Origin of the sequence: Sphingomonas hankyongi, from assembly GCF_023516575.1 — a bacterium.
Taxonomy (GTDB): domain Bacteria; phylum Pseudomonadota; class Alphaproteobacteria; order Sphingomonadales; family Sphingomonadaceae; genus Sphingomicrobium; species Sphingomicrobium hankyongi.
This window is the reverse complement of record NZ_JAMGBE010000002.1, coordinates 164,982-277,084: the sequence shown is the minus strand read 5'-3', so window position 1 is coordinate 277,084 and position 112,103 is coordinate 164,982. Positions and strand designations below refer to the sequence as shown.

Annotated in this window: 109 protein-coding genes, 3 tRNA genes, 1 other RNA gene and 1 pseudogene (2 of these 114 cut by a window edge); 72 read left to right on the top strand and 42 right to left on the bottom strand. The window is 63.3% G+C overall.

The genetic code is table 11. The annotated features are described in order from the left end of the window. On the bottom strand, positions 1–223 hold the start of the coding sequence (locus tag LZ538_RS06065; RefSeq protein WP_249831107.1) for a DUF1579 family protein. The gene continues 350 nt to the left of window position 1, outside the view; only the first 223 of its 573 coding nucleotides appear in the window; it begins with the start codon at positions 221–223; its stop codon lies off the left edge, out of view. 79 nt (positions 224–302) lie between these two features. After that, positions 303–1,178, bottom strand: a complete 876-nt coding sequence (locus tag LZ538_RS06060) for a nuclear transport factor 2 family protein (RefSeq protein WP_249831106.1) — start codon at positions 1,176–1,178, stop codon at positions 303–305. A gap of 129 nt (positions 1,179–1,307) precedes the next feature. Between LZ538_RS06060 and LZ538_RS06055 the strand changes: the two genes are divergently transcribed. From LZ538_RS06055 to LZ538_RS06030, 6 genes are read left to right on the top strand one after another with little or no spacing between them, the layout of a single operon-like run. Continuing rightward, positions 1,308–2,708 carry a M28 family peptidase gene (locus tag LZ538_RS06055; protein ID WP_249831105.1) on the top strand — a complete coding sequence of 467 codons (1,401 nt, stop codon included), beginning with the start codon at positions 1,308–1,310 and terminating at the stop codon, positions 2,706–2,708. Then, positions 2,672–3,637: a DMT family transporter gene (locus LZ538_RS06050; protein WP_430741961.1), complete on the top strand. Its 966-nt coding sequence runs from the start codon at positions 2,672–2,674 to the stop codon at positions 3,635–3,637. Before LZ538_RS06055 ends, LZ538_RS06050 begins: the two co-directional genes overlap by 37 nt. A gap of 18 nt (positions 3,638–3,655) precedes the next feature. Beyond that, positions 3,656–3,919 (top strand): DksA/TraR family C4-type zinc finger protein, encoded by a 264-nt coding sequence (locus LZ538_RS06045; protein WP_249831103.1) that lies wholly within the window; start codon positions 3,656–3,658, stop codon positions 3,917–3,919. Positions 3,920–3,938: 19 nt separating this feature from the next. Further along, on the top strand, positions 3,939–6,209 hold the full coding sequence (rnr, locus tag LZ538_RS06040) for a ribonuclease R (RefSeq protein WP_249831102.1): 2,271 nt from the start codon (positions 3,939–3,941) through the stop codon (positions 6,207–6,209). Between the two features lie 58 nt (positions 6,210–6,267). Continuing rightward, positions 6,268–6,879, top strand: a complete 612-nt coding sequence (locus LZ538_RS06035; protein ID WP_283937643.1) for an NADPH-dependent FMN reductase — start codon at positions 6,268–6,270, stop codon at positions 6,877–6,879. Next, positions 6,879–7,289, top strand: coding sequence for a DoxX family protein (locus LZ538_RS06030; protein WP_249831101.1), 411 nt, complete (start codon positions 6,879–6,881; stop codon positions 7,287–7,289). Before LZ538_RS06035 ends, LZ538_RS06030 begins: the two co-directional genes overlap by 1 nt. Here the strand turns inward: LZ538_RS06030 and kynU are convergent. Further along, a complete protein-coding gene (kynU, locus tag LZ538_RS06025; protein WP_249831100.1) occupies positions 7,282–8,505 on the bottom strand; it encodes a kynureninase in 1,224 nt (407 codons plus the stop codon). The genes LZ538_RS06030 and kynU overlap by 8 nt on opposite strands. Then, positions 8,502–9,056, bottom strand: a complete 555-nt coding sequence (gene dcd / locus LZ538_RS06020) for a dCTP deaminase (protein ID WP_249831099.1) — start codon at positions 9,054–9,056, stop codon at positions 8,502–8,504. Before dcd ends, kynU begins: the two co-directional genes overlap by 4 nt. A gap of 208 nt (positions 9,057–9,264) precedes the next feature. On the opposite strand from dcd, the gene LZ538_RS06015 reads away from it, so the two are divergent. Further along, complete coding sequence (locus LZ538_RS06015; RefSeq protein WP_249831098.1) at positions 9,265–10,779, top strand: replicative DNA helicase; 1,515 nt, start codon at positions 9,265–9,267, stop codon at positions 10,777–10,779. 75 nt (positions 10,780–10,854) lie between these two features. On the opposite strand, the gene LZ538_RS06010 is transcribed toward LZ538_RS06015, so the two are convergent. The 3 genes from LZ538_RS06010 to LZ538_RS06000 all read right to left on the bottom strand — a co-directional run bounded on the left by LZ538_RS06010 (position 10,855) and on the right by LZ538_RS06000 (position 15,258). After that, positions 10,855–12,234: a L,D-transpeptidase family protein gene (locus LZ538_RS06010; protein ID WP_249831097.1), complete on the bottom strand. Its 1,380-nt coding sequence runs from the start codon at positions 12,232–12,234 to the stop codon at positions 10,855–10,857. Positions 12,235–12,419: 185 nt separating this feature from the next. Beyond that, a complete protein-coding gene (astD, locus tag LZ538_RS06005) occupies positions 12,420–13,847 on the bottom strand; it encodes a succinylglutamate-semialdehyde dehydrogenase (RefSeq protein ID WP_249831577.1) in 1,428 nt (475 codons plus the stop codon). Between the two features lie 43 nt (positions 13,848–13,890). Next, on the bottom strand, positions 13,891–15,258 hold the full coding sequence (locus LZ538_RS06000) for a protein adenylyltransferase SelO family protein (protein ID WP_249831096.1): 1,368 nt from the start codon (positions 15,256–15,258) through the stop codon (positions 13,891–13,893). A gap of 49 nt (positions 15,259–15,307) precedes the next feature. Here LZ538_RS06000 and LZ538_RS05995 point away from each other — a divergent pair, with 49 nt between their 5' ends. Continuing rightward, the gene (locus LZ538_RS05995; protein WP_249831095.1) at positions 15,308–15,673 is read left to right on the top strand and encodes an MmcQ/YjbR family DNA-binding protein; all 366 of its coding nucleotides are present in this window, start codon (positions 15,308–15,310) and stop codon (positions 15,671–15,673) included. Here LZ538_RS05995 and LZ538_RS05990 read toward each other — a convergent pair. The 3 genes from LZ538_RS05990 to LZ538_RS05980 are packed head-to-tail and all read right to left on the bottom strand — an operon-like array spanning position 15,670 to position 18,999. Continuing rightward, positions 15,670–16,314 carry an SCO family protein gene (locus LZ538_RS05990; RefSeq protein ID WP_249831094.1) on the bottom strand — a complete coding sequence of 215 codons (645 nt, stop codon included), beginning with the start codon at positions 16,312–16,314 and terminating at the stop codon, positions 15,670–15,672. The two genes, LZ538_RS05995 and LZ538_RS05990, sit on opposite strands and share 4 nt — an antisense overlap. Further along, complete coding sequence (locus LZ538_RS05985; RefSeq protein WP_249831093.1) at positions 16,311–17,639, bottom strand: sensor histidine kinase; 1,329 nt, start codon at positions 17,637–17,639, stop codon at positions 16,311–16,313. Before LZ538_RS05985 ends, LZ538_RS05990 begins: the two co-directional genes overlap by 4 nt. Beyond that, a complete protein-coding gene (locus LZ538_RS05980) occupies positions 17,629–18,999 on the bottom strand; it encodes a sigma-54-dependent transcriptional regulator (protein ID WP_249831092.1) in 1,371 nt (456 codons plus the stop codon). The genes LZ538_RS05985 and LZ538_RS05980 overlap by 11 nt, the downstream gene beginning before the upstream one ends. 193 nt (positions 19,000–19,192) lie before the next feature. Between LZ538_RS05980 and LZ538_RS05975 the strand changes: the two genes are divergently transcribed. Genes LZ538_RS05975 through LZ538_RS05965 form a run of 3 tightly spaced genes read left to right on the top strand, consistent with a single transcriptional unit; the run spans position 19,193 to position 23,744 of the window. Then, the gene (locus LZ538_RS05975) at positions 19,193–20,509 is read left to right on the top strand and encodes an efflux RND transporter periplasmic adaptor subunit (RefSeq protein ID WP_249831091.1); all 1,317 of its coding nucleotides are present in this window, start codon (positions 19,193–19,195) and stop codon (positions 20,507–20,509) included. Positions 20,510–20,526: 17 nt separating this feature from the next. Next, complete coding sequence (locus tag LZ538_RS05970) at positions 20,527–21,207, top strand: ABC transporter ATP-binding protein (RefSeq protein WP_249831090.1); 681 nt, start codon at positions 20,527–20,529, stop codon at positions 21,205–21,207. A gap of 44 nt (positions 21,208–21,251) precedes the next feature. Beyond that, complete coding sequence (locus LZ538_RS05965) at positions 21,252–23,744, top strand: FtsX-like permease family protein (protein WP_249831089.1); 2,493 nt, start codon at positions 21,252–21,254, stop codon at positions 23,742–23,744. An 88-nt stretch (positions 23,745–23,832) separates the two neighbouring features. Here LZ538_RS05965 and LZ538_RS05960 read toward each other — a convergent pair. Continuing rightward, a tRNA-Cys gene (locus LZ538_RS05960) sits at positions 23,833–23,906 on the bottom strand. Between the two features lie 213 nt (positions 23,907–24,119). Between LZ538_RS05960 and LZ538_RS05955 the strand changes: the two genes are divergently transcribed. From LZ538_RS05955 to LZ538_RS05935, 5 genes are read left to right on the top strand one after another with little or no spacing between them, the layout of a single operon-like run. After that, a complete protein-coding gene (locus LZ538_RS05955) occupies positions 24,120–24,722 on the top strand; it encodes a protein-L-isoaspartate O-methyltransferase family protein (protein ID WP_249831088.1) in 603 nt (200 codons plus the stop codon). A gap of 4 nt (positions 24,723–24,726) precedes the next feature. After that, complete coding sequence (locus LZ538_RS05950; protein ID WP_430741952.1) at positions 24,727–26,307, top strand: TolC family outer membrane protein; 1,581 nt, start codon at positions 24,727–24,729, stop codon at positions 26,305–26,307. Between the two features lie 42 nt (positions 26,308–26,349). After that, positions 26,350–26,748, top strand: a complete 399-nt coding sequence (locus LZ538_RS05945) for a DUF2497 domain-containing protein (protein ID WP_249831086.1) — start codon at positions 26,350–26,352, stop codon at positions 26,746–26,748. 44 nt (positions 26,749–26,792) lie between these two features. Next, a complete protein-coding gene (locus tag LZ538_RS05940) occupies positions 26,793–29,555 on the top strand; it encodes a valine--tRNA ligase (protein WP_249831085.1) in 2,763 nt (920 codons plus the stop codon). 12 nt (positions 29,556–29,567) lie between these two features. Then, positions 29,568–31,028 (top strand): MATE family efflux transporter, encoded by a 1,461-nt coding sequence (locus LZ538_RS05935; protein ID WP_249831084.1) that lies wholly within the window; start codon positions 29,568–29,570, stop codon positions 31,026–31,028. Here LZ538_RS05935 and LZ538_RS05930 read toward each other — a convergent pair. Beyond that, entirely contained in the window at positions 31,025–31,912 is an 888-nt protein-coding gene (locus LZ538_RS05930) for a diacylglycerol/lipid kinase family protein (protein WP_249831083.1), read from the bottom strand. The genes LZ538_RS05935 and LZ538_RS05930 overlap by 4 nt on opposite strands. Positions 31,913–31,980: 68 nt before the next feature. Between LZ538_RS05930 and hemB the strand changes: the two genes are divergently transcribed. From hemB to LZ538_RS05910, 4 genes are read left to right on the top strand one after another with little or no spacing between them, the layout of a single operon-like run. Then, entirely contained in the window at positions 31,981–32,973 is a 993-nt protein-coding gene (gene hemB, locus LZ538_RS05925) for a porphobilinogen synthase (protein WP_249831082.1), read from the top strand. Continuing rightward, the gene (locus LZ538_RS05920) at positions 32,973–34,412 is read left to right on the top strand and encodes a pyridoxal phosphate-dependent decarboxylase family protein (RefSeq protein ID WP_249831081.1); all 1,440 of its coding nucleotides are present in this window, start codon (positions 32,973–32,975) and stop codon (positions 34,410–34,412) included. The genes hemB and LZ538_RS05920 overlap by 1 nt, the downstream gene beginning before the upstream one ends. Next, positions 34,405–34,980 carry a GNAT family N-acetyltransferase gene (locus tag LZ538_RS05915; protein ID WP_249831080.1) on the top strand — a complete coding sequence of 192 codons (576 nt, stop codon included), beginning with the start codon at positions 34,405–34,407 and terminating at the stop codon, positions 34,978–34,980. Before LZ538_RS05920 ends, LZ538_RS05915 begins: the two co-directional genes overlap by 8 nt. 45 nt (positions 34,981–35,025) lie before the next feature. Next, entirely contained in the window at positions 35,026–37,248 is a 2,223-nt protein-coding gene (locus LZ538_RS05910) for a fused MFS/spermidine synthase (RefSeq protein WP_249831079.1), read from the top strand. On the opposite strand, the gene LZ538_RS05905 is transcribed toward LZ538_RS05910, so the two are convergent. Beyond that, positions 37,245–37,748, bottom strand: a complete 504-nt coding sequence (locus LZ538_RS05905; protein ID WP_249831078.1) for a hypothetical protein — start codon at positions 37,746–37,748, stop codon at positions 37,245–37,247. The genes LZ538_RS05910 and LZ538_RS05905 overlap by 4 nt on opposite strands. Before the next feature lie 101 nt (positions 37,749–37,849). Here LZ538_RS05905 and LZ538_RS05900 point away from each other — a divergent pair. From LZ538_RS05900 to LZ538_RS05885, 4 genes are all read left to right on the top strand, one after another. Beyond that, positions 37,850–37,926 (top strand) — tRNA-Arg (locus LZ538_RS05900). Between the two features lie 82 nt (positions 37,927–38,008). Continuing rightward, positions 38,009–38,962 (top strand): hypothetical protein, encoded by a 954-nt coding sequence (locus LZ538_RS05895; RefSeq protein WP_249831077.1) that lies wholly within the window; start codon positions 38,009–38,011, stop codon positions 38,960–38,962. A gap of 404 nt (positions 38,963–39,366) precedes the next feature. Further along, on the top strand, positions 39,367–39,624 hold the full coding sequence (locus tag LZ538_RS05890) for a hypothetical protein (RefSeq protein WP_249831076.1): 258 nt from the start codon (positions 39,367–39,369) through the stop codon (positions 39,622–39,624). 57 nt (positions 39,625–39,681) lie between these two features. Further along, positions 39,682–40,032: a hypothetical protein gene (locus LZ538_RS05885; protein WP_249831607.1), complete on the top strand. Its 351-nt coding sequence runs from the start codon at positions 39,682–39,684 to the stop codon at positions 40,030–40,032. 404 nt (positions 40,033–40,436) lie between these two features. On the opposite strand, the gene LZ538_RS05875 is transcribed toward LZ538_RS05885, so the two are convergent. From LZ538_RS05875 to LZ538_RS05855, 5 genes are read right to left on the bottom strand one after another with little or no spacing between them, the layout of a single operon-like run. After that, positions 40,437–41,684: an N-succinylarginine dihydrolase gene (locus LZ538_RS05875; protein ID WP_249831074.1), complete on the bottom strand. Its 1,248-nt coding sequence runs from the start codon at positions 41,682–41,684 to the stop codon at positions 40,437–40,439. Continuing rightward, positions 41,684–42,700 (bottom strand): arginine N-succinyltransferase, encoded by a 1,017-nt coding sequence (locus LZ538_RS05870; protein WP_249831073.1) that lies wholly within the window; start codon positions 42,698–42,700, stop codon positions 41,684–41,686. The genes LZ538_RS05875 and LZ538_RS05870 overlap by 1 nt, the downstream gene beginning before the upstream one ends. Then, positions 42,697–43,902: a hydrolase gene (locus tag LZ538_RS05865; protein ID WP_249831072.1), complete on the bottom strand. Its 1,206-nt coding sequence runs from the start codon at positions 43,900–43,902 to the stop codon at positions 42,697–42,699. The genes LZ538_RS05870 and LZ538_RS05865 overlap by 4 nt, the downstream gene beginning before the upstream one ends. A gap of 39 nt (positions 43,903–43,941) precedes the next feature. Further along, entirely contained in the window at positions 43,942–45,342 is a 1,401-nt protein-coding gene (locus tag LZ538_RS05860) for a Ppx/GppA phosphatase family protein (RefSeq protein WP_249831071.1), read from the bottom strand. Between the two features lie 50 nt (positions 45,343–45,392). Next, positions 45,393–47,552, bottom strand: coding sequence for an RNA degradosome polyphosphate kinase (locus LZ538_RS05855; protein WP_249831576.1), 2,160 nt, complete (start codon positions 47,550–47,552; stop codon positions 45,393–45,395). A 133-nt stretch (positions 47,553–47,685) separates the two neighbouring features. Here LZ538_RS05855 and LZ538_RS05850 point away from each other — a divergent pair, with 133 nt between their 5' ends. The 3 genes from LZ538_RS05850 to LZ538_RS05840 all read left to right on the top strand — a co-directional run bounded on the left by LZ538_RS05850 (position 47,686) and on the right by LZ538_RS05840 (position 49,036). After that, entirely contained in the window at positions 47,686–48,120 is a 435-nt protein-coding gene (locus tag LZ538_RS05850; RefSeq protein ID WP_249831070.1) for a hypothetical protein, read from the top strand. Between the two features lie 80 nt (positions 48,121–48,200). Further along, entirely contained in the window at positions 48,201–48,572 is a 372-nt protein-coding gene (locus LZ538_RS05845; protein ID WP_249831069.1) for a response regulator, read from the top strand. Beyond that, entirely contained in the window at positions 48,536–49,036 is a 501-nt protein-coding gene (locus tag LZ538_RS05840; protein WP_347402754.1) for a MaoC family dehydratase, read from the top strand. Before LZ538_RS05845 ends, LZ538_RS05840 begins: the two co-directional genes overlap by 37 nt. Before the next feature lies 1 nt (position 49,037). Here LZ538_RS05840 and LZ538_RS05835 read toward each other — a convergent pair whose 3' ends face one another. Next, positions 49,038–50,678: a tetratricopeptide repeat protein gene (locus tag LZ538_RS05835; RefSeq protein ID WP_249831068.1), complete on the bottom strand. Its 1,641-nt coding sequence runs from the start codon at positions 50,676–50,678 to the stop codon at positions 49,038–49,040. Between the two features lie 132 nt (positions 50,679–50,810). On the opposite strand from LZ538_RS05835, the gene LZ538_RS05830 reads away from it, so the two are divergent. Beyond that, positions 50,811–50,954 (top strand): hypothetical protein, encoded by a 144-nt coding sequence (locus LZ538_RS05830; protein ID WP_249831067.1) that lies wholly within the window; start codon positions 50,811–50,813, stop codon positions 50,952–50,954. On the opposite strand, the gene LZ538_RS05825 is transcribed toward LZ538_RS05830, so the two are convergent. After that, positions 50,945–51,418: an RNA pyrophosphohydrolase gene (locus tag LZ538_RS05825; RefSeq protein ID WP_249831066.1), complete on the bottom strand. Its 474-nt coding sequence runs from the start codon at positions 51,416–51,418 to the stop codon at positions 50,945–50,947. The two genes, LZ538_RS05830 and LZ538_RS05825, sit on opposite strands and share 10 nt — an antisense overlap. A 40-nt stretch (positions 51,419–51,458) precedes the next feature. Next, positions 51,459–52,175 (bottom strand): DUF3667 domain-containing protein, encoded by a 717-nt coding sequence (locus LZ538_RS05820; RefSeq protein ID WP_249831065.1) that lies wholly within the window; start codon positions 52,173–52,175, stop codon positions 51,459–51,461. 268 nt (positions 52,176–52,443) lie between these two features. Here LZ538_RS05820 and LZ538_RS05815 point away from each other — a divergent pair, with 268 nt between their 5' ends. The 5 genes from LZ538_RS05815 to LZ538_RS05795 all read left to right on the top strand — a co-directional run bounded on the left by LZ538_RS05815 (position 52,444) and on the right by LZ538_RS05795 (position 58,283). Beyond that, a complete protein-coding gene (locus LZ538_RS05815) occupies positions 52,444–54,327 on the top strand; it encodes a 2-oxoacid:acceptor oxidoreductase subunit alpha (RefSeq protein ID WP_249831064.1) in 1,884 nt (627 codons plus the stop codon). A 119-nt stretch (positions 54,328–54,446) separates the two neighbouring features. Then, positions 54,447–55,457, top strand: coding sequence for a 2-oxoacid:ferredoxin oxidoreductase subunit beta (locus LZ538_RS05810; RefSeq protein WP_249831063.1), 1,011 nt, complete (start codon positions 54,447–54,449; stop codon positions 55,455–55,457). Between the two features lie 14 nt (positions 55,458–55,471). Then, positions 55,472–56,428, top strand: coding sequence for a metal-dependent hydrolase (locus LZ538_RS05805; RefSeq protein ID WP_249831062.1), 957 nt, complete (start codon positions 55,472–55,474; stop codon positions 56,426–56,428). A gap of 41 nt (positions 56,429–56,469) precedes the next feature. Then, positions 56,470–57,717 carry an SAM-dependent methyltransferase gene (locus LZ538_RS05800; protein WP_249831061.1) on the top strand — a complete coding sequence of 416 codons (1,248 nt, stop codon included), beginning with the start codon at positions 56,470–56,472 and terminating at the stop codon, positions 57,715–57,717. Between the two features lie 92 nt (positions 57,718–57,809). Beyond that, on the top strand, positions 57,810–58,283 hold the full coding sequence (locus tag LZ538_RS05795; protein WP_249831060.1) for a pyridoxamine 5'-phosphate oxidase family protein: 474 nt from the start codon (positions 57,810–57,812) through the stop codon (positions 58,281–58,283). Between the two features lie 183 nt (positions 58,284–58,466). Here LZ538_RS05795 and LZ538_RS05790 read toward each other — a convergent pair whose 3' ends face one another. From LZ538_RS05790 to msrA, 3 genes are all read right to left on the bottom strand, one after another. After that, positions 58,467–59,183 (bottom strand): SDR family NAD(P)-dependent oxidoreductase, encoded by a 717-nt coding sequence (locus LZ538_RS05790; protein WP_249831059.1) that lies wholly within the window; start codon positions 59,181–59,183, stop codon positions 58,467–58,469. Positions 59,184–59,193: 10 nt separating this feature from the next. Next, positions 59,194–60,642 (bottom strand): amidophosphoribosyltransferase, encoded by a 1,449-nt coding sequence (gene purF, locus LZ538_RS05785; protein WP_249831574.1) that lies wholly within the window; start codon positions 60,640–60,642, stop codon positions 59,194–59,196. Between the two features lie 134 nt (positions 60,643–60,776). Beyond that, positions 60,777–61,373 (bottom strand): peptide-methionine (S)-S-oxide reductase MsrA, encoded by a 597-nt coding sequence (gene msrA / locus LZ538_RS05780; protein ID WP_249831058.1) that lies wholly within the window; start codon positions 61,371–61,373, stop codon positions 60,777–60,779. Positions 61,374–61,466: 93 nt separating this feature from the next. Here msrA and LZ538_RS05775 point away from each other — a divergent pair, with 93 nt between their 5' ends. The 3 genes from LZ538_RS05775 (at position 61,467) to LZ538_RS05765 (ending at position 65,829) form a co-directional block, all read left to right on the top strand. Next, positions 61,467–63,263 (top strand): acyl-CoA dehydrogenase C-terminal domain-containing protein, encoded by a 1,797-nt coding sequence (locus LZ538_RS05775; RefSeq protein ID WP_249831057.1) that lies wholly within the window; start codon positions 61,467–61,469, stop codon positions 63,261–63,263. A gap of 534 nt (positions 63,264–63,797) precedes the next feature. Then, the gene (locus LZ538_RS05770) at positions 63,798–64,301 is read left to right on the top strand and encodes a hypothetical protein (RefSeq protein WP_249831056.1); all 504 of its coding nucleotides are present in this window, start codon (positions 63,798–63,800) and stop codon (positions 64,299–64,301) included. A 199-nt stretch (positions 64,302–64,500) separates the two neighbouring features. Further along, positions 64,501–65,829 carry a L,D-transpeptidase family protein gene (locus LZ538_RS05765; RefSeq protein WP_249831055.1) on the top strand — a complete coding sequence of 443 codons (1,329 nt, stop codon included), beginning with the start codon at positions 64,501–64,503 and terminating at the stop codon, positions 65,827–65,829. Between the two features lie 9 nt (positions 65,830–65,838). On the opposite strand, the gene LZ538_RS05760 is transcribed toward LZ538_RS05765, so the two are convergent. The 4 genes from LZ538_RS05760 to nhaA all read right to left on the bottom strand — a co-directional run bounded on the left by LZ538_RS05760 (position 65,839) and on the right by nhaA (position 72,132). Continuing rightward, positions 65,839–68,520, bottom strand: coding sequence for a putative bifunctional diguanylate cyclase/phosphodiesterase (locus LZ538_RS05760; RefSeq protein WP_249831054.1), 2,682 nt, complete (start codon positions 68,518–68,520; stop codon positions 65,839–65,841). Between the two features lie 110 nt (positions 68,521–68,630). Further along, positions 68,631–69,557 carry a cysteine synthase A gene (gene cysK / locus LZ538_RS05755; RefSeq protein WP_249831053.1) on the bottom strand — a complete coding sequence of 309 codons (927 nt, stop codon included), beginning with the start codon at positions 69,555–69,557 and terminating at the stop codon, positions 68,631–68,633. A 64-nt stretch (positions 69,558–69,621) separates the two neighbouring features. Beyond that, positions 69,622–70,902, bottom strand: coding sequence for an MFS transporter (locus LZ538_RS05750; RefSeq protein WP_249831052.1), 1,281 nt, complete (start codon positions 70,900–70,902; stop codon positions 69,622–69,624). Between the two features lie 9 nt (positions 70,903–70,911). Continuing rightward, positions 70,912–72,132, bottom strand: a complete 1,221-nt coding sequence (nhaA, locus tag LZ538_RS05745) for a Na+/H+ antiporter NhaA (RefSeq protein WP_249831051.1) — start codon at positions 72,130–72,132, stop codon at positions 70,912–70,914. A 99-nt stretch (positions 72,133–72,231) separates the two neighbouring features. Between nhaA and radA the strand changes: the two genes are divergently transcribed. Then, entirely contained in the window at positions 72,232–73,599 is a 1,368-nt protein-coding gene (gene radA / locus LZ538_RS05740) for a DNA repair protein RadA (protein WP_249831050.1), read from the top strand. A 1-nt stretch (position 73,600) separates the two neighbouring features. On the opposite strand, the gene LZ538_RS05735 is transcribed toward radA, so the two are convergent. After that, entirely contained in the window at positions 73,601–74,395 is a 795-nt protein-coding gene (locus tag LZ538_RS05735; protein WP_249831049.1) for an FkbM family methyltransferase, read from the bottom strand. Between the two features lie 77 nt (positions 74,396–74,472). Here LZ538_RS05735 and LZ538_RS05730 point away from each other — a divergent pair, with 77 nt between their 5' ends. From LZ538_RS05730 to LZ538_RS05715, 4 genes are read left to right on the top strand one after another with little or no spacing between them, the layout of a single operon-like run. After that, complete coding sequence (locus LZ538_RS05730; RefSeq protein ID WP_249831048.1) at positions 74,473–75,000, top strand: CvpA family protein; 528 nt, start codon at positions 74,473–74,475, stop codon at positions 74,998–75,000. After that, positions 74,997–76,304, top strand: a complete 1,308-nt coding sequence (cysS, locus tag LZ538_RS05725; protein WP_249831047.1) for a cysteine--tRNA ligase — start codon at positions 74,997–74,999, stop codon at positions 76,302–76,304. The genes LZ538_RS05730 and cysS overlap by 4 nt, the downstream gene beginning before the upstream one ends. After that, positions 76,301–76,723 carry an iron-sulfur cluster assembly scaffold protein gene (locus LZ538_RS05720; RefSeq protein ID WP_249831046.1) on the top strand — a complete coding sequence of 141 codons (423 nt, stop codon included), beginning with the start codon at positions 76,301–76,303 and terminating at the stop codon, positions 76,721–76,723. The genes cysS and LZ538_RS05720 overlap by 4 nt, the downstream gene beginning before the upstream one ends. Positions 76,724–76,758: 35 nt before the next feature. Beyond that, complete coding sequence (locus LZ538_RS05715; protein ID WP_249831573.1) at positions 76,759–78,525, top strand: monovalent cation:proton antiporter-2 (CPA2) family protein; 1,767 nt, start codon at positions 76,759–76,761, stop codon at positions 78,523–78,525. On the opposite strand, the gene LZ538_RS05710 is transcribed toward LZ538_RS05715, so the two are convergent. Continuing rightward, positions 78,522–79,073, bottom strand: coding sequence for a shikimate kinase (locus LZ538_RS05710; protein ID WP_347402743.1), 552 nt, complete (start codon positions 79,071–79,073; stop codon positions 78,522–78,524). The two genes, LZ538_RS05715 and LZ538_RS05710, sit on opposite strands and share 4 nt — an antisense overlap. A gap of 95 nt (positions 79,074–79,168) precedes the next feature. Here LZ538_RS05710 and LZ538_RS13215 point away from each other — a divergent pair, with 95 nt between their 5' ends. The 5 genes from LZ538_RS13215 to LZ538_RS05690 all read left to right on the top strand — a co-directional run bounded on the left by LZ538_RS13215 (position 79,169) and on the right by LZ538_RS05690 (position 84,479). Beyond that, entirely contained in the window at positions 79,169–79,303 is a 135-nt protein-coding gene (locus LZ538_RS13215) for a hypothetical protein (RefSeq protein WP_283937641.1), read from the top strand. Continuing rightward, positions 79,293–81,065: a hypothetical protein gene (locus LZ538_RS05705; protein WP_249831045.1), complete on the top strand. Its 1,773-nt coding sequence runs from the start codon at positions 79,293–79,295 to the stop codon at positions 81,063–81,065. Before LZ538_RS13215 ends, LZ538_RS05705 begins: the two co-directional genes overlap by 11 nt. Further along, on the top strand, positions 81,062–81,949 hold the full coding sequence (locus tag LZ538_RS05700; protein ID WP_347402742.1) for a tyrosine recombinase: 888 nt from the start codon (positions 81,062–81,064) through the stop codon (positions 81,947–81,949). The genes LZ538_RS05705 and LZ538_RS05700 overlap by 4 nt, the downstream gene beginning before the upstream one ends. 35 nt (positions 81,950–81,984) lie before the next feature. Then, positions 81,985–82,929: an acetyl-CoA carboxylase carboxyltransferase subunit alpha gene (locus LZ538_RS05695; RefSeq protein ID WP_249831044.1), complete on the top strand. Its 945-nt coding sequence runs from the start codon at positions 81,985–81,987 to the stop codon at positions 82,927–82,929. Positions 82,930–83,006: 77 nt separating this feature from the next. Next, positions 83,007–84,479 carry a M48 family metalloprotease gene (locus LZ538_RS05690; protein WP_249831043.1) on the top strand — a complete coding sequence of 491 codons (1,473 nt, stop codon included), beginning with the start codon at positions 83,007–83,009 and terminating at the stop codon, positions 84,477–84,479. Positions 84,480–84,496: 17 nt separating this feature from the next. On the opposite strand, the gene LZ538_RS05685 is transcribed toward LZ538_RS05690, so the two are convergent. Continuing rightward, a complete protein-coding gene (locus LZ538_RS05685) occupies positions 84,497–84,679 on the bottom strand; it encodes a Flp family type IVb pilin (RefSeq protein WP_249831042.1) in 183 nt (60 codons plus the stop codon). An 86-nt stretch (positions 84,680–84,765) separates the two neighbouring features. Beyond that, positions 84,766–85,542 (bottom strand): methyltransferase domain-containing protein, encoded by a 777-nt coding sequence (locus LZ538_RS05680; protein WP_249831041.1) that lies wholly within the window; start codon positions 85,540–85,542, stop codon positions 84,766–84,768. A gap of 44 nt (positions 85,543–85,586) precedes the next feature. Between LZ538_RS05680 and LZ538_RS13355 the strand changes: the two are divergent. From LZ538_RS13355 to folE, 9 genes and pseudogenes are all read left to right on the top strand, one after another. Continuing rightward, positions 85,587–85,736: pseudogene (locus LZ538_RS13355) on the top strand (double zinc ribbon domain-containing protein); the annotation flags it as partial. A gap of 51 nt (positions 85,737–85,787) precedes the next feature. Beyond that, complete coding sequence (locus LZ538_RS05675) at positions 85,788–86,324, top strand: ComF family protein (protein WP_347402753.1); 537 nt, start codon at positions 85,788–85,790, stop codon at positions 86,322–86,324. Positions 86,325–86,355: 31 nt separating this feature from the next. After that, complete coding sequence (gene grxC, locus LZ538_RS05670; protein ID WP_249831039.1) at positions 86,356–86,613, top strand: glutaredoxin 3; 258 nt, start codon at positions 86,356–86,358, stop codon at positions 86,611–86,613. Continuing rightward, positions 86,610–87,437, top strand: a complete 828-nt coding sequence (locus LZ538_RS05665; protein ID WP_249831038.1) for a carbon-nitrogen hydrolase family protein — start codon at positions 86,610–86,612, stop codon at positions 87,435–87,437. Before grxC ends, LZ538_RS05665 begins: the two co-directional genes overlap by 4 nt. Then, positions 87,434–87,832 carry a DUF1178 family protein gene (locus tag LZ538_RS05660; RefSeq protein ID WP_249831037.1) on the top strand — a complete coding sequence of 133 codons (399 nt, stop codon included), beginning with the start codon at positions 87,434–87,436 and terminating at the stop codon, positions 87,830–87,832. Before LZ538_RS05665 ends, LZ538_RS05660 begins: the two co-directional genes overlap by 4 nt. A gap of 34 nt (positions 87,833–87,866) precedes the next feature. Next, a tRNA-Arg gene (locus LZ538_RS05655) sits at positions 87,867–87,943 on the top strand. A gap of 22 nt (positions 87,944–87,965) precedes the next feature. After that, entirely contained in the window at positions 87,966–88,250 is a 285-nt protein-coding gene (locus tag LZ538_RS05650; RefSeq protein ID WP_249831036.1) for a DUF6356 family protein, read from the top strand. After that, on the top strand, positions 88,219–89,562 hold the full coding sequence (locus tag LZ538_RS05645; protein WP_347402752.1) for an FAD/NAD(P)-binding protein: 1,344 nt from the start codon (positions 88,219–88,221) through the stop codon (positions 89,560–89,562). Before LZ538_RS05650 ends, LZ538_RS05645 begins: the two co-directional genes overlap by 32 nt. Continuing rightward, a complete protein-coding gene (gene folE / locus LZ538_RS05640) occupies positions 89,559–90,185 on the top strand; it encodes a GTP cyclohydrolase I FolE (protein WP_249831035.1) in 627 nt (208 codons plus the stop codon). Before LZ538_RS05645 ends, folE begins: the two co-directional genes overlap by 4 nt. Positions 90,186–90,201: 16 nt before the next feature. On the opposite strand, the gene LZ538_RS05635 is transcribed toward folE, so the two are convergent. Beyond that, positions 90,202–90,924, bottom strand: a complete 723-nt coding sequence (locus tag LZ538_RS05635) for a sterol desaturase family protein (RefSeq protein ID WP_249831034.1) — start codon at positions 90,922–90,924, stop codon at positions 90,202–90,204. A gap of 144 nt (positions 90,925–91,068) precedes the next feature. Between LZ538_RS05635 and LZ538_RS05630 the strand changes: the two genes are divergently transcribed. Further along, positions 91,069–91,734 carry a TetR/AcrR family transcriptional regulator gene (locus tag LZ538_RS05630; protein ID WP_249831033.1) on the top strand — a complete coding sequence of 222 codons (666 nt, stop codon included), beginning with the start codon at positions 91,069–91,071 and terminating at the stop codon, positions 91,732–91,734. An 81-nt stretch (positions 91,735–91,815) separates the two neighbouring features. Here LZ538_RS05630 and LZ538_RS05625 read toward each other — a convergent pair whose 3' ends face one another. After that, complete coding sequence (locus LZ538_RS05625) at positions 91,816–92,271, bottom strand: ferritin-like domain-containing protein (RefSeq protein WP_249831032.1); 456 nt, start codon at positions 92,269–92,271, stop codon at positions 91,816–91,818. A gap of 158 nt (positions 92,272–92,429) precedes the next feature. On the opposite strand from LZ538_RS05625, the gene LZ538_RS05620 reads away from it, so the two are divergent. From LZ538_RS05620 to LZ538_RS05600, 5 genes are all read left to right on the top strand, one after another. Then, complete coding sequence (locus LZ538_RS05620) at positions 92,430–94,004, top strand: flavin monoamine oxidase family protein (RefSeq protein WP_283937640.1); 1,575 nt, start codon at positions 92,430–92,432, stop codon at positions 94,002–94,004. Beyond that, positions 94,001–94,465 carry a GFA family protein gene (locus LZ538_RS05615; protein ID WP_249831031.1) on the top strand — a complete coding sequence of 155 codons (465 nt, stop codon included), beginning with the start codon at positions 94,001–94,003 and terminating at the stop codon, positions 94,463–94,465. Before LZ538_RS05620 ends, LZ538_RS05615 begins: the two co-directional genes overlap by 4 nt. Positions 94,466–94,575: 110 nt before the next feature. Next, positions 94,576–95,340 (top strand): class I SAM-dependent methyltransferase, encoded by a 765-nt coding sequence (locus LZ538_RS05610; RefSeq protein WP_249831030.1) that lies wholly within the window; start codon positions 94,576–94,578, stop codon positions 95,338–95,340. Beyond that, positions 95,337–96,635, top strand: a complete 1,299-nt coding sequence (locus tag LZ538_RS05605) for a dicarboxylate/amino acid:cation symporter (RefSeq protein ID WP_249831029.1) — start codon at positions 95,337–95,339, stop codon at positions 96,633–96,635. The genes LZ538_RS05610 and LZ538_RS05605 overlap by 4 nt, the downstream gene beginning before the upstream one ends. A 177-nt stretch (positions 96,636–96,812) precedes the next feature. After that, a complete protein-coding gene (locus tag LZ538_RS05600; protein ID WP_249831028.1) occupies positions 96,813–97,163 on the top strand; it encodes a UrcA family protein in 351 nt (116 codons plus the stop codon). Between the two features lie 55 nt (positions 97,164–97,218). Here LZ538_RS05600 and LZ538_RS05595 read toward each other — a convergent pair whose 3' ends face one another. Together LZ538_RS05595 and LZ538_RS05590 are read right to left on the bottom strand one after the other, a co-directional pair. Then, positions 97,219–97,968, bottom strand: a complete 750-nt coding sequence (locus LZ538_RS05595) for a LytR/AlgR family response regulator transcription factor (protein ID WP_249831027.1) — start codon at positions 97,966–97,968, stop codon at positions 97,219–97,221. Next, the gene (locus tag LZ538_RS05590) at positions 97,958–99,178 is read right to left on the bottom strand and encodes a sensor histidine kinase (protein WP_249831026.1); all 1,221 of its coding nucleotides are present in this window, start codon (positions 99,176–99,178) and stop codon (positions 97,958–97,960) included. Before LZ538_RS05590 ends, LZ538_RS05595 begins: the two co-directional genes overlap by 11 nt. Positions 99,179–99,323: 145 nt before the next feature. Between LZ538_RS05590 and LZ538_RS05585 the strand changes: the two genes are divergently transcribed. After that, complete coding sequence (locus LZ538_RS05585) at positions 99,324–99,539, top strand: hypothetical protein (RefSeq protein ID WP_249831025.1); 216 nt, start codon at positions 99,324–99,326, stop codon at positions 99,537–99,539. Positions 99,540–99,734: 195 nt separating this feature from the next. Then, positions 99,735–100,286, top strand: a complete 552-nt coding sequence (locus LZ538_RS05580) for a P-loop NTPase family protein (RefSeq protein ID WP_283937639.1) — start codon at positions 99,735–99,737, stop codon at positions 100,284–100,286. A 2-nt stretch (positions 100,287–100,288) separates the two neighbouring features. Here the strand turns inward: LZ538_RS05580 and LZ538_RS05575 are convergent, their stop codons facing one another. The 3 genes from LZ538_RS05575 to LZ538_RS05565 are packed head-to-tail and all read right to left on the bottom strand — an operon-like array spanning position 100,289 to position 102,589. Continuing rightward, positions 100,289–100,789, bottom strand: a complete 501-nt coding sequence (locus tag LZ538_RS05575) for a 5' nucleotidase, NT5C type (RefSeq protein ID WP_249831024.1) — start codon at positions 100,787–100,789, stop codon at positions 100,289–100,291. Continuing rightward, the gene (locus tag LZ538_RS05570) at positions 100,789–101,166 is read right to left on the bottom strand and encodes a hypothetical protein (RefSeq protein ID WP_249831023.1); all 378 of its coding nucleotides are present in this window, start codon (positions 101,164–101,166) and stop codon (positions 100,789–100,791) included. Before LZ538_RS05570 ends, LZ538_RS05575 begins: the two co-directional genes overlap by 1 nt. A gap of 25 nt (positions 101,167–101,191) precedes the next feature. Further along, a complete protein-coding gene (locus LZ538_RS05565) occupies positions 101,192–102,589 on the bottom strand; it encodes a UDP-N-acetylmuramate--L-alanine ligase (RefSeq protein ID WP_249831022.1) in 1,398 nt (465 codons plus the stop codon). 43 nt (positions 102,590–102,632) lie between these two features. Here LZ538_RS05565 and LZ538_RS05560 point away from each other — a divergent pair, with 43 nt between their 5' ends. Both LZ538_RS05560 and LZ538_RS05555 read left to right on the top strand, forming a co-directional pair. After that, positions 102,633–103,451 (top strand): LD-carboxypeptidase, encoded by an 819-nt coding sequence (locus LZ538_RS05560; RefSeq protein WP_249831021.1) that lies wholly within the window; start codon positions 102,633–102,635, stop codon positions 103,449–103,451. Between the two features lie 76 nt (positions 103,452–103,527). Further along, entirely contained in the window at positions 103,528–103,794 is a 267-nt protein-coding gene (locus LZ538_RS05555; RefSeq protein WP_249831020.1) for an SWIB/MDM2 domain-containing protein, read from the top strand. Between the two features lie 84 nt (positions 103,795–103,878). Here the strand turns inward: LZ538_RS05555 and LZ538_RS05550 are convergent, their stop codons facing one another. Beyond that, the gene (locus tag LZ538_RS05550) at positions 103,879–104,622 is read right to left on the bottom strand and encodes an NUDIX hydrolase (RefSeq protein ID WP_249831019.1); all 744 of its coding nucleotides are present in this window, start codon (positions 104,620–104,622) and stop codon (positions 103,879–103,881) included. An 85-nt stretch (positions 104,623–104,707) separates the two neighbouring features. Continuing rightward, positions 104,708–104,974 (bottom strand): hypothetical protein, encoded by a 267-nt coding sequence (locus LZ538_RS05545; RefSeq protein ID WP_249831018.1) that lies wholly within the window; start codon positions 104,972–104,974, stop codon positions 104,708–104,710. Between the two features lie 73 nt (positions 104,975–105,047). On the opposite strand from LZ538_RS05545, the gene ssrA reads away from it, so the two are divergent. Beyond that, positions 105,048–105,399: a transfer-messenger RNA gene (ssrA, locus tag LZ538_RS05540) on the top strand. Between the two features lie 134 nt (positions 105,400–105,533). Then, positions 105,534–107,576, top strand: a complete 2,043-nt coding sequence (locus LZ538_RS05535) for an amidohydrolase family protein (RefSeq protein WP_249831017.1) — start codon at positions 105,534–105,536, stop codon at positions 107,574–107,576. Between the two features lie 3 nt (positions 107,577–107,579). Here the strand turns inward: LZ538_RS05535 and mscL are convergent, their stop codons facing one another. Continuing rightward, positions 107,580–108,002 carry a large conductance mechanosensitive channel protein MscL gene (gene mscL, locus LZ538_RS05530; protein ID WP_249831016.1) on the bottom strand — a complete coding sequence of 141 codons (423 nt, stop codon included), beginning with the start codon at positions 108,000–108,002 and terminating at the stop codon, positions 107,580–107,582. A gap of 138 nt (positions 108,003–108,140) precedes the next feature. On the opposite strand from mscL, the gene LZ538_RS05525 reads away from it, so the two are divergent. From LZ538_RS05525 to LZ538_RS05505, 5 genes are all read left to right on the top strand, one after another. Further along, positions 108,141–108,737 carry a LemA family protein gene (locus tag LZ538_RS05525; RefSeq protein ID WP_249831015.1) on the top strand — a complete coding sequence of 199 codons (597 nt, stop codon included), beginning with the start codon at positions 108,141–108,143 and terminating at the stop codon, positions 108,735–108,737. A gap of 1 nt (position 108,738) precedes the next feature. Continuing rightward, positions 108,739–109,545 (top strand): TPM domain-containing protein, encoded by an 807-nt coding sequence (locus LZ538_RS05520; protein WP_249831014.1) that lies wholly within the window; start codon positions 108,739–108,741, stop codon positions 109,543–109,545. Further along, positions 109,542–110,216: a TPM domain-containing protein gene (locus LZ538_RS05515; protein WP_347402741.1), complete on the top strand. Its 675-nt coding sequence runs from the start codon at positions 109,542–109,544 to the stop codon at positions 110,214–110,216. Before LZ538_RS05520 ends, LZ538_RS05515 begins: the two co-directional genes overlap by 4 nt. Next, a complete protein-coding gene (locus LZ538_RS05510) occupies positions 110,213–110,728 on the top strand; it encodes an NUDIX hydrolase (RefSeq protein WP_249831012.1) in 516 nt (171 codons plus the stop codon). Before LZ538_RS05515 ends, LZ538_RS05510 begins: the two co-directional genes overlap by 4 nt. An 86-nt stretch (positions 110,729–110,814) precedes the next feature. Beyond that, positions 110,815–112,103: the 5' portion of a M3 family metallopeptidase gene (locus tag LZ538_RS05505; RefSeq protein ID WP_249831011.1), read on the top strand. Its footprint extends 925 nt past the window's final position; the window shows 1,289 of its 2,214 coding nt (coding positions 1–1,289); its start codon is at positions 110,815–110,817; its stop codon lies off the right edge, out of view.

Genomic DNA, 112,103 nt, shown 5'->3' with positions numbered 1-112,103 from the left:
GGCGGTTGGTCTGGACGCCCTTCTTCCTAATCGGCTGCTTCGCGGGCTCGCCGACGTAAAGCTCAACGTCCGCATCCCACACGCCGACTTCGCCGCGGATCGGTTCGAGGACGGACTCCGGCACGTTCACCGGGAAGATCGAGTTGTATTTGATCTTGCCGGCGTCCGGCTTGGCCGGGGCGGCCACGGCCGCCGCCGCTCCCAACAGCAACGCAATCAACATGCTAACCCCCTTGGAATGGTGCGTGGTGGGCGGTCTTGCGCGGCCACTCGGCTGGCAAGGTCGGTTTCGGCGAACGGCTCTATTCGGCGATGTACCGCCACGGCTTCGATGGATCGTCGCGCCGCCAGATGGTGAAGAAGGGGAAGCTCACCTCTTCCTTTGGGTCGTTCGAGCGGATCGTCCCGATGCTGACGCCGAGATCGCCACTCGGCGCAACGAAGCTGCGCTCAGTGCTCCAGTTGATCTTTGCCGGGCCTTCTTCCTTGAAGTTTGCGACCACTGCGTCGAGGCCGAGCGAGAAGCCGGAGCCCGCGAACATGTTCATGGCGTCTTCGCGCCCATATTCATGGAACGCCTTCTTGAGCCCCACGACCTGCGCGCGGTCCGAAAACGCCTTTTCGGCGGCAGCCAGGCTTTGCTTGATGCTTTCGGCGTTCGCGGCGCGACCGGCCTGGTTCGCAACACCCGGCAGCGAGGGCGGCAGCAGGTCCTTCGAGACTTCGCCCGGCGCCTCGCGAACGAGCTGCCGATAAGCGACAATGCGCCAGCCAGCAGGCCGCTTGATCCAGTAAGCCAGATATTTGCGTTGGCGACGCGCGGGGTCCCCGCCGGTCACCGAGAGAAATCCGAAGGTGAAGCCGTGCGTGCCGTCAGCGGAAATGCCGCCGCGGATTGGCGCCCAGCTGACTTTTCCATCCTTGTACGACGGGCTTTCGCGGAAGATGGCGAGGACATTGTCGCGGCCGGTGAGCTGACCTTTCCCGGGGAAGGGCATCACGACTTCATCGTCGAACATGGCGCCTAGCCCCGCCACGGGGTCACTCGCCTTCGCTGCTTCAGTCGAGAAGCCCCGGTCGGCGGCGAGCAAAGTTTGCAACGCGGGATTGGCCTCGGCCGCCTCGGCGGCGACCGGGGCGGCAAGGAAAAAGAAGGCAAGCGCAATAAGTCGAAGCATGTCCGGATCTTTCTTGTGTCGAGTCTCATTTCGTACCCGCTGCCAATCGGGGCGCGCCTTCATCGACGAAGACCCGAGTTGGTGCGACGACGCTTGCCAAGCGCCGGCGAAGCGGTTCATCGACGCGGCATGAAAAAGCTCCTTGTTGCGTCCGCCGTGCTCGCCTCCATCAATGCCAGTGCCGCTTCCGCACCTTCCAACGATGCGAAGCTGCGCGCGATCATCGCGCCGGTCAGCCAGGCGCAGTTGCGCCACACGATCGAGACATTGGTCAGCTTTGGGACGCGGCACACCTTGTCGTCGCAGACCGATCCAAAGCGTGGGATCGGCGCGGCGCTCGGCTGGACCAAGGGGCAATTCGAGAGCTTCGGGCTTGAGACGGTACGCCCGTGCGAGACCTTTACCGGCGCGCGCATCCCGAATCCGACGGCTGTGTGCGACATGGTGGCCATCCAGCGCGGGACCGAACGGCCGAACGACGTCGTCATCATCCAGGGTCACATCGACAGCCGCGTGACGGACGTGATGAATTTCACATCGGATGCTCCGGGCGCGAACGACGACGGGTCCGGGACCGCGGCGGTGATCGAGGCCGCACGGGTGCTCAGCAAGCACAAGTTTCCTGGCACCATCGTCTACGCCGCTTTGTCCGGAGAGGAACAGGGCCTTTACGGTGGCAAGGTGCTTGCGAATTACGCCAAGGCGCAGGGCTGGAACGTCGTCACGGTCCTCAACAACGACATCATCGGCAACAGCTGCAGCTCGGATGGTGTGTGCGATTCCACCCACGCGCGGGTGCTTTCAGAGGGGCCGCGGTCGCAGGGTGAGGCCGACTTGTCCAAGTCGGTCCACAGTCTTGGGGGCGAGAACGACAGCCCGTCGCGCAACATCTCGCGCTATCTCGACAGCCTGGCCGACCGGCTGAAGATCGGGCTCGACGTTCGGCAGATATGGCGGACGGATCGTTTCAGCCGAGGCGGGGACCACATCCCGTTCCTGGAGCTTGGATATCCCGCGGCGCGCATCAGCGTCGCGATCGAGAATTACGACTGGCAGCACCAGGATTTGAGGACCGAGAAGGGCAAGAGATACGGCGACACGATCGACCATGTCGACTTCGCCTATCTCGCCAAGATGACCAAGCTGAACATCGCTGCGCTGGCATCCATCGCCAGCGCGCCGCCGCCGCCCGAGCCGCAGGTCGAGGGGGCGGTAAGCACGGATACGACGGTTAGTTGGGTCGGTGTAGCCGGTGCTTCGTCTTTCCTAATCCATTGGAGACGGACGGACGCGAACAACTGGCAGGTTGCCCGCCGAATTGATTCAGAATGCCCGATTACAGGTTTCGAACCAGCGAGTAGCTCGCGACATAACATCTACGGATGTAAGATCGTATTGCCTCACATTCGCGTCGACGACTGGGTGTTCGGCGTTTCCTCAGTGAGCAAGGACGGCTGGGAAAGCCCCGTCGCTTCGGCTGTGCCGGGCGGCGCATTCAAGCCGTTCGTCACGCCCGAGAAGACGCCCTGACGGGAGCGAGAGACACCGACAGCCCGGTCGAAGAGCATGCGCTTGCGGGAATTGGGCTCCGGCTGCTTACGGCGCTGCTTCTCGCCATCATGTTCGCTCTGGTGAAGCTCGCAGCGACGCGCGGCGTGAATGTCGTCGAGAGTTTATTCTATCGGCAGTGCGGTTCGGCCTTGTGCGCCACCGCAGTCGTCGCGGGGGGATCCGGTTTCTCCTCGCTTCGAACCGAGCGCGTCTGGGCGCATGTCGGCCGCATGGGCCTCGGCGTGTTCGCAATGGGGCTCAACTTCCTGGCGATGATCATGCTTCCGCTGGCGGAGGCGACCTCCATTGGCTTTTCGGTCCCGATCTTCTCGACCGTGCTCGCGGCATCGGTGCTGGGGGAGCCGACCGGCCGCTGGCGCTGGGGCGCGGTCGCCGCCGGATTTCTCGGCGTTTTGGTAATCGTCCAGCCGGGAAGCGGGGAAGTGCCGCTGCTCGGCGCATCGGTCGCGATCGCCGCCGCGCTCCTGACGGCTTCGGTTACGATCGTCATTCGTCGACTCGGCGCGACCGAGAAAGCGACCACAACCGTGTTCTGGTTCGCGGCGAGCTCGCTCGTACCTTTGGGGCTGCTGATGCTGGGTTTTGCCGGAGCGCATGACCGCACCACCTGGGCGATCCTCGCGGGCATGGCTTTAGCGGGCGGCCTCGCGCAGCTGACCCTGACCGGCGCTCTCCGGCTCGCGCCCGTCGCCCTCGTCATGCCCATGGACTACACCAGCCTGCTGTGGGCGGTCCTGCTCGGCGAGTGGATCTTCGGTGAATTGCCCAGCCCGTGGACCTGGATCGGTGCCCCGATCATTATCGCCAGCGGACTGGTGATCGTCTGGCGCGAGCATCACCTTCGAAAGAGGGCGGCATTGTCGGCGGCCGCGCAAACCACCAGTTAGGAGGTCGAGGAGACGGACATGGCCGGCGGATGGACGCGCGACGGCGCGGTTCAGGACCAGATCGACGACACCGTGAAGGATGCGATCCTTCGCGCTCGCGCACTGACGCCTTCAGGGGAGAGCGCGGAGGAATGCGACGATTGCGGAGAACCGATCCCGAAGAAGCGGCGCGAAGCGCTGCCCGGCGTCCGCACTTGCATCGCCTGCCAGTCCGAGCGCGACAAAGCGGTGGTGCACTCGACCATTAATCGGCGTGGCAGCAAGGATAGCCAGCTGCGCTAGGCGCGTTTAGGGCCGGGTCATGCCCCGCAAGCGCTCCGCAGGCCTGCCCAGCCGCAAGCAGATCCTCGATTTCATCGCGACGTCCGACCAGCCGGCCGGCAAGCGCGAGATTGCGCGCGCGTTCGGCATTTCGGGCCAGGACAAGATCGACCTGAAGCGCCTGCTTAACGACATGGCCGACGAGGGGCTGATCGACCATTCGCGCGGCCGCGCATTCCACAAGGCGGGCGGCGTTCCGAAGGTGACCGTGCTGCGCGTGGCCGAGGCCGATGACGGCGGCAACGTCTGGGCGGTCCCCGAGCAATGGCATGCGGAGACTCCCGCGCCGAAGATCCGCCTGGTCGAACGCGGGCGGCGCTCAGCGCTTGGCATCGGCGATCGGGTGCTCGCGCGGACAGAGGAGAAGGGGCAGGGGTTCGTCGCCCATCCGATGAAGAAGCTGGCGCGTTCGGCGGAATTGTCGCTGGGCGTGGTCCGCCAGGAAGGCGAGCGCTTCTGGCTGTCTCCGGTCGACAAGCGCGAGCGCCGCGAGCTGTTCATCAGCGACCTCAAGGATGCGGAGCCGGGCGATCTTGTCCTGTGCGAGGTGACGGGTCGGCCGCCGCGGGTCAGCACCCGCGTCGACGCGGTGCTCGGCGATCCCTTCGCTCCGCGCAGTTTCAGCCTGATCGCGATCCACAAGCACGGGCTTCGGCACGAGTTCGCGCAGGAGGCGATCGACGAGGCGCACCGCGTGTCGCAGCAGCCGCTGGGCGAGCGCGAGGACCTGACGCATCTGCCGATCGTCGCCATCGATCCCGAAGATGCGCGGGATCATGACGACGCCATCTGGGCGGAGGCCGATGGCGAGGGCGGCTGGAACGCGATCGTGGCGATCGCCGATGTCAGCTTCTACGTTCGCCCCGGCTCTGAGCTCGACCGGGAAGCACGGGCGCGGGGCAACAGCGTCTATTTTCCGGATCGCGTCGTACCAATGCTTCCGGAGGAGCTTTCGGCCGACATCTGCTCGCTGAAGCAAGGCGAAGACCGCGCGGCCATGGCCTGCCACCTCAAGATTTCGAAGGAAGGCGAGCTTCAGAGCTGGCGGTTCAGTCGCGCCAAGGTCCGGATCGCCGCCAATATCGCTTACGAGGATGCGCAGGCGGCGATGGACGCCGCCGCGGAGGAACGGATCGAGGTCTCGTCGCCAACCTGTGAGATGCCGCCGATCGAGGGACGGGTTCCCCAGGAGCTGGTCGAAGGCGCATTGAAGCCGCTGTGGGCCTGCTGGCGTGCACTGTTTGCCGCGCGACAGAAGCGCGATCCGCTCGAGCTCGACCTGCCGGAGCGCCGCGTAGTGCTGGACGAGAAGGGGCGCATCACCTCGATCGCGCCGCGCGATCGGCTCGAGGCGCATCGACTGGTCGAGGATTTCATGATCGCAGCCAATGTCGCGGCGGCGCGGGCGCTCGAGGCGAAGAAGACGCCGGTCATGTATCGCGTCCACGAGCCCCCCAGCCGCGAGAAGCTCGTCGGCCTCAAAGACTATCTGTCGACCTTCGACGTCGAATTCTCGCTGGGCCAGGTGATCAAGCCGGGGACTTTCAACCGCATCATCGAGCGGGTCGGCGAAAGCGAGGGCCGCGAGGAGATCATGGAGCAATTGCTCCGCACGCAGATGCAGGCGCGCTACGCGCCCGAGCGGCTCGGCCACTTCGGGCTCGCGCTGGCTACCTATGCCCATTTCACATCGCCTATCCGCCGCTACGCGGACCTCCTCGTCCACCGGGCGCTCGTGAAAGCGTACAAGCTCGGCGACGGCGGCCTCCCGGCGGGCGATGAAGAGCGCTTCGAGCAGATCGGAGAGCAGATCTCGATGCTCGAGCGGCGGGCAATGGAGGCCGAGCGCGAAACGATCGACCGTTATGTCGCTGCCTATCTCTCCGACCAGGTCGGGCAGCTGGTGGAATGCCGCATCACCGGCGTGCAGCCGTTCGGATTCTTCGCGACGGTAGAGGATCTGGGCGGCGACGGGCTCGTCCTCGCGAAGGATCTCGGAACGGAATATTTCCGCTACGACGAAGCGGCGAAGCAGCTTGTCGGCGACGAGACGGGTGAAACATACCGTCTCGGCCAGCGCCTCACGCTTCGGCTCGCCGAGGCCAATCCGGTTTCGGGCTCGCTCCGTTTCGAACTGCCCGAAGGCAGCTACGGCGGCGCTTCCGCGCCGACCCGGCGCGACCGCATGCGGACCGGGGGCCGGCGTGGGCGTCCGCCCAATATTCGGCACCAGGGGCGCGGGCGTCGCTGAACGGCCGTCGCAACCTTCATGTCCCGCAACTATTGAAGGCGCAAAGGAGCACCAGTCGATGGCCTATAAGATCGCAATCATCGTCGGCAGCCTTCGGCAAGGCAGCATCAACAAAAAGGTGGCGCGTTCGATGTGCGCCATCCGTGGCGACAATCTCGATTGCTCGATCGTCGAGATTGGTGACCTCCCTCTCTACAATCAGGATTTGGATGCGAATCCGCCCGAACAATATGTGAGGTTCCGCAAGGAGGTTGGGGAAGCAGACGGCGTCCTTTTCGTATCCCCCGAATATAATCGCGGGATCCCCGGCGTCCTGAAGAACGCCATCGACGTGGGCTCACGCCCCTATGGCCAGAGCGTCTTCGACAAGAAACCGGCAGCGATCGTCACCGCTTCGCCGGGCAGCATCGGCGGCTTCGGCGCCAATCACCAGATCCGCCAGGCTGCCGTCTTCCTCAACATGCCGGTGATGGCGCAGCCTGAAGCCTATCTCGGGCATGTGAGCGACGACAGCTTCGATGCGGACGGACGCCTCAAGGAGGGCCCGCTCAAGGACATTGTGACTACCCTCGCACATGCTTTTCACGACTGGGTCGAGATGATCCTTCGTTCGCGGGAGCTTCTGCTGGAGGACTCGGCGCACCGCTCAAAGCAGAAGGAACATGCGTAATGGAGTTCACGTGGCTTTCGCGTTGGCAACCGCAGCTGCTTGCGCTGCTTAGGATCGTAACTGCGCTGCTGTTCCTGCAGCACGCGCTCATCAAGCTTTTCGGCTTCCCGCCGGGCGGCAAGCCGGGGCTTCAACAGGTAGGGACCTTGCTCTGGAGTGCTGGGGTGATCGAGTTCGTCACCGGATTGCTCGTCCTTATGGGGCTTTGGACGCGGCTCGCTGCCTTCGTCGCCGCCGGCGAGATGGCCGTCGGCTACTGGATGATCCACGGCCAGCAGAGTCTCTATCCAGCCGTGAACATGGGCGAAGCGGCCGTGCTCTTCTGCTTCGTGTTCCTCTACCTCGCGGCAGTCGGCCCTGGCGCCTGGAGCGTCGACGGCGCGCGGTTCAGGGCCAGCATGCCTAGGTGACCTTTGCGCGATCCTTGAAGCGCGGCTGATCCCACGATCGGGCGATAAGGATGTCGGCGAGGATTTCCGCCGCGGCGACTACCTGTGCATGCGTGTTGTACAGCGGCGCGAAGCCGAAGCGCATCAAGGTCGGGGCCCGAAAATCGCCGATGACATTGCGGTCGATCAGCGCCTGCATGACCGCATAGGCGTCGGCATGGGCGAAGACGACGTGACTTGCCCGCTCCCTCGGATCGCGCGGCGATTCCAAGCGAACTTCGGCGCCGCACCGCATTTCGACTTCGTCGATGAAGATTTGCGAAAGGATTCGCGCCTTGGCCTCGACGTCGCGCATCGAGACGTCAGCAAACGTGTCGAGCCCGGCTTCAAGTGCAGCAAGCCCGAGGATGGACGGCGTGCCGGTGAGGAACCGGTTGATGGCCCTGGCGGGGCGGTAATCATCCTCGAACGCGAATGGATCGGCGTGCCCCATCCAACCTTGAAGCGGTGACTGAAGATCGTTCTGCAATCGATCCGCAACGAACAGGAATGCCGGCGCTCCCGGTCCACCATTGAGATATTTGTAGCCGCATCCGACCGCGAGATCGCAGGCCGTCCCGTCGAGATCGATCGCGATCGCGCCGGCACTATGCGAAAGGTCCCAGACCGTGAGGGCGCCCTCAGCATGGGCGGCCGCATTGACCGCGCGCATGTCGTGAATGCTGGCGCTGCGATAATCCACGTGGACGAGGGTGACGGCGGCCGTGTCCGCGTCGATCGCGCCGATCACTTCATCGGCGGGCACCGCCTTCAGTTGCAGGCCCATCATCTCGGCCAGCCCCTGGGCGACATAAAGATCGGTCGGAAAGTTGCGCTGTTGCGTCAATATGGTTTTGCGCTGCGGGCGAGCGTGGGCTGCGGCGCCAAGCAGCTTGAACAGGCAGACGCTGGTGGAGTCTGCGATCAGAAGCTCGTGCGTTTGTGCGCCAACGATGGGTGAAAGCTTCGCCGCGACGCGCGTGGGCCAATCGATCCAGCCATGCTTGTTCCAGCTGCCAATCAGGTCGTCGCCCCACTGCCGCTCCGCCGTGTCCGCGAGCATTGCCGGCACCGCGCGAGGAAGCGCGCCGAGCGAGTTGCCGTCCAGGTAGATTAGATTTTCAGGGAGGATGAAGCGCTCGCGCGCAAAAGCGAGAGGGTCTGCGGCGTCTAGCTGTTCGGCTTCTTCGCGTGTCACAGTTTTGGCAGTGTAACGCCCTTCTGCCCCATATATTTGCCGGCGCGGTCGGCGTAGCTCACCTCGCAGGGCTCGTTGCCTTGCAGGAACAGGAACTGGCACGCGCCTTCGTTCGCATAGACTTTCGCAGGCAGCGGCGTCGTATTCGAGAATTCGAGCGTCACATGGCCTTCCCACCCGGGCTCGAGCGGTGTCACGTTCACGATGATCCCGCAGCGGGCATAGGTGGATTTCCCGAGGCAGATGACCAGCACGTCGCGCGGAACCCGGAAATATTCGACCGTGCGGGCAAGCGCGAAGCTGTTCGGGGGGATGATGCAAACGTCGGTCTTGCGATCGACGAAGCTGTTCGACGCGAAGTCCTTGGGGTCGACCGTCGCCGAATCGACGTTGGTGAAGATCTTGAATTCGTCGGCGACCCGGGCGTCGTAACCGTAGGAGGACAGGCCGTAGCTGATGCAGCCCTCGCGCCGCTGAGCCTCCACGAAAGGCTCGATCATGCGGTTCGCTTCGGCCTGTTCGCGAATCCAGCGGTCGGACAAAATCGCCATGCTGAGTGCCTAACGGGACGTTTCGAGCGCAGCAATTTGGGCCGGATTATTTCTGTGGATGGGAGGTCTGGGACAAAACCCTGATCGCGCCCGAACGCTCTGACCGATTCGTGCACATGCTATCCACAGTTGTGCTTCTTTCGTTCGCGTCGGATAAGGCGAGTCATCCGATGGCGCGTGGGGACGTGCCTGGCGTAGAGGATTCGCCATGGCCCAAGTCGTTCACCTAGCCGAGTCTGCCTCGGAATCTGCGGTCCAGGCGCTCCCCCAAAACGTCGAAGCCGAAGCGGCCCTGCTCGGCGCACTCATGATCGACAATCGCCTGATCGAAGACGTTCAGCTGAAACTGAGGCCGCAGCATTTCTTCGAGCCGCTGCACGCTCGCATCTACGAAGCGATCCTGCGCCTCACCGACAAGAACATGGTCGCCAATCCGGTGACCCTGAAGCCACTGTTCGACAGCGACGAGGCGATGAAGCAGGTCGGCGGCCCGGCCTATCTTGCACAACTCACTGGCTCAGGCGCGGCGGTTATCGGTGCGCGCGACTTTGCGGTGCAGATCTACGATCTCGCGCTGCTGAGAGCGCTCGTCGGTGTCGGTCGCGACCTGGTCGAAGGCGCGCTCGATACGAGTGAGGAAGTTGCCCCCCTCGCTCAGATCGAGCGCGCCGAGACCGAGCTATACAAGGTTGCCGAGGAAGGCGGCGCGGAAGGGAAAGCCAAGAGCTTCGCGGAAGCCACCCGTGAAGCGCTGGAAATGGCCGAGAAGGCGCTCAATAGCGGCGGTCATCTCTCGGGATTCACTACCGGCCTGGAAGCGCTGAATTCCAAGATCGGCGGCTTGCATAAATCCGACCTGATCATCGTCGCTGGCCGGCCCGGCATGGGCAAGAGCGCGCTGGGTACGAACATGGCGTTCGCCGCTGCCCAGCGCTTTCTGCGGGACACGGCTGACGGAATAGAAGCGAGCAAGGCGGCGGGCGCGCCGGCCGCACTGTTCAGCCTGGAAATGTCCGCCGACCAGCTGGCGACCCGTATTCTCTCGGAACAGTCCGGAATAACCTCGGAAGCGCTTCGCACGGGCCGGATTTCGCAGCAGGAGTTCCGCGAACTCGCGCGCGCCGCGGCTGAGCTAGAGAACCTGCCGCTATACATCGACGATACTCCGGGCCTGACCATCGCGGCCCTCCGGACTCGCGCCCGCCGCCTGAAGCGCCAGAAGAATATCGGCTTGATCGTGGTCGATTACCTCCAGTTGCTGCACGGAACGGGCCGCGGCGGTGGCAACGAGAACCGCGTCCAGGAAATCTCCGAGATCAGCCGCGGGCTGAAGACGCTGGCGAAGGAGCTGGACGTTCCGGTGATCGGGCTGTCCCAGCTCAGCCGTGCCGTCGAGCAGCGCGAGGACAAGAGGCCCCAGCTATCGGATCTTCGTGAATCCGGCTCGATCGAGCAGGACGCCGACATCGTGCTCTTCATCTATCGCGAGGATTATTATCTGAAGGCGTTCGAGCCCGACTATCCGATGCCGAACGAGACCGACAAGCTCGCCAAATACGAGGAATGGAACGCGAAATATTCCGCGGCTGCGGGCAAGGCCGAGGTCATCGTCGCCAAGCAGCGCCACGGCTCGACCGGAATCGTTCGCGTTCGTTTTGATGGCCGGACGACGAAGTTCAGTGATGCCGCCGACGAAGGGTACATGCCAGAATTGCGAGGCTGAGTTGGGCCGACCGCGAAATCCGCGGTTATGGGGAGGGGGAAGAGGGCGCCGACTTGGCTCGGCGCCCTCTGCTTATCAAGGGCCGATATCCTCGCCCTTGTGCTCCCAGGGCTTGCGCACAGGGCCGCGGATCAGCCCGAGCGCGGCACCCACAACGTCATCCAAACCGTAGACGTCGGGCCGGAACTGGACGCGTGAGCCATCCCAGAAGACGGTGTGATAAAGCAGCCGAACCGGTATTTCGGTCTTCAGCTTGACCCACTGCTCTTCCTGGCTTTCGAACGCCTTCTGCAGCTGCGGGACCACACCGTCCTGGCTGGCAAGCAGGCCCGCAAACTCGAGCGCATTCTCGACCCGGACGCAGCCGTGGCTGCGGTGCCGCTCCGGCTGGGAAAACAGCGCTTTGGCCGGCGTGTCATGAAGGTAGATTTGCTGCTTGTCCTCCATGTCGAACTTGACGAGCCCGAGCGAGTTCTTCGGGCCGGACTGCTGGACGTATCGGCCATTTTCCACCGCGAAATTATTCTCCGCGAGCCAGCCTGAGCCCTTCGTGGCGATTTCCTTCGCAGCGATCGAATCCGGCACACGCCACTTCGGATTTGCCACCAGCCTTGAGAAGGGAGCCTGCAACTGCGGCGTCTGCTTGTCGGGCTCGCCGACAACGACATTGCGGCGATCGGCGTGCCTGCCGTTGCGCCAATAGTCGAGAACCGTCGCCGCCGTATTCACGTCGATGCGGGTCTCCGGCGGTTCGCGCTGGAGCCACCGCAATCGTTCCATCGCGATCTCTAGCTGGCGGGCACGCCCGGCAGGGCCGAGGTTCAGCGCGTCGATCGTGTCGACGCCGATGATCCCGTCGGCGTCGAGTCCGAGATCGCCCTGGAGGCGCTTTATCGAGTCCACGAGCGGACCGGTGTAGCGGCTGGGCAACGCTGGTTTCGCTTCCTGTGCAGGCGCGTAGCCTATCGCCGTCAGTGCCGTTGCAATTGCCGTCAGTCTTTTGTCTTTCTGGCCCGGCTTGATCGCCTTCCCTCCAGGGATCGGGTCCGCGCGATAGTCAGTCGCCCGCCGGATATAATCTTCGTGTGCTGCGAAGAGCGCCCGATACTCGTCGGTTTGCGGAGGCAGCGAAGCAAACCAGCTTTCAAGCTTTCCATTCTGGAGCGCCTGGTTGAGGCCGGCGGACACGTCGGCCTTCGCGCGAGGGATCGTATAAACGTCGCTGACCTTCTTGGGATCGACATAGCCGCGAGCAAGGGCGTCGGCGTAGCGGAGCGCAGCCTTCGTAAGCGCCTCGTCACGAGCAGTCTTATCCTGGGGAAGATTTTCCTCCTGGAGGAAGAGGCTCGGCTTGAGGCCATGCGCCAACGCCCCGCCGATCGTACCAAGCAGCACCTTTTCCGATTTACGGTCCCAAGCAGCCTGCCACTGGCGGGCCTGGTAAAAGGCTCTCAATTGTGGGTCCGTGACGGACGACTGTGCTATGGTTTCGGACCGGCCCCCGCTGAACGGTAAGCCCTGATCGCACGCTGCTAAGGGGAGGATGGACAGGGCAAGGATGAGCGCCTTGCCGACGCAATTAGGAACTCTCACGGCTGTTGAACGCCATGGCGACCGGAAATGATCCGCGTCAGCTGCGATCAGTCTTCCTGCATGTTCGGGTCGCGCAGGCCCTCGTCGATTCCGCCACGGACGCGATCGGCTTCGACGCTGGTGACCGGGTAGGCGCAATAGTCCGCAGCGTAGAAAGCGCTCGGCCGATGGTTGCCGCTGAGGCCGACGCCTCCGAACGGGGCGTTCGACGGCGCGCCGTTGGTCGGCTTGTTCCAGTTGATGACGCCAGCGCGCACGTTCGCCCAGAATTTGTCATAGAGTTCCGGGCTGTCGCTGATCAGGCTCGCCGCCAGTCCGAACCGGGTATTGTTCGCTTCGTCGATCGCTGCATCGAAATCGCTGACCCGGATCACCTGGAGCACAGGTCCGAAGATCTCCTCATCAGGGCGATCCTTCACGTCGGTAACATCGATCAGTCCGGGCGTAAGATAGGGTCTTTCCTCAAATGGACGATCGAGGCGGCGCAAGGGCCTTCCTCCCTTCATCATCAGGTTCAGCCATTGCTCCTGCACCTGGTCCGCAGCGGCCGTATCGATCACCGGACCCATGAAAGGCTGCGGATCCGCGAAAGGCTGGTCGACGATGATGCGCCCAAGAAGAGCATCGATGGCGGCGAGAAGCGGGGCTTCCTGACCATCTTCGACGATCAGGCGCCGCGCGGCCGTGCACCGTTGTCCGGCGCTGAGATAGGCGGACTGGACGACAATTGCGGCGGCGGCCGCGATGTCCTTGCTGCGCCACACGACCAGCGGGCTGTTGCCGCCGAGCTCGAGCGCGAGAATCTTCTGCGGCGTTTCGGCGAACTGCTTGTGCAGGGCCGATCCGGCACGCGCCGACCCGGTGAAAAGCAGCCCGTCGATACCGGGCTGGGAGGCAAGCGCCCGACCTTGATCGGGCCCGCCGATGAGTAAGCGCACGACGCCTTCGGGGACCCCGGCTTCATGAAAGCAGCGCACCAGGAACTCGCCGGTCGCCGGCGTCTTCTCCGACGGCTTGAACACCACGGCATTGCCCGCGATCAGGGCAGGCACGATGTGTCCGTTCGGCAGGTGCGCTGGGAAATTGTAGGGACCGAGGACCGCCAACACCCCATGCGGCTTGTGGCGGACGGCTACCTTGTTGCCCATCGCCCCTTCGAACTTACGCTGGGACGTCCGGTCAGCGTAGGCGTCGACCGAGATCTGGACCTTGTTCACGACCGCACCGACTTCGGTGCGCGCTTCCCAAAATGGCTTGCCCGCTTCGTTCGCGATCAGCTCGGCAAACTCTGTCTCCTTCCCGCGGACGACGTTCGCGAAGCGGCGGATCGTCTCGACGCGATAGGACAGCGAGTGCGCGGCCCATTCCGGCCAAGCAGCGCGCGCGGCCGCGACTTCCGCCGCAGCATCGCCGATCGGGCCGGACCAGATCGTCTCGCCCGTCGCTGGGTTCGTGGATATGAGAGTGTCGGTCACAGCTGCGCGCTCGACGACCTCTACGCTTTCGTCAAGCTGCGAGTTATTCATGCATGGCTTCGCCCATTTCCCGAATGGCTCTAACCTTCTCGTTGAACGGGCTCCAGTCATCGCGTTCGGCGATTGCCGACCAGATCTTTTCCACTTCCTCGATGTGCATCGAGCAGGGTTTTTGGCCGGACCAATAAGGATGATCACGCGGCTGCTCCCGCCCTTCGAGTATTTTCGCGAGCGCTCGAAACGCATCTGAGGCATATCGCTCGCCGCCCGGGTCCTGGCCGCCCCGCCAGTCGAAGAAGACAGTGTCGATCCCGACTTCTTTGGTGGCCAAAGCCTTGATCAAGACGGCGACCATCGTACGATCTGCCTCGCCGCCACTGGTCTCGACGCCAAGTCGCCGCAGCATCGCTTCAGTGAGCGCATCTTCGAAGCGGGAACTCCACCCGGCGAGCATCTCGGAAAGCGGTGGAGCCTCGGTGACGAGGCTCAGGCAGCCCGCGAATTGGGCAAGGTCCCAATGGATCGCCTCGGGTTGCCGACCAAATGCGTAGAGGCCGTAATGGTCGAAATATGCTGCGGTGAATTCCGGATCCCAATTCGGCGTGAAACGCCACGGCCCGTAATCGAAGCTTTCCCCGGTGACGTTGATGTTGTCGCTGTTGAGCACGCCGTGGACGAAACCGGCCGCGAGATAGGAGGCCGCGAGCTTCGCCGTTGCGCCGCTCACGAGATCGAACAGGCGAAGCGCATTTTCCCCATCATCCTTCGTTGGCTGCTCAGCGTAGAGCTGTTCGAGGCAATAGCGGACGAGACCTTTGATATTTTCCACCTGGCCCAGGAAGGCGAGACGCTGAAAGGTGCCGATGCGGATGTGGCCGTGACTGAGGCGGGTCAGGACCGATGAGCGGGTAGGGGAAGGTTCGTCGCCGCGTTCCAGCTGTTCGCCGGTCTCGAACAGCGCGAAGCTTTTCGATGTGTTGACGCCCAGGGCTTCGAGCATTTCGGTCGCAAGGACTTCGCGCACGCCTCCCTTGAGCGTCAGCCGCCCGTCGGCATGCCGACTGTAACGCGTCTGACCGGAGCCCTTGGTGCCGAGATCGAGAAGTCGGTCCCCATCGTCACGTAGCTGAGCGAAAAGGAAACCGCGACCATCGCCAATCTCGGGGTTGTACACGCGGAACTGATGACCGTGATATCGCAGCGCGAGCGGCTCAGTCAGGTTCTCCGGAAGCGGCTCGAAACGACAGAAGTGCCGCGCCCACCCATCGCCGTCGAGCTCCAGGCCCACATCCCGCGCCGCCCGATCGTTAAGGAAACGCGCGTTGCATTGAGGGAAGGCGGCAGCAGTGACCGGATCATAGAATTCCGGGCCCAGGAATGAGATTTGCGGATCGGGCCGGTAGCTGGTCATCGGTGCTCAAGGTGGTGCCGATGAATGGGTTCCGCTAGAGCCGGGTTCGATGGCCGCCAACGCTGGATTGGTCGATGAGCTGCGCTCCTGGGGCCTGACGCTTCCAGGCGCCCATCGGAAATCCCCGTGGCCCGATCACGACGACCTGGCGGTCAAGGACAAAACGTTCGCCTATCTGCCAGCGAAGGGTCGGCCGTTCAGCTTGTCGTGCAAGCTGCCCTATACCGGTTACGAGGCATTGCAGCTGCCGTTTGCCGAGCCGACCGCTTATGGACTGGGCAAGAGCGGTTGGGTCAGCTTCAACCCACCCGAGGATCAAGTACCCTCGCTCGACCGGCTCAAGGCGTGGGTCGAGGAAAGCTACCGGGCGCAAGCGCCGCGAAAACTGGTGAAAGAACTCGACGACAGAGTCTAAGCCGCCAGCCGCTTCAACTTCTCGACTGCAGTAGGATCCGGCTCTGACGGGGAAAGGGTCCCGGCCAGCTCGCCATTGCCGTCGAACAGCAAGGTGGTCGCGGTGTGATTGATCATATTGCCGTGCCCGGTCGCGTCATGATTGGGCTCCGCATAAATCCCATATTGCTTCTTCACGGCATCGATCTGCGCCGGTGATCCGGTCAGCCCGATGATCGGCGAGCCGAACAGGTCCGCATATTGACCAACCTCCCTGGGGCCGTCGTTGGCCGGATCGATCGTCACGAACACGATGTTCAATGCGTCCTTTCCGCCAGCGGCGTCACGCAGCTTCACGAGCCGGGCGAGGGTGGTCGGGCACACGTCTCCGCAGCGCGTGAAGCCGAAGAAGATTGCGTACGGCTTGCCAGCCAGCGCGTTGCTGGAGAACGGCTTGCCATCGGCGCCGACCAAGGTGAACGGGCCGCCGAGGCTGGCTTTGAGGGGTTGTTCTCTTTCCTGGGTGCGCAGTTCGGCGGTGTGCTTGCGTGGAATCAAAAGGAGCGCGGCGGTCCCGACCAGCGCAAGGACGACCACGGCCCACAGGGCGATCCTTACCTGCCTCAATCGCGACGGTGGGGGACCGCCTTTGTTCGTCGTCATATCACCATCCGGATGTTGGCCCCGCCTTCGGGCGCGTCGAGCGCGCAGATAGAGCCGCCATGCGCCAAAGCAACCTGCCGTGCGAAACTGAGGCCGACACCACTGCCCCCTTTGTGGGTCGTGTAAAAGGGGAGGAAGATGTCGTCGCGGCGGTCCGGCGGAATGCCGTGACCATTGTCGCGCACCTCTATCCGGACGCCTGCGTTGCGCTCGCGAGACAATTCCAGAGTCACCACCGGCTTTTCGACGTCGGCCGTCGCGCGGATCGCGTTGCGAAGCAGGTTGAGCACAACCTGCGCCAGAAGCTCCGGATCGGCATTAAGGTTGAGCCGCTCGGGGCTGACTTCCAGTCGGGCATCGATCTGCTGATCTGCCGCATTCGCGATGGCCAGGCGGAGAATTTCCTCGCCCCACTGCCTTGCCTTGAATGAGCGTCGGTGCACTTCGGGCGCCTGCGCGAACTCGCGATAGCTTTCGACAAATCTCAAGATGCCCTCGGCACGGCGAGCGACCGTTTCCGTTGCGACACGAGCATCGGAAAGGTCGCTTCCCTTCTTTTCAGCAGCCGCGACCATGTCGGCACCGGAGCGCGCGAGCGACGTAACGGGCGTCAGCGAATTCATGATCTCATGGGTGAGGACCCGCACCAGGTCCGCCTGCGCGGCGACCTCCAGTGCGCCAAGCTCACTCTGCACCGGGAGGATGGACCAGATTGTCACCGGATCGTCGAGGCGCGCAACCTGGGCCGACGCGAAGATCGCCTTTTGGGGAACGCCGTCCAGCACCACGCGAGTTATCTTCCTGGTGCCGGGGGGCATCCGCGCGACTGCCAGCAATTCGGGCCCTAGCGTATCCAGATCTCCCACCCGGTGCAGGCCAAGCCTGCCAAACAGCTGGCGAGCCGACTTGTTGAGCAGCTCGATACGTCCTTCGGCATCGATCGTAAGAAGAGCGCTCGGAGCGTCGTCCACCACCGCGGACAGAAATCGGCTCTCGGCCGCCGACTGGACGTGCCGCGCCTGAAGCGACTTCATGGCGTTGTCGAGAGTGTCTCCCAGCACGTCGAAGCCGCCGCCGCTGGGGTCGGAGAATCGCTGCGAATAGTCTTCGAAGCGGATGGATTCGACGAATCGCGAAACGATGAAGTTCGTCCGCCGGATGAAGCTCCACAGGCTCGCCACCGCACCAAGAGCTAGAAGCGCCGACACGATCCGACCTGCACGAAGATCGGCCATGTGAATCGCTGCGTAAAGCAGCCACAATGCGGCAATCAGGACCGCGGTCCGCCAAGTGAGCCCGAATTCGAACCGGCGCCTAAAGTCCATGCTTCTCCATGCGCCGGTATAGCGCTCCCCGGCTGAGGCCCAACTCTGAAGCGGCCAGCGAAATATTGAAATGATGCATGCGGAGGGCGCGTTCGATCATCTGCTTTTCGAGCTGGTCGAGGTTCAGCGTGGTTTGCGGGATCGCGACCGCGGGCGCTCCCGCTCGGCCGGGGAGAGGGAAATCCTCCAGCCCATAGTGGTCGCCGTCGGCCATGATCACGGCTCTTTCAGCGGCGTGCCGTAACGCGCGTACATTCCCGGGCCAATCGTGGTGCATCAGCGTTTCCAGCGTGGCCGGCGGGATTTGCCGTAGGGGCCGATCATATTTTCGTGCGTAGATCCCCAGGTAATGGTCCAGCAGCAGAGGGATGTCTTCGCGGCGCTCGCGAAGCGGCGGCAGATGGATCTCGATCGTATTAAGGCGGAATAGCAGGTCCTGCCGGAAGCGTGTTTCGTCCGCGAGCTGATCTTGCGACATGTTCGTGGCGGCGATTACGCGGACATCGATCGGGACCGGACGGTTCGAGCCGACGGGGACGACCTGACGCTGTTCAAGCGCCGTGAGCAACTTCGGCTGCAAGTGTAGCGGGAGGTTGCCGACCTCGTCGAGAAACAGGCTGCTGTGGTCCGCCGCCTTCAACCGGCCGATTCGTTCGCCGGCGGCACCGGTGAAGGCCCCTTTGACGTGTCCGAACAGTTCTGACTCGAACAGCGTCTCGCTGGTAGCGCCCAGATCGATCGAGACCATCGGCTCCGCGCTACGGCGGGACAGGCGGTGGACCTCGCGCGCCACGATCTCCTTGCCGGTCCCATTCTCACCGAGGATGACGACATTTGCGTCGGTCGGAGCGGCGCGCTCGATCAGCGATCGTACACGTTGCATCGCGGCTGCCTCGCCGAGCAGCGGCGTTTCCGCCCCATGCGCAAGTTCGGACGCGCGGCTGCGTTCGACTCGCGCGTCGATCTTGCTTTGTCGCAAGGCAGCAGCACTGCGCACCGTCGCCGCGAGACGCTCGTTGCTCCAGGGCTTCGCCACGAAGTCGCTCGCCCCGCGCTTTATCGCCTCGACGGCGACAGAGACTGCGCCGTGGGCGGTGATGATGACCACGGCCGCGTCCGGATCCACCTTCATGATCCTCGCGAGCGTATCCAGACCCTCCCGCCCGTCGGTCGCGGCACGCTCGAAGTTCAGGTCGAGGAGGATTGCGTCCGGGCTTTCGCGCTTGAGGAACGGCAGGAGCTCTGCCGGTGAGGGCAATGCCTCGATCCGCTCGAACATGTCGCGAAGCGCAAGGCGAGCGGCGAGCGAGATATCGGGATCGTCATCGACGACGACGGCGAGGCTGAAGGTCGGGTCCACGCTACGTCTGTAGCGCCACTGTCCGGAAACGAACAGTGCAAAACAGCCGCGTCAGAGAGAAAACCGGTTGGCACGAGGCTTGCAACGATAGGGGCATGAAATTCGTGGCCCATCGTATCGCCTCTCTTGAGGTCAACTTCGCCGTTGCTGTGCCCATGTCCGCATTCGGACAGTTACTGATCGGCGGCGGACAGTGAGGCTTGTCGAGCTTCGCCAGGGCGGCGGCCAATCGGAGGCCGTGAGCGGCGGCAACATGGACCGGGTTATCGTGCGCAAGCGTATCGACAGGCGCATCCTGATCGCAGGAGGAGCCGCGGCTCTTCTTGTGCTCCTGCTTGTGTTCTGGCTGTTCGCTCCGCGCGAGGGAACGCAGGCCGTCGCGCGCGACCGCCTCACCATCTCCACTGCGGAGAGCGGCGTGTTCGAGGATTTCCTGCCGCTGCGCTCCCGCGTGACGCCGCTCGTGACGGTGTATTTGGACGCGGTCGAGGGTGGCCGCGTCGAGAAGAAGATCGTCGAGGATGGCGCCCAGGTCGTGCAGGGCCAGATGCTGGCCGTGCTTTCCAACGCTGAACTGCAGCTCTCCACACTCGAGAAGCAAGCGGAAGTCGAGCAGCAGCTCAACAACATGCGCAGCCAGGAGCTCGCGTTGGTGCAATCGCACAATTCCAATCTCCGCGACCTGAACCAGGCGGAGACGGACCTCGCCAAGGCGCGGCGCCAATACGAACTCTATGAATCCCTCGCGTCGAAAGGGTTCGTTGCGCAGAAGACCTTCCGCGACACGAAGGACGACCTTCAGTACCAGGCGCAAAGGCTCCAGATCCTGAAGCGCAGCATCGCTCAGACCGAAGCGCTGCAGACGAGCCAGCTAAAACAGCTGCGTGCCGCATCTTCCTCTCTCAGCATGAGCATGGGCGTCGCGCAGGGGAGCCTCAGTCAGCTGAGCATAAGAGCGCCTGTCACCGGGCAGCTCAGCGGCTTCGAGATACAGCTGGGACAGTCGCTGCAGCAGGGCGAGCGGATCGGTCAGATCGACAGCGCAGGCGCCGACAAGCTTCAGGCCGACGTGGACGAATATTACCTCGGTCGGGTGCATGTCGGGCAGGGCGCCGCCGCCGACATCGACGGCAAGACCTACCGCCTGCGCGTCTCGAAGGTCTATCCGCAGGTCCGCAACGGCCAGTTCCAGGTCGACCTGGTGTTCGTCGGTCCGGAGCCACAATCGATACAGCGGGGCCAGACGGTCCAGGCCAAGCTGACGCTCGGCGACTCCTCGCGCGCCTTGCTCATCCCGAACGGCGCGTTCTTCAACGACACCGGTGGCAACTGGGTGTTCGTGGTCGACAGCAGCGGAAACGGCGCGACCAAGCGGCAGGTGCAGCTTGGGCGCCGCAACAACGACTTCATCGAGGTGCTCGGAGGCCTGAAGCCCGGCGAGCGCGTCATCACCTCATCCTACAGCGGGTTGGTCGACAAGGACCGGCTCACCTTCGCCAGCGATCAATAGAAAGGATCGGAAGACCCATGCTTACCATGACCGGCCTTACCAAAACGTACCGGACCGACACGGTAGAGACCACCGCCCTGGACAATGTCGACCTCGATATCGCGGACGGCGAGTTCGTTGCGATCATGGGCCCTTCGGGGTGCGGCAAGTCGACCCTGCTCAACGTGATGGGCATGCTCGATAGCCCCACCGGCGGTTCCTACATCTTCAATGGGAACGAGGTTGCCGGCCTCACGGAAACACAGCTCGCCGAGACCCGCAAGAGCAACATCGGTTTCATCTTCCAGAGCTTCAACCTCGTCGACGAGCTGACCGTGCGCGAGAATGTCGAGCTCGCCTTGCTCTATCACAATTACTCGTCCTCTGACCGCAAGACGCGCGTCGACCGAGTGCTCGACAAGGTCGGCATCGCGCACCGCGCGAAGCACCGTCCGACGCAGCTCTCGGGCGGTCAGCAGCAGCGCGTTGCGGTCGCGCGTGCGCTGGTCGGGGACCCGAAGCTGATCCTGGCGGACGAGCCGACCGGTAACCTCGACACCGCTCACGGCGAAGAGGTCATGCGGATGCTTCGCCAGCTTAACCAGGAAGGCTCGACCATCGTGATGGTGACCCACTCGCCGGCGCATGCCGACTTCGCGAGCCGCGTCGTCAACATGCTCGATGGCAAGATCCTGCAGGAACGGCGCCGCGCCGCCTGACGAACGGCGCGAGCGGGAACATCATTCTTTCGAGGACGAAAGCTATGTGGCGGAATTACTGGACGGTCGCAGTCAGGGCTCTCGCGAAGAGCAGGACCTACTCGATCATCAACATTGCGGGCCTCGCCATCGGCATGGCCGCTTGCGTGCTGATCCTTCTCTATATCCGCTACGAGCGGAGCTACGATCGGTGGCTCCCGGACGCCGCGAACACCTACCAGTTTCAAACGTTCGGGAAGAATTCCGACACCGGCGAGCCCTTCGCCTTTCAGATGGCGTCCTATGTCACGGAAAGCCGGATCAAGAAGGATTTTCCGCAGGTCGAGCAGGCCGGTTACATCCTCAGCACGGGGCCTGTGTTCCTCAAGGATGGCCAGGCGACGTCTACCGAAGATTATAAGTATGCCGACAACGACTTCCTGAAGACGGTGAACCTGCCGCTCGCGGCCGGCACCACCCTGACCGCTCCGCAAACCGCGGTGATCACTCAGGAGGAAGCGATCAAGCGCTACGGGACGGACCAGGTTGTGGGTCGTACCCTCACCATCATCTCGAAGGGCATCAAGCGCGACTTCAAGATCAGCGGCGTGCTGAAGAACTTGCCGAAGAATTCCCACCTGAAGATCAACGCGATCCTTCGCTTGGACTTCAACGCATTCTTTGCCGAAGAACCCTACTTCCTCACCTGCTGGGGCTGCCAATCGGGCTGGGTCTATTTCAAGCTCAAGCCCGGCACGGACGTCAATCAGCTCAACTCGCAGCTGGCCGCCTGGGAAAAGCGCAACATTCCGGACGAATATAACGGCGGGATCCGCTTCAACCAGGGCGACGACCAGAATTGGCGTTTCACCAACGTGCAGGACGTTCATCTGGGCGAGGCCGACGACGCCAGCATGACTCCGCAGAACGATCGGCAGACGATCACGACCTTCGCGATCATCGCCATCCTGATCCTAGGCATGGCGGTCGTGAACTTCACCAACCTGGCGACGGCACGCGCAAGCCAGCGGGCTCGCGAGGTCGCACTTCGCAAGGTTCTAGGTGCCACTCGAAGGCAACTGATCGTGCAGTTCGTCGGGGAGTCGATCCTGATCTCGGCGACTGCGATGTTGCTTGCGCTGGCCCTGGTGGAACTGCTGGTGAAGCCTTTCGCGGCCTTCCTCGATGCCGACCTGACGCTGAAATATTCCGGGCGCGAAGGAATCCTGCTCCCCGCGATCGGACTGACGCTGCTAGTGGGCATCCTCAGCGGTCTTTATCCGGCTTTCTTCCTGTCCCGCTTCCAGCCGGCCCAGGTGTTGAAGGCCAACCGGTCGGCCGCCGAGACTCCCGGGTCCGGACGCCTGCGCACCGCACTCGTTATCCTGCAGTTCGCGGTCTCGATCGGCCTGATCATTTGCACGGCCGTCGTCTATGCGCAGACAGTTTACGCGCGGTCGGTCGATCCCGGATACAAACGCGACCACATCCTCCAAGTCGATGAGATGAGCCGGGCCCAGCTATGGAGCAAGGGCGAGGAGATCGTGAACCGCATGAAGCGGTTGCCCGGCGTGACGGCAGTCGGTCGCACCGACATCGGCATTTCGACTGATAACAACAACAATACCGGGCTAATTCCGCCGGGCAGCAACAAACAAGTGACCATAGGCCAGTACAGCGTGGACGAAGGCTTCTTCGACGCGATGGGGCTGACCCTCAAAGCCGGGCGCTGGTTCGATCCGAACCGGCCGATGGACGACATGACGGTACCGTACCCAGAGGATTTGAACGCCGAAAAGGCGCTGGCTGCGCGCGGTGTGAACGTCGTCATGAACGAATATGCGATCCACAAGCTCGGCTTCAAATCGCCGCAGGACGCTATCGGGAAGACGGTGCGCAGCGAAATCTTCGCGCCGGACACCGGTGTCACCGACATCCACATCATCGGCGTCGTAGGCGACTCCCGGTTCCGCTCGGTGCGCACACCAATCGATCCCATCATGTTCCGCAACGTCAACGCGCAACCGCAGGTCATGATCGTCCGCTACAACGGCGATCCGGCAACGGTCCGCGCAGCCGTGGAGCGCGAGTGGAAGCAGATCACCAACGAAGTGCCGTTCAACGCCAAGTTCAGCGAGGACATCATTGCCGAGCTGTACAAGGCCGAGGACGGCCGGGCGCAGATGTTCGCCGCATTCGCCCTGCTCGCAGTGGTAATCGGTTGCCTGGGTCTGTTCGGGCTCGCAGCATTCACCGCGGAGCGCCGCACCAAGGAGATCGGCATTCGCAAGGTTTTGGGAGCGCGCACCCGGGACATCGTGCGGTTGCTCGTCTGGCAATTCAGTCGGCCCGTGCTTATCGCCAACGTGATCGCCTGGCCGGTCGCCTGGTGGATGATGCGCGACTGGCTGAACAACTTCGATCAGCGGATTACGCTTGGGCCGATCCCGTTCCTCGTTGCCGGCGGCATTGCGCTCGGCATCGCGATTGCGACGGTCGTCGGTCACGCAGTGAAGGTCGCCCGCGCCAATCCGATCCACGCTCTGCGGTACGAGTAAGGGAACGGGCTGCCAGCGTCACTCGGTTAGCGCGGTTCAAGGCTGACCCGCGCGATACTGAGCAGATCATCGTCGGTTTTATGGAGAATGGAGGCCCGAGCCGGAATCGAACCGGCGTGCAAGGATTTGCAGTCCTCTGCGTAACCACTCCGCCATCGGGCCGGGGAAGCGAGCCTCGCTATTTCGCGAGCTTCGGCTGCAGGTCAAGCCCCGGGGTGCGGCAAGGCTGCCACGCCCGTTTACTTTCGACGAGTGGCAGTTGGCTCTGTGAGCGGCTACCGATAAGACGAGCTTGAACAACAGGTGTATTACCGGCATATAACAGCAATGACCTCACAAGGATCAATCCCGGATTTCAGCGCTTCTCGAGAGGCAATGATCGAAAGCCAGCTTCGGCCGCAGGGCGTCGTCGATCGCCGCGTCTTGGAAGCAATGGGCAAGGTCGCGCGTGAACCCTTCGTGCCTGAAGGAGCGCGGGCGAGCGCGTATGTCGATCGCGCCATCTCCCTTGGGCACGGCAGGTACCTCGCTGCACCGGCGGTTCTGGGCCAGCTGCTCACCCAGATGATGCCGACGCCCGGCGAGCGCGCGCTCGTGGTCGGTTCCGGCACCGGATATTCTGCGGCTGTGCTGCAGGCGATCGGGCTGGACGTCGTCGCGCTGGAGGCCGACCCGCAACTTGCTCAGGCCGCGCGGGACCTCGGCGTCGACACTATCGAAGGTTCGTTGGAGGCCGGCCACAAGAAGGGCGCTCCCTACGATCAAATCCTGATCGATGGTGCGGTTGAGTTTATTCCGGACGGTCTCGTCGACCAGCTCGCCAATGGCGGCCGCCTCGGAGCGGCTTTGGTCGACCGCGGCATCACGCGCCTGATCATCGGCCGGAAAGCGGCGGGCGCATTCGGTTATCTATCCATCGGCGATGCCGGCGTGCCAGTGCTCCCTGGCTTCATCCGCCCGAAAGCTTTTATTTTTTAAGGGGATGCGCGTGACCCGTACGATTATCACTGGAACGCTCATCGCTGCGCTGATGGCCGGGACGGCTTCGGCCGACACGCTGCGCGAGGCCTTGGTCTCTGCCTACCACACTAACCCCACGCTCACCGCCCAGCGGGAATCGCTGAAGGCCAGCGACGCGAATGTGGCTATCGCCCGCGCGGCGGGTCGGCCGCAGGTCAGCGTGACCGGCGGCCTCAACCGCGATCTCTCGCGGAGCGGCATTCTCGATACTGGCGGCGATGCCACGCTCTCGGTAGGGGCAGATCTCAATGTCCCTTTATTCACGGGGGGGCGAGTCAAGAACTCCGTGCGCGGGGCAAAGACGCGCGTTGAAGCGGGCCGGGGAACGCTTCGAGCGGTCGAGGGCGACGTCTTCACCGAGGCCGTCAGCGCCTACATGGATGTGATCCGCGACCGGGCAGTCGTGGAACTCAACCAGAACAATGTCCGGGTGCTTACGACCAACCTCGAAGCCACTCAGGACCGTTTCCAGATCGGCGATCTCACCCGGACCGACGTCGCGCAGTCGGAAGCGCGCCTCCAGCAAGGACGCGCCCGCCTCGCTGTCGCCCAGGGCAATCTGACGAGCAGCGAGGCCGTTTATCGCCGCGTCATCGGCCATCCGCCGGGAACGCTCGCTCCGCCGCCGCCGCTGCCGCCGTTGCCCAAATCGGAAGACGAAGCCGTCCGCATTGCGCTTACCGACAATCCGGACCTGTTCGCTGCTCAAAGACTCGCCACCGCCGCGGGCTATGACGTTCGCGTTGCAGAGGCTGGCCGTCTGCCGACCGTCTCGGGAGTTGTAAGCGGGACATGGGTTGACGAGCTGAACGGGACATTCGGCAATGGCTCGGCGGCGCAGGGCAGCCAGACGACGGCGGGGCTCAGCACCACTGTTCCTATCTTCCAGGGTGGCTTGATCGGCGGCCGCGTCCGTCAAGCGCAGGCGTTGCAGGGTCAAGCGTTCGAGCAGGTCGTCGGAACGGAGCGCGCCGTGGTGGCTGCGACGCGCGCGGCATTCGCAAACTATTACGCCACCGAGCGCGCGATCCAGGCGCAGACAGTCGCCGTACAAGCAAACGAACTTGCTCTGGAAGGCGTGCGCGCAGAGCAGAGCGTCGGCACGCGGACGGTCCTCGACGTTCTCGACGCCGAGCAGGAGCTGCTCAATGCTCAGGTGCTTCTCGTCACGGCGAAGCGCGATCAATATGTCGCGGGCTTCCAGCTTTTGAACGCCATGGGTCAAGCAGAGGCCCAGGATCTCGGCCTCGATGGCGGCCCGCTCTACGACCCTCTCGCGAACTATCGTCGCGTAGCGGGCAGCTGGAATGACTGGGCGACGGACCCGATCCATGCGCCGGCTGCGACGCGGACAGTGAGCCCGCAGGAAATGCCGGCGACGCCTATTCTCACGCCGGACCTGGTGCCGATGTCTAATGATCCATCCCTTCCTACTCCGGCGATCATCACGCCGCTGGGTCCGACGGGGTTGCCTTCGTCATCGACATTGCCAGCGCCGGCCCCTTCGACCAGCACGACGGGCGTGACTCAGCCGAGGCGATAGGCGATATCGCTGCTAATGCAGGCCAGTGACCGTGAACCCTCGATGGAAGACATCCTCGCATCGATCAAGAAAGTGATCGCCGAGGAGAAGGAACTGCGCTCGACAACTGCGCCGGTCGCGCGAACGCAGGAGGACGTACTTCCTGAGGACTCCGAAAGTGGCGACGACGTTCTCGAGCTTGACGAGCCGCTTGCGCCGCCCGCAGATCTTGGTCCGCCCTTGCTGGGTGAGAGCGCAGCGGGCCACACGCGCGAGGCACTGGAGCAACTCACGACCGTTGCCTCCACCATCCCCGCTGCACCTTCGATCAACCCGCTCGAAGAGATGTTGCGTGAAATGCTCCGGCCGGTGCTCAAGCAGTGGCTCGACGAGCATTTGCCGCGCATCGTCGACGAGCATGTGAAGCGCGAAATCTCGCGGATTACCGGTCGGCCGCTTTAGTTCTCCCGGTTGATGCTGCAGCGCGGCATCGCTAACCGCCTCGCATGAGCGAGCTTCCCAAGACTTTCGAGCCACGCGCGATCGAGGATCGCTGGTACGCGCATTGGGAAAACCAAGGGCTGTTCCGGCCCGAGCGCCCGGAGGCGGAGCCATGGACAATTGTCATGCCGCCTCCGAACGTGACCGGCTCGCTCCACATCGGCCATGCGCTCGACAATACGCTTCAGGACGTACTGACCCGTCGCGCGCGGATGCAGGGAAAGGATGCGCTTTGGGTCGTTGGTACCGATCATGCGGGCATCGCAACCCAAATGGTCGTCGAACGAAACCTCGACAGCCAGGGCATCAAGCGCGCCGACATCGGGCGTGAGGCTTTCCTTGAGCATGTCTGGGAGTGGAAAGCGCAGTCGGGAGGAGCAATCACACGGCAGTTGCGCCGCCTTGGGGCCAGCTGCGACTGGGCGCACGAGCGCTTCACCATGGATGAGGGATTTTCGAAGGCCGTCATCAAGGTCTTCGTCGAGCTCTACAATCGCAAGCTGCTCTACCGCGCCAAGCGTCTCGTGAACTGGGATCCGAAGTTCCAGACCGCGATCAGCGATCTCGAAGTCGAGAACCGCGAAGTGCAGGGCCACATGTGGCACTTCAGATATCCGCTCGCCGGCGGCGAGACCTACACCTACGTCGAGAAGGACGAGGACGGGAACGTCGTGCTCCAGGAGACACGCGACTATATATCCATCGCAACGACGCGCCCCGAAACGATGCTCGGTGACGGCGCCGTCGCCGTCCATCCTGATGATGAGCGCTACCGCCCAATCGTAGGAAAGCTCTGCGAAATCCCCGTCGGGCCAACGGAGCATCGTCGCCAGATCCCGATCATCACCGACGAATATCCGGATCCGAACTTCGGATCGGGCGCGGTGAAGATCACCGGGGGGCATGACCTCAACGACTATGGCGTGGCGCAGCGCAACGGACTGCCCATGTACCGTCTGATGGACGGTCGCGCCCACATGCGTAGCGAGGGCCCGTCGTATGCCGAGTCCGCTGCGCGCGCCCAGGCGATCGCTCGCGGCGAGAAAGCGAGCCCGGAAGAGATCGACGCGCTCAATCTGGTTCCGGAGGCTTATCGCGGACTTGATCGTTACGATGCCCGCAAGGCTGTGGTCGCGGACATCGACGCCGAAGGCCTGATGATAAAGGTCGAAGACAAGCTGATTATGCAGCCGTTCGGGGACCGTTCAGGGCTCGTGATCGAACCGATGCTGACCGATCAGTGGTATGTCGATGCGGAAACGCTCGCGAAGCCCGCGATCGAGGCCGTTCGCTCCGGCGACATAGCGGTGGTGCCGGAAACCTGGAAGAAGACCTGGTTCAACTGGCTTGAAAACATCCAGCCCTGGTGCGTTTCTCGTCAGCTTTGGTGGGGTCACCGTATCCCGGCTTGGTATGATCCAAGCGGTAACGTCTTTGTCGCGGAAACTGTTGACGAGGCACAACGACAGGCGGGTGAGGGGGTACAGCTGAGTCAGGACGAGGATGTGCTCGACACCTGGTTCAGCTCGGCGCTTTGGCCGTTCGCCACGCTTGGCTGGCCGGAGCAGACGGACGACGTTCGGCGCCATTACCCGAACGACGTCCTGATTTCCGGCTTCGACATCATCTTCTTCTGGGATGCCCGAATGGCGATGCAGGGCTTCGAGTTCATGGGCGAGCGTCCGTGGAAGACGCTCTATCTCCATGGTCTCGTCCGCGACGCCAAAGGCCAGAAGATGTCAAAGTCCAAGGGCAACACCGTCGACCCCCTCGGGTTGATCGACAATTATGGCGCTGACGCTTTGCGCTTCACGCTTGCGGCGATGGAAAGCCAGGGCCGCGACATCAAGCTCGATGAGAAGCGCGTCGAGGGATACCGCAACTTCGCGACCAAGCTGTGGAACGCCGCGCGATTCCTGCAGATGAACGGCGTCGGGGCGAGCGACAGCATCGCGGTCCCGCCCGCTGAGTTGCCGGTTAATCGATGGATTATCGGCGAAGTGGTGGAAACGCTTGCGAAGCTCGACCGCGCCTTCGACGAGCTGCGCTTCGATGGCATGGCGGATGCCATCTACCATTTCGTCTGGGGCACCTTCTGCGACTGGTACGTCGAGCTGATCAAAGGCGCGTTCGACGAGGAGACCAAGGCCGTCGCCGCCTGGGCGTTCGACCAGATCCTCGTCATGCTCCATCCGCTGATGCCCTTCATTACCGAAGAGCTGTGGGACGCCATGGGGCCGCGTCCGTACGAGCTGATCGTGGCAAAGTGGCCTGAGCCTCAGGCGCAGGCCGATCCTCGCGCCAAAGCGGAAGTGGAGTGGCTGATCGACCTCGTCAGCGCCGTTCGTTCGGCCCGAACGGAGCTCAACGTGCCGCCGGGGGCGAAACTTCACCTCTTCGCAGGAGATGCTTCGGAGGTTAGCGCCGAGCGGCTGGATCGTCAGTTTGCGAACCTCGCTCGCCTAGCGAGGCTGGAGTCTATCCAGCTCTCTCAGTTCACTGGTTCCGGGGCAGTCCAGGTGGTGATTGCTGGCGATACTTACGCGCTCCCCCTCGAAGGCGTGATCGACCTGGAAGCCGAGAAGGCTCGTCTCGCCAAGAGCGCGGCCGCCGCCGAAACTGAGCGGGACAGCCTCGCCCAGCGCCTTTCCAACCCAAACTTTGAGGAGCGCGCCAAGCCCGAAGCCGTCGAAAAGGCGCGCAGCGACCATGAAGCGAAGTCCGCTGAAGCCGAACGCCTCCGTGCTGCGTTGGAGAGGCTCGGCTAAGAGGAGTAGGGCATGGCGGACGCCGGAGTGGCACGGCGCGGAGACCTGACGCACGGGAGCATTGCGCCCACGCTCCTGAAGTTCGCGCTGCCCACCCTTGCCTCTTCGATCCTCCAATCGCTCAACGGCACGATCAACGCGATCTGGGTCGGCCGATTCCTCGGTGAGGGAGCACTCGCGGCCACGTCCAATGCGAACATGGTCATGTTCCTTCTGACCTCTTTCGTGTTCGGCTTCGGCATGGCGTCGACGATCCTGATCGGCCAGCATTGGGGCCGGAGGGACATCGACGGCGCGCGAAGGATATTCGGGACTGCTGGAGGCGGGTTCCTGCTCGCCACGATCGTCATCGCGATCGTCGGATATTTCCTCGCGAGCTCCATCCTGAGCCTCCTCGGCACGCCGCCGGAGGCGGAACCGCTGGCCCTCGATTATCTGCAGGTCATCTTCCTGGCCATGCCGGCGATCCTGCTTCTGACCCTGATGATGATGGCGCTGCGCGGTTCGGGGGACAGCCTGACGCCCTTATGGTTCATGATGGTCGCCGTTGTGCTGGACAGCGCGCTCAACCCCGTCTTCATCCTTGGCCTCGGGCCTGCGCCGAGAATGGGGATCGCGGGGTCCGCCACCGCGACTTTCATTGCGAACTATGCCGCGCTCCTGGGCCTCATCGCCTACATTTACCTTCGCGACCTGCCCCTGCGGCTTCGCGGCAAGGAGCTCCGATACCTCTGGTGCGACATGGCGATCTTCAGGACGATCATCGTCAAGGGCTTCCCGATGGGCCTGCAGATGATCATCATCTCGCTTTCCGCCCTGGCGCTCGTCGGGCTCGTAAATCGCGAAGGCGTGGACACGACCGCAGCTTTCGGCGTTGCGATGCAGCTGTGGACCTATGTGCAGATGCCGGCGATGGCGCTAGGGGCGGCGGTCAGCGCTATGACCGCGCAGAATATCGGCGCGAACCGCTGGGATCGCGTCGACCGAGTCACCCGCGTCGGAATCGTTCAGGCGATTCTCATCACCGGCGCCCTCATCCTGCTTTTGACCCTCGCGGACAGGGTCGTGCTGAGCTTGTTCATGGGTACGGATAGTCCGGCCTTGCCGATCGCCCGGCACATTCATGTCCTCGCGACCTGGAATTTCCTCCTGTTTGGAGTGATGATGGTGTTGTTCGCGACGATGCGCGCAAACGGCGCCGTCTGGGGGCCGTTGCTCATTCTCGCCATCGGTCTGGTGCCGGTGCGGTTCGGCTGGATCTTCGCAACTTACGGCTGGCTAGGAGCCGATGCGATCTGGACGAGCTTTCCGGCCAGTGCACTCGCCAATCTCGGGCTGGCGCTCGTCTTTTACCTTCAAGGTGGTTGGCGCAAAGCGCGCATGGCGCCTGCGGAATGTCCAGATGAGGAAGAATGCGTGGAGGAGGCGCTCGCCACGCGGGAGCCCGGCGGAGCGCTCAATCCGGCAGGTTAGCTGCGCGGCGCTGCTACGGTGACGGCATCCGGCACCGCCCATGCCTCGAAGGGTGTTTCCGGGCCGAGCTCACCATCGATGGAAACTCGCATCCGGGGGCGCGTCTCGATGCGCATGCGCTCTCCGTGGAATTCCCGCACGGCTTCGTGCCGCGAAGGCGCTTTGACGGCGGACGCGAGGTAACTCCAGCCCAGCTTCACCAGGCTGCGGCCGGACACGACCTGGACGACGATCTCGCCGCTCTCGAGATCGGCATTCTCAATAAGCTCGATGCCGCCGTGGAAACGGCCGTTGGCGATCCGTGCCTCTGTTGCCCAAAGGCGGTGCATGACGTGCCCGTCATGTACCCTGAGGCGGAAGGCCTTGAAACTTGCCGCCGACCAGCCGGCCCAGAGGAGGTAGCCGAGCCGGCCAAGGCTGCGCTTGAGGGCGCTCGGGACGCTCTCAGCGACTACGGGAGCGAGACCGAGCGCCGCGTTGTTGAGGAAATAGGCGCCGTCTATCGCGGCAAGGTCGATCCGCCGAGCCTCTCCCGATGCGATGACTTCGACTGCTCCATCGAGGTCGAGTGGAATGCCGAGCGTCCGCGCGAAGCTGTTCGCGGTACCCAGCGGCAACAGGCCGAACACCGTATCGCGACCGAGAAAATGGTCGACGGTCTCGGATAGCGACCCGTCGCCGCCACCCACGATCACCATCGGCGCGCGATCGACGGCAGCGCGCACCTCGCCGGACATCGCCGCGGGATCGTCGACCGCTCGGGCGTCGATCAGGTGGACGCCGGCGGCCGTCAGCTTCTCGCACGCCGGGTCGAACGTCTCCGCGCCGCTTCGGCTAGCGGTGTTGACGATCAGGATCGCATTCTTGGGCAGTTCGGTTGCCATTGCTGCGCATAGCGGCGCTGGCCGTTTTGGGTTCCCGATCAGCCGCGAAAGACGCTAGAGGCCCGGGCATGTCAGCTTTCTACCCTTATTTGCGCATGCGCCGCGGCCGGGTCGCGCCGTGGATGCGCGACATGATCGCCGAACATCGCCTGCACCCCAGCGACCTCATCTGGCCGATCTTCATCTGCGAGGGGAAGGGGCAGGAGGAACCGATCGGTTCGCTTCCGGGCGTTAGCCGGTGGAGCATTGACCATCTGGGCAAGCGCGCCCGGCAGGCGGCCGACCTCGGTATTCCATGCATTGCGCTGTTTCCAAATACGCCCAACGAGCTTCGCACCGACGATGCTCGCGAGGCGCTCAATCGCGAGAATCTCATCTGCAAGGCGATCAAGGCGATCAAGGATGCAGTTCCGGAGATTGGCGTACTCACCGACGTCGCGCTCGATCCCTACACGGCGCACGGCCATGACGGCGTGACCGACGAGGCGGGCAACGTCATCAACGATGAGACGGTCGGCATTCTCACAGAGCAGGCGCTAGTCCAGGCCGAAGCGGGTGCAGACATCGTTGCCCCGTCAGACATGATGGACGGCCGGGTCGCGGCAATTCGCCAGGCGCTCGAAAATGGCGGCCATCAGAACGTCGCTATCATGGCTTATGCCGCCAAATATGCGTCGGCCTTCTACGGTCCGTTCCGCGAAGCTGTCGGCTCGCTGGGCCGGCTGAAGGGGGACAAGCGCGGGTACCAGATGAATCCAGCCAATATCGAAGAGGCGCTTCGCGAGGTCGAGTTGGACCTCGCGGAAGGGGCCGACTTCGTCATGGTGAAGCCTGGCCTGCCTTATCTGGACGTGGTTGCGCGGGTCAGGGATGCGTTCGGGGTACCCACCTTCGCTTACCAGGTGAGCGGTGAGTATGCGATGATCGAAGCCGCCGCAGCAGCCGGAGCCGGGGATCGCGGCGCACTGATCCTCGAGACGTTGCTGGCTTTCAAGCGAGCCGGCGCCACGGGCGTGTTGACCTACCACGCCATTGATGCGGCGCGAATGATTGCTTCCTGATGATCGAGGATCTGAAGGCCGAGATCGCGCGGCTGCGAGCCGACGCGGCCCCGCTCGAGCCTGACAGCTCCGAGCGCAGGTTGCTCGGCGCGAAGGCGATGCAACACGCGCTCGATTATTGGGACCAGGTTGAGAATGCACCGAGCAACCGCCCCTGGTCGGAGGTTTTCTCCCAGCAGCTCGAGCCCGAATTTGCGGAAGAGGGCAGGGATCCAGCGGCGGTGCTCGACTATGTCGCGACATGCGTCGACCGACCCGGCTTCGCAACGACAAGCCCGCGCTTCATGGCTTACATACCGGGCGGGGGGATTCCTTATTCCGCGTTCGGAGACCTCCTTGCGGCCACTTCGAACAAATATTCGGGCTTTGCATCGGCCAGCCCAGGTGCGGTTCGGATCGAGAATGCCTGCGTAGCCTGGCTCGCGAGCGTGATCGGCTACCCGCACGAAGCTGGAGGCACGCTGACCTCCGGTGGAAGCATTGCCAACCTCACCGCGATCGTCGCTGCCCGGGAAGCGAACGACCCCGATGGCGGAGGTGCGATCTACGTCACGCGCTTCGCCCATTACTGCATCGACAAGGCTCTTCACATTGCCGGCCGCGGTCATTCGCCGAAGCGGGTGATCGCCACGGACGAGAATTACCGAATGTCGGTCGCTGCGCTCGAGAAAGCGCTGGAGGATGACCGTCGCGAAGGAGTTCGACCGTGGATAGTCGTCGCCTCTGCCGGCACCGTCGACACGGGCGCGATCGATCCGCTGCCCGAGATTGCAGAATTGTGCCGCCGCTACGGCGCCTGGTTGCACGTGGACGGTGCCTATGGAGGGCTTTTCGCCCTGTGCGAGGAGGGCCGCAGGTTGCTTCGCGGCATTGAGCAAGCTGACAGCGTCGCACTCGATCCGCACAAGACCCTTTTCCTGCCTTACGGCACCGGCGCCGCGCTCGTCCGCGACGGCAAGGCGCTGCAGGACGCCTTCAGCGCGAGCGGTGAATATATCCGTCCGCTGGGCGAGTCCGAAGTCGGCCCATCGCCGGCCGACCTGTCGCCCGAGCTTACCCGGCACTTCCGGGCCCTGCGCCTCTGGCTGCCGCTTCAGATGGCAGGAATCGCTGCCTTTCGTGCGTGCCAGACCGAGAAGCTCGCGCTGGCGCGTTACTTTCACGCGCGGCTGTCTGCCATCGAGGGCTTTGATCCAGGCCCGGCGCCGGATCTCTCGGTTGTCGCGTTCCGCTATCTGCCGAGGAGCGGGGATCCGGACGAGTTCAACGAACGGTTGATGAGGCACATACAGCAGGAAGGCCGCGTGATGTTGAGCGGCACCAAGATCGACGGCAGTTATCGTCTCCGCTGCGCGATCCTGTCCTTCCGAACGCATCTAGAGCATGTCGATGACGCGGTTCATGCGGTCGTGCGCGGCGTCGGGGCTCTCGGTGGTTGAGGTCGTCGCGGAGACAGCGCGTCTTCGCCTTCGCGATTGGGAAGGCGCGGACGAGCAGGCCTTCTACGCTATCATGAATACCCCAGCCGTCATGCGAAATCTGGGAGGCGTGCAGACGCCGCAGGTATGGAACGCAGCCTACCAACGGATCCTCGGCTTCACGCGCGACTTCGGGCACACCTTCTGGATCGTCGAGGACAAAACGTCGGGTGAGATACAGGGTTTTTGCGGCCTCAAGCGCGTCAATTCGCCGGGGGCCGGTGATCTGACGGGCACACCCGAGATAGGCTGGCGCCTGCGGGAAAGCGCTTGGGGCAAGGGCATCGCCAAGGAAGCAGCGATGGCCAGCCTTGATCTCGCGTTCGGACGCTTCGGCTACGATCATGTGATCGCGCTGACCGTGCCCCGGAACGATGAAAGCCAGGGCCTGATGAAGCGGCTCGGCATGACGCGGCGTGAGGACCTCGACTTCATCGACACGCGCTTCGGGCCGGAGATGAACCCGTCGATCGTCTTTCGGATAGATGCTGTCGACTGGCCGCGCGCGAGAGCCTTGGCGACCCGTTAACCCACGATCCTCCAAACGCATTATAAGGCAAGTGGGGGAGGAGAGATGGCGACGGTGACGGAGGTGCGCGCGGCGGATAGCTCACTGGCGCGCTACCGCTTCGTCTCCACGATTTTCCTGGGCTCGTTCCTGCTATTCCTCGTGCAGCCCATGATTGCGCGCATGGTGCTGCCGAGGCTCGGCGGGGCGCCGGCGGTGTGGAATTCGGCGATGCTGGTCTACCAGGCGCTGCTGTTGGCTGGATATGCCTACGCGCACTGGCTGGGACGCTTTTCAGCCCGGCGGCAGGGCACGATCCATCTGGCCGCTTTCGCCCTTGCGGCGGTTACGCTGCCTATCGGCCTCGTGTCGGCAACCCCTTCCGCGAGCGCGAACCCGTTCTTTTGGGTTCCCGCAATTCTGGTGCTGTCGATTGGACCTTTGTTTTTCGTCGTTTCTGCGCAGGCGCCGCTGATCCAGCGCTGGTATGCATTGTCCGACGCGGGCGATCCTTATCCGCTCTACGCCGCATCGAATCTCGGCAGCTTCGCCGGGCTGCTAGCCTACCCATTACTGGTCGAACCGTTCATGCCCGTGAGCCAGCAACGCTGGCTTTGGACCGGCGGATATTGCGCACTCGCACTGCTTGTCGCGTGGTGTGCGCTGAACCTCCCCCGGACCGAGGCGCCCGAAGAACGGAAGCACGCTGCTGCCTTGCCGCTGGGACTCTTGGGCAAATGGGTGCTGTTGGCCGCCGTGCCTTCGGGCCTCATCCTGTCGACTACGCTGCATCTTACGACCGACCTGGTCGCTATGCCTCTGCTGTGGGTAATCCCGCTCGGCGTCTATCTTTTGAGCTTCACCGTGGCTTTCGCATCCGCCCGGTCGCCGGCCCGGGCCATCAGCCGCCTTGCGCCGTTCGTCCTCATCCCGGGAGCGGCAGCGCTCATCCCGGGAGTCGCCGACTTTACCCGCGTCTTTGCCGCGCTGGCGTTGATCAACCTCTTCACCGTTTCGGTCGCTCTCCACAGCCGGCTGTTCGATACGCGGCCGGCGCCCAGCCAGCTAACGTCCTTCTATCTGGCCATGTCCGTGGGAGGGGTGCTGGGCGGAATTTTCTGCGCGCTGGTTGCTCCGCAGATCTTCGACTGGACCTACGAGCATCTGATCCTCCTCCTCGCGGCTGCAGCTTTGATGGCAGGTCGTCATCCCGTCGCTCGTTTGGCAGCATTCTGGGACCGGAGCGATCACGTCAGGCGCGTGACGGCTTTCGGTGTGCTCCTGGTAACCTGCCTCGCGGTGATCGTGCTCGGTCCGTTCGGGCTCCCTCGCTCATCGCTGATCGACAAGCTGAGCCTTGGCGCCCTGATTGCCATTGCGGTTCTGGCCGTCGGCAATCGCCTCCTCTTCGTCGCGGCGCTCGGAGGGCTGATGCTGGTTACGGGCGGCTGGGAACGCATCGCGCTCTCGGCCGCGCCCGGCAAGATGACCCGCAGCTTCTTCGGAATTTACACTGTAAATGATTCAACCGACTTCCGTCGTCTCGTTCACGGAACCACGACGCATGGGGTCGAGAATTTGGGCTCCGCCGAACGGGAGCGCATGCCCACGACTTATTATGTGCCGGGCTCGGGCGTGGGCGAGGCGCTCCAGGCGGCTCCCAAGCTGTTCGGCGACCACGCGCGGATCGACGTCGTCGGCCTCGGCGCGGGCACGCTCGCATGCTATGCCCAGCCGGGACAAAGCTGGACCATCTACGAGATTGATCCAGCCATCGTGCACCTCGCGCGCGATTCCGGCCAGTTTCACTTCCTTTCTCGCTGCCTTCCCAATGCGCGGATCAAGGTCGGCGATGCACGCCTGACGCTCGATCGTTCGCCGGCCAATTCGGCGGACATTCTGGTCGTCGACGCGTTCTCCTCGGATTCCATTCCGATGCACCTGATGACCAGGGAAGCGTTCGATATCTACGGGCGACGCCTAGCGCCGGAAGGCCTGCTGCTTGTCCACATCTCGAACCGCTATCTCAGCCTTGAACCAGTGGTCGCCGCTGCTGCGCGGGGCGGCGGCTGGAAGGCGCGGATGGTGGTCTACGATCCATCGGCTGCCGAGCTGGAAGCCAACGCGACGCGCTCCGCCTGGATTGCGCTTTCGCGCTCGCCGGCAAGCCTGGGCCGGCTCGTCACATCGGGTTCCGATTGGCAGCCGCTTCGCCCGCGATCGAATTTTTCATCGTGGACCGACGATCACGCGAGCGTCTTGCCGCTGATCCGCTGGCAGGGGCTCTAGACTCCCAGTCGGCGCTGGATCGCTGCGATGCGCTCTTCCTGGCGGCGATCCAGCACTCCGACCTCTGCCCCCGCATTCTTGATTGCAGCCAGGTCGGCCGGCGCAAGACCGCCGTTCGTCTGCAGCATGTTGGCGCCCAGCGCGTCTATGTCCCCCAAAGCGCGGGCCGTCGGTCCGCGCGCCGAGATCGCGGCCGACAGCGCCTGTTGGGCAGCAATCCAGCTCTCGCTTTGGGGAGGGCCGGCGGTAGCGGCGAGGCTCTCGGCGTGCCCGGCGAGGGGGCCAAAGGCTGCGTCACCGCTGTGCGCCTGCGCGATGAGTTCGGAGAGTCGGCCCGACAGCACCCTGCTGACGGGCCTGTCATTCACGGACCCCTGCACGGGCACCCGAGGATCGATAGCTTCGGCGGCGCGGGGCTGAAGCGACGGCGTAGGCCCCGCCTGCGGAGTGCAGGCGCTCAGGACCCCGATGAATGCCGCAATCCAGCCTCTGCTATACATGAAGAAAGCTCTAGAAGCGGGTCGACAGACTAGCAATCGGCAAGGGTTGCTTCGCGGCTTTCACGCCCCTATGTCGCGCCCTCTTGCTCCATGGAGCATGCGCGCCCGTAGCTCAGCTGGATAGAGCACCAGACTACGAATCTGGGGGTCAGAGGTTCGAATCCTTTCGGGCGCGCCATTTCCTTTGACCAGCGTTGCGCGTCATCCCGCATGATGTATGCCGTCAGGGCATGTTGAGCGTTCTAATTTCAGCGGCACTTATGACCACGCCGGCGCCTTCGGCTGAGAGCTCGCCATGCCAGCTCGATGCGCCGGATCGGGCCTGGCTCGATCGGTCCATGAGCGCATGGAACTACGCGGCGAACCACATCAGCGGCATCGGGCATGTCAAAAAGATTCAGGCCGTGATCTTCGACAAGGACTGCGTCGTGACGAGCAGCACGGCCATGAACGGCGGCCCCAATCGCTGGGAGAGCAACCGGCATCAGGGGAAGGTCAAGCTGCCCGATGGCACGGAGATCCCGTCTCAGGTCATCTCCTTCTCAGGCTCGGTCGGGGACCATTCCTTTTTCGTGATGTCGACGCCCAGCGTGTGGCGCGCTGCGGGAAAGACGGGGAAGGGCACTACCCTCGAAAATCTGATGACGGCAGTCATGCTTCATGAAGGAACCCACGTCGCGCAAATGCCGACCTATGGCGAGAAGATCGGCGAGATCAGCGAGCGCAACAAGCTGCCGCAGGATTTCAACGACGACAGCATCCAGAAGCAATTCGAAAAGGACAAGGGATTCGCATCCTCCGTGGAGCGCGAGGCGAAGCTGCTCTTCATGGCATCGCGCGCAAAAACGCACGGAGCAGCCGTTCGGCTGGTTCGTTCGGCGCGCGCGATGATGAAGGCCCGCTACGCGCGCTGGTTCGTGGGGAAGGACGCCTATCTCGCCGAAGCGGAGCCGATATGGCTGACGCTGGAGGGGTCAGGCCAATGGCTCGCTTATCGATGGGAGACCGATGCGCGAGGCGGGCGGGTCGCGTCGAGCGCCGTGATGCCCGGTTTCGAGCATGACAAATGGTGGTCCCAGCGCGAAGGCCTCGCCGCGTTTCTGGCGCTTGAGCGGCTTACCGGCGCGACTTGGAAGCGCCAGGCGTTCGACACCGGCCGCAAGGATATCCTGCAAATGCTGGATGAGGCGACCGCGACCGACCGCCTTAAGTGAAATTGGTGGGCGGTTACGCTGTAACGACGGCAGTTGCAGATGAGGCGCGCGCCGCAAAATCTTCCGCGAGTTTCGCATGCCACGCTCTTGCGGTCTCCGTCACTGCGCGCCGCGCCGCCATTCGTTCTTCGACTGCCCGCCGCCGATAATAACGCTCGTTCGACTCCACGGTCCCCTCCGCTACTCAGAACCGGGGGAACATCCACCCTCACTGCCTAACAGCTGGTTAATATCCACAGGGCCTTCCCATCAGTTAGTCCCGGCGCCAATTATTAACGGATGTTGTCCCCCGCTGGCACAGCGCGTTGCCGGAACGTGACACATGCGCCGGATTAACGGACCATCGTTGAAACCTAACGAGTCGACGCTCGTTGGGACGGCAAATGGTTTCAAAGGAAAGCACCATGCTGACCACGACTGAATCCCGCCGCGATCCGTTCAATCCCAGCGCGCGGGGCTATCACGCAGTATATCGCGACGGTGAGATCAACCACTGCCCTGGCTGCGGCCGGACGCATTGGCTGATTGGCCGGATGCTGGCCGAATGCGCTTTTTGTTCGACCGCCCTTCCGCTGAAGGAAGCCTATAATTCTGGCCCGGCTCCCACGCCCGTGTTCTGGAGCGGACGGCGTCCGTGCTACGCGGAGCTTAACGTCGCTTAACCGTCGACGATAAAACCGATTTTCAAGAGGGCCGCGCAGGATTATTGTGCGGCCCTTATGATTCAGACGACACGGATCCTCTTTCTTATCGCACTCGTAGCAGCGCCCGGTTCGGCGACCGCGGCGGGTGCGGGCAATTTCACCTTGGTGAACGGCACTGGCGGCGGCATTTCCGAGGTGTCGATCCGCCGCGCGGGAACCAATGACTGGAAGCCGCTGGGAGCCTCGCCCGCAGCAGGTGCTCGCGGGGCGGTTCAGTTCAGCGATCCCGATTGCGCCTTCGATATCCGCGCGACCGTGGCGGGCGGCGGGCCCGTTACCTGGGCCGGGATCAATCTATGTGATGTAAAATCCGTGACGCTGAACCGCGACGCGTCTGCTGGCGCGTGGGTAGACTACGACCAATAGACTGGCGGCGCTGGATTGGCGCGCGATAGGGGCCTGCAGCGACAGCTGGATCAGCTGCGGGCTTGACTGAATCGAGCAGCTTGGCGCCGGCAAGGAAGACTACGCCGGTGCAGGCCACCGCCAGCATCCAGCCGGGCCAGCCGGGATAGATGTCCAGGTAATGGCGGCCGCGCTCGACTGCTCCGACTGCGATGGCATAAGTGACCAGCCACGCTTCAAGGCGTGTCTTGATCACAAACAGGCGGCCTATCTTACGCAGCATCGTCAATCCTTAATGCGGCAACGTGCAAGCACAGGATTTGAGCCATTCGCGACTTAAGGGAAAGCGTAAAGTGGCCTTTAACCATGCCGTTTTGGGACAGCCTGGTTCCTGAGGCTCCGGATGGAACCTCACAAGCGCGCGCTCAGGCCAGTTGATTTAGATCGAGCGCCGCGAGCAATGCGGACCGCGCCTTGACCACGTCCTCGATCAGCGAACGTTCTTGAAGGTCTGAATTGTCGATCTCCACCGGCCAGTGCTGGCGGATGACGTCCGCGATCTGATCCAGCTTATATTCGTCGACCATGAAGCGGGGGTCGACAGCCGCCGGGTCGGCAACGACGCGCAAGCGAAGGCATGCGGGACCGCCGCCATTGGCCATGGACTGGCGCACGTCGACGATCTCCACGCGCCGGATGGGGCCGTTGCCCGCTACATGGCGCTCTATCCAGTTCCACACCGATGGTGTTTCGCGGCATTCGGTCGGTGCGACCAGAGTCATCTCGCCATCGGCGGGACTCACCAGCTGGGCGTTGAAAAGATAAGACCGAACCGCATCCTCGATCGGCACTTCGGCGTCAGCGACTTCGACATATTCGAAACCCGGGACCAGCCGCTCGAGCTGCGCCACCAGCGAATCTCGATCAGCGAATGCCTTCTCGTGAGCGAAGAGGACGCGCTCATTGGCGACCGCCACCACATCGTTGTGGAACGCGCCGGCCGCGATTGCTTTCTCCGACTGGGCGGCAAAAATCGTCCGTTCGGGCGGGAGCGAATGCAGCCGCGCGACGGCGCGCGATGCTTCGATATGCTGGCGGGCGGGGAATGCGCCCCCAGAAACGCCATATACGAAGACCTCAACTCCGGGTTCGCCGTGAGCGCCGGCGAGGCGCATGTGATTGGCTGCGCCTTCGTCACCGAATGCAGGCGGAACCGGTTGGTGAACCCGAAAGGCGTCGCTTCCGAAAGCGATCCGCAGCTGCGCTAGCGTCGCCGGCCATTCGTGGCTGCGGTGTGGCATGGTGCGCAGGTTGGCTACCGTCAGATGGCATTGTCCATCCGCCGTGTCGGGCGCCGGCGAGACGGTGGCCGCGTTCGCCGCCCACATAGCGGAAGCCGACATTGCGTTGGCCGCCAGCGCTGGATCGGCTTCATCGTAAGTCGTGCCAAGTTCCGCCAGCCAGTGAGCGTGCGGGCGAGGGTGGGGCAGGAACAGGCCCTGCGCCAGGCCGAGCGCCAGGTTTGCGCGCATCTTGTCGATGCCCTGCAGCGCGGCCGCGCGCGGCTGCGAAACGTGCCCGGCGTTTCGCGTCGAGGCGAGGTTGCCCAGGCTTAGCCCGGCATAATTGTGGCTTGGGCCGACGATGCCGTCGAAATTGATCTCGCGGAGCATCAGCGCCCAACCGCAACGATCGTGTCGCCGACCTCCACCTCAAGCAGTTCGGCGGCCTTTTCGTCGATGCAGATGCCCTTTTTGGGAAGGCGCTTCACGGAAGCCAGGCAGGCGCGGAAATCCTTCAGGCGGCCCTTGGCGACCAGCATCTTGGTCCTGCCGCCAGCTCCAATTTCGGCGATCGTTTCCTCGTTGGACTCGCGAACGGTGCGAATGCGGTCGGTGGGCGCCGTGACCGTCGGTCCGCCGTCGAAAATGTCGACGTAGCGGTCGTAAGTGAAACCTTCCTCTTCAAGCATGCGAAGCGCGGCGCGTCCGGTCGGATGCGGCTGACCGATCACGCTGCGCGCTTCATCGGTCAACAATGCCACATAGATCGGAGACCGCGGCATCAGATCGGCGATGAATTTCGTGCCGTGCACCGCGTTGAACTCGTCGGCCTCGGGGAAGCTCATGCCGAAGAACTTGCCGGCGAGCGCATCCCAGAAAGGTGCTGCTCCTGTTTCATCCATGACGCCGCGAAGTTCCGCGAGGGTGCGGTCGCCAAAGCGCTGGCGATGCAGCTTCATGAAGAGATACCGGCTGCGGGCGAGCAATCCGCCCCATCCGCCGGCGCGCTGAGCCGGGTGAAGGAAAAGGCCGCCGACTTCGGACGAACCTTCGAGATCCGTGGTCAGAGATAGGCGCTGGTTGCGAAAGGTCTTCCCGAGCTCCGGGCTTGCCTGGGTCAGGGTGCTCAGATGGTAGCTGTAAAAGGGCTGGACCACACCGACCTGACCGAAGACCTGGCAGGTGCCCCGCACGACTTTCTCGACGGGGTCTTCCAGGACAAACATGTACATGTCGCCCTCCTGCTCGTCAGTCTCGCGGTTGAACGACTGCTCCGAGCGGGCGAGCTTTGCGACAAGGGTTGCCCGGTCCGGCGGCAGGTTGGTGAAGCCTCCGCCCGTGAGCTTTGCCATCTCATATATTGCGGCGAAGTCCTCGCCGTGAGCAGGACGGACCCGGAAGGTCATGCGCCCTCCGCCAGCCGCAAGATGGTCAGAGCCGAAAGCGCGGCGCGCTCGGCAAGGCTGTCAACGATCAGAAACTCCTCCATGCTGTGGATCTTGCCTCCGCGCACGCCCATCGTGTCCACGACGGGGACGCCACAGGCTGCGATATTATTGCCGTCGCAGACACCGCCAGACGGCTGCCACCCGATGGTCTGGCCGAGGTCCGCACCGGCTTTCCTGACCAGCTCGAACAGTGCAAGCGCCTCGGGCGTAAGCGGCTTCGGGGGGCGCCCGAACCCCCCGTGGAGCTCGATTTGCACGTCGTGCAGCTCGATTACCTCGGCGACCGCTGTATCGATTATGGCTTGCGCGGCCTGCTCATCTTCAGGGGTGCGAGGCCGCATGTTCACGCGCAGAACGGCCAAGTCCGGAACCACGTTACTGGGACTTCCGCCTTCGATGCGCGACGGGTTTACACTCAGGCCCGGATGCTTTGCGGCTGCGAGCCGCAGCGCCAGATCGGCTGCCGCAAGGAGGGCATTTCGCCCGTCCTCCGGATTTCTGCCGGCGTGGGCCGATCTTCCGCGCACGACGATTCCGAAATTCCCGCTGCCCGGCCGGGCTCCGGCGAGCGTGCCGTCGGGAAGGGCCGCGGGCTCGTAAGTCAGTGCAGCGCGCTTAACGCTGGCCGCTTGAGCAAGCAGGCCGGCTGACGAGAGTGAGCCAACTTCCTCGTCGCTGTTGATCACCACTTCGTAGCCTAGGTTGGCAGCTGCCGAGCTTTGCTCGACGGCTTTCAGCGCGGCGAGCATCACCGCAATCCCGCCTTTCATGTCAGCAACGCCAGGTCCGTTGAGTACGCCGTCGTCAAGCCAGCGCGTTTCCTGGAACGGATGATCGGCCGCGAACACCGTATCCATGTGACCGGTGAAGAGAAGCTGCACAGGAGCGCTGGCCCGGACCTTCAGATGCAAATGCTTGCCGTGTTCGAGGACGGATATGCGCCCGCTCGAATCGACGGTCTCGACCTCGCCAGGATCGACGAAACCAGTCTCGCCTGGGAGTTCCGCAAAGGCATCGGCGAGCACATTCGCCATTGAGCCGAGGCCAGCAAGGTTGCGCGAGCCGCTATTGATTGCGGACCAGGTGAGCACCTGGTCGAGCATCGGTTCGGCCGAGGCACGCTCGATCACTTGCTGTTCGGTGGACGACAATTCCCCCATGGCCCGGCTCCTAGCGGGGCCGATTGCGGAACGCTACTGTCAGGCGCTGACGACCGTGGGCTCCCTGCCCAGCGCTTCGGACAGTCGGACCAATCGCCGCTCGACTGCTTCGCCGACCAGAGCCTCTTCGCCTCGCCGCACGTTAAGCTCGATCGCGCCATTGGTGGGCCGCAACGCCGTGCGCTTGAGCACGGAAGAGACGCCTCCCGACAGCCGCTGGCCAAGGCGCATAGCGAGCCCCCACTCGTGGGCACGCAGTACATCATCCTCGTGACAAAGCTCCAAAAGCCGGCCGTCGCTCAGGCGGTCACGGCCGAAGCTGGAAGAAAGGGCTTGGGCGATGATGACGCGCTCCGTCGGACTGACTGCGACCCAGTTGCCGTGCAGGGCCATCTCTATGCCTCGGTCCGCCCGAAACGTCGGGCTGGCTTGCCATGCCACATCCGCCAGCAGGCAGGCAGCAAGGCGCAGCCGCTGCATCTCGGGAGCGTCCTCGAACAAGTCTCCGATCCACTCATCCAGGAGGTCGCCGTGCTGCCCGAAGCGATGCTCGCCCCCGCCAGATTCCCGCGCTTCCTCAAGCAAGGGGTCGAGCCGCCGAACCGCCGGCTTCAGCTTTGAATATAGCAGTCCCTCGCGGATGCCGAACGTTGATACGACAAGCTCGGCAGGCTCGATTTCCTCGACAAGCAGCTCGAGAAGCATGGCGGCCACGGGCGCCGTTGCGAGGCGTGCCGGCGCGATGATCTTGGCAAGCGCGGCATCGGGAGACGTGGCGTTGCGACGGAGCTCGGCGATGCGCTTCGGCGCGAGGCTGTACTCATGTGTGACAGGCAGCGGATAGTCGCGCGTCAGCATGTCGATCCGAGCGAGCGCGCGCCAGGATCCGCCGACCATGTAGAAGCTTCGCCCGCGGCCGTGCTCGCGCAGCCCGCTTGTCTTGAGAGCGGCTTTCAGCGCCTTCCGTGCAGCCTTTTCGCCGCTGCTGCCCGCCTCGGCACGAAGAACTCCGAGCGGAAGGGATACTCCGCCCCTGACTGCACCGTCGCCAACCTCAACCAATTCGAGACTGCCGCCGCCGAGATCGCCGGCGAGGCCGTCCGCGTGCGGGATTCCGGACAATACGCCCATTCCGGCAAGTTGCGCCTCGTCTTCGGCGCCGAGAACCTCGCACTCGAAGCCGATCCGATCTATCTCTCTGACGAAATCGGCACCGTCCGCTGCGTCGCGAATGGCGGCGGTGGCCATCACGTGCGTGCGCCTCACTTTCATGTGTCCGACGAGCAGCTTGAACCTTTTGAGCGTGTCCAGCGCCTTTTCGCGAGCGTCCTCCGCGAGGCGCCCCGTCTGCTCGATGCGGGTTCCGAGACCTGCAAGCACCTTCTCATTGAAGATTGGCGTCGGGATGCGCTCGGAGCCGGCATAGACGACCAACCGCACCGAGTTCGAGCCGATATCGATGATCGCTACAGGTTCGGCGGTGCTCAGGCCTAACGTCCCCGGTGGAAGCGCAACTTCGGAACTTTGCGTCCCTTCTTTAGCGCTTGCCCGCGTCCGGACAACGATGGGTTCGCCATGAAATAATCGTGGAGGTTGAACTCGTGGCCCTTACTGGGCTGCAGGCGCGTGTAGGTGCCATCTGCGTTGAGCCGCCAGCTCTGTTCATTGTCGATAAGGTTGGCGACCATCACCTGATCTAAAAGTTGGGCGTGCACTGTCGGATTATCGAGCGGGAGCATGTATTCGATGCGCCGGTCGAAATTGCGCGGCATCCAGTCCGCGGAGCTTATGTAAACCTTGGCCGCGGGGTGGGGCAGCTCGTGACCGTTCGCAAAGCACCAGACGCGCGCGTGCTCCAGGAACCGGCCGACAATCGATTTTACATAAATATTTTCGCTCATGCCGGGAACGCCCGGGCGAAGGCAGCATATGCCTCTGATCACGAGGTCGATCTGGACGCCGGCGAGGCTAGCTTCATAAAGCTTGTCGATGATGATCGGGTCGACCAGCGAATTCATTTTCGCCCAGATGGCGGCGGGCTTGCCGGCCTTTGCTGCGCCGATCTCCGCATCGACAAGGCGGACAAGTTCCGCCCGCAGGTTCGCCGGCGAGATGACCAGCTGCTTGAGGTTCCGCGGCTCGAGGTAACCGGTGATGTAGTTGAACAGCTTGGCGACATCGCGGCCTAGCTTGGCATCAGCGGTGAAGTAACTGAGGTCCGTATAGATGCGCGCGGTGACCGGGTGGTAGTTGCCGGTGCCGAAGTGGCAGTAGGTGCGATAGCCCTTCTCCTCACGCCGGATAACCATCGACACCTTGGCGTGGGTCTTCCAATCTATGAACCCGTAGACGACCTGCACGCCGGCCCGCTCGAGCGCGGCGGCCCACACCAGATTCTGTTCCTCGTCGAACCGCGCCTTGAGCTCGATGACTGCGGTTACCGACTTCCCCGCTTCGGCGGCATCGATGAGGGCACGGATGATCGCCGACTGCTTGCCCGCGCGATAGAGCGTCTGTTTTATCGCAACCACGTCGGGGTCGGCGGCCGCCTGCTGGATGAATTCCACTACGACTTCGAAGCTCTCGTAGGGGTGGTGTACCAGGATGTCCTTTTCCTTGATCGCCGCGAAGCAGTCGCCGCCGTGCTCGCGGATCCGTTCCGGGAAGCGGGGATTGAACGGCGGGAACTTCAGGTCGGGGCGGTCCTCCTCGACCAGCATCGCTAGGTCGGCCATCCCCAGGAATCCGCGCGTTTCCGATATGATGGCATTTTTCGCGTCGAGGCCGTCGATCACCTCTTGGACCAGGCTGTCGGGCATTCCCGGCTCGAGCTCCAGTCGGACGACGCGACCGCGGCGGCGCCGTTTGATCGCCGTTCGAAAATAACGGACGAGGTCCTCGGCCTCTTCTTCGACCTCGATGTCGCTGTCGCGGATGATCCGGAAGGCGCCGCCTCTCAGGATCTGGTATTTCGGGAAAAGATAGTCAGTCCTGCGCCAGATCAGGCGCTCAAGAGAGATGTACCGCGCCTCCGGTCCCGGAATCCTGATCAGGCGGGGCAAGCTGGCCGGTGCCATGATGAGAACGCGAACCCCGGTGCGGCCCTTCTTCAGCTCGAAGATAAGGCTTAGGCCCTGATTGGGGATGAACGGGAAGGGGTGGGCCGGATCGATTGCCTGCGGCGTAAGGACCGGGAAGATCTGTTCACGGAAATGCGTGTCTAGCCAGGCTTCAGCGGCCGCATCCAGCGGCTCGTCGCCGACCTTGTGAAGCCCTGCTTCGTCGAGCGCGGCCTGCAGGGTCCCCCAAGCTTCGTGCTGGCTCGTCACGAGCTGGTCGGCGGCGCTGCTTATTGCTTCGAGCTGTTGGGCCACAGTCATGCCCTCGGGCGAGAATTCCTCCACTCCGATCGCCTGGTGCGCCTTCAGGCCCGCCACACGCACCATGAAGAACTCGTCGAGATTGTTGGCCGAGATCGACAGGAAGCGAACCCGTTCGAGGAGCGGATGGCTTTCGTTGCAAGCTTCTTCGAGCACCCGGCGGTTGAAGGCCAGCCAACTCAATTCCCTGTTGAAATATCTCGGCTCTGGCTGAACCGGCTCGGCCGCAGCCGTCGCGGCCGCCGTCGCGTTCTCGCTGAGGCTTTCCATCACCTTGCGCGAAGGGGGAGCAATGGGATCGATCTTGCCCACGGCATGTCGCTGATCTGAAACAGAGACCTGTTACAGACTTGTGACGAAAATTGGTATGACGCCAGTGTTCTGGAGTCGGCAGGGGATTCTCGTGGCCAAGGACAAGAAGAAGAAAGACAAGAAGGGCAAGTCAGCCACGAAGGGCGCAGCAGCGTTCACCAAGATCAAGGCGATGAGCGACAATCCGTTGGTCGTAGACGTCGTAGCCGCGGCGCTTGTCGCGACAGCGGCCGCGCTCAAGGATTCCAATAAGGCCCGTGCCCTGGCGTCGCACGCCAGCGACGAGTTGACCAAGCTCTCCAAATCCGGCGCGAGCCGGGGCAATGCGATGTGGCAACTGGCGTTGGACATCGGCCGCCGAAGCCTGGAGGCGGTTGCTGAAACCAAGCCCAAGAGCGGCAAGAAGACTGCAGCGAAGCGGGCCTCCAAGCCCGGCGCAAAGGCTGTAAAGACTGCGTCGGCGCCAAAGTCCAAGGCTGCAGCATCCAAAATGAAGCCTCGCCGCAAGGCCAGTCCCGGAAAATAACAGGTGAGCTGTGATGTCACGATTGACAGACTCGGCCGCGAACAAGCACCTATCCCGACCCTGATGTAGGTTATGGTCATATGGCTTCGGACAAACCTGCCGCTTTGATCGTCGAAGATCAGCCGTTCATCGGCATGGTCGCCTCGGACATCCTTCGTGAATCCGGCTTCGAGACCTTCCACGCCTTTGATGCCGCAAATGCGACCGAGGTGCTCAAGGAGCATCCCGAAATCGAGGTTGTGGTCACAGGAGCCGGGCTTCCAGGGACCGTCGACGGGCTCGAACTGGCCCGGAAGCTTTCCCAGGAGCGGCCCAACGTCCAGCTCGTCCTAACTTCGGCCGGCGAGGAGTTGCGTGACGTGCCAGAGGGAGCACGCGTGCTTCGCAAGCCTTATGCGAGCGGTGAGCTGCGCACCTGCGTGGCCGCCAAAGCGCTGCTCACAGAAGACTGAGCGAAGATCGGACCGGCGCCGCCTCGGAGCGGCTGTTCCTCGAAGACCTCTACGTAGGCCAGCGCTTCGTTAGCGCCGTCCACCATCTCGACGCCGAGCAGATCAAGACCTTCGCCCGCGAATATGATCCGCAACCCTTCCACCTGAGCGACGAAGGCGCCGGAGGTACGATCTTCGGCACCCTCGCAGCGAGCGGCTGGCACACGATGGCGATCACGATGCGACTTCTCGTGGATAGCGTCCCGCTCGACGCAGGGCTTATCGGCGCTACCACCGAGGTGAGCTGGCCTCGGCCGACAAGGCCCGGCTCCGATCTCCAGGTCTTCAGCGAGTTCGTTGACATACTCCCGTCTCGCTCGAAGCCGAACATGGCGATCGTCACCATGCGCGCGGAGACGCGGGATCAGGACGGGCAGGTACTGCAGATTTTCACCGCCAAGATGCCGGTGTTCAAGCGCCCGTGAGCTAGCGCCGTGTCGAGTCGAGGCTCGCGGCGAACATTCGTGCGCTCTTCACTTCCGGACGCGCGTCGTCGCCGTCCTGAGTCATCGTGACAAGCTCAGCATAGAGTCGATCGGCTTTCTCCGTTTCTCCAGCGAGCTTCGCGGCTTCCGCAGCGCCATATACGCCGGCGAGACGCCGGGGCGCGCGCTGCAGCGACGCTTCATATTCCTTCAGCGCATTAGCCGGACGCCCCTGCGCCAAAAGCAACTCGCCAAGTTGCTCGCGCGCCGGCAGGATCGCTCCCGGCGTAACGGGGTGTTTCTCGGTAGCATCGTCGAGGTCCGCGGCCCCTCGCATCAGGCGCATGGCGTCATCGCGCCGTCCATCCGCGTTGGCCAGCCAGGCCTCGGCGATCTGGCGCTCGATCGCGATTTGCTTACGCCAGTCATATTCGCCCGGCGGCACCTTCAGACTCTGCTCGTCCGCCAAGAGCTTCGCGATCCCATCGCGCGCCAGCTCGAGCTTGCCTGCGCGGGCAGCTCCCACAGCATTGGCGAAATGGATGTTGGCGATCGCCCAGGGATGGTTCGTGAGAGCTTTCAGGCCATTTACGGTAGCGGGCAGCTTCAACGCTGCCGCCTCGTCCCACCGCCGGCGCTCCAGCGACAGCCTCGCCGGAATTGCAGTGGCTGCATATGCGACGGTCGGCGACGGCGGGTCGGCCTGGCTTATCGACGCCAGGTCGTCGAACACCTTTTCTGCCTTCTGATCCTGCCCCGTCTGCAGGTAGGCGTAGGCAAGATAATCCATTGCGTGCAGTTGCTGATCCCACGCGCCAACCATTCCCATCGCCGCGGCGTGGGCCTTGGCCGCCGCTTCGGCGGCAAGGTTAGATTTGATTGCTTCGTCCCACAGCCCGAGCCGCGTGAATATGTGTGACGGCATGTGCTGAGCGTGCGCCGAGTCCGGCGCTATTGCCGCGTAGCGGCGCGCCGCAGGCAGTGCGAGCTCGGCAAGGGCCGGATAGTCGAAGCTGTGAATCAGATAATGGGCGACCCCCGGATGATCGGGGTTGCGCGCAAGCACGCCATTCAGGATTGCCGCCGCCTGCTTTTGCCTTGGGTACGCCTTGTCGCCGTCCATCGTCCCGGCCGCGATCAGCGACAGCGCATAAAAGACAGCCGCTTCGTCGTCATCGGCATATCGTTCGCGAAGGCGCGCCATCGCATCGGAGTAGGCGAAAGCGCGCGTCTTCAGATCGAGCCGGCCTGCATCGCGATAGAAGGTGTCGAGCGCGGCAATGAAGTCGCGCTCGCGCGGGGACTTGGCTCCGGCTGCCTTCGCCTTTTCTATCGCGGCCTGACCCTTCGCGAGTTCGGCCGGCGTCGGCGCCGCCCACAAGGGATGGTAATTGCTCATCGCCACGCCCCAGTAAGCGATCGCACATGCCGGATCCGTCGCCGCTGCTTGGCTGAAGCTGCGTTCCGCCTCCTGATATTCGAACGAATGGAGCCATCTCAGGCCAGTCTCAAATTGCGTTTGCGCGGCTTTGCTGCAGGACGTTTCGAACCTGAGCTTCCCGAGCTGCGGCGAATGTTCGTGCGCATGCCCGGTGTCCATTGGAGCGAGAGCGAGGGCCGAAGCAGCGAGAAGCAGGTTCATCGCAAGCCTCCTGTTCAGGCGTTGGGTAGCACTCGCTTACACCCTCATCGCAAGGACTTACAGGCTTGCCGACTCTCCCCGTGGACATCCACGTGTATTAGTTATATAATACACACCTAAGGAGTGCGAACGATGCTCGAAAACCCGCTTGCAAAGCGAACCGCCATTGCTGCCGCCATTGGCGCGGTGATCGCCATTCCGCTTCCGTTCGTTGGACCGTTGGTCGGCGCTATTGTCGGCGGCGGGATCGGCTATTTCACTGCTAATCAGAGATAATCGGCGAACTCGCGAAGAAGCCGCCGGTAGAGCTCGCGTTTGAACGGCACGATCAGGTCCGGCAGCTGCGCCGGCTCGATCCATTTCCATTCGCGAAACTCCGGATCGTCCGTGGCGATATTGATGTCGCTATCATCGCCGAGGAAGCGCGCCAGAAACCAATCCTGATCCTGCCCGCGCCATTTCCCGCCCCAGAGCTTTCCCTGCAGCTCAGGCGGAAGGTCGTATTTCATCCGCTCGGGGCATTCCGTGATGCGCTCGACGAGACGGGGCGGAATCCCCGTTTCCTCTTCCAGCTCCCGCCTGGCGGTCGTCCACGGCTCTTCGCCCTTGTCGATTCCGCCTTGCGGCATCTGCCAGGCCTCGTCCGTATTATCGATGCGCGCGCCGACGAACACCTTGCCCTCGCGATTGAGGAGCATGACGCCGACTCCGCGGCGGTAGCCATTCTCGCCCGTTGCCATGCCGAGCGCCTTAGCTCGGCTTCGTCTCGATGAGGAGGCCTTAGGTCGTCGCGAAAGTGATCAGGAATATGGCGAAGCGGTAGCCGATGAAGAGGGTTGCAACGGCGCTCGTCAGGAACACGGCTGCAAGCCAGTTCCGCCAGCCCGACGTGCGATAGACCCTCGGAAGCGCGAGAGCGGTATATCCGCCGCATACCAGCAGGTTGAGCAGCGAAAGAACCTTGTCCACGGGTCCGGACCGAAGCCCACCACCACCTGCCGCAACGTCGAGTTGTGCAAGCAGCACCGCGACACTCAGCAGGACCAGGACGAAAGCATAAAGATGCAGCGCGAACACGATGTGCACTCCGGCACGCCGCTGCCGTCCGCTGAAAACGATTGCGGGCAACAGTGCAAAAGCGAGGGCCATCAGGATGATGAGCGCTTTGGCATTGAAGATTGCCGATCGGTCGAACACCGGCGCGTAAGCGTCGAGCGTAAGCTGGCGGTCGGTGAGCCGCGCCTGCACGAGGCTTTGGACGAATGAGCTCCAGTCCTGCGAATGAAGATGGGATTCCAGCGGTGAGGACAGGACGTTGATTCCGGTCAGCGACTGCACGGCCACGAACAGGGCGTTGCCGATGAAGAAGAGCGCAAGCGGAGTGATGTACCGGCGTCTCTCGCCACAGATGTAAGCGGCCGTCAGCTGCCCTGGCCGAGTGAGCAACATCCGCCAGCTCCGCACCAGCTTGCCGTCGACGGAGCTCGTGGCGGCCATGATCTGTTTCGCAAGGTGCCGCACGCTGAGGTCGTTTGCGCGCAACCGCTCTTCGCCGCATTGCGGGCAAAACCGCGCGCGTCGGCGATTTGAGCAAGTCGGACAAATCCAGGTTGCGGGTCTAGGCATTTTGCCCCCGGCGAGCATCGCACTTGCCGCTGCCGCGAACAATGGCTGTTGGCTCGCCTGACGAAACGGTGGCGAAATCGGCCTTAGAGGCCTAAAGACGTAGCAACTCGAAACTATAGCGTTTGTGAAGGATTTCCCTGTGGCGACAGCCACCCACCTCCTCACCGAAAAAGAAGCGACGGCGCATCCGCCGGCCGAAGCAGTCGTCGTCCGCTTTGCGGGCGATTCCGGCGATGGCATGCAGCTTACCGGCGGCCAGTTCACCCTGTCGACTGCGCTCGCGGGCAACGACTTAGCGACCTTCCCCGATTTTCCGGCAGAAATCCGGGCACCGCAGGGGACCACCTTTGGGGTCTCCGCCTTCCAGATAAATTTCGGCTCGGCCGCTATCGATACTGCTGGCGACGCTCCGGATGTGCTCATCGCCATGAACCCTGCGGCGCTCAAGGTGAACGTGGACAGCCTGCGCGAAGGCGGCCTCATCATCGCCGATGAGGGCGAGTTCACCGCGCGCAACCTCGCCAAGGCGGGATACGAGCAAAATCCGCTGGAGGATGGGAGCCTGGCCAAGTGGCAGCTGGTCCACTTCAACATCTCGCAGCTGACGCTCGATGCCGTGAAGCCGTTCGGGCTGGGCAACAAGGAAGCCCTTCGCTGCAAGAACATGTGGACCCTGGGACTGGCGCTCTGGATGTTCGATCGCGACCGGCAGCCGATCGTCGACTGGCTGAACCAGAAGTTCGCGAAGGCTCCCGAGCTCGCCGAAGCGAACGTCGCGGCGCTGAATGCCGGCCATGCCTATGGCGAAACGGTCGAGATGGGAGCGCCTTTCAAACAGCACCACATCGCGCCTGCCCCGGCCGAGCCTGGCCTCTACCGAACGGTCACCGGCGCGGAGGCGCTGGCCCTCGGGCTCGTTGCCGGTTGCCAGTTGGCGGGGATCGGCATGTTCTTCGGTTCCTATCCGATCACTCCGGCAAGCCCATTGCTGCATCATCTTGCGCGGCTGAAGGAGTTCGGGATCACGACCTTCCAGGCAGAGGACGAGATTGCGGCCATCTGCGCCGCGATCGGCGCGAGCTACGCCGGTCAACTCGGCATCACCTCATCGTCCGGGCCAGGCATTGCTCTCAAGACCGAGGCGCTTGGCCTGGCGATCATGACCGAGCTTCCTTTGATCGTGGTCAATTCGCAGCGGGGTGGTCCGTCGACCGGCCTTCCAACGAAGACGGAACAATCCGACCTCTACCAGGCCGTCTACGGCCGCAACGCGGATTCACCCTTGCCGGTGGTGGCGGCGCGCTCGCCGGCGGATGCATTCGAATGCGCGATCGAGGCCTGCCGCATCGCCACTCGCTACATGACACCGGTCATGCTGCTGACGGACGGCTATATCGCCAATGCGGCGGAGCCTTGGAAAGTGCCGGACATGAGCGAATATGCGCCGTTCCCGGTGGCATTCTTCGACAAGCAGCCTGCGGAAGGCGAGGGGGTGATGCCCTACGCCCGGAATGACGAGCTTGCGCGTCCGTGGATCAAGCCCGGCACGCCCGGCCTCGAGCACCGCATTGGCGGAATTGAGAAGCAGCCGGGTACCGGCAACATCGACTATAGTCCCGGCGCTCACCAGAAGATGACGGAAACCCGCCATCAGAAGGTGGCAAACGTGGCGGACAGCATTCCCGATCAGGATGTCTGCCTCGGCCGCGAGGGGGCGGAGCTGGTCGTCGTCGGCTGGGGCTCGACCTTCGGTCCGATCCATCAGGCGGTCCGGCGGGCGCTCGCGAAAGGCCAGGACGTTGCGCACGTCCATGTCCGCCACATCTGGCCGATGCCGAAAAACATGTCTGTCCTGCTCAAGGGCTTCAAACATATCCTCGTGCCCGAGATGAACATGGGCCAGTTCAAGACGGTGCTCCGCGACCAGTATCTCGTCGATGCAAAGCCGTTGACCAAGGTCTCCGGGCACCCGTTCCGCATCGCCGAAATCGAAGCCGCGATTGACGCGGCGCTGGGCGCGTAGAGGAGTGAGCTTTGTGAACTTTGGCGCATGCGATCGATGAAGCAGATCAACGTCTTCCCGATGGTGATGCTGCTGATCGTGGTCGTTTTGCTTATCGCCTGGCTGGGTGGGTATCTCTGATGAATGAAATGACGACCGTCACGACCGCGAAGGACTGGGCCAGCGACCAGGAGGTCCGCTGGTGCCCCGGTTGCGGCGATTATGCAGTCCTGAAGGCGGTGCAGCGCACTATGCCGGACCTAGGCGTTGCGCGTGAAAAGACCGTGTTCGTCTCGGGTATCGGCTGCTCCAGCCGCTTTCCTTATTACATGGCGAGCTACGGCTTCCACACGATCCACGGGCGCGCTCCCGCTTTCGCGACGGGGATCAAGCTGGCCAATCCGGAGCTCGACGTCTGGATCATCACTGGCGATGGCGATGCGCTGAGCATTGGCGGCAATCACACGATGCACGTGCTTCGCCGTAACCTCGATTGCCAGATCCTTCTCTTCAACAACGAGATCTACGGACTGACCAAGGGCCAATATTCTCCGACCAGCCGCGTCGGCACCCGTTCTCCATCTACGCCTTTCGGCTCCGTCGACCGCCCGGTGACTCCGTGCATGTTTGCCTTGGGCTCAGGTGCACGATTCGTCGCGCGGGGCATCGACGTGCACAAGAATCTTCCCGACGTGCTGAAGGCGGCCCACGCGCACCGCGGGGCGAGCTTCGTCGAGATCTATCAGAATTGCGTCGTCTATAACGACGATGTCTTCGCCAGCTTCACTGAGCGCGAAGTTGCCCAGGAAAAGCAGCTTTGGCTCAAGGCCGGGGAGAAGATGCTCTTCGCAAACGGAACGAAGGGCCTGGCGCTCGACGCCGAGCGGTTGGCGCTCAAGGTGGTCGGCGCCGACGACCCCGCTGTCATCGTTCACGATCCCAAGAACAAGGGCATCGCCGCCATGCTGATCGCCATGCCTGACAGCTTCCCGATGGCATTGGGCGTCATCTACGAAAGCCCGGCCCCGACCTTCGATAGCGCGGTGCTCGAGCAGAATGCTGCTGCGGCATCGGGTAAGACCGCCGACCTACAGAAACTGGTCTCAAAGGGTCAGACCTGGATGGTCGAGAAGGAACCGCACAAGCTCTGAACCGCGATTCCTGAGTGGACAATCTCACGCATTCGATGGCCGGCTGGGTGCTGGGCCAGGCCGGCCTGAAGGCGCAGACGCGCAAGGGCCTGGCCGCTCTCATCCTCGCCGCCAACATGCCCGACATCGACGTCTTCTTCGGAAGCGCGCCGTGGGACCCGCTGGCGACGCATCGCGGTTTTACTCACGGCCTCATCGGCGGCGTGCTGGTCATGCCGCCTGTCCTGGCCCTGTTATTGTGGCTCCTCGATCGGTGGCAACTCAGCAAGGGCGCCACCTTCAAGAGCGGCTTGCCGATGCGGATCGGCTGGCTGGTCGCTCTTTGTTACCTAGGAGCCGTCACCCACCCTCTTCTGGACTTGCTGACTACCTATTCGGTCCAGCTGTTTTCGCCCTTGTCCAAGTCCTGGTACCACGCTGATGGCCTGTTCATCATCGACATCTGGATCTGGCTGCTGCTCGCGCTTTCGATCGGGTTCTCCAAGCGCCGCGAGCAGCATGGCAAGGAATGGCGACGGATCCCGCAGGCGGCGATTGCGATCGCGCTTTTGTACATCGGCCTGAATCTCGGGATTACGGAGCGTGCCGATGCCGCGGTACGGCACTGGGCAGGAAATCGGCCCGTCGAAGCGCTCTTCGCTTCGCCGCCGCCGGTCGCCTTCTGGCGCCGCGACCTCGTCTGGCAGGAGGGCGACTGCTACCGGCGCAGCCACTACGATCCGCTTTCCGGTGGCTTTGGCGGCGTTAGCAGCTGCACGCCGACGCATATGACAGACCCCTTTATCCGCGAGGCGATCCAGCGTGATCAAGGACTTCGCAAGTTCCTCAAATGGTCTATCCTTCCGGAGGCGGACGTGGTGCGCAGCCGCTGCTCCGCTTCCGTCACAATCGGGGATGCTCGCTACGGACAGGGGCGTCGTTCGCGTCTCGGCCGACAAACCGTCGTCCCCATTCGTGGGCCCGGCTGCTAGGGCGCTCGACAAAGAACGGTCGAATTCATAACTGCGCTGCCATGAGCACGCGCGGCGAGCATCTTCTGCATGCGGATCGCCGGTTCGCCACCGGCGGAGGAACTGTCGCGCGTATCCTCGCCCCGGCTTTCGAGCATGTGCTCGACCGGATCGAAGAGGGGATTGAGCGCGGCGGCATCCACATGCACTTGCCCGACGGTAACGTCCGCGACCTCGGCTTCCGAAGCGCCGGACCTGCCGCCAACCTGCAGCTGCACAGCTGGCTCGCGCTGGTCAGACTCGCCACGTCCGGCTCGGTCGGCTGGTACAAGGCCTGGACGCTCGGCGAATGGACCAGCGTCGATCCCGTGCCGATTTTTGAGTTATTTTCGTCGAACGCCGGACCGCTTGGCGATGTCGGCCGGGCGAAGGGCCCGTTCCGCTGGATCAATGCCATTGCTCACCGGCTGAGGGACAATGCGCCGCGTAATGCCCGGGCGAACATTGCCGCGCACTACGACTTGGGAAACGACTTCTACTCCGCCTGGCTCGACCAGACTATGACGTACAGCGCCGCGCGCTTCCCCTCACCGGACGCGAGCCTGGAAGACGCGCAACGCCACAAGATCGGGATGCTTCTCGACCGCCTGAACTTGAAGCCGGGCCAACGGCTGCTCGAGGTCGGCTGCGGCTGGGGCAGTCTCGCCGTCGAAGCCGCGGCTCGCGGAGCGCACGTTGTCGGTCTTACGCTCTCGACCGAACAGAAAGCCTGGGCAGAACAAACGATAGCGGCTGCAGGCTTGTCAGGGCAGATCGAAATCAGGCTGCAGGATTATCGCGACACAAACGATCGGTATGACGCGATTGCCTCGGTCGAGATGGTCGAGGCAGTCGGCGAGCGCTGGTGGGGCGCCTATCTCGACAGCATTGCGCGCAACCTCAGACCAGGTGGAAAGGCAGCGCTGCAGTTCATCTCATTCAAGCACGAATTCTTCGACCATTACGCTCGCAATCCTGACTTCATTCAGACGTACATCTTCCCCGGCGGAATGTTGCTCGATGAGCCGCGGTTCGCGTCATTGGCCCAGGAGCGCGGCCTGTCGTGGGAGGACCGTGAGAGCTTCGGCGAAGACTATGCCGAGACACTCAAGCGATGGCGCATCCGCTATGATCTCGCCGTGGCGCGCGGTGAGCTCGAGGGGTTCGGCGAGCGGTTTCACGATCTTTGGCGCTATTACCTGATGTACTGCGAGGGCGGCTTCCGCGGCGGCGTTATAGATGTCGCGCAAGTGACGATGATCAAATCCTAGCTCGCAGCCGATACCGACCTTTGTCCGTATTCCGGAGCGCAACAGCTGGCGCGGCGTTGATCTGCCAGATCATCCATCCAGGAGCGAACGAAATGGCGGACCTCAAATTAGAAGATATTTCGGAGAAGATGCGCGACATCGATTTCACGATCCTGTCGACGCGGACCGCCTCCGGGCAGATCGCCGCGCGGCCCATGAGTAACAATCGTCAGGTCGAATTCGACGGCGATTCCTATTTTTTCACGTGCGAGGACACCGGCACGATCCGCGACATCCAGTCAGACGCGAACGTCGGCCTTAGCCTGCAGGGCAAGTCGGGCGCGCTCGGCATGAAGCCCTTCTTCATTACGATCGAAGGAAGTGCGGAGCTCATCAAGGACAAGGGCCGCTTCGAGGAGCATTGGACCAAGGACCTCGATGCCTGGTTCAAGGAAGGTATCGATACGCCCGGGCTGACCCTCATCAAGGTCCATGCGCAGCGCCTCCATTATTGGGATGGGCTCGACGAAGGCGAGATCGAGCTAAAGGGCGAACGCGCCGCTGAAGGGGTCCGATCGGAGCGCTGAATATCGGAACCTACTCGCCTGCGAAACGGTTCACACCGACACAAGCACGAGGAGGAAAGCCATGTATATTGGACTCGGTGGACTGATCCTCTTGATCATCATCCTGGTCATCCTGTTCTAGGATTCGCAAGGTCACGAGGGATTTGAGCTGGGCTGCAGTGCTCGGGCGCTGCAGCCTTGCTTTTATGCTTCGACGCGGACTTTCTTGCCCGTCTCGGCTTCCGTCAGAATTCGATCCAAAATAGCCTTGGCTACTACTTCCGGCGGCTTCACGCTCTCCGGTTCCTCCCCGGGGAATGCCAGCTGGCGCATGCGCGTACGCGTCGCTCCGGGATCAACAATGTGAACTCGCAAGCGGCCGAGATACGAGGTTTCGTCGGCATAGGTGCCGAGCAGGGTTTCTAGCGCCGCTTTGGATGAGCCATACGCGCCCCAGAAAGCTCGCGGCTCAGTGCCGACCGACGAGGTCAGGGCGACCACGTCGGCGCGCTCGGCGCGCTTAAGCAAGGGGTCGAAAGCGGCGACGAGGGCCTGATTGGCGAGCAGGTTCAGGCTGATGACGCGCGAATATTCCTTGGGGTCGATGTCTTGCACGGGCGTGAGGGAGCCGAGCATCGCGGCGTTCAGCACCATTATGTCCAATTTTTCCCAACGCTGAGCGACTGCGCTGGCAAGCTTTCCGATCGAATCACCGTCGGTGAGGTCGAGCGGCGCGATGGTCGCGCTGCCTCCAGCTGCGTGGATATTTTCCTCAACCTGCTCCAGCGCGCCGGCAGTGCGGGCTACGAGGATGACATGGGCACCTGCGGCCGCCAGCTGTTCTGCGGTCGCGGCGCCAATGCCCCGGCTGGCGCCGGTGACGAGCGCGAGCTTGCCCTCAAGAGGTCTCGAATCGGTCATGGGGGGCCGTTTAGCGGCTGGCTACCAGCGAAAGCGAGGGCGCGCCCTCTTTCTCCGTAAGATCGGTAAGGCTCGTCGGGTAATTGCCCGTGAAGCAAGCGTCGCAACGCTGCGGCTGATTGTTGTCCCGTTCCTCGCCGAGCGCCCGATAGAGTCCTTCGATGGAGATAAAGGCGAGGCTGTCCGCATTGATGTAGTCGGCCATCGCCGCCACGCTCATCTGCGCAGCGAGGAGCTTGGCGCGCTCCGGCGTATCGACGCCGTAGAAACAGCTGTGCGTCGTCGGGGGGGACGCGATGCGCATATGCACTTCGCGCGCTCCTGCATCCCGCATCATCTGGACGAGCTTCACCGAGGTCGTGCCACGGACGATCGAATCGTCGACGAGGACGATGCGCTTGCCGCGAACCAGTGCCGAATTGGCGTTGTGCTTGAGCTTGACCCCCAGGTGGCGAACTTCCTGGCTAGGCTGGATGAACGTGCGGCCGACATAGTGCGACCGGATGATCCCGAGCTCGAACGGGATGGCGGAAGCCTGGCTGTAGCCGAGCGCGGCGGGCACGCCGCTGTCCGGCACGGGGACCACATAATCCGCTTCGACGGGCGCTTCGCGGGCGAGCTCGGCACCGATATTCTTGCGGACCTCGTAGACGGACTGCCCTTCGGCGATGCTGTCCGGGCGCGAGAAATAGACATGCTCGAAGATGCACGGGCGCGGCGCGACCTTTTCGAACGGTCGATAGGAGCGGATGCCGGTATCGTTGACCAGCACAAGCTCGCCCGGCTCGACGTCGCGCAGGTAGCTGGCCCCGATGACGTCCAGGGCAACGGTTTCCGACGCGAAGATCGTCGCTTCGCCGAGCTTGCCCATGACGAGCGGCCGAATGCCGAGTGGGTCGCGGCACGCGACGAGCCCTTCATCGGTCAGGACGACCAGCGAATAAGCGCCTTCGACCTGCTTCAGCGCATCGGTCAGCTTGTCGAGATTGTTGCCCCGATCAGAGGTGGCCACGAGGTGGATGATAACCTCGGTGTCGCCGGTGGACTGGAAGATCGATCCGCGCCGATTGAGCGTGCGGCGGAGCTTCATCGCATTCGACAGATTGCCGTTATGCGCGACCGCGAAACCCCCTTGTGCAAGGTCGGCGAACAGGGGCTGCACGTTCCGCAGGGCGGTTTCACCCGTCGTGGAATAGCGGACATGGCCGATCGCCGTCCGGCCCGGCAGCTTCCGCATCACGTCGTCGCGGTCGAAGTTCCCGGCGACATGGCCCATCGCGCGGTGCGAGTGGAAATGCTTGCCGTCGAAGACCGTAATTCCCGCGGCTTCCTGGCCGCGGTGCTGAAGCGCGTGCAAGCCGAGAGCGACGAAGCTCGCAGCATTCTCGGCACCCCAGATGCCGAAGATCCCGCACTCCTCGCGCAGCTTGTCGTCGTCGAAGGGGTTGGTCGTCAGCATTATCAGGCTCTCCGGGCCGCCCGAATTGGCAAGAGGCGCCCTGGCGAGCGGCACCCCCGTCATTCGCGCGTCATATAGTGCGGGGCCGGCCCTTTGTCGCCCCCGCGATGAATAAAGCGTGAAATCTTAACAGCTTAAGCTTTGAAAAGGCTTGGAAAACGGGATCTTAGCGCCGAAACTTTCGGTCGATCGTTGATGAGGATGTAGGGATACATTGGGTTTCGCCGCGCGAAGTCCTGATGCTCGGCCTCGGCGGGAAAGAAGCCGCCTTTCTCGATCTTTGTAGCAATGGGCTTCTTGTAGGCGCCGCTCGCGCCGACCTTTTGAAGAAATGTGCGCGCTGCCCGCTCCTGACCGGCGTTCTGCGGGAAGATCGCGGACCGGTAGCTCGGTCCGACGTCGGGCCCTTGCCTGTTCACCTGGGTCGGATCGTGGGCGACTGTGAAGAAAATCTGCAGCAGCTGCCCATAGCTGATCCGCGAAGGGTCGTAGCTAATGCGCACGGCCTCGGCGTGACCGGTCGTCTCGGAGCTCACGCGCCCATATTTCGCATCGGGAGCCGAGCCCCCGGCATAGCCGGAAACGACGTCGGTGACGCCTTTCACATGCTCGAAGACCGCTTCCATGCCCCAGAAGCAGCCGCCAGCCAGCACGGCAGTGTCAGTTTGGGCATATGCCTCGGTCGATGCGATGCTCAAGGAGGCGGCGGCGAGGGCTATTATGCGTTTCATGACTCCTATTTAGGCATTCACGTCACGTCCGAACAGCCGCTGGACGGTTGTTGACTGGCGGAATAGGGGAGTTGCTGACACGGAGGTAAGTGAATGCCAACGTACACGGCGCCTGTGCGCGAAAGTTTATTCGTCATCAACGAGGTGCTGGATATCGGGCGCTACGCGAACCTGCCGCGATTCGCGAACGCCACCCCGGATCTGGTGGAAGCGATCCTCGATGAGGCTGGCCGCTTCGCCGCGGAAGTGCTGGCGCCGTTGAACCGCGTCGGCGACGAGCATGGCTGCAAGCGAAACGATGACGGGTCGGTGACGACGCCGCCCGGGTTCAAGGAAGCCTATAAGCAGTTCGTGGAGGCCGGTTGGCCGACGCTGACAGCTCCGGAGGAATATGGCGGGCAGGACCTGCCGCAGGTCGTCGGTACCGCCGTCACGGAATATATCCTCTCAGCCAACCACAGCTTCGAGATGTACCAGGGGCTGACCGCCGGTGCGATCGCCTCGCTGCTGATCAAGGCCAACGAAGAGCTCAAGCAGACTTATGTCCCGAAGATGGTCACCGGACGCTGGACCGGGACCATGAACCTGACGGAGCCGCACTGCGGAACGGACCTCGGCCTGCTGAAGACGAAGGCGGAGCCCAACGACGACGGAAGCTATTCGATCACCGGGACCAAGATCTTTATCTCTTCCGGCGAGCACGACCTCGCCGAGAACATCATCCATCTCGTGCTCGCCAAAATTACGGGAGCCCCCGACAACGTGAAGGGCATATCCCTGTTCGTGGTCCCGAAGTTCCTGGTCAACGACGATGGTTCGATTGGCGAGCGCAACAAGCTGGAATGCGGCGCCCTCGAAAAGAAGATGGGCATTCACGGCAACGCGACCTGCGTGATGAATTACGACGGCGCCAAGGGCTGGCTGGTTGGGGAGGCGGAAAAGGGTCTCGCCGCCATGTTCATCATGATGAACGCGGCGCGACTCGGCGTCGGCCTGCAGGGCCTGGCGCAAGGCGAGGTCGCCTACCAGAACGCCGCCGCCTACGCGAAGGAGCGGCGGCAAGGCCGGGCACTCAAAGCGGACGAGCGGGAAGAGGGAGTCAAAGCAGACGTCCTGCTCGTTCATCCCGACGTCCGTCGGATGCTGATGGAAGCGCGCGCGTACAACCAGGCGGGCAGGGCGCTCGTCCTGTGGGGCGCATTGCAGGTCGACCTCATGCGTCGCTCGCCCGATGAAAACGAACGTCAGCAGGCGGACGATTTGCTCGGGCTGATTACCCCGGTGATCAAGGGCTACCTGACCGACAAGGGGTTCGAGACGGCGGTCGAGGCGCAGCAGATTTTCGGAGGTCACGGCTACATTCGCGAGCATGGGATGGAGCAATTCGTCCGCGACGCCCGCATCACCCAGATCTACGAAGGCGCAAACGGCATCCAGGCGATGGACCTGGTGGGCCGCAAGCTTCCGAAAGATGGCGGTCGCGGGATCAAGACCTTCCTGGAGCTTGTCGGACGCGAAATTGCAGACGCGAAGCAGGCCGGCGATCCGGCGGGTGTCGCGGCTGCGCTTGAGCCGGCGGTGGACGATCTTCAGGCAGCGACGATGTGGCTCGCGCAGAACGGCATGGCCGATCCCGACAATGCCGGGGCGGGAGCCTATCCCTACATGGATCTGATGGGCCTGGTGTCGCTGGGCTGGATGTGGCTCAAGATGGCGGCCTCGTCTTCTCAGGCGCTAAGCGGCGGAGCGGTTGACCAGGAATTTCACCAGGCCAAGCTCATTACAGCGCGGTTCTTCGCCGAGCGGGAACTGTCCGCATCCGGTGCCCTGCGGCGCAAGATAGAGGCTGGGGCAGAGTCGATCATGAAGTTGCCCGCGGAAGCCTTCTAGGCTGAGCTAACGCAGATTAGGTTCGGGAACGTCTGCGGAGAGGACGTGTTCGCGCCGCAGCGTCCCTTCATCCCCCGAGGACGCGTGTAGGGCGGCCCGACAATTGCCCTCTACAGCTGTCGGGCCGCTTCCTAGGTCGACGCGCCTAGAGAAAAGCTACCGCGAGCGCGGTCCCCATAACTACGACCGTGAGGCCGACGCCGACGGCTGCGTTGCGCAATTTCATCGCGAATGTGTGGTCCATGCTGCACTCCCCAGTGCGCCAAACATAACAGCTTTGGAGTGGATCGCGCAGGTGAAATCCTGACATCGCAGCCACTTAGACGGGCACATATTGTGCCGCGTCGGCTCGAATCGCGGTCGCGCCCCCGGACGATTACCCCTCGAGCGCGTGGGTAAAGCGCGCTGCCTACCATTTATCTTACGTTCACGCTGTTGCGACGAGTCGAATGTCGCGCACGACGAACTAAGAGCCCATCAGCCGGGGGGAGCGCGTTTTACTCTCGAAGACTCCAGTCGAAGGAGGAACGAGTCATGAAACTGATGATGAAAATGCTCGCCGGTGGCGCAGGCCTCGCAGCGCTTGCCGCTGCTGCTCCCGCCGCGGCTCAGTACTACCAGTATGGCTATAGCCCTTACGGTTATAGCAATCCCTACGGCTATAACGGTTATAGCGGCTACGGCGCTTATGGTGCCTATGGCATGAACACTAATGCTGCTGCTCAGCAGTGTTCTGCGGCTGTGCAGAACCGCTTGGCTAACCGCACCAGCATCGCGAGCATCCTGGGCTCGATGGTTGGACTTCCGACCAATATGTCCGGTCGCGTTGTAAGCATCACTTCGGTGACGCCACACAGCAGCTCAGTCCGCGTGCGCGGCCTCGCAAGCAGCGGTCGGTATGCCTACAATAATTACGGCCCGTATGGCGTCGGCGCTTACGGCGCGCTTGGCTACAATTACCAGCCCGACCTGTCGTTCAGCTGCACCGTCGATTACCGCGGTTATGTGAGGGACGTCGATCTCACCCGCCGTTACTAACGGCACCGCAAGAAAGGGAAGCGCCGGGCATTCGCCCGGCGCTTTTTTGTGCAAGCCCCTGAGCTCACGTGGCTTTTCGCCGGGGGTTAGGCGCATGTTCAGCCACTCTGGATTATGTTGGCCTCCTCGCTGTAACCTAAACGTGGGTGCGCGCGTTGTGCGCGCATTCGCCGGCGAGACCATGGGAGAGTTCGACTAGATGCGTGAAATTCGGGGCGGCCCCTGGCCGCGCAAGGCGTTCCGCGGCTTGGCTCTGACCGCTGCGGCCGGCCTCCTCGCGGCGCCGGCCTCGCTTGTCGTTTCGCCAGCATATGGTGCCGAGCGGGCGAACGCCGATGTGACCTCATTCTACGCTGCTCGGAACGGCGCATCGCTCTGGTTCCGCTCCGGATCGGGAGATGCGGCGCAGCAACTCGTCCAACTCATCAGCACGGCGCAGGCCGACAATCTCAACCCGCGCCGCTACAATGCACGCGGGCTTGAAAGGGCGGTGCAGGCTGCGTCGACCGGCAACCCGGCGGCGGTACAACGCGCCGAGACCATGCTGAGCCAGGCGTTGGTCGCTTATGTGCGTGACACCCGGCACGACCCCAACGTTGGAGTGGTCTATGTCGATCGCGAGCTGCGGCCTCTCCCCCCGTCTGCGCAGTCGATCCTGGCCGATGCGGCAGCTGCGCCCTCCCTTGCCAACTATGTGCAGCAACTCGGCTGGATGAACCCGATCTACGGCAAACTGCGTCAGGCGCTTGCGAGCCGGATGTACCGTTCCGAAGCCGAGCGGCGTTTGCTCACAGTCAACCTCGAACGGGCGCGCGCACTTCCGCCGGGGAAGCAGCGCTATGTGATCATCAATGCTCCGGCGGCGCGTCTCTACATGTACGAGAACGGCCAGGTCGTGGACTCGATGCGCGTGGTGGCTGGTCGGCCAGACCCTATCGCGCAGACGCCGATGATGAATGCCTTCATCCGCTACGTGGCATTGAACCCTTATTGGAACTCGCCTTCCGACATCACCGCGCGCCGGCTCGCGCCTAACGTCGTGAAGCGCGGGCGCGCCTATCTCAACGAGAAAGGCTACGAATTGATGTCCGACTGGAGCGATCACGCACGCGTGATCGACCCGATGTCCGTAAACTGGCACGACGTCGTCGCCGGCAAGGTACAGGTGCGCCTGCGCCAGAAGCCCGGCCCCGCCAATTCGATGGGCAAGATGAAGTTCATGTTCCCGAATGAGCAGGGCATCTGGCTTCACGATACGCCCGAGAAGGAGAAGATCGAGGAAGCGGCGCGGCTGCAGAGCAATGGTTGCGTGCGCCTTGAGGATGCGCGTCGCCTCGCGCGCTGGTTGTTCAACGGTCGCGCGCCGAGCCCGCAGGGGGCGCGAGCGGAGCAGAAGGTCAATCTGCCGTCGCCGGTGCCGCTTTACATCACTTATCTGACAGCGGTCCCGAGCGGATCGTCCATTGTCTATTTCGACGATTTTTACGGGAAGGACAGGGCGGCGATGGGCCGCATGGCCAGTCGGTAAGGGGACCGCTCAGCCGGCTTCCCGCTGGTCGACGTACCATGGTCGCAGCATCGTCACGTCGTTGGTGTTCCGCTTCTTGGGTGCCAGCCGGCCCAGGTCGAAACGCTCGCCGAACTGCACCCCGAACTGACCTGTATGGGCCCAGCGGACGACGCCGCGCACGGGCCCGACGCCGACGATATCGATCGTAAGCTCCGCGCCCGGCATCACCGGTGTGTCGCATTCGGCAAGCGCGCCCATGGAAGAAATGTTGCGCAGCTTCAGATCCGTCCTGTCGCCGTCGATGATCGCGACCGCTCGCCGCATCAGGCGCTGGCGCGGCTCGCGAATGCACTGATAGCCGTCGGCTTCGACGGTCACGGTATTGGCGAGGCTCCGGGCCGTCTCTGACTCGCTCGGCCGCCCGAAAATATATCCCTGCACCATGCTGACACCGAGCTCCCGGATCAGCTGGAGGTCATCATGAGTCTCAACCCCCTCGGCGCAGGTGTCCATGCCAAGGGTTTCGGCAAGCGTGACGATCGCGCGGATGATCGCGGCGTTGCGGTTGGTGCTGGAGGACGCGCCTCTGACGAAGCTCTGGTCGATCTTGATCTTGTCGAATGGCGCTTTCTTCAAATAGCCGAGGGAGCTGTAGCCCGTGCCGAAATCGTCGAGGGAGAGGCGAACGCCAATCTGTTTGAGCTTGGCGAAAGTCTCGTCGGTCGTATCGCCCTCCGCGAGGAACACGCCTTCGGTAATCTCGAGCTCAAGCCGCTCGGCCCGCACGCCGGTCTCTGTGAGGTGGCGTGAAACCATCTGCGTGACGCCCGGGTCGTTGAACTGGAGAGGTGAAAGGTTGACCGCGATGCGCACGTGGTCTGGCCAGTGAGCTGCTTCCTGCAACGCAGTCGTCAGCACCCACTCGCCGATCGAACCGATCAGTCCTGCCTCTTCGGCAAGCGGGATGAACTTGGCGGGCGAAATCGCACCTCGCGTCGGGTGTTGCCAGCGCACCAACGCCTCGAAGCCCGAGATTTCCTCGCCTGCGGTGCGCACGATCGGCTGATAGTGCACGCTGAGCTCGCCGCGCTCGATGGCTTGGCGAAGATCGTTCTCGAGCAATTGCCGCTCGGCCGCCTCGGAATGCATCGAAGATTCGTAGAAGCAATGCTTCCCTCGGCCCGCGGCCTTCGCGGCGTAAAGCGCGAGGTCGGCGTTCCGAACCAGGGCGTCGGCGCAGGCACGGCCGGGATCGCCGATGGCAACGCCGACCGATGCCCCGATCGTCACCTTATGGCCTTCGATCATGTAGGGACGCGAAACCTGTTCGATCAGCGTCCGCGCGAGCGATTCCAGAAGCCCGATGTCCACCGTACCGGGGAGCACGGCCTGGAATTCGTCGCCGCCGAGACGACCGACCTGTCCATGATTGCCCATCACCGACTTCAGGCGCTCACTGACCTGGCGCAGCAAGGCGTCGCCAATCGGGTGGCCGAGAGTGTCGTTCACGTTCTTGAACCGATCGAGATCGATCAGGAACATCGCGCAGCCCTTTTGACGGTGGGCCGCATTGCGAAGCGCTTCTTCCAAGGTCTGGCGCATCATCGCGCGGTTGGGCAGCCCGGTCAGGGAATCGAAGCGGGCGAGCCGCGTGATCTCCCGTTCGGATTTCCGCTGCTCGGTAAGGTCCGTGCCAATCCCTCGGAAGCCGAGGAAGCGGCCGCGCTCATCGAACACCGGATTGCCTGAAAGGGACCAGTGGACGTCCTCGTCGCTGGCTGGACGGACGACCACATCGGAGAAGGGAAAGCGCGCGGACAGGTGGAAGCCCAGGGTCTTGCCCTCTTCCAGGGCGTCGGTGCCCTTGTCGACGGAGAGAAGGTCCGTGAACTTCCGACCGAGCAGCTCTTCCGGTTCGCACTGGAAATCGTCGGCCAGCTGCCTGGACACGTAGGAGAGGGTCCCGAGCGAGTCGGTTTCCCAGAACCAGCCCCGGCCGCTGTTCTCGAACTCATCGACAAAATGCTGCGCCTTGCGCGCGTGCGCTTCGAGGCTCAGCCGTTTGCGGCCTGTCGCGATGAAGCCGGAGGCGTTGGCGACGCTGTAACAGACGAGCACGAGTGCGATGATCTCCACGCCGATCGGAACCAGCGGGGAGCTCGCGAGCATGATCGCCGCGATTGCCGAGACGATTGCATTGACGACCGCCAGGGGCGGCGAATTGATCGAGACGATCGCGCCCATCGCGATGCCCGCGCAAAGCGCGATGGGGCCCGCGGCGATTGCTGTCACGTAACGATCGTCCGCGACCGCATGGCCAAACCACGTCCAAGCCAGACCGACGAGCGCGATATACAGGCACAGGCATCGCACGATGGTGTGCGGAGCCAGATTGAACCGGTCCCGCGTCAGAAGGGCGGAGGCGGCCATGACGTCGAGCACGACCACTAGAACCGAAGGGATCAGCGGGTTGTCGAGCGACTGTGCGTAAGAGAGCGATGGCGAGAGGACGGCGCTGGTAATCGCGACGAGAAGGTGCGTCACGCCCAGCAGGAAGGCGACGTGGTCGAGGCCGCCGATGCGCCATTCCGAGAGAGCAACATCATCGCTCGTCTCCGGAGACCGCAGATCGAACCACAGCGCTTCCCAGAGAGACGGCTTGGCTGCTTCCGCAGTCTGCACAGAACTGACGAACCGTGACCTTCGCATGTTGTCCCCACACCGATACGAACGCGGGTCGCGTATCGAGTAGGCGGCCCGCGCGAGTCTTAACCGATCCGGAGTTAACCGGTCGGCGAACGAGTGAGGTTAGCGGGGCCTTAAGCTTCTTCGGGAAGGAAATCCGGAACCGACAGATAACGCTCGCCAGTGTCGTAGTTGAAGCCGATGACCCGGGCGCGATCGCCCAGTTCCGGCAACTTCTGCGAAATGGCCGCAAGGGTGGCGCCGGAAGATATGCCGATGAGCATTCCTTCCTCCCGGGCGGCGCGACGAGCCATTTCCTTGGCATCATTCGGATCGACCTGGATCACGCCATCGAGCAGCCCGACATCCATGATCGCCGGAACGAAGCCCGCGCCGATGCCCTGGATCGGGTGAGGCCCGGGGTCGCCGCCGGAAAGCACCGGCGACAATGTCGGCTCGACCGCGAACACCTTGAGGCCAGGCCATTCGCCCTTGAGCACTTCCGCGCAGGCCGTGATGTGGCCCCCGGTGCCGACCCCGGTGATCAGAGCATCGGGCGGAGAATCGGCGAAATCGCGCAAGATCTCTTGCGCGGTCGTGCGCCGGTGAACTTCCAGATTTGCGGGATTCTCGAACTGCTGGGGCATCCACGCCCCCTCGGTGGAAGCGACGATCTCCTCAGCCCGGGCGATCGCACCCTTCATGCCCTTTTCGCGCGGAGTGAGGTCGAACGTCGCTCCGAACGCCAGCATGAGGCGCCTGCGTTCGATGCTCATGCTGTCAGGCATGACGAGGATGAGCTTGTAACCCTTCACGGCAGCAACCATCGCAAGGCCGATGCCCGTGTTGCCGGACGTCGGCTCGACGATGACGCCGCCCGGCTTCAGCTTCCCGCTGCGCTCCGCGTCCTCGACCATGGAAAGAGCGATACGGTCCTTGATCGAGCCCCCCGGATTGGCCCGCTCCTGCTTGATCCAAACCTCCGCGCGATCGCCGAACAAGCGGTTGAGACGCACATGCGGGGTGTTGCCGATCGTCTCGAGGATATTGCCGGCTTTCATGCGCTTCGAGCTCCTCTGGTTGTGCGGGGCGCAAATCGTGCGCTTCACCGCCATTTGCAAGCGTTCAGACGCCGTCCGACACGACCGTGGCTTCGCTTGGCGGGGGTTCGTCGGGCGGCTCGAACGTCCTGGCGCGGCGCAATTCCGGGAAGAGCCAGGCCCAAAGCAGAGTGACCGTCACGGCGGCGACGCCGCCGGCGACGGTGGCGATCACCGGTCCAAGTGCGGATGCCGCGAAACCGCTGCGTGCCTCGCCCAGCTCGTTCGAGGCGGAAATCGCCAGGGTGGAGGCGGCCGCGACGCGACCTCGCATCTCGTCGGGCGTGTGCAGCTGGATAAGCGACTGGCGGATGTAAACAGAGAACATGTCCGCCGCTCCAAGCAAAGCTAACATTGCAAGTGAGAGCGGGTAAGATTTAGAGATACCGAAGATTGCGGTCGCGGCGCCGAAGACCACGACTGCCGCGAGCATCTTCACGCCCACATTCGTCTTAAGCGGATAAATCGAGAAAAGGATGGCGGTAAGGGTCGCGCCCAATGCAGGCGCCGCGCGAAGCGGGCCCAACCCCTGCGCCCCGACATAAAGGATGTCCCGAGCGTAGAGCGGAAGCATGGCGGTGACGCCTCCCAGGAGCACCGCAAAGAGGTCCAGCGTGATCGCTCCCAGCACGAGCCGATTGTGGCCGACGTAACGCAGGCCCTCGGCCATGCGCTGCAGCGGCTTGCCCGGCTCGATGACGGTGCGCGGGACGGGGCCAATGAGGAAGAGACAAGCGGCGGAGAAAGCGAAAAGGGCGGCGCTGATGGCGTAGGGCGCGTAATGAGCCGCGTCGTAGGCCAGTCCGCCGATCGCAGGCCCTGCAATCGCCCCAGTCTGCCAGGCCGTCGAGCTTAAAGCGATCGCTCGGGGCAGAAGCTCGCGCGGAACAAGATTGGGGGCGAGAGCGCCGAGCGCCGGTCCGGCGAACGCCCGCGCGACGCCGAGCAACGCCGCGATCCCGAACAGGATCGGCAGGCTGATCGCGCCGGTCCAGGTCGCGACGAACAGGATGAGCGCGCAGATCAGCTCAAGCCCAATGACGGCGCGCGCGACATGCCGGCGGTCAAGGCGGTCCGCCGCCCAGCCGCTAATGGGCGTCAGAAGGAACAACGGTACGAATTGGACGAGGCCGATGAGGCCGAGCTGAAAAGCCGCCTCGTGCACGTTCATCGTTCGCCGGGCGATGTCGTAGACCTGCCAACCGATCACAATGACCATCGCCATCTGGGCGACGGTGGTCGCCAGCCTTGCCAGCCAGAAAGCGCGGAAATCCGGGATCTTAAGCGGTTCGGGGAACAGGCTCACGAGGCGCGCCTAGCCGTGCGGGCGATCAGCGACAACGGGTTCTTTGGACATTTTCCCACACGGCATCAGGACCGCGCTTCCGAGCAAAGCCGAGCAGATCGAGCCCACGAGGACTCCGAGCTTCACGCCATCCTGAATGTGCGGTGCGTCGGCGAAGGCGAGCAAGCCGATGAACAGGCTCATGGTGAAGCCCACGCCGCACAAGACGCTTACGCCGTAGAGTTGGACGAAGTTCGCGTCCCGCGGGCAGTCGGCGATGCCCGTCCGAACAGCAATCCAGGCGAGGGAGAAGATGCCCAATTGCTTGCCGAGGAAAAGACCCAAGGCAATGCCCAACGGAATATCAGAAAAAACGGCGCTGGCACTCATCCCTCGGAGGTCCACGCCGGCGTTGGCGAAAGCAAAAATCGGCAGCACGAGGTAGGCCACCCAGGGTTGCAACCCGTGTTCGAGACGGTGGAGGAGAGAGCCGCTGTCGTCGGGACGGCCGGGCGACCGTCGCATCGGAATCGTCATCGCCAGCGCAACGCCTGCCAAGGTTGCATGAACTCCCGAGTTGAGAACGACGAACCACAGGATTGTTCCCAGAACCAAATAGGGAGCAGGTTTGATAACCCCGGCGCGGTTGATGCCCCACAGCGCGACCAGCAGCAGCGCCGCCAACCCGAGCCAGAGCGGTGCGAGCTGATCGGTGTAGAAGAAGGCGATAATCGTGACCGCGCCGAGATCATCGATGATCGCCAGTGCAGTAAGAAAAACCTTGAGCGACACTGGCACGCGGGGCCCCAACAAGCGCAAGACGCCGAGCGCAAAGGCAATGTCGGTCGCTGTCGGTATTGCCCAGCCGAGAAGGTTCGGCGGGGTCCCGGCGTTCATGGCGACGTAGATCACGGCAGGAACGACCATGCCGCCAGCCGCGCCGAGACCCGGGAGGATGCGCTTCGGCCAGGTCGAAAGCTGCCCGTCAACGAGCTCGCGTTTGATCTCCAGTCCTACCAGCAGGAAGAACAGCGCCATCAGTGCGTCGTTGATCCAGTGGAGCAGGCTCAGTCCGCCAAAGTGAAGGTCGCGCGTCGCGAAATATGTGGGTGCGATGGGGGAGTTCGCGACCAAAAGCGCGAACGCGGCGGCGACCATGAGCAGGATTCCGCCCGTCGCTTCGCTTTCAAGCAGGCCCCTGAAAACGGAAGATGGCCGATCGTGTTGGGATGGTTCGAGCTGGCTTGTCACTCACGCGCCATATCAAGCGAGCTCACATTGGTCTGCCCTGCTATTCCTTTGCGGGCGATTCCGTCTTTCGCAGCGAATTTGTTCGTGTATTGTTCCGCCATGGCGAAGCCCAAATCACGTTACGTCTGTCAGGCCTGCGGGTCGGTAAGCAGCCGCTGGCAGGGGCAATGCGCCGATTGCGCCGAATGGAACACGCTCATTCAGGAAACGGCGGAAGTCTCGAGCATTTTCTCGGCCAAGCATAATCTCCAGGGCGGGGGACGCGTGATCCCTCTGGTAGGCCTCGAGACGCCGGCGGCGCTGCCCGACCGATTGCCGAGCGGCCTTGCGGAATTCGATCGCGCGATCGGGGGAGGCATCGTGGCGGGCTCCGCGATGCTCGTCGGGGGCGACCCCGGGATCGGCAAGTCGACGCTCCTGCTGCAGGTCGCGGCCCGCCTGGCGAGCGAAGGGCGAAGAGTCGTCTATGTCTCGGGCGAGGAATCCGCCGAACAAGTGCGCCTGCGCGCGGTTCGCCTGGGCCTCGGTGGAGCGCCTGTCCAGTTGGCCGCGGCCACGTCGGTCCGCGACATTCTTACGACCGTCGGTGACCGGGAGCCGCCGGCTCTCCTGATCATCGATTCCATTCAGACGATGCATTCGGACCTCATCGAAGGCGCCCCGGGGACGGTCAGCCAGGTCCGCGCCTCGGCGCAGGAGCTGGTCCGTTTCGCCAAGGAACGCGGCACCGCCCTAGTCCTCGTCGGCCATGTCACGAAGGACGGGTCCATCGCCGGTCCGCGCGTGCTCGAACATATGGTCGATACGGTGCTGAGCTTCGAAGGCGAGCGCAGCCACCAGTATCGAATCCTTCGGGCAATGAAGAATCGCTTCGGCGGCACCGACGAGATCGGCGTGTTCGCCATGGAGGGCGCCGGGCTCACCGAGGTGCCAAACCCGTCGGCCCTGTTCCTGACGCATCGCGGCGAGCCGGTCAGCGGGACGAGCGTCTTCCCCGCAATCGAGGGCTCGCGGCCGGTATTGGTCGAGATCCAGGCGTTGACCGTCAGGCTCGCCACCGGCGCCACGCCCAGACGAGCCGCCGTCGGCTGGGACAGCGGTCGTCTCGCGATGATCCTCGCGGTACTGGAAGCACGATGCGGCCTCAGCTTCGGCACCTCGGAAGTCTATCTGAACGTGGCGGGCGGCTATCGGCTGAGCGATCCGGCTGCGGACCTTGCCGTGGCCGCAGCACTGGTTTCGGCGCTGTCCGAACGACCAGTGCCTACGGAAGCCGTCGTGTTGGGCGAGATCGCGCTTTCAGGCGAGGTCCGGCCCGTGGCTCACGCGGGGCTGCGACTGAAAGAATCGGCCAAGCTTGGATTCGAAACGGCCTGGACGCCCAGGTCCATGAAGGGCGACGAGGGGCTGAAGCTCGCGCAATTCGGAAACCTGCGCGAACTGGTGGATCAGATTCTCGGCCGATAGCTCAAGCTCGGCGCGCGTGGATGTCCTTCCAACCGAGACGCGCCTCGGCAAGCGTGTACAGGAACTCGTTCGCGTCCTGCCAATTCGCGCGGATGTCGTCGCCGAACGGGCCCGCCGAATGATATTTGAATGAAAAGCGGCGGACGCCTTTCAGGGTCTGGATGATCGCGTTGCCGTAGACTTCCGGCACCGTCTGTCCGTCCACCAGCGCGAACCTGGTGTAGCCGTTCTCGACCAGGCAGGCGAAAACGCCGGCCGAATGGGATTCGGCCGAGATCTGAGGCGGAAAGATCCCGGCCGCGAACAACTCCCGCAACACCGGCAGGTCGTAATGCTCGATGTCGACTTTGACATAGTGGGCCGGGCCGAACTCCTGGACGATGCTTGCGGGCGTCCGGCAGGGGACTTGCACCGCTTCGAACTCGTCGCGGACCTCCGGCTCAGGCTCTGGCAACTGGCTCAGCACGTGGTTGGTCTTGTGAATGTAAAAGGTAAGCGGTTCGGCTGATTCCCGATCAGACAGGGCCACGTTGAGGATCGTGAGGCGTCCGGACTTGATGTCCCAGGCGAAGCGCTCGCTTGCCAGCTCGCAAAGGACGGAATTGGCCTCGACGGCAACGACCCGGTCGCACTTCAGGAGATAATATTCGACATCGTCGCCGTTGTTCATTCCGAAATCGTAGATGACCGGATCGCCGCTGACCGCCGCAGCTGGCTCCTTCACCGATGGCGCGTTTGCCGATGCTTGTGGGGCCGCCTTGCGCCCTAATCTCATGAAGCCGAGCATGACGGCCATCACTAGTGCCGGATGCTCTCCGCGCAATGGCCATGCCGGTCTCGCAAAGCATGAAAGAACCAGCTAGCCGCAGGTCGATGACCGCCCTCGACGTCTTCGTGTTTCTGCTTCTGATCGGCGGGGCCGCAGTGGGCTTCGTGCGCGGCTTCGTGCATGAGGTGCTCTCGCTTTTCGCATGGGCTGTGGCGATAGCGATGCTGAAGCTGTTCCATTCCCAGCTATGGACCGGGCTGATGAACAGCTGGGACATGGGATCGGCGGCAGCCGCCGTCCTCGCGTTCGCGGTACTTTTCGTCCCCAGCTTCCTGATCGTGAAGCTGCTTGCGAGATCCATCGGCGGCAAGACCCGGCGCCACTCCCTGCTGGGACCGTTCGACCGTGTCCTGGGCGGAGGGTTCGGCGCGCTCAAAGGATTGCTTGGCGTGACGCTGTTCTTCCTGCTGGCGAACCTGGCCACCGACATGGTCTACGGGCCTGAAGCGGAGCGGCCGGAGTGGATGGTCAAGTCGCGCACCTATCCGCTGCTCAACGCCAGCGGCCGGGCGATCGTCGACTGGGTAGAGGCACGGCGTTTGGAGCCCAGGCCGGTTGGGGAGGACGGATGATCTACCTTCACGATACGCTGACCCGCGAGAAGCGGCCGTTCGTGCCGTTCAACAAGCAGCGCATCACCATGTATGTGTGCGGTCCGACGGTCTACGGCCGCGCGCACATCGGCAACGCCAGGCCAGCGGTCGTCTTCGACACGCTTGCTCGCCTGATCCGCCATGAATTCGGCGAGAAGAGCCTCGTCTATGCCCGCAACGTCACCGACGTCGACGACAAGATCATCGCGTCGGCTGAAAAAGAGGGCGTCGATCCCTCGGTGATCACCGAGCGCTACGAGCGCTTCTATCTCGAAGACATGGGCGCGCTTGGCGTCCAGCCGCCGAGCATCGCGCCGCATGCGACGCAGGAGATCGCTGCGATGGTGGCGATGATCGCGCGTCTGATCGAGCTTGGCCATGCTTATGAGGCGCAGGGCCACGTGCTGTTCAGCGTCCTCTCGTGGAAGGAATATGGCCAGCTCAGCCGCCGCGATCGCGAAGCGATGCTCGCCGGCGCCCGCGTCGAAGTGGCGCCCTACAAGCGCGACGCCGCCGATTTCGTGCTGTGGAAGCCCAGCGGCGACGATGTGATCGGTTGGGACTCCCCATGGGGGCGCGGTCGCCCCGGCTGGCACGTCGAATGCTCGGCGATGATCGAGCGCCATCTCGGCGAGACGATCGATATCCACGGCGGCGGCCTCGACCTCATCTTCCCGCATCACGAGAACGAGATGGCGCAAAGCCGGTGCGCCCACGGCGGAGTGCCTCTCGCGCGCTACTGGGTCCACAACGGCTTCGTCGACATGGGCGCGGAGAAGATGTCGAAGTCGCTCGGCAACATCATCACGCCGGCGGAGCTGCTTGCACAGGGGCACAAAGGCGAAACACTGCGGCTCGCGCTTCTCAGCGCGCATTATCGCCAACCCTTGCCCTGGACGGACACACTGGTCGCACAGGCCAAGGCCACGCTGGATCGGCTGTATCGCTCGGCTGGGGACGGTGAGGCCGGGAATATCGACGAAGGCGTCGTCGAGGCATTGCGCGACGATCTGAACACGCCTCTCGCGCTTTCGCGCCTGTCCGCGCTCGAAGGTGCGACGCTCCAGGCGAGCGCTCGCCTGCTCGGCCTGCTCCGCGGCTCGCCAGACGAATGGTTCCAGGGCGGTGGCGATGCGGAAGCGATCGAAGCGCGCATCGCCGAGCGCACCGCAGCGAAGGGCGCGCGCGACTTCGCGACGGCGGACCGGATCCGCGACGAGCTCAAGTCCCAAGGCGTAATTTTGGAGGATGGGCCGTCCGGCACTACATGGCGGAGGGAATGACCCCCCCGCTCTACACGACGGAGATCCTTCGGCTCGCGGCGTCGCTGCAAGAGCCGCGCGAGCTGGAGCGCGCCGATGGCCGCGCGGAAGTGCGCTCCGCGACCTGCGGCAGCAAGATCAGCCTTACCGTCCAGCTCGACGAGGATCGCCGGGTCCTCGCGATAACGCAAACCGTGCAGGCTTGCGCCTTCGGTCAGGCCTCAGCCGCCCTGGTCGAGCATCACGCCACCGGCCGCAGTCACGCCGAGGTCGCCGATGCGATGCTTGCGGTGAGCCGGTGGCTTTGCGGCCATCGGGAAGATTCGGGCGACTGGCCCGGGCTCATGGCGCTTGAGCCGGCAAGGACGCGCCAGCCGCGCCACGGCGCGATCCTCCTGCCGTTCAGGGCGCTGCTGGCCGCAATGGAAGACGCGCGTTGACGACTCCCGCGCAGGCCGAGCACGTCGCGACCGCCATGCTGCAAAGCGGCGCCATCATGCTCGGCGCCGCCCTGCTGTTCGTGACCCTGTTCCGTCAGCTCAAGCTCGGCGCGACCTTGGGCTATATCGTCGCCGGTGCGCTCATCGGGCCGCAGCTGCTGGGCCTCATCCGCGATCCGGAACAGCTTCTCAGCATCACCGAGATCGGCATCGCGCTCCTGCTGTTCATCGTCGGCCTGGAACTGCAGCCCAGCCGACTCTGGCGCCTCCGGAAGGATATCTTCGGGCTGGGCGCGGCGCAGGTCGTGCTTTGCGGGCTGGCGATCAGCCTGCTGCTTTACGTGGCGCTGGGGATCTCGCCGGAAGCAGCGCTGGCGATAGGCCTCCCGCTGGGCCTGTCCTCGACAGCCCAGGTCCTGCCGATGCTGAGATCGGACAATGAGCTCAACACGCCGCAAGGCGAGCGGGCTTTCTCGATCCTGCTGTTCCAGGATCTGTCGATCGTTCCGATGATCACCATCATCGCCGCGATGTCGCGCGTGCCGCCCGATCCGGCGGCGCCGACCGGCTGGACCTTTGCGCTCTACACGGTCCTGGCGGTGATCGGCCTAGTCCTCGTGGGACGATGGGTGCTCAATCCTCTCTTCCGCCTCGTCGGCAGGCTGGGAGAGCGGGAGTTGTTCGTCGTGGCGGGACTCTTCACCGTCGTCGGCGCTTCCGCCGTGATGCAGGCGCTCGGCCTTTCGGTCGCTCTCGGGGCCTTCGTCGCCGGCGTGATGCTCGCCGAATCCCCCTACCGCCACGAGCTCGAAAGCGATGTCGAGCCGTTCCGCTCGATCCTGCTCGGCCTCTTCTTCCTGTCCGTCGGCATGGCGCTGAACCTGCAGGTGATCGCTGACAGGCCGCTGTTCGTGCTGGGTGTCGCGGCCGGCGTGATCCTGACGAAGACGCTGCTGATAACTATCCTCAGCCGCGGCTTCAGCTGCTCATGGACGCGCAGCTTCCGGCTCGGTCTGTTGCTGAGCCAGGCCGGCGAATTCGGCTTCGTTCTTTTCGCTCAGGCGACCGAGGCGCGCTTGATAACCGGAGAGGCGGCGGCGCTCTTCAGCGCGGTGGTGACGCTGTCGATGGCGACCACTCCGTTCTTGATGCGCCTGACCGACTGGCTCGAAGCGCGCGAGGAGCGCGGGGGTGACGGACTCGACGGACCCGAGCTCTCACCGGCCACGAGTGCGATCGTGGTGGGGTATGGTCGCTTCGGCCAGACCGTCGCGCAGATGCTCCAGGCCAAGCGGATCGGCGTGACAATTATCGACAAGAAGCCGGCGCAGATCGAGCTCTCGGAGGAATTCGGGACGAAGGTCTACTACGGCGACGGCCTTCGGCTGGACCTGCTGCGCTCCGCGGGGGCCGAAACCGCCAAGGTCATCGCTTTGTGCAATGACAATGAAGGCGGGGAGATGAACCGGTCGGCCGTGCGGGCAGTCCTGGAGGCGTTTCCCCAGGCCTCCGTCATGGTCCGTGCGTTTGACCGCTTGCACCTGCTCGATCTCGAGGGCCTCGACCTGGCCTTTGCTGAGCGCGAACTTTTCGAAAGCGCAGTCGCCATGGGCAGAGCGGCGCTCAAGGCTAGCGGTGTTCCCAAGGAAGAAGTGGATCGCGTTGATCGTGAATACAGGTCCCGCGATTGCGAACGCCTGGAGCGGCAAAGCGCGACTGGCGATATTCGTGCCGGTTGGGACCGCTCATTCGGCGAGGATCGGTCGCTGCCTGATGTAGAGGAAGCTACGGGCCCGGCTTAAGCGGCGGTTCGTCCTGCGAGATACTGCTCAAGCTCACGGACGATGGTTTCGACGACATCTCTGTGAGCGCCGTCTCCGCTCTTCACGTGAAGAGCGGCTTCCGAATAGGCTTCTCGTTCGATGTTCGCGATGCGCTCCAGCGTGTCTTTTCGGTCGCCATTCTTGAGCAGCGGGCGCGTGTCGCGCCTTCCGGTCCGCTCGGCGAGGATTTCGATCGGCGCGTCCAGCCAGATCGTTATCGTTTGTTCCTTCAAGAGCTGGCGAGTTTGTGGATCTACGAAGACGCCCCCTCCAGTCGCGATGACGCGAACCTGGCCGTCCACGAGCCGCGCAACGAGCCGCCGCTCCCCATCCCGATAATCGGCTTCGCCGTAACGTTCGAAAAGCTCGCCCCAGGGAAGTCCCACGGCGTCCTCGATCTCCGAATCGCTGTCGATGAAAGGTAATCCCAGTCGCTTGGCGAGCCTGCGCCCGACCGTTGACTTCCCCGCACCCATCAGCCCCACGAGCACTATCGGCCGATCGAGCCGCTTAAGCAGGTCAGTCACGTAAGTTCGCCCCGTTACTCACGACAAAGGGCTATACAGCGGCTTTGGCGGTCGGCAAAAGCGCCGCCAAAGGCCCTCTAGCCAAGCGGAATCCCATGTCGCGACTGATCGTGCTTATCCTTCTCGCAGTGGTTGTCATCGGCGGTTTGTATTTTCTGTCGACAGTTCCTCATGAAACTCCGGCCCGAACCATCGAGGTCGACGTTCAGCAAGGCGGCAATGCGAGCTAAGCCCCTGCTCATTGCGGGCACGGCGATCGCCCTGGCGCTGCCCGCGGCAGCGCAGCAGTCCGCTCAGCCAGCGCAATCGGCGCCGACGCCCACGCAACAGCCTGTGAGCCAGTCGCCTTCGACGACCGGACCCCGCAAGGACGTGCCTCGCCCCGGTTATGTGAATGCCCCTTCGATGGAAGGCCTGATCGAGGAGTTGACCAGTCTCGATCTGCCTGCACCGGCGCCCCCGGTCGAATATCCGGCCAACGCGCGGCGCGATCCGTGGGTCGTCGGCGTGCTCGATCCTGCTGAAGAAGGGCTTGGCGACGATCCCTGGCGGGGCGCGAGCGGCGCGTTCCTCTCGACGCTCATGCGCCGGATGGACACGCCGATCGCCTCGCGCTGGGCGCATATCGCGCTTAGACAGACCCTTCTCACGAAGGCGAGGGCACCGCGCGACGTGAACCCGGTCGATTGGGCCGGCGAGCGCGCGTGGCTCCTCCTCCGGATGGGCGAGGCCGATGCAGGTCAAATGCTGATTTCCGGCGTCGATACCGACAAGTTCACGCCAAAAATGGTCCAGGTCGCGGTGCAAGGGGCGCTTGCCAGCGCCGACGTCCCCGCTCTCTGTCCGATTGAGGATGGCATCCGCAAATATGAGACGCGCATTCGCCAGCTCGTGAACGCCATGTGCTCGTCGCTTGGTGGAGAACCCGAAAGCGCCGCCGCGCAGATCGACGAAGCTCGGCGTCATGGCCGTGTCGGCGGCATCGACCTGACGCTGGCAGACAAGGTCGTGGGAGCCGGCGCGAACACCGCGCGCGCGGTCACAATAGAGTGGGACCCGGTCGATCAGCTCACGGCGTGGCGATTTGGATTGGCTACGGCGACGGGGATGGCGATCCCGAACAGGCTCCTGCAAGCGGCCGCTCCCCGCCTCCGGGCGTATCAGGCACGGGCGCCGCTGCTTTCCGCCTCTCAGCGACTCGATTCGGCCCTGATTGCCGGCGGGCTTGGCGTGCTGTCGTCGCAGTCCCTGGTCGACCTTTATTCCGCCATTTACGATTCAACGGACCCCAGCGACTTGCCGGAAACCGACGCCTGGCAGCTGCGCCAGGCGTTCGTGGGCAAGGACCGCGACGCACGGCTTGCCGCGATCCGTCATTTGCTGGGCAAGGAACAAAGCGGGCTGCAGAAGGAGGGTATCCGTGCGCTCGTGGCCCGCGCCGCAGCTCGCATCGACCCCGACCCGGATCTGGAAGACGATGCGCCCGAATTGATCTCTGCAATGCTGGCCGCCGGTTACGATCGCGCGGCTGCGCGTTGGGTGCACGCCGTCGGGCAGATGAACGATACGAACGGCGATCGTGCTTGGGCGATGCTGGTACTGGCAGCGCCGGATACCAAGGGCCTCGACCTGAGCTACGGCCGGATCTCGGGCTTCATCGGCCGCGACAACAGCCCCGAAAAAATTCGCAGCTCGCTCATCGTTGCCGGATTGTTCGGCCTTGGCCGAATCAACGAGCAGTCAGCTAATTCCCTCAACCGACGTTATGCGCTCGGCCTGGGGCGCCGAACGGCGTGGACACGCATGATCGATAGCGCGGCCCGAATGGGCCAGGCAGGCACGGTGATCGTGCTTACGGGGACGGGATTCCAGACGGCGACGTTCGAGCATCTCCCCGGCGCACACCTCTACCACGCGCTAGACGCATTGAGGGCGACGCATCAGGACTTCACGGCGCGAATGATTGCGGCGGAGGCCCTGTCCCGAACGTGACGGGCGAAGATCGAGCGCTGGTCGATCGTTTTCTCGACATGCTTGCCGCCGAAGCGGGTAGTTCCAGGCACACGCTCGCCGCCTATCGCAACGACCTTGAGCGCGCGGCTGAGTCCCTGGGCGGATCGGTTTCCGCAGCGAGACCCTCGGATCTGGCAGGACTCGGCGAGAAATGGGCCGAGCTTTCTCCGTCCACCGTCGCGCGACGGGCAGCCGCCTTGAGACGCTTCTACGGTTTCCTGGTGGACGACGGGCTTCGCGGCGATGATCCGTCGCAGGCGCTTCCGCGTCCGAAGTTCGAGCGGCCGTTGCCTCGCATCCTCGACGAGGATGAAGTCGCGCGAATGTTCGAAAGCGCCGAGGCGAGGGCGTCGAGCGGGCACGGGCCGGCTGTTCGGAACCTGGCGTTGCTGGAGCTGCTTTACGGTTCGGGCCTGCGAGCGAGCGAGCTGGTCGGTCTTCCACGCGGAGCCGTCCGGTCCGAACAGCCCTTCCTGATGGTTCGGGGAAAAGGCAGCAAGGAGCGGCTCGTCCCAATCTCTTCGCGGGCCGAAGGGGCAGTCGCCAAATGGCTGGAGCTGGCGCCGCCCGGCTCGCTTTGGTTATTCCCGAGCGGGAAAACCCATCTCAGCCGCGTCCGGCTTTTCCAGATCGTTCGCCAGCTGGCGGCCGATGCCGGAATTTCGCCCGAGCGCGTGAGCCCCCACGTCTTGCGACATGCCTTCGCGACGCACCTCCTGTCGGGCGGCGCAGACCTTCGGGTGCTGCAGTCGCTCCTGGGGCATGCCGACATCGCAACGACCCAGATCTATACGCACGTGGACAGTTCGCGGCTGGTCGAATTGGTGAACGCTCGTCATCCTCTTGCGACGCGCGGTCGTTGACCTCTGCCGCAGCTTCAGCCTAGGCCCCGCGGCCAATGCTGACTTACCTCGACTTCGAGAAGCCGATCGCCGAGCTGGAGACGCGCGTCGCCGAGCTGAAGGAGACCGCAAACAGTTCCGAGGACATCGATATCGATGCCGAGGTCGGCCGCCTCGAGGCGAAAGCGTCGAAGCTCCTGCGTGACACATATGCGAAGCTGTCGCCCTGGCAGAAGGCGCAGGTAGCGCGCCATCCCGAGCGACCGCACTTCAAGGATTATGTGGCCGGGATCGCGGACGACTTCCTGCCGCTGGCCGGCGATCGGGCGTTCGCCGACGACCCTGCGATCATCGGCGGACTGGCTCGGATCGATGGCCGCCGGGTGATGCTGATCGGCCATGAGAAGGGCGACGACACTGCGTCCCGGCTCAAGCACAATTTCGGGATGGCCAAGCCGGAAGGTTATCGGAAGGCGATCCGGCTGATGCAGCTCGCGGACCAGTTCGGCTTGCCGGTTGTGAGCCTCGTGGACACGCCGGGCGCCTTCCCCGGAGTGCAGGCCGAGGAGCGGGGTCAGGCGGAAGCGATCGCTCGAGCTACCGAGCAGTGTTTGGGCCTTCACGTCCCGATGATCGCGGTCATCGTCGGCGAAGGGGGGTCAGGCGGCGCAATCGCGATCGCGGCCGCCAATCGCGTGCTGATGTTCGAGCATGCCGTCTATTCCGTAATCTCGCCGGAGGGTTGCGCATCGATCCTTTGGAGGACGGCGGACAAGGCGGCGGATGCTGCGGAAGCGATGAAGATCACCGCCGCGGACCTGCAGGCGCTTGGCGTTGTCGACCGTATCGTCACCGAGCCGTTGGGAGGCGCTCATCGTGATCCGGAGTCCGCCGTGGGCGCCCTTAAAGGGGCGATCGTGGAGGAGTTGGCCGGCTGTTGCTCGCTGGGGCCAAAGGAGCTGCTGGACCAGCGTCGGGCGAAGTTCCTGGCGATCGGCTAACATCCACAGGAACCCGTCCAGTCATTCTCCGTTCAAATTTCCGGCGCTTATTTCGGGGACGTTCGGAGATCTGATTCATGCGTAGAAGCGTATTCTTGCTTGCCGCTGCGTCGGTCATCGTCGCTCCCGTCGCGGGCAGCGCGCAGGGCCAGCGGTACCTCAATCCGCGCGATGTCGCCGAAGCGCAGCGGCAACATGCGGAGCTGGTGCAGGAGCTTGGCGGAGCGGAGACCGGCCCGCGTGCGACCTACGTGGAGCAGGTCGGCCGACGGGTCGGCGCATTCACGGGTATCGTGAATCCCGGCCAAGCACTTCATTTCACTTTGCTCAACTCGGCGGTCGAGAATGCGATGTCGGTGCCCGGCGGCTATGTTTACGTTACGCGGCAGCTGCTGACCCTCATGGATGACGAGTCCCAGCTCGCTTTCGCGCTGGGACATGAGACTGCACATATCGCCGCGAACCACGCGGAATTGCGCGAGCAATATGCGCGCCAGACCAACGTCTACGGCGTCCTCGGCCAGATCGTCGGTGCGGTGCTCGGCAATAGCGGCTTTGGAGGCATGATGTCCCAGAGCGCGCAGCAGGCCTCACGCATGAGGACGCTGAGCTTCTCGCGCGACCAGGAATATCAGGCCGATGCGCTCTCGATGCGCTACATCACTCAGGCAGGATATGACCCGGCCGGGGGCCCGGGGATCCTGGCGGCACTGACGCGCGCGAGCTCCCTGGAGGCACGCCTGCAGGGCCGCACGAACCGTCAGACGCCCGAGTGGGCGAGCACCCACCCTCTCAGCGAGAACCGGACGCAGCGGGCCTTCGCCGAAGCGCGCCAGACGGGCCGCCTCGGGACCGGGGTCCGGAACCGCGACCTGTACCTGAACCAGATCGAGGGCATTTTCGTGGACGACGATCCCGCGCAAGGGATCATCGACGGGGCGACATTCACGCATCCCGATCTGCGCATCCAGTTCCGCGTGCCTCCGGGCTACCTGATGTCTAACGGAACTTATGCGGTGACCGTCTCGGGATCGGCAGGAAAGGCGATTTTCAGCGGTGGCCGGTTCGAGGGTCCGCTGGAAAGTTACATCATGCGGGTGTTCCAGGGCCTTACACGCGGACAGATCCAGCTGAACGTGCCGCCTCCGCAGCGGACGATGATCAACGGCATGCCCGTCGCCATCACAACCGCACGCGTGAACACTTCGTCCGGAATCGTGGACGCGAGCGTGGTCGCCTATCAATGGGATCCGCAGCGCATGTACCACTTTGTCATGCTGACGCCCGGCGGCTACGGAATTCAGCCGTTTCTGCCGATGATCAACTCGCTGCGGCGAATCACCCCGACCGAGGCAGCCGCCATCCGGCCGCGCATCATTCACGTCCATACGGTGGTACCGGGCGACACCATTCAGTCGCTGGCGAGCCGCATGGCTTACCGCGATTATCAGCTCGACCGATTCCTGTCGCTAAATGGCCTGGCGCCGAACGGCGTCCTCAGGCCGGGCCAGAAGGTAAAGCTAATCGTTTACGGCACGCGACGCGCCTAAAGGAGGCGGCGCCGCCTTCACATATTCGTCGATACGGTATTGCCCAGCTTGCCCCACATGCCGGCGGCACCGCCGCCCAATGCGGAGAGACCACCCATCATCGCAACCACGATGAGGGCGGCAATCAGTCCGTATTCTATCGCCGTCGCCCCGCGCCTGTCTGCGCAGAGCTTGCGAAAAGTCTTTGGGGAAGCGTCCAAGCCACCCTCCTCTGGTCCACGTCCACGCGGCAGGTTTAGCGCTGGCGAGGTTAACAACTCTTCCGCAGGATATCCTTAACGCCGTCTCAGTGCTGTTTTGGCGTCCATGCCGCAAAGTGCAGGATCTCGAACGTCTCGACAGTGCGATCTGCGTCCTGCGCGCCGAAAGAGGCACTAGCGGCGCGGAATGCGGAGCGTCCCAGCGGTAACCGTGAGCGTTCGACGAGGATGTTGGTCGCGGCCATGGCCCTGAGGTCGGTGACCAGCGCGAGAAGCGAAGCGTAGGCCACTTGGGCTCGGTCGACGTCGACCACCGGCCGTTCAAATCCCGCGACTTCCAGCAGAGGTGCAACAGCGGACGCTTCGACACGCGGATGGACGTGGGGACTCGCAACGCCGGCAACCGCATCGGCCGCCTGCATGGCGCGGCGCAGCCGGGGCAGGGTATCGCCCCCTGAGATGGCTCCGATCAGCAGAGCGTCCGCCGTCATGGCTGAGCGGAGAAGCCGCAACGCGCGCGGAAGGTCATTGACGGTGTCCAAGGTGCCAAGGGCGAGGATGAGGTCGTAGCGCGCTTGCGGCGGCGTCCATTCATCCTCGACGATCCGTGACGCGCCAGTCGCTGCAGCAAAGGCAGCACCCGGTTCGGCCACGTCTACTTCCGCCGCGAATTGACCTAGTCTTTGAGGCCAGGATCGATCCGGGCAACCGACAAGCAAGGCGGATTGGAATCGATGCGGCACGAGCTCGATGCGTTCGAGACAGTCTTCGAACGCGCGTTCAAGCAGGAAGCGATCGGATCGCATTCGCGCCGCCCGGTCGCGCCTCGCCGCACGCAATCCCGTGTCGAAAAGCATCGCCATCGCTCTGCTTGTGCGATGGCCGCGGACAGGCGACAAGAGAAGCGATGCTTGCTGGCTGGCTCCGCTTTTGCGCAAATTCGCTGCTCGACTTTGCGCTGCCGCCACGGTGTCCTGCATGCGGGATCATTGTCACCGACCCGCACAGCTTCTGCACCGCTTGCTGGAAGCAGGTCGAATTCCTCGGGAACAGCGGCTGTCGCGCGTGCGGGCGGCCTCTTGCGTCAACCGAGAGGGAGGAGTGCGCCGTGTGCCTGGCACAGCCGCCTCGCATCGCACGCTCCCGGGCCGCGGTCGCCTATGACGACCTTTCGAGCGGTCTCGCGATCCGCCTTAAATATGGCCGCAAGGTCGCCGTTGCGCGGACAATGGCGCGCTACATGGCTCCTCTAGTGAAACCGGATGGTGAAGCGCCATTGCTTGTTCCCGTGCCTCTTCACCGCACGAGGCTTTGGGCGCGGGGCTTCAACCAATCCGCGCTCGTCGCGAGCGAGCTGTCGCGGAAGCTTGGAATGCCGGCCGACCCATTTGTCCTGCGGCGGACACGACGAACGCCAGCTTTGAAGGGCATGAGTTCGTCGCAGCGGCGCCGAGCCGTCGCCGGAGCGTTCCGGGTGAGAAACAAGAGCCGGGTCGAAGGCAGGACCGTCGTTCTCATCGACGATGTTCTGACCACCGGAAGCACTGCGGAGGCATGTGCGCGAGCGCTGATGCGCGCTGGCGCAGCGCGCGTCGAACTCGTCAGTTGGGCCCGCGTGGTGCGTCCTTCACAGTTGATGCGTTGATGCCCAACTAGGTGGCGGAAGGAGGAATTTCGTGTCGATTGTCGAGATCTACACCAAGACATTCTGCTCCTATTGCTGGCGCGCAAAGCAGCTGCTGGAGAGCAAGGGTGTGGAGTATAAGGAGATCCCGGTCGACTATGGCGGCAACGAGCGGGACGCGATGATCCAACGTGCGAATGGCAGGACAACCGTTCCCCAGATCTTCATCAGAGAGCATCACGTGGGAGGCTGCGACGACCTTTTGGCATTGGAGCGTGACGGCCGATTGGACGATCTCATCTCGAAATGACCCGAATCGCGCTCTTTCAGTCGAACACCGGCATCGATCCGGTAGCGAATGCCCGCGCCCTCGGCGTGGCGATTGGCGAAGCCGCTCGCGGCGGAGCGACGATGCTTTTCACACCGGAGATGTCCGGCCTTCTCGACCGGGATTCAGCTCGTGCTGCCCAGAACCTCCGCGCGGAAGAGGATGACCCGGTGCTCGCTGCCTGCTGCGAAGCCGCGCGTGAGCATGCAATCTGGCTGCATCTCGGATCGCTCGCCGTCCTCGTTGATGATGGGAAGGTGGCCAATCGGGGTTACGTGATCGACCGCACCGGGCAGGTGCGCGCTCGGTACGACAAGATTCACCTGTTCGATGTCGATTTGCCGACCGGGGAGAGCTGGCGCGAGTCCTCGACCTACCAGCCGGGCACGGGCGCGGTGCTGGTGAACGGAACGCCTGTCGGGAAGGTCGGCCTCACCATCTGCTACGACCTTCGCTTTCCGACCCTTTTTGCGCGGATTGCCGAGGCCGATGCCGACGTGATCGCAGTTCCTGCGGCATTTACGGTGCCGACCGGCCGTGCCCACTGGCACATCCTTTTGCGCGCGCGCGCGATCGAGGCTGGGCTGTTCATTGTCGCTGCGGCCCAGGCTGGACGGCATGACGACGGGCGGCAGACCTTCGGTCACTCGCTGGTCGTCGATCCCTGGGGCGAGGTCCTGCTCGACATGGGCGAGACCATCGGCGTGGGGTTCGCTGAGATCGACCTCGCAAGGATTCTCGACGTGCGATCGCGCGTGCCCGCGCTTAACCATCGGCGCCCGATCCCGGACGCCGTGACGCTATGATCGTCTTCGACCTTCAATGCCTGGACGGCGGGGAAACCTTCGAGGCCTGGTTCAGCTCCAACGCGGCTTATGAAGAGCAGCGAGCCGGCGGACTGGTGCATTGCCCCGTTTGTTCGTCGGCGAATATCGCAAAGGCCCCGATGGCGCCTCGCGTGCCGCGCAAGGGAGCAGACCCGCTTGCCAGGCTGGCTGCGATGCAGTCCGAAATGCTGAGGGACTCGCGCTGGGTCGGCGACAAGTTCGCAGAGACAGCGAGAGCGATGCACAGCGGCGAGATCAAGAGCGAGCAGGTTCACGGCAATGCCACCCTCGAGCAGGCCAGGTCGCTGGTCGACGAGGGAGTGCCGGTCGCTCCACTGCCGCTGCCGGTGGTTCCGCCGAGCCAGGTGAATTGATCGCCGCGCTCACTGTCCCTATTCGTCGGCTCACGGCCCCGTAGCTCAGCAGGATAGAGCGCCGGATTCCTAATCCGTAGGTCACAGGTTCGAATCCTGTCGGGGTCACCATGAATTCGGGACGACAGGGGCCATGCCGCTAAATCAGACCATCGAATCCGAGCCCAAGGGCCTAGTGCAGCGTCTCTTCACAGAACATCCGCGTTCGCTCGGCATGAGCTGGGCCGGCCACGGCCTAGGCGCCGTCAAGATCGGCGCGGAACTGATCGGGGCGGGAGCGGCGTGCATCGTGCATGCCATCGTGCCTGGCTGGTTCACGCAGACGGCGGGCAAGACCGTCGAGCGAATGCACGACCATATGATCAAGCGCCGGACCGGGGCCGCAAATCCGGAGGCATGGCCTGACTACGAAATCTGATCGTGCCGTCCCGGTAGCAATCGTCGGCGGGGGCGCGTCCGGTACGATCCTCGCCGCGCAGCTCGCACGGCGCGCGATCAAGTCGGTTCTCATCGAGGGCAGCGGGCGGATGGGACGCGGCGTTGCCTATTCGACGACCCAGCCGGCGCACCTGCTGAACGTCCGCGCCGAAGGCATGAGCGCCATTGCAGGCGAGCCCGCTCATTTTGCCGACTGGTTCTCAGATCGAGGCGGCGACAGCCAGGGCTTCGCGCAGCGTCGCCTGTTCGCTGACTACCTGGGTGAGATCCTCGAGGAAGCGGTTTCGAGCGGCCAAACGGAGCTGGTGCACGCCACGGCTACCAGGGCATCTCATAACGACCGATGGCTTATCAGCTTGAGCGACGGTTCGACTGTCGAAGCCATCGCGCTGGTTTTGGCAATCGGAAACCAGGAGCCGGCGCGTCTCTCCGCATTTTCGAAAACAGGACCTCGGTACATTGCCAATCCGTGGGGCCGAAGCGCGAATGTCGCGATCGAGGACCTTGCGGAGACGGGAGGAGCCGCTTTGCTGGTGGGGACCGGCCTTACGATGGTCGACCTCGTGCTCTCGCTGGAAGCGGCCGGCCATGACGGTCCGATCGTAGCTGTATCCAGGCGCGGGCAAATTCCACGCTCGCACGCAGATTTCGAACCTGTCGCCGTAGATGCCGATGCGGTTCCCGCGGGCGATGTGAGGTCGCTTGCACGCTGGCTGCGCCGTCGCTCGGGGCAGGTTGGCTGGCGTGCGGCCGTCGACAGCCTAAGACCGCACAGCCACCAGCTTTGGCAAAGTCTTTCCAACGAGCAGCAGCGTCGTTTCCTCCGGCATGGAAGGCCGTGGTGGGACGTGCACCGCCACCGCATCGCTCCGGAGGTTGCCCAGATGATCGCTCAGCAGATCGCAGGCGGTTTCCTGACAGTCGCCGCGGGCAGGATCGTTTCAGCGGAGACGCGAAATGACGGCGTCGACGTAACGATCCGTCGCCGGGGATCGGAACGTGAGGAGACTCGACGGTTCGCCTATGTGTTCAATTGCACGGGTCCGCTCCAGGCGATCGATCGCACGAAGGATCCGTTGCTTCGCGGGCTGCTGGATGACGGCGCCGTCCAGCCGGATGACCTAGGCATGGGCGTGCTCGTCGACGGTCATTCGCGCGCCGAGGGCGCCGAACGCCTGTGGGCGCTCGGGCCGCTCACCAAAGGCCGCTATTGGGAGATCATCGCCGTGCCTGATATTCGCGAGCAGGCCGCCGAAGTGGCGGAAGATATTGCGAAGGAACTCGCGCAATGAGCCCGCCCAACGATCATGGCGAACCTGAGGACGGCGATCTGGTCGAAGCGGGGCCAGCCGTCGAGATACCCGCTGAGGTCAGCGAAGCGGTTCGCACGCTCATCCGCTGGGCCGGTGACGATCCCGACCGCGAGGGGCTGCTCGAAACCCCGCGACGCGTAGCCAAGGCCTGGCGCGAATATGCGCGTGGATATGAGGAAGATCCGTGCAGGCACCTCGCCAGGACCTTCGAGGAGGTTGGCGGTTACGACGAGATCGTCCTTCTGAAGGACATCCCGTTCCAGTCGCATTGCGAGCATCATATGGCGCCGATCATCGGCAAGGCGTCGATTGCCTATCTGCCCCGCGACAAGGTTGTCGGCATCAGCAAGCTAGCGCGCGTCCTCCACGGCTTTGCGCGGAGGCTGCAGGTGCAGGAGCGTCTGACGGCAGAGGTTGCCGACTGTATCTGGCAGCATTTGCAGCCCAAGGGCGTCGCCGTGGTGATCGAGGCAACGCACGCCTGCATGACTGCGCGCGGCGTGAACACTCCGGGGGTCATGATGACCACCAGCCGGATGATGGGGACGTTCCGTGAGGACGAGCGCAGCCGGCGCGAGGTGCTCGCCCTGATGGGCTATTAGCGGCCGGTCGCGACCGTCAGGCGATCAGCTTGCCCAGCAGCATTTCCGGAACGCGCTTCGATCCTCCTTCGTAGAAGCCCACCTCCTGCGCGAAATGCTTCGGATTGTGGAAGGTGCCGAACAGCATGTCCCACAAGGGAAGGTCGGAATAATTGCGCGCGTGCACCCCTCGTTCGTGGTGGTGCGAGTGGCTCTCCGGCCGCTGGATGATGTAGCCGAGCCACTGCGGCGTGCGCACATTCACATGCTGGAACATGCCGTAAAATGTCGCGAGCAGGTTCACGACGATCGCCGCCTCTGCGCTCACGCCGAAGCCGAGCACCAGCGCGAGGCTGCCGACCAAAGTGAAGCCAAGCGTGTCGAACGGATGGAAGTAGAGGGCGCCCCAAATATCCACGCGCTCGGCGCTGTGGTGCATCTGGTGGAACCAGCGCCACAGGAATGGCGTGTTGTGCATCGTTCGGTGCCATACGTAGACGCCGAGCTCGATCGCGAGGAAACCGCCCGCGATCTGCGCCCAGAGCGGCAGCGTGTCCGCAGCAAACAGCCGGTGCTCGCCCAGCCAACCGTCCCAAAAGAGCGGCGCGTACGTGGCGAGCGCGAAGTAAAGCAGAGTGAAGCCAGCGCCTTTCAGGCGCCAGCGCGCAATGGCCGGAAAATTCCCGCCCCGGGCGATGAGCTCAAGCACGGCAAATCCCGCGAACAGCCCAAGCGCGATATAATGGTACAGACCAATCATAAGTCCCCCGATGAGGTGTGGGGACGCAAATACAGCTTGCTTCTATAGCATCTCTAGCAAGCACGTGGTCTGGTTAGCGCTTCCCTGTGAAAAAGCGTGTGTTTCGTATAACTTGGAACTCCCCATACGTTTGAGCGAGGGCGCATGGTCGACAAGCTGATCGAGAAAACTGGACCTGCGGTGCAGTTGGATTCCGCGGCCAAGACCAAGGGCGAACGAACCCGTGAGCGGATCATGGATCTCGCCTATCGATCGATCGTCCAGAAGGGCTTCGCGGCAACCTCCATAGAGGAACTGGTAGAGGCCGCCGGTATCACCAAGAGCGGTTTCTTCTATCACTTCCGGGACAAAAACGATCTGGCGCGTCAACTGTTCGAGCGCTTCCTCGCCGAGGACGAATCCATCCTGGACACATTGGAATCGCGCGCGCGCGAGCTCAGTGACGACCCGCTCCAGAGTTTCCTGATTTTCCTGAACCTATACGCCCAGATGATGGACGATATGGAGGCTTTGCACCCCGGCTGCATGGTCGCGACAGTGACGTACCAGGAGCGCATGTTCGACGCCGAAGTGCGGCAGATGAATGTCGATTATCTAAAGCGGATGCGAGTGCGGTTCGTCCGGTGGGTGGACGAGATCGTCGCTACTTACCCCCCGAGATTCGACATCGAGGTCGAGCAGATCGCCGATCATCTCAATGTCGTCGTCGAGGGGGCGATCATTCAGTCCAAGGCGCTGCGCGACGAGACGCTGATGGGCAAGCAGACGCGGCTCTTCCGCCAATATGTGAAGCTGCTGTTCGGGGCCTGAACAGCAAGCGGGGCGGTCCCGCTGGCCTTGGAACCGCCCCGCGCCCCACCCCGATGGTCGAGGTGGTCTGAGATTTATGTTTTAGGCTTCCATGCCGTGCTTCAGCTGGCTCATCTGGTCGTGGCCGGATCGCACCGACTGGTAGCACCGCTCCACAACGCTGCGGCTGTCGCCGGTCAGCTCGTCGCTATCGAGCGCCGTTTCGAACTTCTCCTTGAGATAGTCCTCGCCGCGCTCGACCTCGTTGATGATCGCCTTTTCGTCACGGCCCGTGACAGCGGCCTTCAGGTCCTCAAAGCGCTGGTGCGCCTTTCCCAGGAAAGAACCGTCGTCCTCGGGGTTGCCACCCAGGCGGCGTACTTCCTCGCGCAGCTCCTGAACGACCTGCTGGCGCTCATTGGCGCGCTGGCGGAAGATCTCGCGGAAGCGCTCGTTGTCGATATTCTTGGCGCTGTCCTCATAGCCGGTGATGCTGTCGATCGTGGTCGCGATCAGCGTGTTGAGCGTGCTGATGGCGCCAGAGCCGTTGTCGTTCATGCGTATCTCCCGAGAGTTTGAAAGGATCTCGCATGGTGAACGCATAAGCCGGCCCAGCGATGCGCCTTCCGAAACGATTTTTCTGGGACGAGCCGCAGAATGCTGTCAGTTTACCGCTGAAATCGAACCCAAAACGTAGCGAAAGCGGGGGAGGGGCAATGGGACTCACACGGCGCGCGGTGCTCGAGCGAATTGGTGCCGTCGGAGGGGTTGGCGCTGCCTATCTCGCGATGGAAACGCTCGGCCTGGCTGTCGCAACCCCGGCCGGCGCCGAGAATTTCGAGCTCCCGCGCGGCAGCGGCGGCGGCAAGTCGGTCGTGATACTCGGTGCCGGGATCGCAGGCCTAGTGTCCGCATATGAGCTTCGGCGCGCCGGCTATGATGTGACGGTCCTCGAGGCGCGCGATCGCGTTGCCGGTCGCGTGTGGACCATCCGTGGCGGCGATGCGGTTGAGCAGATGGGCCGGCCGCTGCAGCGCGCCGCGTTCGACGAGGGCCTGTACTTCAATGCCGGCGCTGCGCGGCTCCCGTCGACGCACCGCTGCATTCTCGGTTACGCCCACCGGCTCGGCGTTCCGCTGGAAGTGTGGGTCAACAGCAATCGGAATGTGCCTTGGGATTTCGCCGGGAAGGTCCAGCCGGAGCGCCGCATGGTGAACGACATCCGCGGGCATGTCGGCGAATTGCTGGCCAAGGCGATCGATAAACATGCCCTCGACCAGGAGATGCCGAAGGACGAGCTCGCCGCGTTCAGACAATTCCTCGCGGCTTACTCGCAACTCAACGGCGAAGGCCGGTATCAGACCGGCGGCTCTTCCGGCTATTCCGTCGATGGCGGCGGGTACAACCAGGTGCCGCAGCCCGTCCCGCCATTGTCGCTGAAGGAATTGCTGCCGAACCAGGCGATCACGCTTCCTTACATCTTCGAGCATATCCACGAGATGCAGGCGACGATGCTCCAGCCTGTCGGCGGAATGGATCGGATTGCCCACGCCCTTTACGAGCAGGTGAAGCCAAGCGTGCGGCTGAGCAGCCCGATCACCGCTATCCGCCGCACGGGCGACCGGGTGCGGATAGAGCACGGGCCGGGCACGCAGGCGACGGAAGCGGACTATTGCGTCTGCACCATCCCGATGAACCTTCTTGCGAGGCTGCCGAACGACTTCTCACCGGCCAAGAAGGCGGCCTTCCGCGCGGTCAATTACTTCCAGCCGATCAAGGTCGCGTTCGAGTCTCCTCGCTTCTGGGAGACGGACGATCACATCTACGGCGGCCTTGGTTGGACGGACCGGATTACCGAGACGATCATGTATCCTTCCAGCGGCATCGGAAGCCCCAAAGGTGTGCTGGTCGCTTCCTACGTGTTGGCGTTTACGCGACCCGATAATCCGCAAGCCTTCTCTGCGTTGAGCCACGAGCAGAGGTTCCAGGCCTGTAGGGAGTCGGTGGAAGCGTCGCATCCGGGCAAGTCGCACCTTTTGGCAAAGGGCGTGACCGTCGATTGGAGGCTGACGCGCTGGTCGGAAGGGGTGACGCCGAACTGGCCGGGGGGACCGTTCGCGCCCGCCGATCGCGGAGCGGCTTATGCGGAGCTTTTAAAACCGGAGGGGCCCATCGTCTTCGCGGGCGAGCACCTGAGCTACCAGGGCGCCTGGCAGGAAGGTGCGGCCTTGTCGGCCCACGAAGCGCTCAAGCTGGTCGCGTCGATCTCGGCAGAACGGAAGGCCGCATGAAGCGCGATGGCGGCTGTGCCTGCGGCGCGGTGCGCTATCGCCTCAATCGCGACCCGATGTTCGTTCACTGCTGCCATTGCACATCCTGTCAGACCGAAACCGGGTCGGCATTTGCGATCAATGCGCTGATCGAAAGCGATCAGGTCGAGTTACTCCAGGGCTCGCCCGAGCCGATCATGACCCCGAGCGAGAGCGGGCGTGGGCAGCAGGTCTGGCGCTGCCCCGATTGCAAGGTCGCGCTCTGGAGCAATTATGGCGGCGCGAACGATGTCCTGCGCTTCGTCCGCGTGGGTACGCTCGATCATCCCGGTGAGGTGGAACCGGACATCCACATTTATACGCGGTCCAAGCTGCCCTGGGTGCGGCTCCCTGAGGGGGCGCTTGCGGTCGAAGCTTATTACGACAGCAGCCAAATCTGGCCGCCCGAGAGCCTGGACCGGCGGCAAGCACTCTTCGGCTGATCGTCGACCCGCGGAATCCTGATCGCCTGGGCGCGCAGGTTCGTCGAAGACGGATTGCCGTGCGCGAAGGATATTGTGCAGCCCGTCAGAGCATTCATAAGGGGGTTTCGATGGCAAAGCTCGCATCTCTCGCACTGATTCTCGCGCTTGCTTCCGCGCCACTGTCGCCGACGACCGCAGCAGCTCCTGCTGGGGTTGCTTCCGCGGTAGCGTTACAGTCTCGGAGCGCCGATAATGTGAAGCTGGACGAATCCCGCAAGCCGGCGGAGCTGCTGAAGTTCCTGGGTCTCGAGCAGGGCATGACTGTGCTCGATATGTTCGGCGGCAACCGATACTGGGCGGAGATCACCGCCCCGGCCATCGGACCGACGGGCAAGGTGCTGGTGTGGGAACCCACCCAATTCTACGACGATAAAGCCAAGGAGGCCTTCCAGGCCTTCGCATCGAAGAACCCGAACGTTTCGATCGTCGCCTCGCCGTTCGAAGCGCCCGAGCTTCCCACCAACTTCGCGGACTTCATGCTGATCAACCTCGATTATCATGACGTCTATTGGGAGAACGCGAAATTCGGCGTGAAGCACATGGAGCCGACCTCCTTCCTCCAGAGGGTCTATGCGGCGATGAAGCCCGGCGGCATCGTCGGTGTTGTCGACCATGTTGCGAATGCCGGCGGCGACACCCGGGCGGTCGTCGACAAGCTGCATCGTATCGATCCGGCTGTCGTGAAGGCGGATTTCGAAAAGGCGGGCTTCGTGCTCGAAGGGCAAAGCGACATGTACCGCAATGCCGCTGACGATCATTCGCTGCTGGTGTTCGACCCCAAGATCCGAGGAAAGACTGACCGCTTCGTCTACAAGTTCAGAAAGCCCCGTTGACCAAAGCCGCGGCCACCAGAGCGAGCAAGGGTAGCCGCGGCCTGCGCGTTTATGGCGCGCTGATCGCGCTCGTCATCGGCCTGACCCTCGGCGCGATGCTCGGAGATGTCGCGCCCGGAGTCCACGAGACCCTTGTGCGCATTGCAACTTTCGTCGGCGGCCTCTGGCTCAACGCCCTCAAGATGACGGTCATCCCGCTGGTGGTCGCGCTGCTGATCGTCGGCATCGCGCGGGGCAGGGAAGCCGCCAGCGCGGGCCGCATCGCGGGCCGCTCCGTCCTCTGGATCGTGATCATCTGCACGGCATCGGCTGCCTTCGGCGCACTGATGATCCGTTTCCTGACCAGCGTCTTCCCCTTGCCGCGGGGAACGGCCGAAGGACTTGAATCAGCGCTGACCGCTGCCGAGCAGAAGGCATCGGCGCCGCTTCCCGGCATCGGCGAATTCTTCAAGGGGATCGTCCCCGACAACGTCTTTGCTGCCGCCGTCAACGGCGACGTCCTGCCGCTTGTCGTCTTCTCGGTCCTTTTCGCTCTGGCCTTGGCCCAGATCTCCGCTGAAGGGCGGCGCAGCGTGGTCGGCCTGTTCGAGGCGATTGCCGACGCCCTGCTCGTCATCATCGGCTGGGTATTGTGGCTTGCACCGCTTGGCGTGTTCGCACTTGCTTACACTGTCGGCTCCGCGGCCGGCGCGGCGGCGTTCGCGGGGCTTGGGCACTACATCGTTCTCATCTCGATTGTAGGCATCCTCGTCACCTTGACGGCCTATCCGCTCGCGATCCTGGCCGGCCGCATGCCGCCGGGCCTTTTCGGACGTGCGACCCTCGGGCCGCAGGCGGTGGCGATCTCAACCCGGTCTTCGCTCGCCTCGCTCCCCGCCATGCTCTCGGCCTGTCGCGAAATGGGCGTTCGGGAACAGGTCGCCGACGTTACCCTGCCGATCTCCGTGGCTCTTTTTCGTGCGACCGGCCCGGCGATGAATGTCGCGGTCGCCTTTTACGTCGCTCATTGGCTCGGTCTTCAGCCCACACTTGGGCAAATGATCGCAGCGACGGCCGTCGGCGCAGTCATGAGCTATGGCGCCGTCAGCCTTCCGGGAGAGGTCAGCTTCATCAGCTCGATCGCTCCCATCGCGCTCGCCCTGGGCGCGCCCATCGCGCCGCTTGCGCTGCTCGTCGCCGTGGAAATGATCCCGGATATATTCCGCACCGTCGGCAATGTGACGATGGACGTTGCAGTGACCGCCGCGGTCGATCGAAATATCAGGGAAATCCCGGAAAACCTGAACGCCAGCTGACCCCCGTTCGTCGATTCAGCTGTCGGCGAAGGGCCGTTTGTCCGCAAGCCGACAAGTTACGAACTGTCATCGACACGAGCGCGACCGCGTCATCCGCGACGGCCATAAGGACCCTGCGACGCGGGGATTGTCCCCTTCCAACTACAGCCGCCCCGCGTCGCAACAGGAGGTTCTGTCATGTTGAAGACATTTCCGGCCATGGCCGCGCTGGTCGCCGCTTCGGCCCTAGTATTACCGACCGTCAGTCACGCTCAAACTTCGGACAGCGTCGTCGTGCCATACTCCGGCATCAACCTCAGCAGCCTTGCGGGCCAGCAGCAGTTGAAGCGCCGGGTGTCCAACGCCGCTGACATCGTGTGCGCCGCCGGCATGTCGCCCGATCTGGCGGTCGTGCGGGCAGATCGGGTCTGCACCTCGGACGCGATCACCCGCGCAGCGCCTGCTGTCGAGGCTGCCATCGACAACTATCGTCGGGGAAGCGTCGAAGTCCTCGGCGCCGCCGCGGGTATTACCGTTTCGGCACACTGATGATGGTGTCGACTACCGCCGCGCGCTCTACGTGGAGCCGCGGCGGTTTGATTTTCTAGCGTCCGGCAATCGCGCGGACGCGATCCGAATAGAGCCGGCCCACCGGCTGCTCCGTCCCGTCCGCCAGCCTGGCAATCCAGCGACCCGACTGGTTTCGCGTGAAGCCCGCAATGAAGTCCTTGCGAACGATCGCCGAGCGATGAAGCCGGACGAAGATCTCGGGGTTCAGCCCTTCCTCCAGCGCCGCCATTGAATGGTGGATCAGCCAGCTTCGGCGACCCACGTGCAGACGCATGTAATCGCGCTCGGCAGATACCCGGTCGACGTCGCGCGCTGCAATGCGGACGAGGCCTGACAGGTCCGATGCCCAGAATTCCTCCAGCCATTTCGAGCCGCCAGACGGGGCCGGCTGGCTCACGCGCTGCTGGAGATAGGCTTGTGCGCGATCGAGGGCGCGTTGCAGCCGGTTGGGATCGACCGGCTTCATCAGATAGTCCACGGCCTCAACCTCGAACGCGGCGACCGCGAACTGGTCGAAAGCGGTCACGAAGACCACCGCCGGCGAAGGGTTTTGCGCGGCTAGCGCTCGCGCGACGGAAATTCCGTCGAGGCCGGGCATCGCGATGTCCAGCAGCAGTACGTCAGGCGACAGCGCTTCGGTGAGGTTGATCGCGGAATCCCCGTCACTGGCGGTGCCGACGAGTTGCGCCCCTTCTGCGCGCGCGAGAAGCAGCTGCAGCCTTTCGGCCGCTAGCGGTTCATCATCGGCAATCAGGACGCGCAGCGGCTTCGATTCAGGGGGCATGGGTTTCCACTGGAGTTGTGAGCGATACTTTGAATCCGCCACCCGCAATCGGGCCGTAGCGGCAACTGGCGCGATTGCCGAAGCGTGCTTCCAGGCGCTGGCATACGTTGGCCAGGCCAACGCCGGTCCCTTCATGGGTCGCTGTCGGAAGGTCGATTTCGCCGCCGTTCTTCAGGCGGTTGCTGATCTCAACGACCATGCGGCCGTCGCCGAGATGACGAGCCTCGATCTCGATGAGGACGGCCTTTCGACTCTTCGAGACGCCATATTTGATCGCGTTCTCGACAATCGGTTGCAGGATGAGGGCGGGTAGGCGTGCTTGTTCGAGCCCTTCGGGAACTCTGATGTCGACATGCAGCCTGTCGGGGAAGCGGGCTTTTTCGATATCGAGATACAAGCGCTGGAGATCGATCTCCTCGGCCAGCGTGACCTCCGCGGTCGGATCGAGCGAAAGGCTGGTGCGGAAGAAGGTCGAGAGCGCGAGCAACATGGTCTCCGCTCGATCGGTCCGCCCCGTCATGACGAGCGAAGACAGAGAATTGAGCGTGTTGAAGAGGAAATGCGGGTTGACCTGGTAACGTAGCGCCCGGACCTGCGCCACCTGGGCAGCATTCTCCGCGACAGCGAGGCGCCGCTCGACCCTAAGCGCTTCCGCTTGCGCGAGCATCGCCATGTAGAAGGCGGTCCAGGCTGCAAAGAAGAAGAACCAGGTGACGGTGGAGTCGGCCGCATAACGGAACTGATCGCTTCCATGCAGTTGGTTGAGCCTGGGCCAGGTAACGACGAGGGGCGCCTGACCCGGCCGTTCCAGACGCATCGTGTTGCCTGTCTCGACGATCGAATAGCCTTCGCGTGAGATGAAGCGCATCTCCTCCTGGGGCTTTTCGAGGAACCGGTCCGCAGCGATCAGAAGCCCGGCCTGGGCGGCAGCCGCCACGAACGACGCCACTCCCCCGATGACTATGCGCTGCTTGATCTTCGTGTCGCGCGCATAAAGCGCGAACACCACATAGATGCCGGCCGTCAGCGCCACACCGATCGATACAGTCAGCAGGCGGTTCGCCATGATCGTCCATGGGTCTTCGGTGAGGAAGGCCCGGGCGACGACGGTGAGATAATAAACGAACCACATGCCGAAGATCGATTTCACCGCGAGCGGCCAATCGTTCAGGCGGTGTTCAACGACCGTAGGATGGGGAAGCATGCGCATCAGCGCTGTCTTGTACCATAAACTTGGTCCCGCAAACCTCCACCTGCCCATTGGCAGAAACATGACCGCGGCCGGTCGAACGGGGGGCTCACGGAACGCGCCCCGATGCCGCTCGTTTCAAAGCCGCAACACATTGGAGGAACGGGTGAGCGATCCCAAGAAGTCTGACACCGTGCCGCCGCCGGTAACTTCGGCCGAGCCCGATCGCGAGCTCGAGCAGCGGCTCAAGAAGAATCCTGACAACCTTGATGCCAAGGTCGATGTCGGAAGCGATGAATCCATGGATGCGTCGGATCCGCCGGCAGCAGCGCAACCGGGCTGCTCCGACGAACCCGTGCCGTCATCCGGATTTCCAGAATAAGTTACGGCACCGTCACTAAATCGCCTCGGCGTTGCAATAAATCAACAATCCACAGTTTTGAGGGCGCTGGTTAATTTATGGCCTAGACGCAATGACTCCCCTCTGATTCAATCTGAACGGGGGGTGGGACTGTGGTTAAGCAATACGCAACCAAATCAGCCGCATGATCCTACTCGGGCAAAAGGAGTCGGGTTCATGATTACGCGGACCAGCCAGCCGGCAAGCGGCGCGATGCTGATCTCGGAGATGAAGGAGTTCGCGAGCTTCCCGAAGGCTACGCAGCGCTACATCCGCCGGTCGCTCGATGTTGCATATGGTCGCCGCGACCCGATCGAATGCTGGGCCCGCGACGAGGGTGAAGCAGCCTCGATCCGCGCCCAGGCTCGCCTTTACAAGCAGCTCGATCACCTTCGGCTGCAGGTGCCGGATGACAGCGGTCTCGACATGATCGACCCCTTCATCGGCATGCTCATCACCATCTCGGCTTTCGATCTTGGCCAGGACCGGCTACCGAATTTTGCAGCTTATCGCTTCCTGTACGAGCGGCTTATCGGTGCGGCGTCGCGCCCGTGGCTTCCGTCCGCTTTCTGTGCTGCGGCGGCCCTTCCTCACCTGCATCCCGATCGCCGGCGCATTTTGCTCCAGTCGATCAGCGAGAGCGCGGCGACCGCGCCGGGCTGGTCGAGCCGCGAACCGGTGTTCTGGCCCGAGTGGGTCGAGAAGGTCGACCTCAAGGCCGCGGCATAAGCCTAGGCGCTCTCCGGCGCTTTCACCGACGGATAGATCCTCCCGAGCTGTCTGAGGCTGTCCTCGGCACTCTTGTGATGCACAAAGACCACACCGTGGGCCTCGTACGCCGCGCGGTGGGTTTCGCGATCGTCCACGAGGACATCGCCGGGATGCATGTGCCTGTGCTTGTCCCGCGCCATGCATGTGATGATCGGAACGCCGGGAAAATGCTCCGCGGCCCATTCGACTTTTTGCGGCGCGGCCCACCGACCCAGCGGAAGGCCGGTGAGGATTGTCGGCTTTAGATGCTCGACGGCGTCGAACAACAGTCGCGCGTCGTGCATCTCCGGCAGCGATCCATAGAAGTTCCTGGCCTTTGCGATCCGTCGCCAGAACTCACGGCGGCCGTGCCTGACTTCGAACTGCCGCGGAGACGCGCCCAGCGGTTGCCGCGCGCCTTCATCGAAGTCAGCGAGTACGCCGTCGCAATCGAGGAACAGTCGCGGCTGTGACGGCTTCATCAGAAGCGTGCCGGCTGCAATTCGATTGCGATCGACTCATCGACCGGCGTCCAGCCCTGATCACGCAAGACGTCGTTGCTTTCCCGGGCATTCCGCCCCGCGCCTAGGGACCAGGTTATATGGTAGGTCGAACCGTCCGGCCGGTCGGTCGTCCCATCGAGCTCGACCACCAGGCATTCCAGGCTGCGGCCGTCGTCCGCCATTCCCACGACGCGCGCGGTGGGTTTGCGGGGTAGGGGAGTCTGCGCGGTCGCTCCCAGGCGCAATGTCACATGATCGGCGATGACATCATCATATGTGGGCGGGAAATGCCGCAGCAGCAGCTCGCGGTCGTCGGCATCTAGTTTCCAGCCTGTTACCGATCCTGGCCTTGCCATGCGAAATCGACGCTAGAGCCGCGGATCAGTTCCGTCCGCCAAGCCGGTGCACAAGGTCCTCAGCGAAATCGATGAGCGTGTCGTCGCGCGCTCCCATGATCACGATGCGGTCGCCGGGCTTGGCCTCCGAAACCAGCAGGTCGGCGATTTTCGGTCGCTCCGGAACATGCGTCGCCGCCGCGCCCCGTTCCGCAATCTGGGCCGCAAGCCAATCCGAACCTCGGCTCCGTTCCACCGTGCCGCCCTGATAGACCGGGTCGGGCAGGAACAGCTGATCCCCGGGCGCCATCCCTTTGGCAAAGCTGTCGGCAAGCTCGTCGCCCATCTTCGCGAGCGGCCCGTATCCGTGCGGCTGGAACATGATCAGCAATCGTCCAGGCTGCGCCCGGAGCGTTGAAAGCGAAGCGTCGATCTTGTCCGGATTATGCGCGAAGTCATCGATGACGGTGACCTCTCCGGCGACGCCAACCGTTTCCAGGCGTCGCTTCAAGCCTTCGAACCGGCCCAGCGCAGCCACGGAATCCTCCAGCCGCACGCCGAGCGCCTTCGTGGCAGCGAGCGCGGCCAGCGCGTTGGACGCATTGTGGCGGCCGGGGACAGGCAGCCGCACGTCGTAGCGCTCGCCGTCCGCCTCGAGGGCAAAGGAGACGCCGTCCGCAAGCAGCTGGAGATCCTTGCCCATCAGATCGGCTCCCGGGCTGTCGAAGCCGTAAGCGATCCGCTTTTCGGCGGGCACGACGTCCGCAATGGCGCGAACTTCCGGATCGTCATGGTTGAGCACCGACTTGCGTGCCCGGAGGACGAACGCGCCGAACAGGCTTCGAAGCTCGGCCATTTCCTTATGGTCTAGGCTGATGTTCGTGAGGACCGCGACTTCGGGCTGATACAGGGCGATTGAACCGTCGCTCTCGTCGACCTCGCTTACGAACAGCTCGGGATCGCCCACCAGGGCGCTGGCGAAGGGTGCGGACGGCGTCACGAAATTCTTCATCACGGCACCGTTCATCACGGTGGGCTGGCGGTGGCAGGCGTGAAGGATCCAGCCGATCATGCCCGTGACCGTCGACTTGCCGCTCGTGCCGCCGACCGCCACGCTGCGCTGCGCGGAGTTGAGTAGCTGGGCGAGGAATTGCGGGCGGGTCAGGTGCTGGAGCCCGAGCTCGCGGGCCTTGACGACGTCCGGGACCGTGTCCTCGACCGCGGCCGAGGTGACCAAAGTCATCCCCGGCGCAAGACCTGAACCGTCCTGCTGGAAGAGCTGAATCCCGAGCGAGCGCAGATAGTCGAATTTGTGCGGCGTCCGGCCGGCATCGAGCGAGCGGTCGGAGCCGGCGACCTTCGCACCGCCGGCACGCACGATGCTGGCAAGGGGAAGCATGCCGCTGCCGCCGATGCCGCTGAAGAACACTGGTGAATCAAACATTGGCGCGGCCCTATTGCGCGCACGCCTGCAACACAAATAGGGAATGGCGGTGAAGATCGCCGTCGTCGCCCCGAGCTGCACCCTCAAACGCGAAGCGGCCGAGGCCGTCTTGGCAATCGCGGACGACCGCGGCGACTGCGAGCTGGCAATCCACCCGCAATGCTTCCTGGAAGACGGTCATTTCGCCGGACCCGATTCAGCACGACTGGAGGCGCTTCGCGAGGTGATGGCGGACCCCGCGGTAGACGCTGTTTGGTTTGCCCGGGGAGGTTACGGCTCCAATCGTATCGCCGAGGCAGCGCTGACGGATCTCCCATCGGCAGCGCGCGACAAGGTCTATCTTGGGTATAGCGATGCCGGTTTCCTTCACGCCGGGCTGCAGAAGGCGGGCCTCAGCGCCGTGTGGGGGCCAATGCCACAGGATGCAGTCCGGCAAGGGGGCGAGGCGGCGGTCTCGCGCGCCCTGGACTGGTTCGTGAAGCGCGACAGCTCTGCCCTGGAGCCATCCCTGCAAATGCCCGCTATGGCGTTCAACCTCACCGTTCTCGGATCCTTGCTGGGAACGGTGCTGGAGCCCGATCTCGCAGGCGTGGATCTGCTGATCGAGGACGTGAGCGAGCATCACTACCGGATCGACCGGACGATGTTTCATCTGACCGCCAGCCCCAACGTTCGTAAGGTGGCCCGGCTGCGCCTAGGCAGGGTGGGCGATATACCTTCCAACGACCCTGATTTCGGGCGCGACGAATCCGCCATCGTCGAGGAATGGTGCGTGCGCTCGGGCATCCCTTACGGAGGCCGGGCGGACATCGGCCACGACGTCGACAACCGGGTCGTGCCGTTTGGAGCGGCCGATCGCTGAATTTCCCTCTGCAACGGCATTGCAAAGGGAGCGGCTTTGCGCTCTATCCACAGACAGGAACAACAGGAGGGCCGTGATGGCACAAGGCAGTCGTAAGGCAGGGGGCGGACTGGCCCGCCCAGTTCAACCCTCGGCGGATCTCGCGGCGATCTGCGGCAGTGCGCCGCTTCCCCGCAGCCAGGTCGTTTCGAAGGTGTGGGACCACATTCGCAAGAACAACCTGCAAAACCCTCAAAACAAGAGGGAAATCCTCGCTGATGACAAGCTGAAGAAGGTCTTCGGGGGCAAGGACCGGGTCAGCATGTTCGAGATGAACAAGCACCTCTCGAACCATCTGAAATAAGTCTTCGGACCAGTTCGTATCAGAGGGGATCCGCCTAGCGGCGGGTCCCCTTTTTCTTTGATGGCGAAGCGACTCGGCCCGCTCTCACCCGCGCCACAATCCAACGAGCGCCTCCTGAGTGACCGGATAACCGAGATGATCGGGGATAGTGACGAACTTTTCGCCCTCCCGTTCCTCGACCCACGGCGTGATCGGCTCGACTGGGTGCGCGTGCGCATCGGCGACGATTTCGGCAAAGCTCAGATGCTGGGCGAGGCGTTCGAGGTTGCGTCGCGTCGGAAAAATCAGCTGCGCCTCCTGTCGCGTCTCGCGCTCCAGTGCCTCCGACGCGGTCATCCAATAGGCGGCTGCGCATTCGCCCTCGATCACGCGCGGCGTCCATTCCCCAGCGGGAGCCTGCGCGATGAAGAAGAGCGTGTCGAAGCGACGCACCGCGTGGAATTTCGGCACCCATCTCGCGAAAGGGGCCAGCTGCGTGAGATCGAGCTCAAGCCGCATTTCCAATAGGACTTGTGAGAAAGGGCGTTCGGCTGCCAGCGCGTCCTGTAGCCGCAGTGCGTCGTTCGCTTCTGGAACCGGGCGCAAACCGACTGGAATTGCGGTTTCTTCGATTGTCTCGCGGATTGCCGCGATCATGGCGCCGTCCCCTTCGGGGTGGTCGCTGGCAAGTTCATGATCGGCTTTGTCGATCCGTCCCCCGGGAAAGACGAGCGCGCCCGCCGCGAACGCCATCCCGGCTGACCGTTCCACGAGAAGAAGCTCAGGCGGACCGTCAACGCATTCGCGTACGAGAATGAGTGTCGCCGCAGGTATAGCCTCGTCCGCCATGGGACGCAGTTAGGCCTGGCCATCTCAAAGAAAAAGCCGCCCGAGCATTCGCCTGGGCGGCTTATCATCCAAATCGATCGGGAAATTACATCCCGCTGACGTTTTGCTCGTCCGCGTCGGCCGGATTGACGGTATTGTCGGACGCATTTTCCTGCTCGAGCTGCTGCTGCTGCGCGCCGAGCGCTTCGGCTTCGGCATTGGCGGCATCCGTGGCAGCATCATTGGAGAGGGCATTCAGGTCGGCTGCGGGCTGATTCATCTCAGCGTTGTTCACCGTGTCCTCGTTGTTGCTGCTGCATGCGGCGAGAGTCAGTGCAGTTGTGCCGACCAAAGCAAAAACACGCAATTTCATTAGCTTCTGTCCCCTGGAGGTGGTTTTACCTGAAAAGGCCATACCAGCAGAACGCGCGTCGGTTCCAGACCCTTTCCTTGAGATTACAGGTCAAAAATCCTATCTTAGGTAGGCCGGGCAACCGGCTATGTCGGTAGATTGTTGGGTGGAATAGGCATTTCGGACCCGGGGGGCAGTACCCCGGCGCCTCCACCACCAGCCGCCGCTTCGAACGGGTTTCGACGGCTGCTGATGGGGGCGAAATAGGATCGACGAGTGCAATAAAGGCCTGATTGCCGATCGGATTGAGCCACCGTGACGGTTCATTCACACAAGTGCCAACGATAACGAGGCGCTCGCTATTGCTGCGTAACTGACGGCCTAACGGTCTGAAGTTACAAAGCTAAAGCGCGGTTGGACCCCACCGGGCAACAGAAGGGGATTCCAGCGGCCTCCGAGGGAGCCGGGCAACAGAATCCCTCGGACTTCCACGACCTCCGTTTGCCGATTTGTCGATGCGGGCATTGCGCATCGCGCCGGAGCCGCCATGGTGCGGCCAGATCGAAGGGGGATTCCATTCATGAAAATGCGTTCGACGCTTGCCGCGATGCTGCTCGCCAGTGCTTCCGCACATTCTCTCGCCGAGCCTACGCCGAAGGATCAACTGCTCAATCCGCCAGCGGGCGCGACCCACTACGTCGTCGTCTCGGCCGCCGGGAAGCACGGCGATCAATGGGTCTGGACGCAGCCCGACGGTTCCATCGCCTCGCGCTATTCGCAGTCGTTGCGCGGCTGGATCACGGAGATCGATGAAGTGATGAAGCTCGGCGCCGATGGTGTTCCGACGTCGATCGCCATCCGGGGCGTCACGCCGAGCGGGGACGCGGCTGAAACGTTCGGCGTGGCGGACGGAAAAGCGGTCTGGAAAGCCGCCGCGGACAGCGGCGAACTGCCGGCCAAGCCTGCATTCTATCTCGCTACCGGCGGCACGAATATGGCCAACATGCCGCTCGTCGATAAGCTCGTGAAGGCCGGGAGCGCCGGCGTGGACCTCTATCCGAGCGGCCATGTAACGCTTGAGAAGTCCTCGACCCTGTCAATCAAGGGGCCGAATGGACCTAAGACCGTCCAGCTCGCGTGGATACGCGGCATTACGCCTGCCCCTTCGCCGGTTTGGCTCGACACGGACGGCAAATATTTCGCGGAGGTCAGCTATATCTCGACGATGCCCGCTGGATATGAGGGCAATCTGAAAGTCATGAACGACTTCCAGGATGCGGAGACGGCGAAGGCTGTCCGCGACATCGCTCATCGCTTCCTGGCTGACGCGAACCGCGCTCCGGTTCTTTTCGACCACGTACAGCTGTTCGATGCGGATTCCGGCAAGTTCCTCGCAGACCGCGCGGTTCTCGCGATGGACGGCAAGATCAAGACGGTCGCCGACGGCGGATCAATTGCTCCGCCCCCCAACGTCAAGGTGATCGACGGCCGGGGGAAGACGCTCGTGCCGGGAATGTGGGACAGCCACCTCCATATCGGTGACGACTGGAGCGTGCTGATGAATGTCGCGGAAGGCATCACCAGCTTCCGCAGCCCCGGAACGGAGATCGACCGCGCAGTCGACGCGACAAAGCGCTGGAAGTCGCACGACCTGTTGATGGGCGAGCCCTGGATCTCGCAGATCATCGACAAGAAGGATCCGCTGGCTGCGCAGGGCGCGGAGATCGTGTCCAGCCAGGCGGAGGCTATCGCCGCCGTTCACAAGATCCACGATGCAGGTCTGTGGGGCGTCAAGTTCTACACGTCGATGAATCCGGACTGGATCCCGGCCGCTGCCGCCGAAGCGCACAAGCTCGGCATGCACGTTCACGGTCACGTCCCCGCGCACATGCGACCGTGGGACGCCGTGAAGGCCGGCTACGACGAGATCACGCATATCAACTTCGTCGCGATGCAGGCGATGCCGCAGGAAGTCGTCGACAAGGCAAACACCGCCGAGCGCCTCGAGGGCCCAGCCAAATATTTCAAGGACGTGGACCTCAAGAGCCCGGCGATGCAATCCTTTTACGCGGACCTCGCCAAGCGCCACACGATCATCGATCCGACTTTGGTCACGTTCGAAGCGTCACTGATTTCGGACGGCGGTACGCCTGCCGCGGCTTATGCGTCGTACATGGGCATCCTTTCGCCCGTCTATGACCGCAGCTTCAAGGCTGCCGGCCATCCACTGGTGAAGGGCTATACGCGTGACGATTATCGGAAGAGCTGGGCCAAGCTCGTTCAGCTCGTCGGCGAGCTCCATAACGCCGGAGTGACGATCGTTGCCGGGACGGACGGCCAGGGCATGGAGCTGGTTCGTGAGATCGAGCTCTATCGCGATGCCGGATTCACGCCGGCCGCAGCGCTCCAGTCCGCAACCATCGTCCCGGCGCGCATGGTCGGCGCAGACAAGCGCACAGGCTCGATCGCGGTGGGCAAGGAAGCCGACATGGTGCTCGTCGACGGCGATGTCGCGAACGATCTCGGCGCGCTGCGCCGGGTCCTGACTGTCGTCAGCGACGGTTACGTCATGGATGGTGATGACCTGCGCAAAGCGGCCGGAATCAACGGCCGCCCGAAGTAAGGCTCAGCGCCGCTTCAGCTCGTCCCGGATCTCCGCCAGCAGCTCGACTTCGGTGGGGCCTGCTGGCGCGTCCGGCCCTTTCCTCGTCATCTTGTTCGCCCAGCGGACAAGCAGGAAGATGATGAAGGCGAGGATCAGGAAGTTGATCAGAACCGTGATGAACTGGCCCCAGCCTAGCACCGCGACGCCGGCCTTCTTGAGGTCGGCATAGCTGGCCGGGTCGCCCTTGAAGGAATCCGGGATCGGGCCGAGCAACGTAAAGTGGCTTGAGAAATCCAGGCCGCCGAAGATCGCGCCCACCATCGGCATGATGATGTCACCCGTAAGGCTGGTCGTGATGGTCGCGAAAGCTGCGCCGATGATCACGGCGACTGCGAGGTCGAGAACATTTCCCTTGGCAATGAAGTCCCGGAATTCCGTCAGCATGGATCCCCCCTTCGAACGTCAGTCCAGCCTTAGCCTAATTAAAGCTGTTGCGCAGCTGTGTTGTAGTTCTAAGACACCATTGAAACGAAACGACGGTCTCTCTAGTTATGCGCCCGACATGATGTTTCGGAGGGGACGATGACCGCACTTCGCCGCTTTGGTTTGGTTGCACCGCTCGCCGCATTCAGCCTCGCGGGCTGCGGGCTCAATTCGGTCCCAACGGCCGAGGAGCAGGTCAACGCCGCCTGGGGGAATTTGCAGGCGGACTACCAGCGTCGCGCCGATCTCATCCCCAACCTCGTCAGCACGGTCAAAGGCTATGCCCAGCAGGAGAAGACGGTCCTGATCGAGGTGACCCAGGCGCGGGCCAGTGCCACGAGCGTGAAGCTGAGCGCGGACGATCTCAGCGACCCGGCCAAGGTTCAGGCATTCGAAAATGCTCAGGCCCGCCTGTCGAGCGCGATCATCCCATTGCAGCGACTTCAGGAAGCCTATCCCGATCTGAAATCGAATCAGAACTTCCTGGCGCTTCAGGACCAGCTCGAGGGCACCGAGAACCGCATCAACGCCTCTCGCCGCGACTATAACGAGGCGGTGCAGGCCTATAACACCCGCATCCGCACCTTCCCGGACGCGATCGGCGCGAAGATCTTCTACGGCGCCAAGCCGAAGGTGCCTTTCGCAGCGTCGGCCAAGGCGCAGGAAGCGCCGACGGTCGACTTCAACGCCGGCTAAGTTGAAACAGCTCCTCGCGCTGCTTTGGTTGGCGCTGCTGGCGCTGGCGGCACCGGCCGCCGCGCAGACTTTTCCAAAGAACAACGGTTCGCCCGTCGTGGACCAGGCTGGCATCCTGCGTCCTGAGCAGGTGATCGACCTGAAATCGAAGGCCCAGGCGCTTTATGCGCAGAGCGGACGCGCATTCGCGGTCGCCACCGTCAAGAGCCTCGAAGGTTATCCGGTCGACGATTACGCATACCGGCTAGGTCGCGACTGGAAGCTTGGAAGCGCGAAGGGTGACGATGGCGTCCTCCTCCTTGTCGCGCCCAACGAGCGTAAAGTCTCCATCGCCACGGGCTACGGTGCTGGCGGCTACATGACCGATGCGATGTCGGGGATCATCATCCGCGAAGCGATCTTGCCGCACTTCAAGCAGAATCCGCCCGACTATGGCGGCGGGATCGAGGCCGGCGCGGATGCGATTATCAAGCAGATGAGCCTCCCGCCGAACGAGGCTCAGGCGAGGGCGGCACAGGCCGACAAGGCGCAGCAGGCGCGAAGGGACCAAAGCCCGGGCATATTGCCGGTTATTTTCTGGATGATCATCATCCTGTTCATGATCAGCATGTTCGCGCGTCGGGCCGGCGGCCGCCGCCATCGCCGTCGGCGCGGTTGGGGCGGACCCATTATCTTGTGGGGACCTGGCTCAGGCGGCGGAGGTTCTTGGGGCGGCGGCGGTGGCAGCTGGGGCGGCGGCGGAGGTGGCTCGTTCGGTGGATTTGGCGGCGGCTCGTTCGGCGGCGGCGGAGCGTCTGGCTCGTGGTGAAGCAGCTGTCGGATGCCGATCACGACAAGGTCAGTACTGCGATCGCCGCAGCAGAAGCGAATAGCGACGGTGAGATCGTGGCCGTTACCACGCCGATCAGCGATCCGTACCACGATGTCGCCCTGCATTGGGCTCTGATCCCGCTGTTCGCGGTACTTGCCTGGGCAGCGTGGCGCCCGACCGCATTGGTGTGGTGGTATGATTTCTTTCTTGGCGGCTGGCAGCCCGACCCTCCTCTCGGACAGCTGCTGACGCTGCTCCTGGTTTTCGCGGCGCTAAAGTTCACGGTCGCGCTTCTGATCCTCAGGTGGATGCCTTTGCGCCTGGCGCTGACGCCAGGCGCGACCAAGCAGCGACGCGTGCGGAGGCGCGCAATTGCCGTCTTCAAGGCGGCTGCAGAGCGCCGCACGATTGGCCGCACAGGCATCCTGATCTACCTGTCCATGGCAGAGCGTCGCGCGGAAATCGTGGCTGACGAGGCTATCGCGAAGGTCACAGACGCCGGCACATGGGGCGATGCGATGGAGGCTCTCCTCATTGAGGTGAAGCAGGACCGCGTCGCGGAGGGGATGGTCGCCGCCATTGGGGAAGTCGGCAAAGTGCTTGCCGAGCATTTCCCGCGCTCCGTTACAGATACCAACGAAATTCCCGACAAGCTGATCGAACTATGAGCCTAGATGACGATGCGCCGGCCGAGGTCATGTGGGCGGGTAAATTCGTGCGTGCGATCAAGAAGGGGAAATGGGAATTCGCATCGCGCACGAACGATATTCGCGCCGTCGTTGTCGTCGCCGAGTTCGAGGGCAAAACCATTTTGGTCGACCAGCCGCGCGCCGCGACGGGCTGCCGGTGCCTCGAGCTGCCCGCTGGCCTGGTAGGGGACGTCGACAGGGACGCCACGGTCGAAGCGACAGCGATCAAGGAGCTTGAGGAGGAGACCGGCTTCACCGCCGAACGAGTTGAGCGGCTGGGCGATTTCTACGCCTCGCCAGGCATGCTGAGCGAAGGATTTACTTTGGTCCGGGCTCATGGAGTACGCCGGATCGGGCCCGGCGGAGGCGACGAGCATGAGGATATCAACGTCCACTTGGTGCCGCGCCCGGACATCCCGCGTTTCGTCGAAGACAAGAGGGCCGCCGGATTCGGGATCGACGTCAAGCTGCTGATGTTCATGCATTTCTGAAGCTGCGTCCTTGCCGTTCGTCGAACGGGCGCTTGCTCAAGCGGCGGCTGCGATTAGTTGCCGACGGAGATCTTGAAGGGGGATTCATGAAACATCTGCTTTTCGCGGGCACGGCGGTGCTCACGCTTGCTGCCTGCGCCGGCGGCAATAGCTACACTGGAATCGATGCCGGACCGACGGCGGCTGCCGAACCGGCGCCCGTGGCCGAGCCTGTTCCGGTTCCCATTCCCGTTCCCGACAATCCATTGCTTGCGGAATGGACCGGGCCTTACGGCGGAGTTCCGCCGTGGGATAAGGTAAAGGCGTCGCTCTTTCCGGAGGCTTTCCAGTTCGGCATCGACGAGCAGCGCCGTGAGTTCTCGGCGATTGCCGGCAACCCCGAAGCGCCGACTTTCGCAAACACGATTGAAGCGATCGAAAAGGGCGGTCGGCGGCTTGATCGTGTGCAGACCCTGTTCGGAGTCCTGTCGAGCAACCTGGCGACCCCCGAAGTGCAGGCGGTCGACAAGGAATGGAGCCCGAAGCTCCAGGCCGCGAGCGACGAAATCACGCTCAATCCGCAACTGTTTCAGCGGATCAAGGCCGTCTACGAGGCGCGCGCTTCCCTAAACCCGAAGCAGCAGCGGCTCGTCACGCGCTACTATGATGCGTTCGTTCGCAACGGCGCGAACCTCAATCCCGAGCAGAAGACGCAGCTGTCAGCCTATAACCAGGAGCTCGCGACGCTTTTCTCGACGTTCAGCGAGAAGGTCCTAGCGGACGAAAGCACGTACATCACCGCGACTTCGGCTGATCTGAAGGGCGTTCCGCAGGATGTGAAGAATGCGGCGCTCGCGGCCGGCAAGGAGCGCAAGCTTGCGGCCGGCCAATATGCGATCGTCAACACGCGCTCGGCGGTCGATCCCATCCTCACTTTTGCCGACAACCGCGCGCTGCGTGAGAAGGTTTGGCGCGCGTTCGTGAACCGCGGGGACAATGGCGACGCGAACGATACCAACGAGACGGTCGCCAAGATCGTGAAAACCCGCGCCGACCGCGCCAGGCTGCTCGGCTTCGCCAATCATGCCGAGTGGCGGATGCAGGACACCATGGCCAAGACGCCGCAGCGGGCGATGGACCTGATGATGCGGGTGTGGCCGGCGGCCGTCGCGCGCGTCCACGAAGAAGTCGCCGACCAGCAGGCGCTCGCGAAAAAGCTTGGCCACAAGATCACGATCGAGCCGTGGGACTATCGCTATTATCAGGAGAAGGTCCGCAAGGCTCGCTTCGATCTTAGCCAGGACGAGATAAAACCCTATTTCCAGCTCGATAACATCCTCAACGGGATGTTCTGGGCGGCCGGAGAGCTCTACGGCTACGACTTCAAGGAGAACAC

Excerpts from the sequence above, each read along its gene's own strand:
- LZ538_RS05825 (WP_249831066.1), bottom strand. The coding sequence starts at position 51,418 with ATGGCAACGGGCGAGAATGGCTACCGCCGCGGAGTCGGCGTCATGCTC.
- LZ538_RS05570 (WP_249831023.1), bottom strand. The coding sequence starts at position 101,166 with ATGGCAAGGCCAGGATCGGTAACAGGCTGGAAACTAGATGCCGACGAC.
- LZ538_RS05735 (WP_249831049.1), bottom strand. The coding sequence starts at position 74,395 with ATGGCCGTCATGCTCGGCTTCATGAGATTAGGGCGCAAGGCGGCCCCA.
- LZ538_RS05550 (WP_249831019.1), bottom strand. The coding sequence starts at position 104,622 with ATGGCGGACGAGGCTATACCTGCGGCGACACTCATTCTCGTACGCGAA.
- LZ538_RS05910 (WP_249831079.1), top strand. The coding sequence starts at position 35,026 with ATGGCGACGGTGACGGAGGTGCGCGCGGCGGATAGCTCACTGGCGCGC.
- LZ538_RS05575 (WP_249831024.1), bottom strand. The coding sequence starts at position 100,789 with ATGAAGCCGTCACAGCCGCGACTGTTCCTCGATTGCGACGGCGTACTC.
- LZ538_RS05665 (WP_249831038.1), top strand. The coding sequence starts at position 86,610 with ATGACCCGAATCGCGCTCTTTCAGTCGAACACCGGCATCGATCCGGTA.
- LZ538_RS05790 (WP_249831059.1), bottom strand. The coding sequence starts at position 59,183 with ATGACCGATTCGAGACCTCTTGAGGGCAAGCTCGCGCTCGTCACCGGC.
- LZ538_RS06000 (WP_249831096.1), bottom strand. The coding sequence starts at position 15,258 with ATGACCAGCTACCGGCCCGATCCGCAAATCTCATTCCTGGGCCCGGAA.
- LZ538_RS05760 (WP_249831054.1), bottom strand. The coding sequence starts at position 68,520 with ATGCGAAGGTCACGGTTCGTCAGTTCTGTGCAGACTGCGGAAGCAGCC.
- LZ538_RS05845 (WP_249831069.1), top strand. The coding sequence starts at position 48,201 with ATGGCTTCGGACAAACCTGCCGCTTTGATCGTCGAAGATCAGCCGTTC.
- LZ538_RS05560 (WP_249831021.1), top strand. The coding sequence starts at position 102,633 with ATGGCGGTGAAGATCGCCGTCGTCGCCCCGAGCTGCACCCTCAAACGC.
- LZ538_RS05720 (WP_249831046.1), top strand. The coding sequence starts at position 76,301 with ATGACCCCCCCGCTCTACACGACGGAGATCCTTCGGCTCGCGGCGTCG.
- LZ538_RS05535 (WP_249831017.1), top strand. The coding sequence starts at position 105,534 with ATGAAAATGCGTTCGACGCTTGCCGCGATGCTGCTCGCCAGTGCTTCC.
- LZ538_RS05630 (WP_249831033.1), top strand. The coding sequence starts at position 91,069 with ATGGTCGACAAGCTGATCGAGAAAACTGGACCTGCGGTGCAGTTGGAT.
- LZ538_RS05930 (WP_249831083.1), bottom strand. The coding sequence starts at position 31,912 with ATGGCAACCGAACTGCCCAAGAATGCGATCCTGATCGTCAACACCGCT.
- LZ538_RS05870 (WP_249831073.1), bottom strand. The coding sequence starts at position 42,700 with ATGACCTTCCGGGTCCGTCCTGCTCACGGCGAGGACTTCGCCGCAATA.
- LZ538_RS05610 (WP_249831030.1), top strand. The coding sequence starts at position 94,576 with ATGGCAAAGCTCGCATCTCTCGCACTGATTCTCGCGCTTGCTTCCGCG.
- LZ538_RS06055 (WP_249831105.1), top strand. The coding sequence starts at position 1,308 with ATGAAAAAGCTCCTTGTTGCGTCCGCCGTGCTCGCCTCCATCAATGCC.
- LZ538_RS05935 (WP_249831084.1), top strand. The coding sequence starts at position 29,568 with ATGGCGGACGCCGGAGTGGCACGGCGCGGAGACCTGACGCACGGGAGC.
- LZ538_RS05680 (WP_249831041.1), bottom strand. The coding sequence starts at position 85,542 with ATGGCGATGCTTTTCGACACGGGATTGCGTGCGGCGAGGCGCGACCGG.
- LZ538_RS06030 (WP_249831101.1), top strand. The coding sequence starts at position 6,879 with ATGGAGTTCACGTGGCTTTCGCGTTGGCAACCGCAGCTGCTTGCGCTG.
- LZ538_RS05525 (WP_249831015.1), top strand. The coding sequence starts at position 108,141 with ATGACCGCACTTCGCCGCTTTGGTTTGGTTGCACCGCTCGCCGCATTC.
- LZ538_RS05890 (WP_249831076.1), top strand. The coding sequence starts at position 39,367 with ATGCTGACCACGACTGAATCCCGCCGCGATCCGTTCAATCCCAGCGCG.
- cysK (WP_249831053.1), bottom strand. The coding sequence starts at position 69,557 with ATGAAAGCCGGCAATATCCTCGAGACGATCGGCAACACCCCGCATGTG.
- dcd (WP_249831099.1), bottom strand. The coding sequence starts at position 9,056 with ATGGCGATTTTGTCCGACCGCTGGATTCGCGAACAGGCCGAAGCGAAC.
- rnr (WP_249831102.1), top strand. The coding sequence starts at position 3,939 with ATGCCCCGCAAGCGCTCCGCAGGCCTGCCCAGCCGCAAGCAGATCCTC.
- LZ538_RS06060 (WP_249831106.1), bottom strand. The coding sequence starts at position 1,178 with ATGCTTCGACTTATTGCGCTTGCCTTCTTTTTCCTTGCCGCCCCGGTC.
- LZ538_RS05800 (WP_249831061.1), top strand. The coding sequence starts at position 56,470 with ATGAGCACGCGCGGCGAGCATCTTCTGCATGCGGATCGCCGGTTCGCC.
- LZ538_RS05615 (WP_249831031.1), top strand. The coding sequence starts at position 94,001 with ATGAAGCGCGATGGCGGCTGTGCCTGCGGCGCGGTGCGCTATCGCCTC.
- LZ538_RS05620 (WP_283937640.1), top strand. The coding sequence starts at position 92,430 with ATGGGACTCACACGGCGCGCGGTGCTCGAGCGAATTGGTGCCGTCGGA.
- LZ538_RS05730 (WP_249831048.1), top strand. The coding sequence starts at position 74,473 with ATGACCGCCCTCGACGTCTTCGTGTTTCTGCTTCTGATCGGCGGGGCC.
- LZ538_RS05810 (WP_249831063.1), top strand. The coding sequence starts at position 54,447 with ATGAATGAAATGACGACCGTCACGACCGCGAAGGACTGGGCCAGCGAC.
- LZ538_RS05965 (WP_249831089.1), top strand. The coding sequence starts at position 21,252 with ATGTGGCGGAATTACTGGACGGTCGCAGTCAGGGCTCTCGCGAAGAGC.
- LZ538_RS05510 (WP_249831012.1), top strand. The coding sequence starts at position 110,213 with ATGAGCCTAGATGACGATGCGCCGGCCGAGGTCATGTGGGCGGGTAAA.
- LZ538_RS05885 (WP_249831607.1), top strand. The coding sequence starts at position 39,682 with ATGATTCAGACGACACGGATCCTCTTTCTTATCGCACTCGTAGCAGCG.
- LZ538_RS05820 (WP_249831065.1), bottom strand. The coding sequence starts at position 52,175 with ATGGCCGCCACGAGCTCCGTCGACGGCAAGCTGGTGCGGAGCTGGCGG.
- LZ538_RS05855 (WP_249831576.1), bottom strand. The coding sequence starts at position 47,552 with ATGGAAAGCCTCAGCGAGAACGCGACGGCGGCCGCGACGGCTGCGGCC.
- LZ538_RS05690 (WP_249831043.1), top strand. The coding sequence starts at position 83,007 with ATGCGTAGAAGCGTATTCTTGCTTGCCGCTGCGTCGGTCATCGTCGCT.
- folE (WP_249831035.1), top strand. The coding sequence starts at position 89,559 with ATGAGCCCGCCCAACGATCATGGCGAACCTGAGGACGGCGATCTGGTC.
- LZ538_RS06015 (WP_249831098.1), top strand. The coding sequence starts at position 9,265 with ATGGCCCAAGTCGTTCACCTAGCCGAGTCTGCCTCGGAATCTGCGGTC.
- LZ538_RS06045 (WP_249831103.1), top strand. The coding sequence starts at position 3,656 with ATGGCCGGCGGATGGACGCGCGACGGCGCGGTTCAGGACCAGATCGAC.
- LZ538_RS05770 (WP_249831056.1), top strand. The coding sequence starts at position 63,798 with ATGAAACTGATGATGAAAATGCTCGCCGGTGGCGCAGGCCTCGCAGCG.
- LZ538_RS05945 (WP_249831086.1), top strand. The coding sequence starts at position 26,350 with ATGGAAGACATCCTCGCATCGATCAAGAAAGTGATCGCCGAGGAGAAG.
- LZ538_RS05865 (WP_249831072.1), bottom strand. The coding sequence starts at position 43,902 with ATGGGGGAATTGTCGTCCACCGAACAGCAAGTGATCGAGCGTGCCTCG.
- LZ538_RS05580 (WP_283937639.1), top strand. The coding sequence starts at position 99,735 with ATGATTACGCGGACCAGCCAGCCGGCAAGCGGCGCGATGCTGATCTCG.
- LZ538_RS05705 (WP_249831045.1), top strand. The coding sequence starts at position 79,293 with ATGCGAGCTAAGCCCCTGCTCATTGCGGGCACGGCGATCGCCCTGGCG.
- LZ538_RS05660 (WP_249831037.1), top strand. The coding sequence starts at position 87,434 with ATGATCGTCTTCGACCTTCAATGCCTGGACGGCGGGGAAACCTTCGAG.
- LZ538_RS05920 (WP_249831081.1), top strand. The coding sequence starts at position 32,973 with ATGATCGAGGATCTGAAGGCCGAGATCGCGCGGCTGCGAGCCGACGCG.
- LZ538_RS05775 (WP_249831057.1), top strand. The coding sequence starts at position 61,467 with ATGCCAACGTACACGGCGCCTGTGCGCGAAAGTTTATTCGTCATCAAC.
- LZ538_RS05565 (WP_249831022.1), bottom strand. The coding sequence starts at position 102,589 with ATGTTTGATTCACCAGTGTTCTTCAGCGGCATCGGCGGCAGCGGCATG.
- LZ538_RS05835 (WP_249831068.1), bottom strand. The coding sequence starts at position 50,678 with ATGAACCTGCTTCTCGCTGCTTCGGCCCTCGCTCTCGCTCCAATGGAC.
- LZ538_RS05650 (WP_249831036.1), top strand. The coding sequence starts at position 87,966 with ATGCCGCTAAATCAGACCATCGAATCCGAGCCCAAGGGCCTAGTGCAG.
- LZ538_RS05990 (WP_249831094.1), bottom strand. The coding sequence starts at position 16,314 with ATGACGACGAACAAAGGCGGTCCCCCACCGTCGCGATTGAGGCAGGTA.
- LZ538_RS06035 (WP_283937643.1), top strand. The coding sequence starts at position 6,268 with ATGGCCTATAAGATCGCAATCATCGTCGGCAGCCTTCGGCAAGGCAGC.
- LZ538_RS05895 (WP_249831077.1), top strand. The coding sequence starts at position 38,009 with ATGACCACGCCGGCGCCTTCGGCTGAGAGCTCGCCATGCCAGCTCGAT.
- LZ538_RS05635 (WP_249831034.1), bottom strand. The coding sequence starts at position 90,924 with ATGATTGGTCTGTACCATTATATCGCGCTTGGGCTGTTCGCGGGATTT.
- cysS (WP_249831047.1), top strand. The coding sequence starts at position 74,997 with ATGATCTACCTTCACGATACGCTGACCCGCGAGAAGCGGCCGTTCGTG.
- mscL (WP_249831016.1), bottom strand. The coding sequence starts at position 108,002 with ATGCTGACGGAATTCCGGGACTTCATTGCCAAGGGAAATGTTCTCGAC.
- LZ538_RS05955 (WP_249831088.1), top strand. The coding sequence starts at position 24,120 with ATGATCGAAAGCCAGCTTCGGCCGCAGGGCGTCGTCGATCGCCGCGTC.
- LZ538_RS05595 (WP_249831027.1), bottom strand. The coding sequence starts at position 97,968 with ATGCCCCCTGAATCGAAGCCGCTGCGCGTCCTGATTGCCGATGATGAA.
- msrA (WP_249831058.1), bottom strand. The coding sequence starts at position 61,373 with ATGAAACGCATAATAGCCCTCGCCGCCGCCTCCTTGAGCATCGCATCG.
- LZ538_RS05695 (WP_249831044.1), top strand. The coding sequence starts at position 81,985 with ATGCTGACTTACCTCGACTTCGAGAAGCCGATCGCCGAGCTGGAGACG.
- LZ538_RS05590 (WP_249831026.1), bottom strand. The coding sequence starts at position 99,178 with ATGCGCATGCTTCCCCATCCTACGGTCGTTGAACACCGCCTGAACGAT.
- LZ538_RS05940 (WP_249831085.1), top strand. The coding sequence starts at position 26,793 with ATGAGCGAGCTTCCCAAGACTTTCGAGCCACGCGCGATCGAGGATCGC.
- LZ538_RS05950 (WP_430741952.1), top strand. The coding sequence starts at position 24,727 with ATGCGCGTGACCCGTACGATTATCACTGGAACGCTCATCGCTGCGCTG.
- LZ538_RS05625 (WP_249831032.1), bottom strand. The coding sequence starts at position 92,271 with ATGAACGACAACGGCTCTGGCGCCATCAGCACGCTCAACACGCTGATC.
- LZ538_RS05830 (WP_249831067.1), top strand. The coding sequence starts at position 50,811 with ATGCTCGAAAACCCGCTTGCAAAGCGAACCGCCATTGCTGCCGCCATT.
- LZ538_RS05795 (WP_249831060.1), top strand. The coding sequence starts at position 57,810 with ATGGCGGACCTCAAATTAGAAGATATTTCGGAGAAGATGCGCGACATC.
- LZ538_RS05545 (WP_249831018.1), bottom strand. The coding sequence starts at position 104,974 with ATGAAATTGCGTGTTTTTGCTTTGGTCGGCACAACTGCACTGACTCTC.
- LZ538_RS05600 (WP_249831028.1), top strand. The coding sequence starts at position 96,813 with ATGTTGAAGACATTTCCGGCCATGGCCGCGCTGGTCGCCGCTTCGGCC.
- LZ538_RS05555 (WP_249831020.1), top strand. The coding sequence starts at position 103,528 with ATGGCACAAGGCAGTCGTAAGGCAGGGGGCGGACTGGCCCGCCCAGTT.
- LZ538_RS05905 (WP_249831078.1), bottom strand. The coding sequence starts at position 37,748 with ATGTATAGCAGAGGCTGGATTGCGGCATTCATCGGGGTCCTGAGCGCC.
- LZ538_RS05765 (WP_249831055.1), top strand. The coding sequence starts at position 64,501 with ATGCGTGAAATTCGGGGCGGCCCCTGGCCGCGCAAGGCGTTCCGCGGC.
- LZ538_RS05875 (WP_249831074.1), bottom strand. The coding sequence starts at position 41,684 with ATGCTCCGCGAGATCAATTTCGACGGCATCGTCGGCCCAAGCCACAAT.
- hemB (WP_249831082.1), top strand. The coding sequence starts at position 31,981 with ATGTCAGCTTTCTACCCTTATTTGCGCATGCGCCGCGGCCGGGTCGCG.
- radA (WP_249831050.1), top strand. The coding sequence starts at position 72,232 with ATGGCGAAGCCCAAATCACGTTACGTCTGTCAGGCCTGCGGGTCGGTA.
- LZ538_RS05715 (WP_249831573.1), top strand. The coding sequence starts at position 76,759 with ATGCTGCAAAGCGGCGCCATCATGCTCGGCGCCGCCCTGCTGTTCGTG.
- LZ538_RS13215 (WP_283937641.1), top strand. The coding sequence starts at position 79,169 with ATGTCGCGACTGATCGTGCTTATCCTTCTCGCAGTGGTTGTCATCGGC.
- purF (WP_249831574.1), bottom strand. The coding sequence starts at position 60,642 with ATGCTGACGACCAACCCCTTCGACGACGACAAGCTGCGCGAGGAGTGC.
- LZ538_RS05985 (WP_249831093.1), bottom strand. The coding sequence starts at position 17,639 with ATGGACTTTAGGCGCCGGTTCGAATTCGGGCTCACTTGGCGGACCGCG.
- LZ538_RS05995 (WP_249831095.1), top strand. The coding sequence starts at position 15,308 with ATGGCCGCCAACGCTGGATTGGTCGATGAGCTGCGCTCCTGGGGCCTG.
- LZ538_RS05970 (WP_249831090.1), top strand. The coding sequence starts at position 20,527 with ATGCTTACCATGACCGGCCTTACCAAAACGTACCGGACCGACACGGTA.